This window comes from Rhizobium sp. T1470 (assembly GCF_042140505.1).
GTDB classification, from domain to species: Bacteria; Pseudomonadota; Alphaproteobacteria; order Rhizobiales; family Rhizobiaceae; genus Rhizobium; species Rhizobium favelukesii.
Window position 1 is genome coordinate 1405070 of record NZ_CP148091.1, and the last position, 111280, is coordinate 1516349.

Consider the following 111280-nt stretch of genomic DNA (forward strand, 5'->3'; position numbering starts at 1 on the left):
GCGATTTCCGCGGCAATTTCGAGAGCGCTGATCGAGCATCCGGCAACGACTACTGACCTGCCGCGCAGGCGTTCCGGCCCGCAGTAATGGCTCGTGTGCGCGGCGCCGAAGGAACCGCAAAAGCTCTCTATGCCTGCTATATCAGGCACATCAGGCGCAACGTGCCGGCCGGTGGCAACGATTGCGCGCCTGAAAACCTCCCTGCGGATCACTCCGTCTGTATTCGAGTGGATCTGCCAAAGCCCGTCGTCTCCGCGTAAAAGATGCTCCACCCGCGCTCTCGTTCTGATGCGGGGCAGTAGATCAAAATGCTCTGCGTAGCGCTCCAGATATGCGAGCATCTCGTCGTGGCGCGGATAGGTGGCGGTGCCCTCGATATGGTCCATGTCGGAAAAGGCGGTTGTCACACGGCTCGTATTGGTCCGCATGCCGGGCCAGACGCCGCTCATCGGCGACAGGCTGTTCCACTGCCCGCCGAGCTGGTCGGCTGCTTCGAAGAGAAGCGGTTCCAGTCCGTGCGCACGCAGCCAGCGAGCGCAGGCGAGGCCGGATGGCCCAGCGCCGATGATGGCGACGGTATTGTCGGGCATGCGTTCGAGGCGATTGCCTGTCATTTTTCTGCTCCTTTTGTGCCGGGAGCCTCTCTATAGTCGCCACTTCGAATGCTTGTTGCTAAATGCTTCCTAAGTCAGTGGAAGCCGTTCTTAAAAAATCGCTAAATACGATCGGTGGACGGATCGGGGGGAGGAAATGGTGCTTGACGCAGAGTTGGCCAGGTTCATCGCAAGCCCGGTGATGATCATCATCGGTACGCGCGATACGCACAATCGCGCCGCGATCGCTCGTGGTGCCGGCGCTACGGTGGTGAAAGGAAGCGGTATGGTCGAAGTGATCGTCTCGGAATGGCAATGGCCGGACTGTATCGCCAACATCCATGCGACCGGCCACATTGCGGCGACGTTCGTTCGCCCTTCGGACTATGTTGCCTATCAACTGAAAGGACGGGGCACTTTACGAACAGCGGCTGAGGAGGATATCCGGCTCTCGCGCCGCTATGTCGACGACATCGTCGACACGCTCGGAGGTCTCGGTGTGGAACCACAGCTTGCCGCGCCCTGGATCGTCAACGCCAAAGCCGCCGTCATCCGCTTTGACGTCGAAGACGTCTACCTCCAGACGCCCGGTCCAGGCGCCGGCGCTCTGCTGCGGGGTGTCGCATGACGCTTCACCTCTCTGATCTGCGGGCCTGCTTCGAAGGCGTTATCCCGTCGATCATCGCCACGTCGTCGGGCGATGGGAGGCCGAACATCTCCTACCTCTCGCATGTCATCATGATCGACAGCGATCACGTGGCGCTCTCGAACCAGTTCTTCGCCAAGACGGCCCACAACATCAGGGCCAATCCTTACGCCAATCTGCTTCTCGTCGATGCCAGGAACGGCGGTCAGTTTCGGTTGGACATCGTCTTTTCCCATCCACTTGAGGACGGCGTCTTTTTCGATCGGGTGGCGACGCAGCTGCAGGCGAGCAGCGAACAGGTCGGCATGGGCGGCATTATGAAGCTGAAGGGGCTCGACGTCTTCCGCGTGCTGTCGATCGCTAGTGTTCCTTCGCCGGTTGTTCTGCAGAAGGAGGCCGTCGAGGAGCCTTCGCGCAAACTGATTGCGCTCAGCCGACTTGTCGACCGGATCGCCATTCAGAACGATGTGGGCGGCGCCATCGACGTCGTCCTGAGCGGGCTGGAGAGCGAATTCGGCTACACCAACACGCTTTTCATGCTCCATGACGAAGCACGCAGGCTTCTGGCAACCGTGGGCAGTCGCGGTTACGAGCGCTCCGGCGTGGGGTCGGAAGCCGCCGTCGGCGAAGGCATCATCGGGGCCGCGGCCGTCAAGCGGCGGCTCGTCAAGGTCAGCGACATGAGCCGTGTGCGGCGCTATGGCGCCGCGATCCGAACATCTTCCGTCGATGAGGAGAGAACCCGCGCCATCGTTCTGCCTGGTATGAGAGGCGCGATGAGCCAGATGGCAGTACCCGTCATGGCGCAAGACGTCCTCCTCGGAGTGCTGTTTGCCGAAAGCCGCCAGCGCCTTGCTTTTTCCGAGGAAGACGAGGCGGTGATGACTGTTGTCGCCCGCCAGGCCGCCGCGACGCTTGCTCTTTGCGAGCGCCTCGCCAGCGAAACGCAAAAGGTTGCAAAGGCAGACAAGGCGCCAGCCCACCTGCAAAGCAGCTTCCGGGTCGTCCATCATGCCTACGACGATAGTGTCTTTATCGATAATGCCTATGTCATCAAGGGCGTGGCCGGGCGTATGCTGATGATGATGCTGAGCCTCTGGCTCCGGGAAGGGCGCACTGAGTTCACAAATCGCGAGATCCGCCTTTCCGACAGTCTGCGCTTGCCAGAGATCAAGGACAATCTCGAAACCCGCCTCCTCCTGCTGCGCCGTAGGCTTGAAGAAAAAGGCACTCCCGTTCGCCTTGTCCGCGCCGGGCGCGGCCTCATCCGTCTCGAACTCGATGGTGTTCCGAGGCTTGATACCGTAGGGCTGCCCGTCTAGAGCGTTGGGCATCCATATAAAATGCACAAAGAACACTCTAACGCTTTGAATTTGCGTAATCCCGAAAATCGATTTACCTCCAGTCGATAACCGCCTCTCGTCGCTCACGAATGTTTATCGGCCTGTACACCTGTTGTGTTGCACGTACTCCGTTTCGGTGACACGATTTGAGAGATAATGAGGGTTTCCTGCATGACGGAGTTCAACGGCATCCGCTGGGCTTATGACAAATACGAGCTTATCGCCGACGGCGTCGTCCACGGCGTCGGACTTGCGTTTGCGCTCATCGGTGCGACCGTTCTGATCTTTTACGCCACTCTCTGGAGTTCCCATGCCGAACTCGCCGCCGCATGGATCTACAGCATCGGCCTGGTGCTGACGATCGGCATCTCCTTCTCCTACAATGCCTGGCCGGTCTCGCGCACCAAGTGGTTCCTTCGCCGTCTCGATCATTCCTCAATCTTCATCCTGATCGCCGCCACCTACACGCCTTTCCTGGAACGCGGCGCCGACAGTCCGCTTCTGTTCGGGATGCTGATCGGCATCTGGGCGATCGCTGCGCTCGGCATCTTCCTGAAATGTGCCTTTCCCGGGCGCTTCGACAAGGTCGCCATCCTTCTGTATCTCGGCATGGGGTGGAGCGGCATCTTCGTGGCCGGACCGGTGGCCGAGCGCATCCCCTACGTATCGATGCTCCTGATCCTCGTCGGCGGCGTCATCTATTCTCTCGGCGTCATCTTTCACGTCTGGGAAAAGTTGCGCTTCCAGAACGCCATCTGGCACGGTTTCGTCGTGGCCGCGGCGGCCGTGCACTATTCAGCGGTACTCACCTGCTTCAGCATGGCGAACGCGGGGCTCTGACCCCAGCACCGCGGTGGCGCAGCCAATGTCTTGTCCAGATGCTGGACCACCGGATCATATGCCTTCAGCGCCGCCTTCGGATACTCCAGCATGAGGTATCCGATCGCATCGTGGCAGAGAGCCACGGCGCGCGCGTAAAAAGTGCGATCCTTGCGCGTGCCGGAATAGCTGGCGAATGTCCTTGAGGGCTTCGAATAGTTGATCTGCCAGCTGTCCTGCTTGGCCATTCCGTCTGCCGATTGCAGTGTCATGCCGTCGCCGTTGTCGGCGTCGTTGGCGAGCGTGAAGCCGGCTGTAAGGTCGACGGCATAGCCGAAACGGGCATTGGCATAAGGCCGACAATCCTCGGCCAGCGCAGACGTCGCCGCGAGGCAAAACAGGATGACGAAACGGCCGATCATGGTTCCCTCCGCAATGACGCCATACCCTGTCGCGGACGATCGCTTCCGGTGCACGATTTCGCTGGTTTACAACGCTGAATGCGGGGCGTATGCCGCTTGCCGGAACCGAACTGAAACTGGACCTGATATGACCGACGCCGTTCTCGTGCGCGACGCCACCGAAACCGATCTCCCAGCCATCCGCGATATCTACAACCACGCTGTCGAGCATACGACGGCGATCTGGAACGAAACACTGGTTGATCTCGACAACCGCATCGAATGGTTCAAGGCCCGCAAGGCGAAGGGATTTCCGGTCATTGTTGCCGAGATGGACGGCAAGGTCGCAGGCTATGCCTCTTATGGCGATTGGCGGGCTTTCGACGGCTATCGCCACACGGTCGAGCACTCGGTCTATGTCGACAAGGATCGCCGCGGCGCTGGCATTGGCGAATTGCTGATGCGGGCGCTGATTGAGCGCGCCGCCGACGCCAACATCCATGTGATGATCGCCGGCATCGAGGCGGCGAATGCGGCCTCCATCAAGCTGCACGAAAAGCTCGGCTTCCGCGTTGCCGGAACCTTCTCGGAAGTCGGTACCAAGTTCGGCCGCTGGCTCGACCTGACCTGCATGGAGCTTAGGGTTACGAAGTGAGCCTTATCGTTCTCACCGGCGCTTCGGGATCGGGCAAGACGGCGATCGCCAAGGCGATTGCCGCCCGGTTCACGGGTGAGATTGATGTCTACTATTTCGATGACATCGGCGTTCCCTCGCTCGGGCAGATGACGGCGGACTACGGCTCGCCGGCGGGTTGGCAGCGAGCCATGACCTTCAAATGGCTGGAGAGTCTTGCAGAAGCTCAGCGGTCGGGCCGCAATCAGCTGCTCGAAGGCCAGATGCGCCTTGCTTTCCTGGAGGAGGCGGCAACCGTTGCCGGCATCCCCTATCTGCCGCTGCTGGCCGATTGCGATGACGAGACACGAAGGCATCGCCTGGCGGTCGAGCGCCGGCAGCCCGAGCTTGCCGACGCCGAGATGATGGCCTGGGCAGCCTTCCTCCGCCGCGAGGCGGCGGCCAAGGGCTGTGAGATACTGGACACGTCGCGCTTGTCGCTGGATGAAAGCGTTCTGGCCGTCGTCGGGCGCTTTCAAGGGTAGTCCTCGAACTTGATCTCCGGGCCGAGGCGCTATTTCCCCGGTTCGAACACCATCGCGTGGCCGTTGATGCAGTAGCGCAGGCCGGTCGGCGGCGGGCCGTCGGGAAAGACGTGCCCGAGATGGGCATCGCACGTGCCGCAGCGGATTTCCGTGCGGACCATGCCGTAGCTCGTATCGCGATGCTCGATCACCGCGTCGGGCGAGACCGCCTCGAAATAGCTCGGCCAGCCGCAGCCGGCATCAAACTTTGTATCCGAACGGAATAGCGGCGAATTGCAGCCGACGCAGCGATAGAGCCCGGTCTCGAACGAATCCCAGTAGGGGCCGGTGAAGGCACGCTCGGTGCCATGCTGCCGGGTGATCCGGTATTGCTCGGGCGTCAGCTGCTCTTTCCATTCCGCGTCGGTCTTGTGAACTTTGGCGATTGTCGTATCGGCCATGGCTTGTTCCTTTCGCGCCGGGGGGTACGGCTTTGATTTTCGACAGCAATGTGGTGCGGGAAGCAGCATGGATCAAGGGATGCCGATCTCGGCAAAGCGGTATGAAGCCCTCGGAAGATGCGGGCAGAACCCGTTCCCTGTGGGTATCCCGCCGCCGCAAGTTGCTCCTGGTCGAACAAGGCTTGTGACCGCGCTCCTGTTCTCGTACACCTGACGGGACTTCCGGCTTTCGCCGGTTCCACGAAGCGTTGCCAGCAGAGGAGGGCACATGGCCGGTGTCACGGCTTTGACATTTGCGGCCTTGTGTCTGCCACTTCTCGGCGCTGTTGTTGCTCCCTTTCTCGTTCGCGCCTTTGGTGCAAGCGCCGCCTGGCTCTTGGCGCTCGCGCCGCTTTTGGCCTTTGCGCACTTCGCCAGCCTGCTGCCGGCGATATCGGCCGGCAAGGTGATTACCGGCGGCTATGCCTGGGTGCCGAGTTTCGACCTCCGCTTCTCCTGGCTACTCGACGGTCTTTCACTGACCTTTGCGCTGCTGATCACCGGTATCGGCACGCTGATCGTGCTGTATGCCGGTGGGTATCTGAAGGGGCACAGGGATCAAGGGCGTTTCTTCTCGTTCATCTTCCTGTTCATGGGCGCCATGCTCGGCCTCGTCGTATCAGACAGCCTGCTGATGCTCTTCGTCTTCTGGGAGCTGACGTCGATCACGTCCTTCCTGCTGATCGGGTTCGACCACGAGCGCGATGCCGCCCGTCGTGCCGCCTTACAGGCGCTTGTCGTTACCGGTGGCGGCGGCCTACTGCTGTTGGCGGGCCTACTGCTGATCTGGAGCACGACAAATGCCACGCAGCTGTCGACGCTGCTTCAGTCCGGCGATCTGCTGCGCGCCAATCCGTACTACCTGCCGATCCTGATCCTCGTTCTCGGCGGCGCCTTCACCAAGTCCGCGCAGTTTCCGTTTCATTTCTGGCTGCCGAACGCGATGGAGGCGCCGGCACCGGTTTCCGCCTACCTGCACTCGGCGACGATGGTGAAGGCGGGCGTCTATCTCCTGATGCGGCTCAATCCGGTGATGGGCGGGACCCCGGCGTGGGAGCTATTGCTGCCGCTCTTTGGTGGCGCGACGTTGATCATCGGCACGCTGCTTGCGATCCGTCAGACCGACCTCAAGCTGCAACTCGCCTACACGACCGTCTCGTCGCTTGGCCTTCTTGTGCTGCTGACCGGCTTCGGCTCCCCCTATGCGGTCGAGGCCGCGGCGCTCTACCTCGTAGCGCATTCGTTTTTCAAGGGAGCGCTGTTCCTGGTTGCCGGCATCATCGACCATGAGACCGGCGCGCGCGACATCACCCGGCTCGGCGGCCTGAGGAAGGCGATGCCGCTGACATTTGCTGCCGCCCTTGCCGCGGCGATTTCGATGGGCGGCCTGCCGCCATTTTTTGGCTTCCTCGCCAAGGAGGAAATCTATGCCGCGCTGGCCCATGGGGACCCGCGATCGATCGTCTTTACGCTGGTTGCGGTATCAGGCAACGCGCTGATGTTCGCGATCGGTTTCGCGGTGACGCTGAAGCCGTTTCTCGGGTCTGTTCTGGAAACGCCGAAGCACCCGCACGAGGCGCCGCCATTGCTGTGGGCCGGTCCCGTCGTGCTGGCACTGCTCGGTTTGATCGGTGCAGTCTTCTCGGCAACTTTTCATCATTACATCTCGTCTCCGGCGGCGTCGGCAATCCGGGGCTCGTCGAGCGTGATCGAGATTTCATTGATCCCGCAGGTCTGCGTACCGCTGCTTCTTTCCGCCCTTACGATCGCGCTCGGCATTCTTGTCTATTGGAGAATCGACCAAGCGCGTCGGATGATGGCAGTGGTACTAGGCAAGCTCGGACCGGGGCCGGATCGCTGGTTCGATGACTTCATTGCCGGTCTCGTCAGCCTGTCGGTCCGCGTGACGCGTTTTGTCCAACCAGGACGACTTGAACTCTACATCACCTGCACCTTCCTCTGCGTCGCCACGATCCTGCTCGTACCGCTCTGGCTCTACGGCGAAATGCCTGCGCTTCCGGTCTGGCCGCGAGAGGTCCAGATTCACGAATGGGCCATTTTCCTGCTCGCCGTGCTCGGCCTGTTGAGCGTTGTCATTGCGCGCGACCGGCTGACGGCGATCGTCTCCCTCGGCATCCAGGGCTTCTCCGTCGCCATCATATTCCTGCTGTTCGGTGCGCCCGATCTTTCCTTCACGCAGTTCATGGTGGAGACACTGTCGGTCGTCATCCTGGCTTTGGTCATGACCCGCCTTCGATTGTCGCCGACCGACCGGCGGCCACTCGGCCAGAAGATACTCGACGGCAGCATCGCCATGGCCTGCGGCTGCGGCTTCGCGCTGCTTCTGATGAAAGCCACGCAGGCGCCGTTCAACAACGCGCTGACGGAGTTCTTCAATACCCACTCGAAGTCGATCGCCCACGGCGCCAACGTCGTGAACGTCATCATCGTCGATTTCCGCGGTACCGATACGCTGGGCGAGATCGCCGTCGTCGCCATCACCGGCCTTGCCATCCTCGCCCTCATTCGCGTCCGCGCGCAGACCGAGCGGAAGCTTGCGGAAAACGATCCGGATGCTCCCGAGGATCTGGGAGTCGAGCGCCCGTGAACACGCTGATCTTCCGCACGATCGCCCCGGTTTTGACGGCGCTGATGCTGCTCTTTTCCGTCTTCGTCCTCCTGCGCGGCCACAACGAGCCGGGCGGCGGCTTCATCGGCGGTCTGATCGCGGCCTCGGCGCTGGCGATCTTCGGCATTGCCCGCGGCGTCGGCGCCGTCCGCCGGGCCATCATTTTCCATCCGCTGTCGGTATCAGGCGCCGGACTATTGATGTCCTGCTGCGCCGGCCTGCTGTCGATTGGCTTTGGCGTGCCGTTCATGACCGGGCTGTGGATCTATCCTGAGATATCAGGCGTCGAGGTGCCGCTCTCGACCGTCATGCTCTTCGATATCGGGGTCTACCTGGTGGTGGTCGGCGCCATCACCTCGATCGCGTTGGCGCTGGAAGAAAGGGAGGTCGAGTGATGGAGCCGCTGTTTGCGATCCTCGTCGGTCTGTTCTTCGCCGCCGCGATCTATCTGATGCTATCGAAATTCTCGATCCGCATCATGCTCGGCATCGCCATCCTCGGCAACGCCGTCAACCTGCTGCTGTTCACGGCCGGACGATTGACGCGCGAGGTGCCGCCGATCATCCCGGCCAATCTCGATGCGCTTCCGGCCGCCGCCGCCAATCCGTTGCCGCAGGCGCTGATTCTGACGGCGATCGTCATCTCGTTTTCCTTCCTCGCCTTCCTCCTGGTGCTGACCTATCGCGCCTATCAGGATATCGGCACCGACAACACCGACGAGATGCGGGTGGCCGAACCCGTCGATCCGCCGCTGCCGCCGATGGGGTACTAGATGGCGGCTCCGGCAAGTACGATCACCGATCTTTCCGCTGCGATGGTGACGGCGCCTGTGCCTTTGGCGAACTGGCTTGTCATCGCACCCGTCGCGCTCTGCCTCACCCTCGGCGCTGCGCTGTTGATGATGCGCAACTCGACGCGGTTGCAGGCGCTGGTCGCCGTTCCCGGCCTTGCCGTTCTGGTCTTGCTGGATGCCGCGCTGTTGGCAAAGGTCGTCGCGCATGGCCCGTTGACCATGGTCATGGGGCGCTGGCTTCCTCCCTTCGGCATCGCCTTCACCGTCGATCTCTTCGGCGCGCTGATGACCCTGACTGCCGCCGTCGCGGCGCTTGCCGGCGGCTTTTATGCACTGAAGGATGTGACCGAAAGCGGTCGCCGCTACGGCTTCTTCCCCTTCCTGATGCTGCTGATGGCAGGCGTCTCAGGAGCGTTCCTGACCGGCGACGTCTTCAACCTCTACGTCTGGTTCGAGGTACTTCTTATTTCGTCCTTTGGCATGTTGATCCTCGGCTCGGAGCGCGGGCAGATCGACGGGGCGCTGAAATATGCGGTGCTGAACCTGATCGGAACGACCCTGTTCCTGATCTCAGTCGGCATTGTCTACGCGGTCTTCGGTACGCTCAATATGGCCGATATCGCAGGCAAGGTGGAAAGTGTGCGCGACACCGCGCCGCTGATGACCCTGTCAGCTCTGGTGCTGCTGGCCTTCGCCATAAAGGCGGCCGCCTTTCCCGTCAATTTCTGGCTGCCGGCCTCCTATCACACGCCGCGTATCGTCGTGTCGGCGCTGTTTGCCGGTCTGCTGACCAAGGTCGGCGTCTACGCTCTGATCCGCATCATGGTGATGCTGCTGCCAGTCGAGCGCGAGCAATTGAGCCTGGTGATCGCCGCGGCCGGTGCGGCCACCATTGTCTTCGGCGCGCTCGGCGCTCTGGCGCAGGACGATATCCGCAAATTGCTCGGCTACGTGGTGATATCGGGCATCGGCAATATGCTGGTCGGCATTGCGCTCGGCACGCCGGGCGGTCTCTCGGGTGCAATCTTCTACGCCTTGCATTCCATGCTGCTGATGACGGCGCTCTATCTTTTAGCCGGACAGGCAGCCGCGCTCGCTGGTAGCTTCTCGCTGACCGACCTTGGTGGGCTCTATCGTCGCAGCGGCAGTTTTGCTGCCGTGTCTTTCATCCTGTTTCTCGCCGCCTGTGGATTGCCGCCTCTTTCCGGCTTCTGGCCGAAGGTGGTCTTGGTCCGGGCGTCGATCGATGTCGGCGCGTGGTGGCTGGCCGCCGCGATCCTGATCGGCGGTTTCCTGATGACGATCGCCTTCGGACGCGTGTTCCTGCTCGCCTATTGGCGGCCGGCCGCAGCGCCGCAGCCGGAAGCCTCCATCGGCTGGCAGGCGGGGCTGCCGCTCGTGATCCTCACGGCCCTCATTGCCGGCTTCGGCATTCTGCCGGAGCGGCTGTTGGAATTGGCGCAGGCGGCGGCCACCGGTCTCGTTGATCCGACGACTTATCTGCAGTCGGTCTTCCCGGGCGGAGCGATGCCATGATTGCCCTGCTGCTTAACCTCCTGCTGGCCATCGCCTGGGCTACCGTCACCGGCAGCGCCTCGCCGCACAATCTCATATTCGGCTTTGCTCTCGGCGCTTTGTGCCTCACCATTGTGCGCGAGCCCTATGGTAGCAGGCGATATCTTCGCCGGTCTTGGGCAATCCTGCATCTCGCCCTAGTGTTTTTGAAGGAATTGGCGATTTCCGCCTGGCGGGTCGCCGTCACGGTGCTGACGCCCAACATGCGGCTGCAACCCGGCATCTTCGCCTTTCCCCTGACTGTCGATCGCGATTTCGAGATTACGCTTCTTGCCAACATGATCACGCTGACACCAGGCACACTGTCGGTCGATGTCTCCGAGGACCGCAAGACGCTCTATGTCCATGCGCTGGATTGTGCCGATCCCGAAGCGACCAAACGCGATATCGCCAACGGTTTCGAACGCAGGATCATGGAGGCCTTCCGATGATCGCGCCGCTTGCCATCGTCTCCGCCGCCGCCGGGGTCGCTCTGATGATCCTTGGCGTCGCCTTTCTTCTGGCAGGCTGGCGGTTGGTCGTCGGGCCGACGCTGCCGGACAGGATACTGGCGCTCGACACGCTTTCGGGCACGGCGATCGGCTTCATTGCCGTATTGGCGGTCAAAACAGGCTTTAGTCTCTACATCGACATTGCCATCTCGCTGGGTCTGGTCGGCTTCCTGGCGACGGTCGCCTTCGCGCGTTTCGTGATGTCGCGCAGCATTGTTGCAGAACGGCACAGCGAAAAAACCGCGGGTGCCTCGAAAAAGCCCAAAGTGGCAGCCAAACGCAGCCGCGCAAAGGAAAGAAAGGGCAAGCCATGATGGACTACGCGGTCGCGCTTGCCGTGACGTTCCTGCTGCTTGCAGGCTCGCTGTTTGCCCTCGTCGCCGCTCTCGGCGTCGTGCGCATGCCGGACCTTTATACGCGTATGCACGCCGCTTCCAAGGCAGGAACGGTCGGTTCCGGCATGCTGCTTTTCGCCGCCGGTGTCGCGTCGGGCGAGGTTGCGGTCTTTGCGCGGGCGCTGGCCGGGTTCGTCTTTTTTCTGTTAACCGCGCCGGTCGCGGCGCATCTTCTCGCCAAAGCGGCACACCAGACAGGACACCGTCTTGGCCCTCAATCGGTGCGTGATGACCTCGCCAAAAGATGAGAGCGCTTCCGATTCAGTATTTTAAGTTGATTTTTGCACCCTTTTGCAGATTTCTTAATGGTTAATGTTTGGGTGTAGGGCAGACAATTCTTGCGAGTTGGGCATTTTTCGGTAGATATATATGAAATAATAATTGGCGTTTTCGCAAAACGGTGATATTTGGTGTTCCAAGTAGAGTTCTGATATTGAATTAGAATGACGTTGCTTATTTCCTCATTGGCTTTGCATTTCAGTGTTTACTTGAGGAAGTGGACTGCGTGATAGCGTACTAATTCGAAATCAGGCAGTATAAGAAACGGGTTTCGGCCTCAGGAATCTAGGGGTGGATTTCAGTTTTTCGAAACAGGTAGCCGTAGCCTGAGTTTTTTGCTGTTCGCTCTACGATGACGGTCTTGGCTGACGAGGCTTAGACCTTTGGAGCATTAAAACAGGAGAAACGTATTATGACGGATACTGCAGCCGGTAGCGGGCCGGAATTGCTGGTGGAGCTTACCGCAGATATTGTCGCCGCCTATGTCAGCAACCATGTGGTCCCAGTTGGCGATCTTGCCAACCTGATCTCGGACGTGCATTCGGCACTGAGCAATACATCGGCGCCGCAACCTGCAACGGCGGTTGTCGAGAAGCAGAAGCCGGCTGTATCGGTGCGTAAATCCGTTCAGGATGAGCAGATCACCTGCCTGGAATGCGGCGGCAACTTCAAGTCGCTCAAGCGTCATCTGATGACCCACCACAGCCTTTCGCCGGAAGAATACCGCGAGAAATGGGAACTTCCCGTCGACTACCCGATGGTAGCGCCGGCCTATGCTGAAGCGCGTTCGCGCCTCGCAAAGGAAATGGGGCTCGGCCAGCGTCGCAAGCGCGGCCGCGGCTGATTGTTGCCAAGAACATGATCTGAAGAGCCGGGCAGAAGCCCGGCTTTTGTGTTTTTGGAGGATAGGAACGGGGAAAATAATCCTATTTATCTCCGCCCGTCAAAAAAATGAGAAGCGGGATCGACAGAACGTTGCCCATGCATCCATTTGTTTGTCCCCGGATCACCGCCTCCTGGGAGCCGGACCATGCAAGTCGCGCGAAAGGAGAGCTTGGCGGCATGGCCGACCTCGCCGACAGGCGCTGTTACGGCATTATAGTCCGCCCGCACCGGCGCGCCGACCGCGCATGGAGCATTGGGGTGCTGAGGGCTATCGGCCAGAATTGTATTCGTGACTGGTGTCGGCGGCCGCCTAAGCCACTGCGCGTACGAGTGCTTCCTCGCGGATGCGGTTGACCATCGAGCGCAGACCGTTGGCGCGCTGCGAGGAAAGGTGTTCGACAAGGCCGATCTTGGAGAATACGTCGAAGGCATCGAGCGCAGCGATCTCGGAGGCCGTCTTGCCGGAATAGGTCGCCAGCACGATGGCTACGAGCCCGCGCACGATATGCGCGTCGGAGTCGCCCTCGAAAGTCATCACCGGATTGTCCGGGTCCCCCTCGGTGTGCGTGACCAGCCAGACCTGGCTGGCGCAGCCCATCACCTTGTTGGCCGATATCTTCTGGTCGTCGGGAAGGTCCGGAAGCGCCTTTCCAAGCTCGATCACATAGCGATAGCGGTCTTCCCAGTCGTCAAGGAAGGAGAAATCATCGAGGATCTGCTCGAGGGACGTCATGCATTCTGGCCTTTCGTTATCAAGATTCATATAGGTGAAACGTGGCCAGATTTGAACCATTAAAAAGAAACGCCGCAGAGGATGTGCATCCACGCGGCGCAGCAAAGGCTGAAAATAAACAGGGCAGGCACGTCAGGCACGAGACGTTCCGCGTCGTGCGGATCGTCGGCGCAAGCTTGGTTGCGGGAAGTCTCGTGGAATTCTCAGGTGGCGGGGCGCGGCGTCGGCAGCGGAATGGTGCCGGTCGTCACGGTGTCGGAGACGGCCTCGTCGCCGTCATCAACCGGCGGGCGATAGGGCAGCGGCTGGTTGAGGGCTGCGGTCCGTTCCTGCGCCGCGGTCTGGGCCTCGGCACGGGCCGGTGCAAGCGCCGCGACAGGAGCACTCGGCGCGATCGTCGCAACGGCAGGTTTGACGGAGTTATCGTCGCCGAAGCGGCTGTCCAACAGCTCGTAGGCGACACGGGCGCCTTCGCGAGCCCGGTGGCCGAGGGCTGTCATGGTCTCGGCGCCCTTGACACAGACCTCCGGCTTCTCGCCGCACATGCCGGTCACATAGTCATAGACACCTGTCGCCGCGACAAAGGCGTCGGAAACCTGCAATTTCGGCCGGGGACCTGTAGAGCTTTCGCCGCTGAAAAACGACAAGAGCACGAGCACAAGCCCGAACCAGAATGATCCTTTGATCAGAAACCACATCGTCGTTGCCCATCCTGATTTGCCGTTCGGTCTTGCTGCCGAATCGGTCCGGTCTTCCGGTGTGCTTTGACCTTAGAGCAGAGTTGCGAATGCCAGTTTTCGAAACTCGTCGGCATTTGCGGCAAATTTAGCTCGAATTTTAATGAACGGGATTTGCACCACATTTCAGTCAAATTGTAGCGAGTGTCGTTAAGCATGTGGCGGGCCACCTCCTGTAATTGCAGGCAAACCTTGCGGCGAAGCTGCCACAAAGGTTAATGGCAGTCCGAAATGTGAGCGAAATCCGTCGCTTACCGCCCGTTAACCGTAAAAACCAAAGCCGCTTTCAGATGCCCAAAAACGGGACATTTCGCTCTTTTGCGGTGCGGAGGCGGCTTTTCCCTTATCCTTTCTTTAAGCGCCCAAGGCCTATTGTCCGCCTTGGTAAAGAGCCTTTTTCGGGCGGGTATTGCGTGCGTGTAATGAGTAAGATCGCAGAGCGGGCGGCAGCCCTCGTGGACCGGGTAGTCGGAAGCTGGCTCTCCCGCACAGGCGGCGGTGCGGCCGTGCGCCAGCGCGAACTGATGATCCTGCGCCGGTTGGCATTGCTGTCGTCGGCGGCTCTCGTTGCAGCACCCGTCGGGCTCTCCCTGGTCACCAGTCCCGCTGTCGCACTGCCGGTAGGTGTCGCGACCGTGTGCGCGGCTTTCCTCTTCTCCGCAGTGGGCAGCATTGCGCTGTCGCGCCAGAGCACGGCAACGGCGGCGGTCGCCCCGCCCATTGCCGAAGACTTTTTCATGGAGGCAACGGCCGGTCTCGCCTTGTTCCTCGACCCACAGGGCAACGTCACCACCGTCGGCGGTCGCGACAAGCGCGAGTATCTCGCCTGGATACGCGATCCGATCGGCAAGGGCTTCGTCGACCAGATACACGTCTCCGACCGCATCCTTTTCCTGCAGGCGCTGGATCAGTTGCGCCAGGGCGAGGCGACGGCCGCCGTCGACCTGCGCCTGGAGCGCCCGTCCGTTTCGCGCGACAACCGGCAGTTTGCCTATCTGCGCATGGACCTGACGGCGCGGCATGACAGCGACGGCGTGTTCTTCAGCGTGATTGCCCAGCTGCGCGACGTCTCGATGGAGCAGCAGTTGCGGCAGGAAGCGCAGAGCCGTGCCGCCGACGCCCGCACGGCCAACGACGCAAAATCGCGGTTCCTCGCCGCCGTCAGCCACGAGCTGCGCACGCCACTCAATGCCATCCTCGGCTTCTCCGACATTCTGCTCGGCGAGTATTTCGGCAAGTTTGAGAACGAACGCCAGCGGGAATATGTCGGTCTTGTCAGGGACTCCGGCGCGCACCTGCTTTCGGTCGTCAACACCATGCTCGACATGAGCAAGATCGAAGCCGGCCGCTACGAGCTATGCCTCGAACCCTTCGACATTGCTGCCGTCGTCCGTTCCTGCGAGGCAATGCTGGCGCTGCAGGCGAAGACCAAGGGTGTGACGCTGACGAGCCGCGTGCAGCGCGGTCTTGACGAGGTCGTTGCGGATCAGCGCGCGATCCAGCAGATCCTGATCAATCTGGTCGGCAATGCCGTGAAGTTCACTGATGCCGGCGGCGCGATCTCGATCGATGCCTCGATGCGCGACGGCGTTCTGAACCTTTCCGTCAGTGATACCGGCATCGGCATACCGGGCGACAAGCTGGAAATGCTCGGCCAACCTTTTGTCCAGATCCAGAACGACTATAGCCGTCGCTTCGAAGGCACGGGGCTCGGTCTGTCGCTGGTGAAGGGTTTGGTGGCGTTGCATGGTGGCGACTTCGCTATCGCCAGCACGCCGGGCTCCGGCACGATCATCACGATTTCCATCGCAGCGGATGGCTCTGGCGTTCCGGCTGCGGGTACTGCCCGCAACGATCTTGTCGAGTTCCCGCCGCGACTGAAGGCTGCGCCGGCGCTTGTCGGTGTTTTGGAAGAAGGGCTTTTCGATGGCCGCGAGCAAGCGAAAATCGCCTAAGGGAAGGAGGGGCCGGCAGCAGAGGCCGGGCCTGCTTCTCACCGGGGCATCCGTCGTTGGCGGATTGGGACTGCGGGGCGCAAGCGCGCTGGGCTGCGTGATTGGCCGCAACCCGTCGGTTGCTGGCGGCACTGCAGCCTTCCTGGTCATCTTCAGCTTCGTTGCCGCCAACGCGCTCTGGTATCAGCCGGGCGCACATCCGCATCCGTTCCTGCGCACGCGTGATGCGCTTTTCCCGAATGTGCTTGGCGGCCGCCCGGCCGCCGAGGAGCACAGTGGCAACGTCACGACCTTCAAGATCGAGCGGCAGGACGAGGCCGACGCCACGCAGACCAATGCGACGCCGCCGGCCGCTCCCGGTGGCCAGCGGCCGAGCCAGATCGTCATGGACATCCAGACCGAGCTGGTACGGCGCGGCCTCTACAACGGCACGCCGGATGGCGTGATTGGTCCGCGCACCAGTGCGGCGATCCTCTTCTTCGAGGAAACCGTGGGCATGCCGCAGACGGGCGACGCGACGCCCGACGTGCTGGCAGCGCTGAGAACGGACTCGGTCGGCCCCTCGGCGGTTCCGCTGGAAAAGCCGCCCGAGGACGTGACCTCGAAGGAATCCTCTGAGGATCCGGTCGCCGCCGCCATCCGCAGTGCCGAAAGAAACATCAAGACCGCGCCGACACCCGCAAGGAAGGCAGTCCAATCGGCGGAACTGTCGAGCGTCGACCTCGTCTTGAAGATCCAGAAGGGTCTCAGCAACATGGCCTATGCCAATGTCGGCGTCGACGGCGTGCCGGGCGAACAGACCCGCACCGCCATCCGCCACTTCCAGAAGCACTACAACCTTCCCGAGAACGGTGAACCCAGCGAGGCGGTCCTGAAGAAGCTCAAGGAAATTGGCGCGCTCTAAAGGTTGCCGCAGTAGCGACACAATTATAGCGCGAATCTCGGGCGAGGACCAATATCAATCGCTCGGGGCGACCGCAGCATTGCCACTGCCCGTTTGTCTGCTATAGGACGCCGATGAGATTACGCACTGACATCTTTGTCTCCGCCCTTCTGCGCCGGGTTTTCGCCAAGGGCGGCTTTGCCGCTGTCGAGGCGAAGGGCGCCGACGAGGCAGGCGCCGTCTTCATCCGCCAGCACTTCCGCGATGGTCTTGAGACGCTTTATGGCCCTGCTCCACAAAGTTTTTTCGACGAAGAAACGACCGGCGCCCGGCTGTTCGAGCAGCGGTTGACGCGCAAAGAGCCTGACAGGATCAGGGAAATGCTCGAGCGCGAGCGGAAGTTTGACCCGGACCTCTGGATCATCGAGCTGGAAGCCGAGGATCTCGGCGATATCGTTCCGCTTGTCGATGAGCGTCAGAACCCGCTCTAGACAGGATCAGCGTGTGCGGCCGATGATGCGCCTGTCTCGGGCCGGCGGCACCTCGTGGGCGGGGTGGGCCGTTTCTGTTTCCTCGGGCAGGTAGGTGTAGGTGTCCGCGCGGCGCCAGGCTTCGACGCGGGCACTGCACTCTTCCGGATCGAGCCCGTCCAGCACCATCCAAGCGCGCGTAACGCTGTGCTGCGGTTCCGCGAGGTGAGGATAGAGCCTTTCGAGCACGAAGACGGCCTCGAGGAAATCCATGCCGAGACTGATGAGAGTGGTCGCCAGCTGCTGTCCTGAGATATCGAGCATGATGCGCTCGGCCAGCCAGCGGCTTGCGGAAAGCCCATCGGCAAGCGCCTTGGCAAAGAGCACTGCCTCGCGGTTGCGGGCGAAGCGGACGAGCAGTGCGCCCTGGATCGGCGACAGGTTCCTGAGCCCCAGGCGATCGCCGTCCGGACGGCTGACGTGACGCGCCAGTTCCCGGATCCTGTTGCGCATTTCTTCTTCGTTGGCGCGGCGTGCGGCAGCTTCCGCGTCCTCGAGGGACGTGGGAGCCGGTGGTTCGGGTGGCACGATACTGGGCGCCTCGACCTCGACCGGTGCCGCCAGCCGCTGTTCGGCCTGACGCAGACCGACCAGAGCGTCGATGACCCGCGGCGAAAGGGCATTCCGGCTGACGATCGCCTTCATGTGCGCGCTACCCTGCGTGCGCGCGATCGTGATCAGGGTTTCGTCGTCGATCGCCGGCGAGGAGGTGAGGAAGGGTGCCGCAATGTCGATCGGCTGGCTGCCGACGAAAAGCGCAACGGCCGGCGGAATATGCGCGCATTGGGAAAGAGCAGCCACGGCCTGTCGCCTTGCCTCATCGGAGGATGCCTGAAACAGCGGCGTGAAGAGTTCGGCGAATTGGCGCAGTTCGGAGCGGGTCGGCGGTTGCAATCCCTCGAAGCTGCTGACAGTCGCCATGAGAACCACGTCCTTCTTCCGGCTGGCGGATGGGGCCTCTAGGTCTCGGAACCGGTCACGCACAAGAACACACCCTGGAAACGCAAAAAAGGGATGCCGCGGGACTGGACGTAGAGAGACGCCCCTTACCCCACATAGGTTATGAACAAATCCTACATGGGCAGGGTTAATGGTTGCTGAAGACTTTATTAAAATTGTGCCGAAAGGCGCCATCGCCTGAGGCCGCGTCCGAGACTAAAGCCCTTTGTGTCCGCGCAGCGCCGCCAAGAGCCTTTCGGCGTTATTGTTTCCCGATTGGTAGAGGTCGAGGGCCGCGGAGGCTGCCAGTTGCGCCTCGGGGCTCTTGATGTCGATCCGCTTTTCCGCACACCAGGCATCGAGCGCATTGCGAAGCACATCAAGGTCCTCGGGGGAGAATGTCGAACCGATAAACAAAGACATTTTAGCCCCTTCCTTGTCCGTGGTGAACGGAACAGCGCCCAGCCGACCGGCCTCGAAACCCTGGCCGATCGTACAACCATACCGGTATCGCTGAGGACCGCAATTGATATTTTTGTGACAGGGACCTGCCACACTGACGTCCAGCTGGCCCCGTTGACACAACCTCCATTAAGTATATGAATTAATGCTAATATCATTGTGACATTGTGGACTGAATCTTCTTGTGAGACGTTTGAAACCAAAAGACGGCACGGCGCGTTTACAGAGCGTCGTACAAGCAGCGAATGTCCACGCATGAAATTAACGATCTGTTAACCGTCATATGTCTCAATTCGGGTATGAACGGCGGTCGAGTGCTTCGGTCGTCCGGTTTCACATCACGGTATTTCAAACAGGTGCCGTGAGAAAAGCGCGAATGCCTTCTAGCCCGGTCGGGCTCTGCAGGACGCGCTGGCTCGCATAGGCGGGCAGGGTGAGATTGCGCAGTTCATCCGTCTCGGGCCGTGCATGGAGACGAGAATGGCAATAGTCGTCGCATTGGCGGACCGTCTGTCTCAGACGCGACGCCGCAAGGGCAAGAAACCAGTCGAGGCACAGATCCTGCTTTTCACCGGCGTGCGTTACGAGCGCCTCACGGAAAGCTCGAAGCGTTCCTCCGCGCATCGCGTTTCGCGGGCAAAGAAATAGAGAGATTGCTTCAGTTCGAGGAGCCGGCATACTCGTCGCAGCCGGCCTCCGCGAGAAAGTTCCTTGCGGCCGCGTCAAAGCTCGCCTGGGGCGCCAATGTCCTCAGCACCGCATAGCCCTGCGAACGCGTGCTTTCCACGAGAATGGTCTTCTGCAGATCCGGCGGCAAAGCCTTGCGAAGCTCCGTCAGCTGGATCGGCGTTCCGATCAGAACATCGAGCGCGCCTCCGACTGACGTCCTGTCATTCATGCTGAAGACCTCGTTCGATGCCTCGTCATAGAGTGCGATCGACCAGAATGGCACATTGCCCTTGGCGGTCAGGCGGACCGGACTTTCCTCGATATCGAACGCGCAGACCGCGGTGCGGACAAAGGGATCGTCGTTGGAAAGCCCGGCCGCGTCATCGGTAGCACCCAGCAGGTAGAACTTGTCGAGATCGCCCTCGGCAGCGACGCGGGTCGCGGCATCCCTGCCGGTAAAGTGCGGCAGCGACAGGATGATGACGAGATGCAGCAGCGCCGCCCCGAAAAGTCCCGCAAGAATGGCAAACAGGACCCTAAGCATTGCCGCATCCGGTTTTCTGGAGCTTCGGCATGGAAAGGTCGATGACGCCGGAACTGCCCGCCGTCGGGGTATCGAACAGGGTCAGAACGAGCTGGAACGTGCCCGCCGCCGGCAGTGCCAGCCAATTTCCGGGCCGGGCGTGCGCTGCAATCTCGATCGAGAAGCTGCTGTCGGCCTGCCGCAGCACCGTCCAGGAATTCATCGCACCGGGAAGTCCTGGCCGCAGCGAGGCCGGGTTGCCGCTATTGTCTGCGGTAAACAGGGTCCAGATGCGGGCAGGCGGCGTCTGCCCTGTGATGCGGTAGCTGCAGCCGGCATTCAGCCGATCGCCCGCATCGTCGACCTTGGCGGTGAACATCAGGCCTTCGGCATTTCCATAGAGCAGGCGCCCGGCCCGCGCTCTATGCGATTTCGCATAGGGGTCGGCGCTTTCCGTTTGCAGTTCGGGGAAGGCTTCCCAAGCGCCGAGCTTGATCGCGCCGAAGCCAGCCGTTGCATCCAGCGCGTAGAGCGAAATCATGATCCCGCCGCCAAAGGCGATAATCAGAGTCATCGCTATGAAGAGAGGAAACCGAAACACTATGCGCCCTTGAGAAACAAATCAGTTGAAAGGGTTACCACTGATTCTGGCTGCGCGGAATGGCGCAGGGCTCTGCCAGCGGCATATCCCGGCAAAACGGAACAACGCTGGGCTGTCCGCCGCCCTCTGCAAGAGGCGCAGCCGATGGCCGAAGACTGAAATTGTCGATGGCACATGGACGACGCCGCCCGTCATAAAGGGGTAACCGCAACCCGTAAAGGCCGCTTGTGGTGCATTCCGGCCGACCCAACTCGCGGGTTGTTATACTGGTCCGGCTTTGGCAAGGATGAGGAATGCCAAGGATGAGGAATGCATTGCCCAGCCCTGCTGGAAACGGGAGAAGGACCGACATAGGCTGAGACCAAATATTTCAATCTCATTGTCGGATTGGCAAAAGCTGGTTCGTCCTAGGGGCATTCATAGTATTCTATCCATAGGAGGTGGCATCATGCCCAACACGATACGTCTTCACCGCGTCCTGGCGGCCAGTCCTGAGAAAGTCTATCGCGCATTCCTCGAGCCGGATGCACTGGCGAAATGGCTTCCGCCAAATGGGTTTGCCTGCACGGTGCACCATTTGGAGCCAACCGTCGGCGGAACACACAAGATGTCCTTCCGGAATTTCACGACCGGAAAAAGTCATGCCTTCGGTGGCAACTATCTTGAACTGGTGCCAGGCGAGAAGCTTCGTTACACGGACAAATTCGACGACCCCAACTTGCCTGGTGAAATGGAGGTTACAGTGACGTTGAAGAAGGTCTCGGTCGGCACCGAACTCGATGTCGTCCAGGCGGGAGTACCGGACGTTATTCCCCCGGAGGCATGCTATCTCGGCTGGCAGGAATCGCTTCGCAATCTGGCAAGGCTCGTCGAGCCGGAAATCAACGAATGAGCCTCAAAGCCTGCGGAGAGCAGGTTCGACTGCTTGGTCTGAGAGGCAAGAGCAAGGGGAAAGGCGGAGCTTAGCGACTGAGGCCGCCTGCCTTCGGCGAAGGCCGGTTCTTCCAACGCTACGTGAAAACGCGCAAGGGGGGCCCTCTTGGCAATCAGTCGCGATGACGCCTCTTGGCGCAAAGCGGAAGCGTACGATATTCCGCTCGTGACCAAGCGGACACGTTGGCGGACACGTTGTGGGGTTCCGTTAATCTCATTGGCACCGGCCGTGTGCTTCGCGCAGCTGCCATCCAGTGAGCAGCCAATCCATTGTCGGATTTTGTTGCGCCCGCCCCACGCGGCTCGTGTCTGGACCGGGCGAAACTATCAGCGCGCACATCACATCTCAACGGCAGCAATCGGCGCAAAGCGACGTTTTCGCAACGTGGGATCGTTATTGAGCTCGAGGTGGTGGCCCTCAGTCGGCGCTCGCCACCTTTTGCGCCGTAAGCGGTGGGGCCGCCTTCAGCGCCTGTCCAATGTCCTTAAGAATACGCGTCGAATCGACCGAGAGCATCCGCGGGCGAACGAGGGGAGGCGGGCTGCCTTCCTCGGGCTCGGCGGCAACGGTCTTGACCGTCTTATCAGGCGGCAGCGGCTGTGTGCCGGGGATTTGCCGGAGGGTGATGCCCTGGTGGGCATAGTCCATCGCGCGCTTGAAGGTCATGGCCGGCAGCGAGCCGCCGGTCATCTTGTTGGTCGAGGTGTAGTCGTCATTGCCGAACCAGACGGCGGCGGTGTAGTTGCCGGTGTAGCCAATGAACCAGGCGTCACGATAGGCCTGCGTCGTGCCCGTCTTGCCGGCCGTCAGGATGCCGTTGTCGAGGGCTGCCTTGCGCGCAGTGCCGACATAGGGGACGCGCGACAGCATCTGGTTCATATAGGTATCGGCCTTCTCGGAGAGCACCCGCTTGGCGGGCGGCTCGTCACGGTCGAAGTCGTAGAGGACGTCACCCCCGTAATCCAGAACCTGCGTGATGCCGTGACGGCGCGACTGGTAGCCGCCCGCCGGGAAGACGGCGTAGGCGGTCGCCTGGTCGAGCACGGTCACTTCTGAGGTGCCGATCGGGATCGTCACGTCGTCGCGCACCGGCGATTCGACCCCGAGATTCTTCGCCATCGCGCGGATCGGCTGGATGCCTAGCTTCTCCTTGGCGAGGCGCACCGGGATGGTGTTGATCGACTGGGCAATGGCGGTCGCGATGGTGACACGGCCGGCATATTTGTTGGCGTAGTTATGCGGGCTCCAGTTGCCCCAGTAGATCGGCGCGTCGACGACGATGGTGTCGGGCGTCATGCCGCTCTCCATCGCCACCGAATAGGTGTAGACCTTGAAGGACGAGCCCGGCTGGCGCAGCGCCTTGGTGGCGCGGTTGAACTGGCTTTCGCCATAGTCCCGGCCGCCGACCATGGCGCGCACCGCACCGCCGTTTTCGAGCACGACCATCGCGCCCTGCTTGGCGTGATAGCTCTCGCCATACTCGCGCAACGACGTTTCGACGGAATCTTCGGCCGCACTCTGCAGGCCCATGTCGATCGTGGTCCGGACGACGAGCGAATGCTGATGGAAGCGTGGCGACAACCGCATCACCTCATCAAAGGCCCAGTCGAGGAAGAAATCGGGCGATTCTACCTGGTTGCGGTCGACGACCGTCGCCGGATTGCGCCGGGCGGCGATCACCTGGCCCTCGGTCATCAGGCCGCTTTGGACGAGATTGGTCAACACCTCGTTGGCGCGACCGCGCGCCGCCGGCAGGTTGACGTGCGGCGCATATTTCGCCGGCGCCTTGAACAGGCCGGCAAGCATCGCGGATTCGGCCAGATTGACATCGGTGATGCTCTTGCCGAAATAGAACTGTGCCGCCGCAGCAGCACCAAACGTGCCGCCGCCCATATAGGCGCGGTCCAGGTAGGTGGAGAGAATTTCCTTCTTGGAGAGGTTGGCTTCGAGCCACAAGGCCAGGAAGGCTTCCGTGATCTTTCGATCGATCGACCGTTCGTTGGAGAGGAACAGGTTCTTGGCGAGCTGCTGCGTCAGCGTCGAGCCGCCCTGCACGACTTCGCCGGCCTGGGCGTTGGTGACCACCGCGCGGAAGAGGCCGATGACGTCGATGCCGAAGTGGTCGAAGAAGCGGCGGTCTTCGGTTGCCAGCACCGATTTGATCAGTGCATCAGGCAGCTCATCGATCGGGACGGAATTCTGGTGGATGACGCCGCGATGGCCGATGACGTTGCCGTAGCGGTCGAGGAAGGTGACGGCGTAGTCGCCGCGATTGCGCCAATCTTCCTTGGTAGCCTCGAAGGCAGGCTGGGCAAGGGTTAGCATCAGGACGGCGGCGACAGCGCCGAGCGTCAGGCCTTCCCCGCCGAGTTCAAAGACGATGCGCTTCCAACCGCGGACGCGGAAGCGGCGAAAGAAGATGGTGATGTCTTCCCAGATTTCGGCCGAGCGAAAACCGGCGTTCCAGATGGTCGAATCGATCCACGAGTCGATCTTCAGCAACAGGTGGCGTTGCTTGCGCGGCCGTTTTTCTGGATTGTCCGGATCCGTCACGTCTTATATTCCCGCCCGATCAGTCACTTCGACGTCGGGGGAACCTGACGCCGGACTATGGCAAATCTGCCGACAGTGCCCCGGAGCAACCGGAGCTTGGTGAATCATTGGTTGATTTGCCTGACAAGAACAAGAGAAATGGAAGCTCTCACGCGATTTTGCGAGGAGCTGTTGCAAGAACGGAATGATGGAAAAAATACCCTTCTGGAAGACGAAGACGCTCGCCGAGATGACGACAACGGAATGGGAGAGCCTGTGCGACGGCTGCGGCCTGTGTTGTCTCAACAAGCTCGAGGAGTGGGATAGCGGCGACATCTACTTCACGTCGATCCGCTGCAAGCTGCTCGACAATGAGAGTTGTCGCTGTGCCAGCTACGAAAACCGCTGGGACTTTGTGCCCGATTGCGTTCAGCTCACCAAGCAGAATGTCGACGAGATCGCCTGGCTGCCGCCGACCTGTGGCTACCGATTGATCAACGAGGGACGCGATCTCTACTGGTGGCATCCGCTGGTCTCCGGCGATCCCGAGACGGTGCACGCGGCCGGCATTTCGGCGCGCGGCCGCACGATCAGCGAAACCGAAGTCGATGTCGACGACTTCGAGGATTACGTGGTTGATTGGCCGCTCACGGTTGGCGACGAAGCGCGTGCCAAGCAGCCGGAGACGGCTAAGTAGTCCCGGACTGACCGGTCGTCTCAAGGAATTGCTTTAGCTCGCCGCGAACATAGGCTTCGATCGAGCCTTGCGGCTCGAAGCCCCACCAGAGCAGGCAGCCCTGCCACTGCGAGAGCATCAGCCTTCCAAGAGGCTTCTTGCCTTGGGCGTGAAGGCACTGGTCGAGCGCGTCGGCGAGCGTCCTGCCCCAGGCCGCACCGCGAGCACGCAAGGCCCGATCTCGCAGATCTTCCCTCAGGAGCAGCAATCCCTCCGCATAGGAGGCGACATCGTCGCCATAGTCCTTCGAAAGGCCGACGAGCAGGTCTATGGCCCCCTCGTACGTCGTTGGAACGGATTGGATCAGTCGGGCCGTTTCCATGTCCAGCCGGTCCCAGGCGCGCAGTAGGCAGGCTCGCAGCATTGCCGCCTTGGTGCCGAAACGCTGCACGAGCGTCGAGCCGGAAAGGCCGCTGATCTTCGATACCGCTCCGAAGCTTGCGGCATCCGGGCCTTCCGCATGCACGAGCTCCAGCACCATGTCGAGAAGCTGTTCGTCCGAAAGCGTGCGTGGGCGCGGCATCAAACTCCCTCTTGCGTTCGCGTTAAATATGAACGAACGTTCGTTTATATTCAAGTCGTGCGGTTAAACCGATCCATCGGGTTCTAGCGTGGAGGAGAAGCCAGTGACAGCAGACCTTTCGGGAAAGATTGCCCTCGTGGCCGGCGGCACCCGCGGTGCCGGTCGCGGCATTGCGGTGGAGTTGGGCGGTGCTGGCGCCACGGTCTACGTCACCGGCCGCACGACGCGGACAGAGCAATCGGAGTACGGCCGGCGGGAAACGATCGAGGAGACGGCCGACATGGTCACAGCCGCCGGCGGCAAGGGCATCGCTCTTCGCATCGACCATCTCGTGCCAGCGCAGGTCGAGGCACTGGTCGGCAGGATCCGCCGCGAGCAGGGCCGGCTCGACATCCTGGTCAACGATATCTGGGGCGGCGAGCATCTGACGGAGTGGAACAAGCCGGTTTGGGAGCATTCGCTGGAGAAGGGGCTTCACATGCTGCGGCTGGCGATCGACACCCACCTGATCACCGCGCACTACGCGCTGGCGCTGATGATCGAACGCCCCGGCGGCCTGCTGGTCGAACTGACCGATGGCACAGCCGAATACAATGCCACGCATTACCGCCTCTGCCCCTATTACGACCTCGTCAAGACGGGCGTCATCCGCATGGCCTGGGCGCATGCAAAGGACCTTGCGCCGCATGGCGCCACCGCGGTCGCCATCACGCCCGGCTGGATGCGATCGGAGATGATGCTCGATATCCTCGGCGTTCGCGAGGAGAACTGGCGCGATGCAACGGCGGTGCAGTCCCACTTCGTCATCTCCGAGACGCCGCGCTTTACCGGCCGCGCGGTCGCTGCACTTGCCGCCGATCCTGAACGCGCCCGCTGGAACGGCCAGTCGCTCTCGAGCGGCGGGCTGGCCAAGGTCTACGGTTTCGACGACGTGGACGGTTCGCGGCCGGATTGCTGGCGCTACATGGACGAGGTGATGGAAGCCGAAAAGCCGGCCGACGCGACCGGCTATCGTTGAATCGGATTAGCCGGACGGGATGACAACGAACTGTTTTTGCAGTGTTTTCGGCGCGGCGTTCCGCCAAGACTTGCGCACGAGATCCCGCACCAGTTCGTCGCTCGCCTTGCCGTAGAAGAGCCGGGTCGAGCCGCGCAGTCCCCAGCCCCCGGGCACGGCAGTCGTATCGTCGGGTGCCACAGCCAGCGTCATATGCTGCTGGTCGGGAGTCAGGCGGACGACGCAGTAGTCCTGATCCGGCATCGTCAAGAATATCTTGCTGCGCACGCGGAAGTCGCGCGTGCCGTGGTGCGCGCTCTCGACCGCCTCCGGCAGGCTGAGCGCAAACGAAATGACCTCGTCCTGGTTCATGCTCTTAAAATTAGCACATGCTGATAGGCGCGGGCCAATCAGAAAAACTCACGCGGCCGCCCCTCGCCGGCCGCTACGGCGGCACGCGGGTCGGGCGTCAGAAGCTGGACGGCGAGCTGATCGAGGATCGCGAAGACGCGCTCTGGCGGCGCGAGTTGATCGAGGCCGCCACGATCCGCTTCACTGGCGAACTCAGGCGTGTCGTCGTTGCCGTCGATCCGCCGGCGGCGGGCGCCGCAATCCTGCTGCGGCATCGTCGTGGCAGGAGTGGAGGCGTCGTCGGGCCGGGCTGTGGTGCTTGCCGATTGTTCGCTGCAGGGGGCAAGCCCGGCCGGCCGGGCAAGCGCGGTGGTGCGGGCTTACCGGCGCTTTTCGGCCGACCGCGTGGTCGCCGAGATCAACCAGGGCGGCGACAAGGTCGCCGCGATGCGGAAGAGCCTCGACGAGAGGCTGCCGGTCTCGACCGCGCGCCACCCGCGGTGAGTATCTGAGGGCCGAGCCGGTCGCCGCACTCCACGAGCAGGGGCGAGTTGCCCATGCCGGCCGCTCGCCCGACCGGCTGGATGCGCTGGTCTGGACGTTGACGGCATTGACGCTGGAGGGAAATGGAGGACCCCGGGTGAGGGGTATCTGAAGGCTTAGCGTTGCGGCTGCGGCTGGGGCGGGCGCGGGGTCTGCCGCTCGGGGCGGACCTGGCGCCACTCGTTTTCGAGCTGGTCGATGACATGCTGGGGAATGGTCGGCTGATTGCTGTTGCCAGGCTGCTGCATGCTCTCCTCCGAGTGCTTGATTTAACGGTGAGTTAATCACTGGCACGGCTTAAACTACGTGTAAATCAGGCGCTTAAACACTTTAAACGATTGAATTAATTTTAATCGATTGAGGCGCAAAGCGCCGTACCACTTTTTGAGGCGGGTATCATGGTTATCCACATCGACAGGCCCTTCTTCTTCGACACGGTGCGGGGTGCGCTCTTCAAGGGTGCTCTGAATCAGCCGCAGGTGGAGGGCATGACGGCGATCCTCGACTTCTGGGAGGACCGGATGCCCGACACAGATCCGCGCTGGCTCGCCTACATCATGGCGACCGCCTATCACGAGACGGCCTACACGATGCAGCCGGTGCGCGAGACGCTGGCGGCGACCGACGCCCGGGCGATCGAGATCCTGGAAAACGCTTATGCAGGCGGCAAGCTCTCCTGGGTGAAGACGCCCTACTGGCGGCCGGACGAGGACGGCAAGAGCTGGCTCGGCCGCGGCCTGGTGCAGCTCACCCACAAGCGCAATTACGAGGCCATGAGCCGGCTGACCGGCATCGATCTCGTGGCCGAACCCGACCGGGCGATGGAGATGGACGCTGCCGTTTCGATCCTGATCGAAGGCATGGTGCAGGGCTCCTTTGCCACTCACAAGCTCGCCGACCATCTGAACGAGACGACGGACGACTGGATCAATGCGCGCCGCATCGTCAACGGCACAGACCGGGCGGAGAAGCTCGCCGGCTACGGCAAGAGCTTTCTTGCGGCGATCCGCCGCGAGCAGCCGAAGGGCCGGCTTGCGCGGTTGAAGGCCTGGCTCGTGCGTGCTATCGCGCGGGTCTTCGGCTACACCCTGACAGGAGTTTCCGCGTGATCCGCCACATCGTCTTCTTCACAGCGCCTGCGGAAAATCTGGATGAAGTGCGCGCCGGCCTGTCGATCCTGACGGCCATCCCGCACGCCCGCCTGCTGGAGATCGGCACCAACGTCAAGACCGACCAGCTCGGAACCGACGTCGACCTCGTGGTCTACGGCGAATTCGACGACGAGGCGGCACTCGCCGCCTACAAGGCACATCCCGACTACCAGCGCTCCATCGACCTCGTGCGCCCGATCCGCGAAATGCGGATGGCGGCGGACTATGAGAGCGACGCGGCCGTGAAGCAGCCGCTGGGGTGATGGTGTCGGCAAGTTGCCGCGTTGTCCACTAAGCTTGGGGTAGCGCCAGCGTCCGCTTTGCGCCGATATTGTTCTCCAATGGTCAAGGAGCGGCAGCTCGATTAAAAGCATTGTGGGCGCTTTCGAGAGCCTGCGTTCTCTCCGTGCTCAGGTGGCACTTGATGAGGTAAGCTGGGTTTGGAGCGGATTGGTTAAAAGCGCAGTCGGCCGATCTTCTTGGCCGCATGCTACAGTATCGGCGCCGTCGTCCATTCCCTCCCTGGGCGTCGCTCCGCTCGGGAGCTCGTTTCGGTCTCCTATCCGGGCGATCGTTTGGTATGCGGCTTTGAACTCGGTGCCTGCCTGAGCATTGGCCAGCCGCCGTGCGAGAGCAATCCGCGCCTTTCGCGTCGTCGACTGCCTTGCGAGCGCCAGCGCCCAGTCCTTCAGCTTCAAGAAGGGTGCTAGCATTACAGTTGTATTTTAGTTTTGAGGTGAGCTCGTCGAGCGGCCGCCTGATGGGCGCGCCTCCAGCATGACCATGCGATGATGTAGGCGGGGCTTATGCGACGCTGAGCGAGTCTTATGGCGATGCGCCGGACTTCCTGGATAGACCAGCGGATCAAGTCCTGATGGTCGGCATCCGCGGTCTTTTTTGGGGCGTCGCGTCATTGGCGCGGTACCGGATCACCGCCATCATGGCGAAGGCAAGCATGACGAGGGAGACGTGGCGATGCCAGCCATGCCATGACCGGGTTTCATTGTGATCGAGTCCGAGCTCGTTCTTGGCGGTCTCGAAGCTGTCTTCGATCGCCCAGCGATGGCCTTCAACGGAAACGAGCGTCTGGATGTCCGTCCCGGCCAGGCACCATGTGGTGAAGAATGCGAGATCACCGTCGCTGATATTGCGCCGGATCAGGAGGCCACGGGTCCAAAGCCCAGATGTCGTCTCGTTGTATTCGTCGGCATCGAGGTCGGCGAGTTCGCAATAGGCCCAGTCATGAAGCCGCGCGCCTTTGGTGCCCTCACCGGCGGAAAGACGTTGCCATGCACTTGGATCGAGATCACGGGCGATCTCCTGCGCTGTGCCGGCGACCGGAGGCTTACCCGACCAGGAGCCGAAATGGTGGTCCGATTTAACCCCAAGAACGTAGCCTTTGCAGGCTCGACGCAGGGTCCCTTCAACGTCCCCGACGCCATAGACCGCATCTGCGGCCACCCATGAAAACGGCACATCGGCTGCCAGCGCACGCCGTATCATCTCGACAGCCAGGCCTGGCTTGGTAGCGAAGGCTGTAGCCTGAGGAACATGAGCTGCTGCCAGCCTTGCCGGATCGCCGGTCCAGCTTTTGGGCAAGTACAGGGCCCGATCGATAAAGGCATGACCGCGAACGGACACATAGGCGGCGAACACACCGATCTGGCAGTTCGTTATCTTGCCAGCCGAACCTGTATATTGACGTGCAACACCGCACGATGTCTTGCCCTGCTTGAGGAAGCCCGTCTCGTCGATGACCAGGACCGCATCATCCGTGGCGAGGTTTTCTACGACATACTCTCGCACGATGTCGCGAAGTGCGTCCGCGTCCCAGCGCCCGCGCCCCAGAATGGCTTGTTGCCGCCACGGGCCGGGATCACCGGCCGCCTCAGCACGCATCCAACCTGTCTTACGCCGCTCGTCACCCAGCAAGCCGTCCAGGAAAAGGTTCGCAGAGGCTGCAACTCGCTCCTGCGTAAACAGTCTGCGCATGCGAGCCTTCACGTCGCGCAACGATGATGCCCAAAGCTCAAGCGTAGTCTCGATTGATGCACCTGTCATCCATGACCTCCGAATCATGGAGACCCATAGATTCAGACCACAGATAGATATGCAACTGTAATGCTAGGGCGTAAACCCATTAATGTTCTTGGCGTTTTGCGTGCCTCGTGATTCAAGGCTTCCGAATGAGGAGCCATGATGACACGCCGCCGCTACGAACTCACGGACCAGGAATGGTCGATTATTTCGCCACTTCTTCCCAACAAGCCGCGCGGCGTTCCCCGTGTCGACGACCGACGGGTGTTGAATGGCATCCTTTGGCGCTTCCGAACAGGCTCTCCTTGGGCGGAAGTTCCTGAGCGGTATGGGCCGCCAACCACCTGCTACAACCGCTTCGTCCGCTGGCGGAAGGCTGGTGTCTGGGATCGGCTTCTTGAAGCGGTTTCAGAAGCTTACGATGGCGACATCGTCATGATCGACTCGACCTGTGTTCGCGTTCACCAGCACGCGGCCACGGGAAAAAAGGGGATCAAGACGATGGTGGCATGGGACGTTCCCGCGGCGGGCTCACGAGCAAAATCCACGCGCTCGTCGATGCTGAAGGTCGGCCCGTCACGCTCCGTCTGACCGGCGGGCAGATTGCTGATTGCACTGAAGCCGATGCGCTGACTGACAGCCTCGGCGAAGGCGACATCCTGCTTGCCGACAAGGGCTATGACAGCAACGCCATCCGGGCTAAGGCGGCCGCGCGCAAAGCCTGGGCCAACATCCCGCCCAAAGCAAATCGGACGGGCTCCTTCTCATTCTCGCGCTGGGTTTATCGGCAGCGAAACCTCGTGGAGCGGTTTTTCAACAAGATCAAACAGTTCAGAGGTATCGCCACACGCTACGACAAGCGCCCGGAAAACTATCTCGCCGCTGTCAAACTTGTCGCGGCGCGCATCTGGTGTCAGAGTTTATGAGTCGACGCCCTAGACCAGTTGGCGCTGAAGAAGGCGCGGCCCCGCTCTGCCTGAGGACACAGAGCCGGCGCGAACCGAAGGCGAAGCTCTATGTTGCAGAGCTGCGGTTCAGGGCAGTGACAAAACCGGCTCCCGCTGTCGCTTCGTAACGGCGCCTCGCACCGTTCGCGCGACCTATTCCTCGAAGCGACCCGTGGTGTCCCGATCGCGGTCGTATCGTCAGCGGAAACGGCGGCAGCCAGGACTCGCGACGGACGGTCCAGAGTTCGTAGGTTGGCCTCAATTGGTCGGGAGCATCCAGAGACCCCAGGTTCACTTCGATCTCGTCTCCAGTGCGTCCGAAGAGGGGCGAGCCGCAGCTGGGGCAGAAGAACCGCCCGGCGTAGTCACGGGTTTCGCCGTCGATCGTCACCGCATCCTGAGGAAATATCGCGGAAGCGTGAAAAAGGGCCCCATGATGCTTGCGGCAGTCGAGACAGTGACAAAGGCCGACCCGGTATGGTCGTCCCGACGCCACAATTCGGACGCTGCCGCACAGGCAGCCGCCAGTGAACCGGTCCATGCTGCTTCTCCTCCAAGATCAAGCGGTGAACTGTTTACAACGAACAGCATTGTTGTTGCTATTGCTCGCTGCGATCGGGCAACGCGCGCGTTGCCCCACGATGCGAGAGGCGAACCCACATTTCTCGTCCATTGTCGCACGCACAGCAGGCTTCGTCTCGCTTAAGTCTGTCCGCACAGCCTAGTCGCGGCCTTGACCTGCGCCGCCAGCATCAGGACGAAGCCGAGCGACATGACGGCAAGCATGGCACAGGTCGCGATTGCGGTTCCAGCGCCCGCGCGGTCGAGGATCGCCGTGAAAACGACCGGTGCGATGGCGTTGGCGAGATTTTGCGGCAGCGACAGCCGGGCGGATTGCAGTCCGTATTCGCGTGGCGAGAACAGGGCGAGCGGCAGCAGTGCGCGGGCGACTGTCATCACACCGGAGCCGAAGCCGTAGAGCAGGATGAAGCTGATCAACAGCGGCGTCGAGGGCGCCATTGCGAGCATCAGCAAAAAGCTTGATACCATCAGGGTCACGCCCATTGCGGCGCTGAGAATAGGGTTGCCACGGCGGCCGAGCAGCATGTCCAGGAAGCGAGCGGAAATGCCGATGACACCGCGTGCCGAACCGAGCTGCAGCGCCAGCGCCGGCGAGGCGCCGGACTGGCGGACGATTTCGAGCAGCGATGGCGACACGCCGAAGGTGATGAAGGTCGAGATCGTCGTTGCCGCGGCAATCAGCAGGAACGCCTTGCGTTGTCCCTCGGGGGAGCGCGGTACCGGCGTTTGCTGTGCGGCGTTGCCGTCCGCGGCAAAGGCGATCGGTTTCGGCAGGGCGAAAAGATGCAGCGGCAGGCATACGAAAAACTGCAGCGCAGCGCAGATCAGAAAAGTGATGCGCCAGCCGACGGTCTCGTTGAGCAGGGTGAGGATCGGCCAGAAGATTGCGCTCGAAAGGCCGGTGAACAGCATGAGGATGGCGATCGCGCGTTTGCTGTCAGGTCCGGCGCGCTCGACGACGGCGGTATAGGCCGGGGCGGAGAGACCGAAGGCACCACCGGCGCCGATGGCGATCCAGGCAAGCACATAGAGGATGATACCCTGCGCGGCGGCTAACAGCAGCAGGCCGATTGTGAAGGTGATCGAAGCGGCGGCCAGCAGCTGTGCGGCTCCATGTCGGTTCAGCAGGCGCCCCGTTGCAGGGCCGGCAAAGGCGCTGACGATCATCATGATGCTCAGCCCGCCGAAGACCACCTCGTTCGGCAAGCCGAGGTCGGGCGCGATGACGCGACCCATGACGCCGAGCATATCGAAGCTGGTGCCCCAGCCAATCAGCTGCGTGACGGCAAGGACGGCGACCGTCTGCGCCGAGCGCAGGGGGATGGATCGAGGCATGGGCGGGCTTTGAGGCGGATGGGGTTGCGGCGAGGCGGTCGTAGCAGCTTCGCCGGCTGGTTGAAAGTGACAAGTGGATGACACCAGTGGGCGCGAGCGACGCCTGTTTTTTTTGAAGGGATCGGAGATGGCGCAGAAGGCAAGGACCTGCTCCTGAAGATAGTCAACGGAACAAGCTACGAAACGGTCGCGGGACTGAGATCGAAACGCCTCGCCTTCAACGCCGAAACCGTCGATGTCACCGATGCCGAGAGCGCGGGGGCGAGCGCGAGTTGCTGGGCGGTGCCGGCGCGATGCGGCTGCGGGCAGCGTTCGCACCATTGATAAGTGTGGTCATTGCCGTGGACGGTATCCAGCAAGGTCCCGCGGCGCTTGGCGGCCCGCTGGCCGTCTATGGGCGTGTCACCGCCAAGGCGGCCATCAAGTCCGCCGCTTGACGCCGGTGCGGCGAGCGGCGGCGTCGTTCGCCGAGCGCATTTTTGAACACGCGTGGCGCAAATTCGGAATTGTTCTAAACATCAGGGATTACAAGGCATTCATTTGCCATTCAGGTCGCTTGAGTACATAGTCTGGGCCAAGTTAGTATCCATTGAAAGCATTGCACATGGCCTCTCCCTTGAGCGTCGCAGCGCTAGCCGCCGGGCTGGCGATAACGTCGCCCACACCGGATAATCCGCGTACCCTGACGGTGCGCGTTGCAGGCGATTGCAGCGAGGCGGCGCGTGACGTTGTGGAAAAAACGGGAGGCCAGCTCCTTTCCGTCCAGCCTTTGGGCGATAGCTGCATCATTACCGTTCTCGTCCAGGGCAACGGCCAGCGCCCGCGTAAGGTAACCGTCAAGGTTCCGATGTAGGCAGAATCGGCCTATCTAAACGCCGAGAAGATCAAGCGGAGTAAAGCGGACCGATGCGCATTCTGGTAGTCGAAGATGACGTCAACCTGAACCGGCAGCTCAGCGATACCCTCAAGGAAGCAGGCTACGTCGTCGATCAGGCTTTTGACGGCGAGGAAGGGCATTTCCTTGGCGATACCGAGCCCTATGATGCCATCATCCTCGATATCGGCCTGCCCGAACTGGATGGCGTGACGGTTCTCGAGAAGTGGCGCGGCGCCGGTCGCGGCATGCCGGTGCTGATCCTCACGGCTCGCGACCGCTGGAGCGACAAGGTCGCCGGTATCGATGCCGGCGCCGACGACTATGTCACCAAGCCTTTCCACGTCGAGGAAGTCCTGGCGCGTATCCGCGCGCTGATCCGCCGGGCGGCGGGGCACTCTTCGTCCGAGATCATCTGCGGCCCGGTGCGGCTCGATACCAAGAGCTCGAAGGCCACGGTCAACGGCGTGGCGCTGAAGCTGACCTCGCATGAATACCGGCTGCTTTCCTATCTCATGCATCACATGGGCGAAGTGGTTTCGCGCACCGAACTGGTCGAGCATATGTACGATCAGGATTTCGACCGCGATTCCAACACGATCGAGGTTTTCGTCGGGCGCCTTCGCAAAAAGATGGGTGTCGATCTGATCGAAACGGTGCGCGGGCTTGGCTACCGCATCCAAGCGCCCAACAATGCGAATTAAGTCGCTTACTGCACGCGTCCTGCTGCTGACCACGATCTGGTCAACCGTCGCGCTTGTTGTCATCGGCCTTTTGATCTCGACGCTGTACCGGAAGAGCGCTGAGCGCGGCTTTCAGGACCTGTTGCGCGCCCAGCTCTACAACGTCATCAACTCCGTGACGATTGGCGATCAAGGAGCGCTCAGCGGCAGCCCGCAGCTTGGCGATCTGCGCTTTGCTCAGCCGAAAACGGGCTGGTACTGGGTTGTCGAGCCGCTCGGCACCTACACGGCCCCGCCGCTGGTCTCGCCGTCGCTCGGCTCCGTCTCGATCCCTGTTCCCTCCGTTCTCGAAGCGCCCTTCGACAAGAACTACGAGCGCTACTACCAGGTGACCGATGCCTCGGGGAACCGTATCCAAGTTGCCGAGACCGAGGTCGTGCTGGATACCGATGGTCGCGCCGCGCGCTTCCGCGTGACCGGCAACGTCGACGTGGTCGAAGACGACGTTCGCAATTTTTCCCATAGCCTTTACCTGGCGCTGGCTGGCTTCGGCGTCGGCAGCCTCATCGTCAACGCACTGGCGATTCTCTACGGCCTCAAGCCGCTCGACAAGGCGCGCGCCGCGTTGGAGCGCATCCGCGCCGGCGAGAGCGAACAGTTGAAGGGCGAGTTTCCGCGCGAGATCCTGCCGCTTGCAAACGAGGTCAACGCGCTGATCGACAGCAATCGCCGCATCGTGGAGCGGGCGCGCATGCAGGTCGGCAATCTCGCCCACTCTCTGAAGACGCCGATCGCCGTGCTGCTCAACGAGGCGCGCGTTCTGGAGCGCTCTCACGGCGACCTCGTGCGGAGCCAGGCGGAGGCGATGCAGGGTCAGGTGCAGTCGTATCTGAACCGCGCCCGAATTGCCGCACAACGCGAATCCGTGCTCGCCCGCACCGACGCCGAACCGGCGATGGAACGGCTGGTGCGCGTCATGCGACGCTTGAACGTCGACAAGGAGTTCGAACTCACGGTGGCGCCGCCCCATCTCGCGGTTGCCATGGAGCAGCAGGACCTCGAGGAGGTCGTCGGCAACCTTCTGGAGAATGCCGCCCGTTTTGCGTCGACCAAGGTGCGCCTGTCCGTCGCGGAGGCACCCGGGGAGCTCAAGGGCGCGGAGGGCAGCGGGCGCCGCCACTGGGTCGAGCTTGTCGTCGAGGACGACGGACCGGGACTTGAGCCGGATCAGATCCGCGAAGCGCTGAAGCGCGGCAAGCGGCTGGATGAAAGCAAACCAGGCACCGGGCTTGGGCTGTCCATCGTGACGGAGATTTCCAACGAGTATCAGGGGCGACTCGAATTGTCCCGCGGCGAGTGGCAGGGACTGAAGGCCCGCCTTATTTTGCCGGGCATCACAAAGGATGTTGCGTGAGCAATTGCTTGATGTCACATAGACTTGGGCGATTGCATAGCATGCTTTGCCTTATTGCCGACACGGCTTGGTGCGCGTGTGGCTCGTTGATTGACACCTGATTCTGGTTCGGCTGAATGATGCTACGCTCGCAAGGCATGATCGTTTCCTCGCTTCTCGTCGCCATGACGCTTTCTGGATGTCAATCGACGAAGAGCGGTGGCTCCGGCGGTCTTTTCTCGCGGAAGCCTCCGGCTTCGGCCACCTATATTGCGGCGTTGCAGGGCGGCATCATCGGTCGCAGCGACGTGGAACTCAGCGACAGCGACCGCCAGCGCGCCCTCGAAGCCGAGTATCGTGCCTTGGAAGGGGCCGGCGTCGGACAGCCTGTCGTCTGGAGCGGACGCAATGTCAGCGGCAAGGTCGTCGCGGCTGCGCCCTATCAGGTCGGCTCGCAGAATTGCCGTCAGTATACCCACAGCGTGACGATCGACGGCAAGGAGACGGTGGCGCGCGGCTCCGCCTGCCGAAACGACAATGGTAGCTGGTCGCCGCTCGGTTAGTCGGTTTTGCAGCATCGAACAGACGCGATAGGATGAGCCGCAAGCTGCGTATTGCGGCCAAACGCCTCAAATAATCGTCATTGCGGCTTTGCTTGTTGGAATAGACGTTCGCTTCGAGTATTTGGCGCCTATGCTTTTCTGGATTCTTGTGGCCGTTTTGACGGCGGTTGTTGCTGTCATTCTGCTTTATCCGCTTTTGCGTGGAGCGAGAGCGGTCGACGATACGCGCGCCGGCGAGGCTGCCGTCTATCGCGATCAGTTGCGAGAGCTCGATCGCGACCTTGCCGGCGGACTGATTTCAGCCGAGGAAGCGGACTATGCGCGGGCCGAAATCGGCCGACGCCTGATTACCGTCTCGGTCGCGCCGGTCACCGATCGCAAGGTCACCAAGCATTACCGTCTCTCCGAAGCCTTCGTGCTGCTGATGCTGCCGGTCGTGGGGCTCTGTCTTTACATTCTGGTGGGGCGACCGGATTTGCCGTCGCAACCCTTGGAAGCCCGACTTGAGAACCCCGGCAACGATATGGCGATCCTGGTCGCCAAGGCCGAGCGCCATCTGGCGCAGAGCCCCGATGACGGCAGGGGCTGGGAGGTGCTGGCGCCGATCTACTTCAACACCATGCGCCTTGCCGAAGCCGAGACCGCCTATCGCAATGCGATCCGTCTGCTCGGGCCAAGTGCTGCGCTGCTGGACGGACTTGCCGAGACGCTGATGGCGACCTCGAACGGTGTCGTCACCGAAGATGCACGCAAGGTGCTGGAACAGTCGCTTCAACTACAGCCCGACAATCCGAAGGCGAGCTTCTACCTTGCGCTCGGCATGGAACAGGCCGGCCAGGCTGCAGAGGCTAAGGCCGCCTTTGAAGCCCTCGCCAAGCAATCGCCCGCCGACGCGCCCTGGATGCCGCTGGTCGCCGAGCATATTGCGAAGAACGGTGGTGGGCAGGCGCCGGGCAATCCGATGCAGGCAGACGTTGCTTCCGCCGAGAGCATGAACGCTGGCGATCGGCAGCAAATGATTGAGGGGATGGTGGAAAGCCTCGATGCCAAGCTCACCGAAGACCCGAACAATCTAGAAGGCTGGTTGCGGCTCGTCCGCTCTTATGTCGTATTGAAGGACAAGGATCGTGCGGTTGGAGCTCTGAAGCGCGGACTGGCAGCGTTTCCGACAAGCAGCGAGCAAGGCAAGCAGCTGCTCGCGTTGGCACGAGAGCTCGACATCGCGACAGAAGGAACGACGGAATGACGCGCAAGCAGAAACGCTTGGCAATCATCGGTGGCGGCATGAGTTTCATCCTTGCCGCCGTGCTGCTCGTCATGTTCGCCTTCAGCCAGTCGGTCGCCTATTTCTACATGCCGGCGGATATCGCGAAAAATCCGGTGCCGCCCGGAACCCGGATCCGGCTCGGCGGTCTTGTCGGCGACGGCAGCATCGTGCGCGGCGCGGGATCGACGGTGCAGTTTGCCGTGACCGACGCGACTGGCGACCTTGTCAGGGTACGATATACCGGCATTCTCCCCGACCTCTTTCGCGAGGGCCAGGGGGTCGTGACCGAGGGCCGTTTCGAAACAGGCAGCGATGTCTTCACCGCCGATACGGTGCTCGCCAAGCACGATGAGAAGTACATGCCGAAGGACGTCGCCGACAAGTTGAAGGCGCAAGGGCTCTGGAAGGAAGGGGAGGCGGTGCAATGATCATCGAGATCGGCCACTACGCTCTTATCCTGGCGCTTGCGACGGCGCTCATTATCTCCGTTGTTCCGGTGATCGGTGCAAGGCGCCTCGACCGGGCGATGATGGACGTCGCGTCCGTAGGCTCCCTGGCGATGTTCGCGCTTGTGGCTTTCTCGTTCGCCGTTCTGACTTACGCTCACGTCGTATCGGACTTTTCGGTGGCGAACGTCTGGGAGAATTCCCATTCGCTGGTCCCGCTGCTTTTTAAGTTTTCCGGCGTCTGGGGCAATCACGAAGGCTCCATGATGCTCTGGCTGCTGATCCTGGCGCTCTTCAGCGCCTTGGTTGCAGCCTTCGGGCGCAATTTGCCGGACTCGCTGCGGGCAAACGTGCTTGCCGTTCAGGCCTGGATATCGGTCGCGTTCATCCTGTTCATCCTTCTTACCTCCAACCCGTTCATGCGTTTGGATCCGGCTCCGGCCGAGGGGAAGGACCTCAACCCGGTCCTGCAGGACGTCGGCTTGGCGATCCACCCGCCGTTGCTCTATCTCGGCTACGTCGGCTTCTCCGTGTGCTTCTCCTTCGCCGTGGCAGCGCTGATTGAAGGGCGCATCGACGCCGCGTGGGCGCGCTGGGTGCGCCCCTGGACGCTGGCTGCCTGGACGTTTCTGACGCTCGGCATCGCCATGGGTTCTTATTGGGCCTACTACGAGCTTGGATGGGGCGGCTGGTGGTTTTGGGACCCGGTCGAGAATGCGTCATTCATGCCGTGGCTTGCCGGAACGGCGCTGCTGCATTCGGCACTCGTGATGGAAAAGCGCGAGGCGCTGAAGATTTGGACGGTTCTGCTTGCCATCCTGACGTTCTCGTTGTCGCTGATGGGCACTTTTCTTGTCCGATCCGGCGTCCTGACTTCGGTACATGCTTTTGCCAGCGATCCGTCGCGCGGCGTGTTCATCCTGTGCATTTTGCTGATTTTCATTGGCGGAGCGCTGTCGCTCTTCGCATTCCGCGCGCCGCTCCTGTCGGCAGGCGGCTTGTTCGCTCCCATCTCGCGCGAAGGTGCGCTCGTTCTCAACAATCTGATCCTCACCGTGGCTTGCGGCACCGTGCTGACCGGTACGCTCTATCCGCTGCTGCTGGAGACGCTGACCGGCGACAAGATCTCGGTCGGACCGCCCTTCTTCAACATGACCTTCGGCTTGTTGATGGCGCCGCTGCTGGTGATCGTCCCCTTCGGTCCGCTGCTGGCATGGAAGCGCGGTGACTTGCTGGCTGTTCTCCAGCGGCTCTATCTGGTTGCGATCCTGGCCTTTGTTGCGGCGGTCATTGTTTTCTATATCGAGCATGGCGGTCCGGTGCTTGCCGTGCTCGGGCTGGCTGCCGCTTTGTTCCTGATTTTCGGCGCGATTGCCGATCTTTGGTATCGCGCGGGCGCGGGCAAGGTCGCGGCTTCTATCGCCTGGAGGCGCCTTGCCGGCCTGCCGCGCTCGGCCTTCGGCACGGCGCTCGCTCATGCCGGGCTGGGCGTCGTCGTCCTCGGCATCGTCGCGGTCACCACCTTCGAAACCGAGCATGTGGTCGAGATGAAACCCGGCCAGACCGTGGAGGCCGGAGGCTACTCCGTGCGTTTCGACGGCATGAAACCGGCCAATGGCCCGAACTACAGCGAGGAGCGGGGCCACTTCAGCATCGGCCGCGGTGGCGTGGAGGTGGCCGATGTCTGGTCATCCAAGCGGATCTACGCGGCGCGCCAAATGCCGACGACCGAAGCCGGCATCCTGACTTTCGGCCTTAGCCAGCTCTACATGTCCCTCGGGGATCCTACGGACGATGGCGGTATCGTCGTGCGTATCTGGTGGAAGCCCTTCATCCTCTGCATCTGGGGCGGTACGGTGATCATGGCGACCGGTGGGTTCGTTTCGCTCAGCGACCGGCGTCTGCGTGTCGGCGCTCCGAGCCGGAGAGCAAAACCGGCGCCCCCGGCCATGGAGCCGGCCGAATGATCCGGCGCTTGCTCCTCGTCCTGGCGGTGATTCTTTCGTCAGCGCCGGCCTTTGCCGTCAACCCGGACGAAGTTCTTGCGGATCCGAAGCTCGAGGCACGAGCCCGGACGATCTCCGCGGAACTGCGTTGCATGGTCTGTCAGAATCAGTCGATCGACGATTCCAATGCCGAGCTCGCAAAGGACCTGCGCTTGCTGGTGCGCGAGCGGCTCACCGATGGCGATACCGACGAACAGGTCATGAACTACATCGTTTCTCGATATGGCGAGTTCGTGCTGTTGAAGCCGCGTTTCGAAACGAAAACGATCCTGCTGTGGGGCGCTCCGCTCCTGCTGGTTGTTGCAGGCGGCCTGTCACTGATCGTCTTCGCACGAAAGAGGGCAGGCAGGCCGACAGGCTCCAAGCTGACCGCCGAAGAACAGGCCCGATTGAATGAACTGCTCGACGAGTGATCTTACGACCGTCTACGGAGGCGGTCTCGCAACACAGACGCGACCAGCGCTGCGGTGAATGCCAACACGACGCAGCCCGCCGCGATTGGTCCTGCAGACGGCGAATACACGTCCATCACCGCGCCGACCGAGGACGAGCCCGCCGCGCTGCCGACGGCGTAGGCAAGGGCGAAGGCAGCACTTCCCGCGACAAGCCTATCTCCGGCATAGCGTTCGCCGAGAATCGTCAAGGCGCAGGTGTAAAGCGAAAAACTCGCTGCTCCCATGATGCCGAACATCACCAGAATTGCTGCCTGCGACTGAAGGAACGGGATCGCGATGAAGCTCAGCCCCGCAAGCAGGCCGGAGCAGATGGCCACTCCGAAGCGCGAGGTCGTGTCGAGAAGCCAGCCGACCAGCGGTTGGGCAAGTGCGGTCGGTAGCGCGAGCACTGTAACGCTGATGGCGGCGAACGCCTCGGAATAGCCGAGCCGGACGAAATAGACCGGCATGGTTGAGATGGCGGCAATATCGGCGAATGCAAATGCGACCACCATGCAGATCAGCATCGGTGCGCTTCTGACAAACTTGAAGAGCGCTCCTGATGCGGCCTGCTCGGGAAGCGTGCGTGCTCTCCGGGTGAGGATAATCGTCAGGAAGGCGACGCAGGCGACGTAGACGGCAAGCAGCGCGAAGGCAAAGCCTTGCTCCGTGCCGAAGATCGGAATCACCAGTGGACCCGCGGCAAAGCCGCCGCACATGCCTGCCCCATAGAGACCGGAGACGCGCCCGCGCAGGCGGTCAGGGCAGGCCGTGTTGAGCCAGGCCTCGCTCAGCATGAAGATGAGGCTGACGAAGAAGCCGAGAAAAAATCGAGCGATGCACCACACCCAGAAAGTGTCGAATGTCGCGAAGGTCGAGAGACTGACCGCACAGCCGACGAGGCCCGCGACGATCAGCCGGTCGCCCCGCACCTTTCGCGACAGCCACGTCACCGCGAACGTCGCCACGGCCAAGCCTGCCGCAAAGCAACCGGCGTTGAGGCCGATGAGACTCGGCGAAACATTTCGATGCTCAAGGACAAGCGAAATCAGCGGATAGGTCAGCCCCTGTGCAACCGCGAAGGCAGTGACGCCGAAGATGACGGCAGCGAGCGCAGCAGTATCGGGCGCAAAATCCTCTCCCGTGACCACATGGGCCATGGTTTCGTCCTCCTCCGGTTGTAAGCAGGAGGCTTATCGACTCCAAGCGCTTTAGTCGAGGGAGATTGCTGCACCGGATCGCAATGCGGTCGTATTGCACATTACGAATTTTTCATCGCTCGGACAGTTCGCAGTAAGGTGTGCCGTCCTATATCTTCCTTCATCAGCCGATCCGGTCATCCTGATCCTGTAGATGTTGAAGTCAAAGAAGGTGCCACTCATGTTCAAGAATATCAAAGCTCCGTCGCTCAATACCGCGCTGAAGGCCTCGACCGTCGCGGGTCTTGCCGCTGCGGTGCTTGCGACCGGTATTCCCCTCGAAATCACTCGCTCCTATGCCGAAGCTGTCAAGGTTCAGGCTCCGTCCGTTCCGAGCTTCGCGAACGTCGTCGATGCCGTTTCGCCGGCGGTCGTTTCGGTACGTGTCGAAAATCGCGTCAAACCGGTGTCCGATGATGATGCCAACGGCTTCGCCTTCGACTTCAATGGTCGCGGCTTCGACGATCTTCCGGATGCCTTGAAGCCTTTCTTCCGCCAGTTTGGTGAGCAAGGTCCACAGGGTCCGCAGGACCGCCGCGGTCCTCCGCACCATGGCCCGCAGGATGGCAAGGGCCGCCTGCGTCCCGTTGCCCAGGGCTCGGGCTTCTTCATTTCTGAGGATGGTTACATCGTCACCAACAACCACGTCGTTTCCGACGGCGCAGCCTTCGTTGCAGTGATGAACGACGGCACGGAGCTTGATGCCAAGTTGATCGGCAAGGATCCGCGTACGGACCTCGCCGTTCTCAAGGTTGATGGCAAAGGCCGCAAGTTCACCTACGTCAACTGGGCAGATGACAACAATGTTCGCGTCGGCGACTGGGTTGTTGCGGTCGGTAACCCCTTCGGTCTCGGCGGTACGGTAACAGCCGGTATCGTCTCGGCACGTGGCCGCGACATCGGCTCTGGTCCGTATGACGACTACCTGCAGGTTGACGCCGCAGTGAACCGCGGTAACTCGGGTGGCCCGACCTTCAATCTCAATGGTGAAGTCGTCGGCATCAACACCGCGATCTTCTCTCCGTCCGGTGGCAGTGTAGGTATTGCGTTTGCCATCCCGGCGTCTACGGCCAAGGATGTCGTTGCCGACCTCATGAAGGATGGACAAGTCTCCCGCGGCTACCTGGGCGTTCAGATCCAGCCCGTTACCAAGGACATCGCCGACTCACTCGGCCTTTCCGAGGCGAGCGGCGCGCTTGTTGTCTCCGCTCAGGCAGGTACGCCGGGTGAGAAGGCGGGCATGAAGGCTGGCGACGTGGTCACCGCCGTCAACGGCGAGACGGTCAAGGATGCCCGCGACCTCAGCCGCCGCATCGGCGCTATGACGCCCGGCAAGAAGGTCGAGCTTTCTGTCTGGCGCTCCGGCAAGGCTCAGTCTCTGACGGTCGAACTTGGCACGTTGCCTGCTGAACAGAAGGATGCTTCCGCTGACGACGGCGATCAGGCGCCGGAAACTCAGGCTCCTGCTTCCGAAAAGGCACTTGCTGACCTCGGCCTGACAGTTGGGCCTTCTGACGATGGCAAGGGGCTTCAGATCACTGGTATCGACCCGGACTCCGACGCTGCCGACAAGGGCATCAAGGAAGGCGAGAAGATCACCTCGGTCAACAACCAGGAAGTCTCCAATGCCGATGATGTCGTCAAGGTCCTGAACCAGGCGAAGAAAGATGGCCGCACGCGGGCACTCTTCCAGATCCAGTCGAAGGAGGGCAGCCGCTTCGTCGCCCTTCCGATCAACGGCCAGGGTTAATCCTCCCAACCCTGACAGAGTGGGGAGCCGCGCCCTCTGGGCGCGGCTTCCTTTCGCCCAATATCCGCAGGTGATCGCAATGACCTCTGTGCAACAGGAAGCAGTTTTGAGCCTTGCCGAAACGCAACCGGCGGGTAATGTCGGCCGCATGAAGATTCTCATCATCGAAGACGATCTCGAAGCAGCGGTTTATCTCACCAAGGCGTTTCGTGAGGCGGGCATCGTGGCCGATCACGCAAGCGATGGCGAAAGCGGCCTCTTCATGGGCTCGGAAAACACCTACGACGTGATCGTCATCGATCGCATGTTGCCGCGCCGCGACGGTCTGTCCGTCATCAGCGAATTGCGCCGCAAGGGAATCCACACGCCTGTTCTCATTCTCTCTGCCCTCGGTCAGGTGGACGACCGCGTTACCGGCCTCAGAGCGGGTGGCGACGACTATCTGCCGAAGCCCTATGCGTTCAGCGAACTTCTTGCACGTGTCGAGGTGCTCGGTCGTCGCAAGGGGGCACCGGACCAGGACGTTGTTTACCGCGTCGGCGACCTTGAACTCGATCGGCTCGCACACGAGGTCCGCCGCGGCGGCAAGGAGATACCGCTGCAGCCGCGCGAATTCCGTCTGCTTGAGTATCTGATGAAGAACGCCGGCCAGGTGGTGACCCGCACGATGCTTCTCGAGAACGTCTGGGATTACCACTTCGATCCGCAGACCAACGTCATCGACGTGCACGTTTCCCGGCTGCGGTCCAAGATCGAGAAGGACTTCAGCCAGCCGCTTCTCAAGACCATTCGCGGCGCGGGGTATATGATCAAGGACGAGGGATGAACCGTTTCTGGTTTCTCTTCAAGTCCACGGCAGTCCGCCTTTCGGCACTTTACATCCTGCTCTTTGCCATCTGCGCCGCGACGCTGGTCTTCTATGTGACGGCGATGTCCGAGCGGCTTCTGACAAACCAGATCCGCGAAGCCGTGCAGCAGGAAGTGGACCAGGTCCAGCGGGCCTACGACGCCGGCGGCATGAATCTTCTTCTGCGCACGATGGAGCGCCGCGCGCGCCAGCCAGGCGCCAATCTCTACATCATTGCCGGTCCCTCGGGCGATATCCTCGCCGGGAACGTCGCATCCGTGCAGCCCGGTGTGCTCGATGAAGAGGGGTGGACCTCCTTGCCCTTCATGTATCAGCGTTATGCCGACAGCGGCCTCAGCCGCCGGCATATGGCGGTTGCCAACATTTTCGTGCTGGACAACGGGCTGCGTCTGCTGATCGGCCGCGACCTCGGCGAGCCTGAGGCATTCCGCGGGCTGGTGCGGCAGGCTCTGATGATCGCACTCGCGATCATGGGCCTCGGAGCTATCATCATCTGGTTCGGCATCGGGAGGAACGCCCTGAAGCGGATCGACCGCATGTCCGATGCGAGCAAAAAGATCATGGCCGGGGATCTCTCGCAGCGGCTTCCGGTCGGGGGCTCAGGCGACGAGTTCGATCGTCTGTCGGTCTCGCTCAATACGATGCTCGGCCGGATAGAGAAGCTGAACGAAGGGTTGCGGCAGGTTTCCGACAACATTGCGCATGACCTGAAGACGCCGCTGACGCGGTTGCGCAACAAGGCTACCGACGCCCTGGATACCGCAGACGCCGAGGTGCGACGCACCGCGCTTGAGGGGATCATATCCGAGTCCGATCAGTTGATCCGCACGTTCAATGCGCTGCTGATGATTTCGCGCGTCGAGGCGGGTTCGGTCGCCGCCGAAATGTCTCCGGTCGATCTCACCGCCATCGTCGCAGACAGCGCGGAACTGTATGAGCCCGTCGCCGATGATGCAGGGCTTGCGCTCACCTCGTCGATCGAGCCTGACATCGAAGTTCAGGGCAACCGCGAGCTGATCGGCCAAGCGATTTTCAATCTCATCGACAACGCCATCAAGTATTCCTCGGATGCGGAAGGCCACGGCGATATCGCGCTGAAGTTGCTTCGCCGCGCCGATGGCATTTGCCTCTCCATTGCTGATCGCGGACTAGGTGTGCCGGCCGAGAAGCGCGAAGATGTACTGAAGCGCTTCGTGCGGCTGGATGAAAGCCGCTCCAAGCCCGGCACCGGTCTTGGCCTCTCCTTGGTGGACGCGGTCATGGAATTGCATGGCGGGAAACTGGAGCTGTCCGACACTGATGCGCAGCATCAGGAGAAGCGAGGTCTCACCGTCAGCATGATCTTTCCGGTGAAATAGCGCTGACCATCATGGCGGCAGCGGGTCGAATTCGATGTTGGCCATTGCCGCCACAGACCCTACCTTAGAGCGTAATTGCCGGAAGTTGCTATGATTCTCCCGGCGGTTCGCGGTTCTGTTCGCCAGGGAGGGTGCATGCTGACGAGTTCGAGGCATAGCCTTGTTGAAGTAGCCGACGGGTTGCTGAAGCCGCTGAACAAGAGCGAGCTGAAGCTTGCACAGGCGGATCTCCAAAGGATCGGCAAGAGCGAGCCCGATGTGGCGGAGATGCTCAAGGCGGAAGGCGGATTTCGCGACTTCATCACGGCCGCGCTGACCTTGTCTCCCTATCTGCGTGACATCGCGAATATCGATACGGCAATTCTCGCGACTGCAATTTCGGAGCCGCTGGAACCCCGGATAGAGGCGCTGATCGCAGAAGCGCGCGCGTGTTGGAAGCCGACGGCAAGCGGCGATCTGCCGAGTGAAGCCGACGTGATGAGCCGCCTGCGTATCATCAAGCGCAAGGTCGCCTTCCTTGTCGCCATGGCAGACCTCGCCCGGATATTCGATGGTCGCGCGACCACGGCTTGGTTGAGCCAGCTTGCGGAAGCGTCTGTCGGTGCGGCGATAGATCACCTGCTGCTTGCCGCCCACGACGGGGGCAAGGTCACGCTAAAGGATGTCTCCGCTCCCAGCGAGGGCTCGGGGCTGATCGTCCTCGGCATGGGCAAGCTCGGCGCTTCCGAACTCAACTACTCGTCCGATATCGATCTCGTCGTATTCTTCGACGAAGAGGCGGGGATCATCCCGGATCCGGACGACGCGATCGAAATCTTCCCGCGGCTGATGCGACGGCTGGTGCGGATCATGCAGGAGCGTACGGCGGATGGATATGTCTTCCGGACCGACCTGCGGCTGCGGCCCGATCCAGGATCAACGCCGCTTGCCATTCCCGTCGACGCGGCGATGATCTACTATGAGGGCAGGGGGCAGAACTGGGAGCGTGCCGCCTTCATCAAGGCGCGCGCCGTCGCTGGCGATATCCTGGCCGGCGAGGAATTCCTGCGCGGGCTCGTTCCGTTCGTCTTTCGCAAGTATCTCGACTACGCCGCCATCGCCGATATCCATTCCATCAAGCGCCAGATCCATGCCCACAAGGGGCATGGCGCGATTGCGGTCAAGGGCCACAACGTCAAGCTCGGTCGCGGCGGCATCCGCGAGATCGAGTTCTTCGCGCAGACACAGCAGCTGATCGCTGGCGGCCGGATGCCGGCACTTCGTTGCCGCGGCACCGAGGAGACGTTGGCGGAGCTGACAAAGGCGAAATGGATTGACGAGGAAACGCGGGACGAGCTGACCGAGGCCTATTGGTTCCTTCGCGATGTCGAGCATCGAATTCAAATGGTGCACGACGAGCAAACACATCTTCTGCCCGAGACTGAAACCGATCTGAAGCGCATCGCCTTCATGATGGGGTTCGACGATACGCCGAGTTTTGCCGCGCGCTTGGTCGAGGTCTTCAAAACAGTCGAGCGACGCTATGCTCGCCTGTTCGAACAGGAGACGAAGCTTTCAACGGAAACCGGCAATCTGGTTTTTACCGGACAGGCCGATGACCCCGATACGCTGAACACGCTTCGCAAGCTAGGCTTCGAACGACCCTCCGATATCTCCCGTGTCATCCGCACGTGGCATTACGGTCGCTACAAGGCGACGCAGTCCGTGGAGGCGCGCGAGCGCCTGACCGAACTGACGCCGGAACTGCTGCGCGTGTTCGGCCAAAGCAACCGCGCCGATGAGGCGATCCTGCGGTTCGACAGCTTTCTCTCGGGCCTGCCCGCAGGCATTCAATTGTTTTCGCTCCTCGGCAGCAACCCGGCGCTCCTATCGCTGATCGTCAACATCATGTCCTCTGCACCGAAGCTGGCCGAGGTGATTGCCGCCAAGCCGCATGTTTTCGACGGCATGCTCGATCCCGGCCTGATGGCGGAATTGCCGACGCGCGCCTATCTCGCCGAACGCATTGGCGGCTTTCTCGCACCCGCACGGTACTATGAGGAGGTGCTGGATCGATTGCGCATCTTCGCTTACGAACAGCGCTTCCTCATCGGCATCCGGCTGTTGACCGGCGCGATCCGGGGCGCCATGGCTGGCCGCGCCTTCACGCATCTGGCCGATCTCGTCCTCGAAGCGGCACTCGATGCCGTCATGAAGGAGATCAGGGCGGCACATGGCGATTTTCCGGGCGGCCGCGTGGCTGTCGTCGGCATGGGCAAGCTCGGGAGCTTCGAACTCACTGCCGGCTCTGACATCGATATCATCTTGCTCTACGACTACGACGATGAAGCCGCCGAATCCTCCGGCCCCAAGCCTCTCGACGCGACGCGCTATTTCACCCGCGTCACGCAGCGGCTGATCTCGGCGCTCTCGGCGCCGACTGCGGAGGGCGTACTCTATGAGGTCGACATGCGCCTCAGGCCCTCGGGAAACAAGGGGCCGGTCGCTACCCGCATCAAGTCCTTCGAAAAATATCAGCGTGACGAGGCTTGGACTTGGGAGCACATGGCGCTGACGCGCGCCCGCCTCGTGTGCGGAGACAGAGAACTGATCGGTGAGGCCGAGCGGATCATCGCCGAAGTGCTCTTCGCGAAGACCGACTCAGAGAAGATCGCCAAGGACGTGTCCGAGATGCGGGCGTTGATCGAGCAGGAAAAGCCGCCGGCGGGCATCTGGGACCTGAAGCTTATTCCCGGCGGACTGATCGATATCGAATTCATCGCGCAGTATCTGCGGCTAGTGGCCTCCACAAAGGGCATCTCCGTTGAGGGGGACGACTTCAACACGGCGGGGCAGGTGAAGCTTATCGGTGTGGAGCTGATGGACCGCGATGACATGGAACTCTGCCTGGCAGCGCTGTCGCTCTATACGGATATTTCGCAGCTCATCCGCCTGTGCATCGACGGTCTGTTCGATCCCAAGGAAGCTCCGGCGGGTCTCACCGATCTCGTTTCCCGTGCCGGTGACTGCCCTGACATCAAGACGCTTGAGGGAGAGATCAAGCGGCTTTCGAAAGCCGTCAGGAAAATTTTCCAGACGGTAGTGAAATCTTAGTGGCCGTTGTTTGGAATGTGCAGTGAAATGACGGTGCCGATCGCCTCGCGCGACCGGATCTTCATTTTGCCCCCGTGAAGGGTCGTCAACGACCGAGAGATGGCAAGACCGAGGCCAGAGCCTCCCTTGCTCTTTGCGTACTGGTTTTGCACCTGCTCGAAAGGCTGGCCGATCTTGCCGAGCGCCGCGCGAGGGATGCCGATACCGGTGTCGGCAATCGTCAGCATGACGCCGCTGTTGGTGCGACGCGTGCGAACGGCGATACGGCCACCTTCGTTGGTAAACTTTACTGCGTTGGAGAGCAAGTTGAGCAGGATCTGCTTCATCGCGCGGCGATCGGCGGTCAGCCTCATGCCATCGCAAATGCGCTGCTCGACGAAGATATTCTTCTGTGCGGCCGGGATCGCGGTGAAGCGAAGGCTTTCTTCGATGAGCGGCGCGAGATCGATCGTTTCGCACTCAAGCTTCATGTGGCCTGCTTCGATCTTCGACATATCGAGAATATCGCTGATGACGTTCAGAAGGTGCTTGCCGCTATCGTGGATGTCGCGCGCGTATTCATTGTACTTCGACGAGCCGAGCGGGCCAAACATCTGATCCTGCAGGATTTCCGAAAAGCCGAGGATTGCGTTGAGCGGCGTGCGAAGCTCGTGGGACATGTTCGCCAGGAACTCGCTCTTCGCCCGGTTGGCGCCTTCCGCGCGCTCCTTCTCGACGAGATAGTTGGAGTTGGCGACAGAGAGTGCAGCCTTCTGGCTTTCCAGAGTCTGACGGGAAGCGGAGAGGTCACCGATCGTCGCCATGAGCCGGCGTTCGGAGTCACGCAGACGCTCCTGGTTGCGTTTCAGCAACGTGATATCGGTGCCGACAGAAACCATGCCGCCGTCGCGCGTACGGCGCTCATTGATCTGCAGCCAGCGCTCATCAGCAAGCTGTACTTCGGTCGTGCGGGAGTAGCCGGAGCCATCTGCGTCGGCGATGCGGCGTTCGATCACCGGGCGTGCTGCCGCGGCATTGACAAGTGTGCGCTCGGTCCCCGGGACCAGAACGCTATCGGGAAGTCCGTACGCCTGCTGGAAATGTGCGTTGCACATGACGAGACGGTCGTTCTTATCCCAGAGCACGAAAGCTTCCGATGTGCATTCGATGGCGTCTGCCAGCCGCTGATCGGCCTCGGCGTAACGCTGGGCGAGGCGATGCTGCTCGGTCACGTCCATTGCGATCCCGATCATGTGGACGCGGCCGGAATTGGTACGGATCACCTGGGCGCGAGCCCGCATCCAGACATAGTGGCCGCCGGCATGCCGCATACGGAATATCTGGTCGACCTGACCGGCATCGCCACGGGCGATCGACCGGGCGATTTCGTAGACACCGCCGTCATCGGGATGCATCAGGCGGGCCGCATCGCTGAAGCACATCGTCCGCTCGGAAGCGGGAAGGCCCAGCATCTCGTACATCGAGCGCGACCAGTAGAATTCGCGGCTGTCGAAATCGAAGTCCCAAAGTCCGCAGCGCCCGCGCGACAGCGCGGTTTCGACGCGGAGGTTCGACTCTAGAAAGATATCGTCGGCATCGCGGGCGCGCTTCACCTGCATGTAGTAGGCGTACAGGATGACGAGCAGGATCGAGGAGATGCCTGCGAAGAGTGTCACGTTCAGCGTGACTTCGTCCCGCCAGAGTTTGCCGATCCGCTCCAGCGATGTCGCGGCGATGACATAGCCGCCGGAGCCGCCGATCAGAGTAATCTCGGCGTAGTGGGGACGGCCGCTGATCGTCGTTTCGATGACGCCGGCGCGATCGCCGAAACGGCGGATCGCTGAGATCTCCGAGAAAAAGTCGCCGACGCTGGCGCCAAGATAGGTTGAGCCGGCTGCCGTTGCTGCGAACACCTTGCCGCTCGGCTGCACCAGCAGCACGAAGGCGTCATCGTCCAGGCGATCCTGCGGAATAAAACGCGCCAGCCGAGCCTGCGCCTGCATGACGTCTGCGGTTTCGAATATCTGGTTGGCATCGGCGAAGGCCGCAGCGGCAGTCGCGGCGGCAAGTGCGGTGGAATGGCGGGCGGCGGCCTCTGTCCGACCATACTCGGAGACCATTCCGAAAAAGTGCGATGCAGCCACAACCGTAAGGAAGGCTACGATCAGAATCGGAATAATTCGCTTCAGGACGATTTCGACCTGGGAGAGGTTGCGCGAGGACGACGAGGAAACGCGGGAGCGCCTGGCTGAAAAGCTATCGCGCCAGGCCAGGAGGTCGTCGAAATCGACACGCAGCCGTCCGTCGGCTGCGGTTGCCCGCCGCACGTTCATCATCTCTTCAGCCTTGATCCCTCGTGTGATTCGCAGCGCCGCTCGCCCGAACCTCACTCAATGAATCACTGGTGATTCGCCTTGTCCAGAGGAAAAGGTAAAAATATGTTAACCGATTCTAGATGCTGAATTTTCTTCGGCGATCGGAAAGCCGCTGTGGGTGGTGCAGCGGCTTGCGATGGCAAATCACCCTTTGAGAGTGCGTTCGACGATGTCGCGGACGTCGGTCGAAAGCTCGGCGGCCCGTTCGATTTCCAACAGGGACAAGCGGGCGTGGTCCTGCCGAACCGGCTCCAGGGAGCGCCAGGAGCGCATTGACGTCAGGATGCGGGCCGCCAACTGAGGGTTGCGCCGGTCGATGTCGAGGATCTCGCGGGCGAGGAAGCGGTAGCCTTCTCCATCGGCGCGGCCGAAGCCCGTCGGATTGGCGAAAGCAAAGGAGCCGACAAGCGAACGAACGCGATTGGGGTTGGTCCTCTTGAACAGAGGGTTCTCCATCAGCTTCAGCACCCGATCGAGCGTGCCGGCGCCGGGTATGGTTGCCTGCACCGAGAACCACTTGTCGACGACCAGTGCGTTTTCAGCGAAGCGATCCCGGAAGATCGACAACGCTTCGGCAGCTTCCGCACTGTCCGGAAAGCGGTGCACAAGGATCGTCAGCGCATGCAGCAGGTCGGTCATGTTGTTGGCAGCATCGAAGGCAGCCTTGGTGCGGGCCGGCGAATGCTCCGCGTAGGAGAGGTAGGTCAGTGCAGCGTTGCGCAAGGCGCGGCGACCCGCACTTGTTGCGTCCGGGCTGAAGGCGCCCGGCGTTGTCATCGAACCATAGAGTGCAACGAATGTGTCCCGTCCCGCGTCGGCGAGGTGCTTGATCACCGCCTGGCGTCCGGCATGGATTGCGTCTGGATCGTTGTTGCCACCGAGTTCGCGGGCGATGTCGGCTTCGCTTGGCAGGGCCAGCGCCTGGGCGCGGAAGGCGGGCTCGAGGCCCTCGTCAGCCGCGGCAATAACTAGGGTGTCGACGAATGTCGGCTCAGAAGCGACAGTCTTTCCTTCGCGGGCATCGCGCGCCGCCTTCAGAAGGTTCGGAAGTGCAAGGTCCGTCAGCGCCTGCCAGCGCGCGAAATGGTCTGTCTCGCAGCGGGCAAGCTGGGCGAGGTCGGCGGGCGACTGGTCGAAATGGAGATTGATCGGTGCCGAGAAGCTGCGATTGATCGAAACAACTGGCCGCGTTGGAACGCCGTGGAATACGGCCGTTTGCGTGCGCTCGGTCAGATGCAGCACGCTGCCCGTATACTCCGCACCTTCGACGGAGGCCGGAGCCACGGCGGCACCATCGTCTGCAAAGAGCTGCAGGCTCAGCGGGATGTGCATCGGCTTCTTGTCGGACTGGCCGGGCGTTGCGGGGATCATCTGCTCCAGCGAAAGGCTGAACGTCTTCGCTGCGGGATCGTATGAGCCGGAGGCCGTAACCAGCGGCGTGCCCGCCTGATGATACCAGAGTGAGAACTGTGTAAGGTCGCGTCCGCTGGCGTCCTCGAAGGATTTGACGAAGTCCTCGATCGTCACAGCCTGGCCATCATGACGATCGAAGTAGATGTCCATTCCCTTCTTGAAAGTCTCCTTGCCGAGCAGCGTTGCGATCATTCGCGTAACTTCGCTGCCCTTCTCATAGACAGTCGTTGTATAGAAGTTATTGATTTCGCGGTATTTTATCGGTCGAACGGGATGAGCGAGCGGACCTGCATCCTCCGGGAACTGCTCGGATTTCAGGTGACGAACCTCGGCGATGCGTTTGGCCGGGCGAGAGCGCTGATCGGCCGAGAACTCGTGATCGCGATAGACGGTCAATCCTTCCTTCAGGCACAGCTGGAACCAATCGCGGCAGGTGATGCGGTTGCCAGTCCAGTTGTGGAAGTATTCGTGGGCAATGATTGCTTCGATGTTGGCGTAGTCGCTGTCGGTGGCCGTTTCCGGATCGGCAAGGACGTACTTGTCGTTGAAGACATTGAGCCCCTTGTTCTCCATGGCGCCCATGTTGAAATCGGAGACTGCGACGATCATGAAAATGTCGAGATCATATTCGCGTCCGAAGACGTCTTCGTCCCACTTCATCGAGCGTTTCAGCGCGTCCATCGCATAGGCGGCACGCGGCTCTTTGCCGTGCTCGACATAGATCTTCAGGGCGACCTCGCGACCGGACATCGTCGTGAACGTGTCTTCGATGATGCCGAGATCGCCGGCGACGAGCGCGAAGAGATAGCTCGGCTTGGGATGCGGATCGAACCAGGCGGCAAAGTGTTTGCCTTCGCCATAGCCGGCGCCGCCGAGGAAATTGCCGTTCGACAGCAGCAGCGGATTGGCGGCCTTGTCGGCAATGATATTGACCGTGTAAGGGGCCAGGACGTCGGGGCGGTCGGGGAAATAGGTGATGCGGCGGAAGCCCTCTGCCTCGCACTGCGTGCAGTAGATGCCGCCGGTGCGGTAGAGGCCCATCAGTTTCGTATTGGCTTCGGGGTTGATGATCGTTGTGATCGTCAGTTCGAACGGATCGGATGCCGGTAGATCGCGCACTGTCAGGCTTTCCGGCGTCACGGTGTATTGGCCCGCCGGCGTTTCCATCTGGTCGAACAGCAGGCCGGAAAGCGCAAGTTCATCGCCATCGAGCACCAGCGAGGCCTTGGGATCGACGCCTTCGCGGCGATGGAAGATCAGTCGTGCTTCGACCTTGGTTTCAGTCGGATCGAGTTCGAAGGTAAGGTCCACGCGTTCCAGAACGAATTCGGTGGGCTGGTAGTCTGCCAGATTGATGACCTGGCCGGTATCTGTACGCATGATGTTCCCTGAAGACCTTGAGCGGATGACTGCTTCGTCTGCGGAGTGGGCACTCCGCCACAAATTTTGAGGGCATGATTACATTAAAGTCTGAACTAAAGTTAAAGCGAAATCGCGGCAGCGGAAGATTTGGAGACACTGGAAGCGGCTATATGTGGGCGGATCTGGGAATGGGATTTGAGGCTGATGGCTGCTTTGATCCTCCTCGTCTTGAGTTCGCTGAACGACGATTCTGCGTCGTATTTACAGCGCTCAGATCTCGGGATTTGTACCAAACCCCTCGGTCGCCACGCCTATCGAGCGTGGCGTGGCGACCATCTGGTCTGCTCGGTGGCTCTGTAAACTTTCCGATTTTCTATCTGTTCATTCGTCACAACGACTGTCACAGTCACGCTGCGTCGAGTCTGGCGCGTTCTCCTGTCTCAAAACAGCAATACAAGAGTGCAAGACATGCGGTCGGCTACGGTAAACCCGATGAGGGGCATTGCGTTCAAGGTCGGCTCGGTTGTTGTCTTCCTTGCAATGCAGACCTTCATCAAGCTTGCCGGCAGCGACATCCAGCCGGGGCAGGTGACCTTCTGTCGTTCCTTCTTTGCGCTGTTTCCGATCATGGCCTACCTGGCCTATCGCGGGCAGCTGCGATCGGCATTTTATACGGCCAATCCGATCGGACACCTGAAGCGGGGGACGCTCGGCATCATATCGATGGGACTAGGCTTCTACGGGCTGCTGCACCTGCCGCTGCCGGAGGCGATTGCGCTCGGCTACGCGATGCCGCTCGTCGCGGTGATTTTTGCGGCACTGTTCCTCGGTGAAACCGTACGAATCTACCGCTGGAGTGCGGTCCTTTTCGGAATGGTGGGCGTGGCGATCATATCCTGGCCGAAGCTCACCCTTTTTCGCGAGGGCGGCATCCATTCCGAGCAAGCGATCGGTGCGATCACGGTGCTGCTGGCTTCCGTGCTCGGCGGCATGGCGATGATTCAGGTGCGGCGACTGGTGGAGGAAGAGAAGACGGCCACAATCGTTCTCTATTTTTCGATCATTGCCACAGTGTTCTCGCTCGTGACGGTTCCGGTCGGTTGGCAGGTGCTTGATCTGAAACCGCAATTGCTTCTCGTTGCAGCCGGCTTCTGCGGCGGCGTGGCGCAGATCCTGTTGACGGAGAGCTATCGGCACGCAGATGTCTCGACGGTTGCTCCGTTTGAGTACACATCGATCGTCATCGGAAGCGTCATCGCCTATTTTGTATTTGGCGATGTCCCAGGCGGCAGCACGCTGATGGGGACTGCAATTGTCGTGGCAGCCGGGATATTCATCATCTACCGCGAGCACCAACTTGATCTGGAGCGGCGCGCCGCCCGGCAAGCCGGATCGTGAAAACCGCGCCTCAATCTTATCTTTGTGATCGTGTCGCTGAAGTTCTCTCGTTATGCGGGAGGATTTCGAACGAAATAGTGACGTGTCCGAACGTTTGCTGCGTCTTATGAGCTTGACGAAGCTTCATTTATTCGCGAATGCGCATGTTATGGGTTGATCGGACGGCGTGGTGCCTGGGGTGCCGACGCCGGGCATGTGCGCGTCGGGAGAAAAATGCCTTTTAGTGCCGAAGACTTGGTTGCGAACCCGCAGTTCATCCTAGCCATTCGTTTCCACGCGAGGCGCATGCGCGGCATGTTCGATGCTGGCCCGCGACTGGCACGATTGCTTGCATCCCAGCAACGCTGGCTGCTGACGCAGACCGCCTTTGCCCTTGCGATGGAGCGCGATCCTGCTGATCCGGCCTCAGGCTTCACTGCCGTGCGGCTGACGGACGAGATCACGTCCCGCAAGGTGGCCAGCCGCAACACGGTGCTGAGCTTCATCGACGAACTCTTCACCTGCCGCTTCATCGCCTACGAGCCGGGGGCGGAGCGGCGGCGCCCCCGCCAGTTCGAGCCGGCAGAGATCAGTCATCAGGCGATGTTTGGCTGGCTGGTCTCGAACCTGGGAGCCCTTGATCTGCTGGATGGCGGAAGCCGGGTTGCCCATGTTGAGGCCCACCCTGAATTGATCCGCATCATGCAGCCGAGGATCGCGCGCAATTGCCTTCAGGATCCGCAGTGGCGGGAGCCCTCAGAGCATGTGGCGCTTTTCCTGTGGAACGATGCTGGCGGGCTGATCGTCGATCATCTTGTCTCCCGGATCGATCTGGAAGGAAATGACCCCGACCGCGTCGTGGTCGGTCATCTCGACAGTCGCGCCCTGGCGGCGGATTTCATGATATCGCGCACGCACTTGCAGCGGCTTTTCGCCAAGGCGGCGCAGCAAGGATCTCTTGGCTGGAATGCGACCGACAGGAAACCTGTACTCTGGATCTCGCGCTCGTTCGTCGAGCAGTACAGTCTGTGGCAAGCGATCAAGTTCGCCTATGTTGATGAGGCGTTCCACTGGGGGACGAGATAGTGCGGCAAGGCGCGGCCGACTGAGAGGCCAGATCGGCGAGAATCGCGCTTGGTGATACGGCGCGCAATGGGGCAAGAGGCCAGCAAATGCCAGCCTCGACCTCAGTATTGCTGGAAATCCGCAAAGATCGTGGCGGGACGCGCGATGCGCCCGCTGGCGCCAGTCCCACGAGCAACCATCTGCTCGTTTGTGGCGAAGCCGATGCGGCTGTAGCTTTGCGTTGTGCGACCCTGCTCATTGGCAAGGCGAAGGGTTTCAAACCCGCAGTGGATAGAACGAAAACGTGCAGTCATTGCCTTGGTTCCTGTTGATTCCTCCCAAGACACACCACAATATTGCACTGCAACATGAGGTTTTCAATGCATTAGAATAAGCGGCAGGTATGCATAAATCGCATGGATATTTTCATAAAACGTTTAGATTTGCCTATTTGGCGGGCATATTAGAGTGCTGCCAGTTTGGCCTGAAAAGCCAAAAGGTCGTTCCAGGCCAATCGTTTGTTGACCGGTGCCGTCAATAGATCTTGCGGATGCAATGTCGCGATCGCAGGAACGATGCGGTTTGCGACCGCGATCTCCCGCCATTGCCCGCGCAAGCCGTGAATCGTATCGGTCTCGCCGAAAAAGACCCGGGCGGCAAAATTGCCGAGCACGAGAATCGCCTTCGGCCCGGCAAGCGCGATCTGCCGCTCGATGAAAGGACGGCAGATATCCATCTCGGCGGTCGACGCAATGCGATTGCCAGGTGGTCGCCAGGGAATGACCTGCGTCAGCACTATGGCATCGCGCTGTAGGCCGATCGCCGCGAGCATTTTGTCGAGCAGTTGGCCAGGTCGCCCGGCAAAGGGTTGGCCTTCACGATCGTCGTCGGCCCCTGGCGCCGAACCGATGACCATGATCCCGCTTGCCGCATCGCCGCTAGCGACGATCGTCGAACGTGCGCTGTGCTTGAGATTGCATCCATTGAATGCCTCGATCGCCGTTTTCAGCTCCGGCAGCGAACGGGCGCTTTCGGCCGCGAACCGTGCCTGTTGCACTGCCTCGCCATCGGGGATCGAAGGCTGCGGCCGCAAAGCCGCACGCTCGGAGGCAGGGGCGTTCCTTTGCGTCGCCTGAACTGCCGGGCGGGCCGAGGTTTCCCGAGCTTCGGTGGCCTGCGGCGACGAGGCCGCGCTCCGCTTAGCCGCCTTCATCGCCTCGAACTCAGCGAAACGATCGACGGCTTCCTCTTCGAGCAGCCATTCCACGCCCGCTTCGGCATGGAAATGCAGAAGCGCGGCGAGTTCGCCCGGAGAAAGTTCGTTGACGCAGATCATGGCAGCGACTTTAGCGAAGCCGCGACGTCAAAGAAAGAGCGCGGTGGCCGCACGACGACCTATTGCACCGTCCATTGCGTGATGTCCTCGCGCTCGCCGATCAGAGCCAAGCCGTGCGCGATGGAAAGGAGCTCGCCGCCTGTCTCGATGCGGTCCTTGTCGAAGCGTTCGGTAAAGATTCGACGCACAGCCGGGACAAACGACGTGCCTCCCGTGAGGAACACCTTATCGATCATGTCTGATGTCGTGTTTGTCTTTTCCAGCACCTCATCAAGCGCCGTTTCGATTCGCGCGAGGTCATCTGCAATCCAGGTTTCGAAATCGGCCCGGCGGATTGTCCGGTGGCCACCGCGACCGAGGGGGGCAAAGTCGAAGGCAGCCTCGTCGGCCGCGGAGAGCGCCATTTTCGTGGCCGATACGGCCTGATAGAGTGGATAACCCTCGTCGTGATCGACCAGATCGATGAATGTCTCAAGCTTCTCGGGTTCGAGTGCCACACGTACGAGCTTTTTGAGATCCTCGAACTCGCGCGATGTCTTGAAGATGGAGAGCTGATTCCAGCGGCCGAAGCTCGAATAGTAGTTCGTCGGGACTTCAAGGATCTTGTCGAAACTCTTGAAATGGCTCCCCTTGCCGATCTGCGGGGCCACGATGTTGTCGATCATGCGATAGTCGAAGTGGTCGCCGGCAATTCCCACGCCCGAATGACCGATCGGGGTTGCTGTCAGTTTTCCGCCGACCGTTTCGAAGCGGATGAGCGAATAGTCGGTCGTACCACCACCGAAGTCGGCGACAAGCACAGTGGCGTCCGACTTCAGATTCTGCGCAAAGTAGAATGCCGCCGCCACGGGTTCGTAGACATAGTGAACCTCGGGAAAGCCGAAGCGAGAAAGCGCCTCGTTGTAGCGCTCTGTCGCCAGAACCGGTTCGGGGTTCGCGCCGGCAAAATGCACCGGGCGGCCGGTAACGATGCGCTTGACATCAGACGGCCAGTTGTCACCGGCGTAGTTGCGCAGGCGCCGAATGAAGACCTCCATCAGATCCTCGAAACTGTGACGCTTTGCGTAAATGAGTGTGCCCTGGAACAGAGCGCTTGCCGCAAAGGTCTTGATCGATTGCAGGAACCGACAATCGCCCGGATTGTCGATGAACTGCCGGATCGCGGCGTGGCCGGCCTCGACCTTCAAGGCGGAGGCGCCGAGTTGCGGATCCTTCATGAAGGACAATGCAGTGCGCATGCTGTCGGCGCCGCCGGCTGCGCTCGTGAAGGCCATCGAATGCGTCGTCTGCCCGTCCGCCGTCGCCAAAACTGTGTTGGTTGTGCCGAAGTCGAATCCCAGCGCCTGAGCCATGCTCGCACCTCATCATGCCGATTGTTTTTTGGGAACGGAGGCAGGCTCCGCAAAGGCGCGCAACGACGCGCCCGATTTCAACGAGGGCGCGTGATGCCACAGAGGCCGTCGTTATTCAAGACTTGGAGCGAAAAATGCAGCGGGCGCCATTGGCGCCCGTTTGTCTTTCATTCGGCTGCCATTGCCTGAGGCACTTGCTCGTTGTCCTCGGCTTTCTTCCTGCGTCCAAAGCTGAGGAGCCAATCGCTGAGCCTACCCATCTCGACGAAAATCACCGGGGTGATGAACAGTGTCAGCGCTTGCGAAACGACAAGACCGCCGACGACGGCAATGCCGAGCGGCTGGCGAAGTTCCGAGCTTGCCCCAGTCCCAAGAGCGATCGGAAGCGCACCGAGGAGGGCGCAGAAGGTCGTCATCATGATCGGGCGGAAACGTCGGACGCAGGCTTCGTGGATCGCTTCCGATGGCGACATGCCATTGCCGGAGCGCAGGTTCTCCAGCGCTACGTCGATCATCATGATCGCGTTCTTCTTGACGATGCCGATCAGCATGAGCAGGCCGATGAGGGCGATGATAGAAAGGTCGAAGCCCATCACTTTCAGCGCCAGCAACGCGCCCAGTGCTGCGGCCGGCAAGCCGGAGAGAATCGTCAATGGGTGGATGAAGCTCTCGTAGAGCACACCCAGCACGACGTAGATCGTCAGCACGGCTGCCAGGATCAGGAGCGGGGTGTTGCCCTGAGACTGCTCGAATATCTGCGCAGTGCCGCCGTAGGACGTGAAGACGTCCGCGGGCATGTCGATGTCTTTCTTGATTTGATCGATTGCCGCTGTGGCGTCACCAAGCGCCTCGCCTGCAGGCAGGTTGAAGGAAACCGTCGTCGAGACAAGCTGGCCGGTCTGGTTGATGGTCACCGGGCCGGTCGTGCGCTGAACGGTCGCAAAGTTGGACAGGGGAACCAGGGCGCCACTGTTGGACGCGACGCGGATTTCCTGAAGCCTCTGATCGTCCCATGGCTTGCTGGTGTCGTATTCCACGATCACATCGTAGCTGTCGCCAGTCGACTGGATCTGCGCAGCCGTATATCCCCCAAAGGCTTCCTGCAGGGTCGTCCGCAGCTGTCCGTCGGTAATGCCGAAGGCCGCGGCCTTCTCCGTATCGACGACGATATTGGCCTGCAACGCGTTGTTTTGGGCGTCGGAAGTGACGTCGGTGAAGCGCGGGTCGGCCCGCATCGCCTGCTGAATCTTGTTTGCCCAAAGGTTCGTCTGATCGGCGCTCAGCGCCTGGACGACGAGTTGGTATTGGCTCGCAGTCTGGCGGCCGCCGAAGCGGAGGCTTTGCTGGGGCGTAATATAGGCCTGCAATCCGGGGATCTTGCTGATGCTCGCCCGCAACTCCCTCAACGTCTGGTCAAGCGGTGGGCGCTGATCCTTGTCCTTCAATTCGACATACATCGTGCCATTGTTGAGCGGGCTGCGCGCATTGCCGCCAACGATCGACATGACGTGGTTGACGGCAGGGTTTTGCTTCACGAGTTCCGCCGCCTGGTTCTGCAGCGCCTGCATCGCCGGATAGGAGATATCCTGACGAGCGCGCGTCGAGATGTTCAGGCGACCGATATCCTCCGTGGGGAAGAAGCTCGCCGGCAGCGTCATGAACAGATAGATGGTCAATCCGACAGACGCCAGGAACACCGCAAGAACCGTTGGGCGATGCTTCAAGCACCAGCCGACCGATTTCTCGTACCCCCGGACCGTTCGTTCGAAGCCGGCGTCGAACCAGCGGATAAAGAACGGCGGGCGCTCGTGGCCGCTGCCGAGACGGGACGCGAGCATGGGGGTTACCGTGAGCGACACGATTGCGGAGGCCACGATTGCAATCGCAACGACCATGCCGAACTCGTTGAAGATGCGGCCGACCACGCCACCCATCAACAGGATCGGAATGAACACCGCGATCAGCGACACCGACATCGAAATGATCGTGTAGCTCACTTCGCCGGCACCCTTGATCGCTGCATCGAGAACCGGCATGCCTTCCTCGACATGCCGGAGAATGTTTTCCAGCATGACGATCGCGTCATCGACGACGAGGCCGACCGCAAGTGTCAGGCCAAGCAGCGAGATGTTGTCGATACTGTATCCCAGCGCGTACATCATGCCGAAGGTGGAGATCAGCGACAGCGGCACCGCGAGCCCGGGAATGATCGTCGCCGTCAGATGGCCGGTAAAGAGGTAGATGACCAAGACGACGAGGCCGATCGTCAGGAACAGCGTGAACTTCACGTCGCTGATGGCATCGCGGATCGGCTTGGCCGAATCGTTCATGACCTTCGTCGATACCGACGCCGGAATCTCCGCGTGCAGCCCCGGCAGCTTCGCGTTGATCGCATCGACCACCTCAACGGTGTTCGCATCGGGCTGACGCTGAATGGCGAGGATGATGCCGCGATTGCCGTCGTACCAACTGCCTGTATAAAGATTCTCGACGCTATCTTGCACATCAGCAACATCGCCGAGATGGATCGGCGCGCCATTCGGGTTGGCGATCACCAGTGTCCGGAATTCGCCGGCATTGGTACGCTGGGTATTGGCATTGATCGTCATGCTCTGCGTGTCGTTCTGCAGAGAGCCGACCGGAACTTGGCTGTTGGCCGCAGCCAGCGCCTGGTTGACCGTGTCGATGCCGATGCCGCGGTTGAGAAGCTTGTTGGGGTCGACCTCGACCCGCACCGCGTAGGTCTGCGCGCCGAATACCGAAACCTCCGCGACACCGGGAAGCGTCGAAAGCGACGGCGAGATGATGTCCTCGGCAATCTCATCGAGCTTGCTGCGGGGCATGGTATCGCTCTGCACGGCAAGCAACATAACGGGTGCGTCGGCAGGATTTGTTTTTCGGTAGCTCGGCGGCGTCGTCATGTTGTCCGGCAACTGACGCGTCGCATGCGAGATCGCCGCCTGAACGTCGGCGGCTGCGGCGTCGATGTCACGGTTGAGGTCGAACTGCAGGACGATGCTCGCATTGCCGAGCGAGTTTGTGGCGCTGATCTCGCTGATTCCGGGAATTGTCTGGAACTGCTTGATCAGCGGCGTCGCCACCGAGGTCGCCATTGTCTGCGGCGAGGCACCGGTCAGGGCGGCCGAGACGTTGATCGTCGGGAAGTCCACCTGCGGCAGGGCTGCCACCGGTACCAGCTGATAGCCCGCAAGGCCGGCAAGCACGACGCCGATGGCAAGCAGCGTCGTCGCGACAGGACGTCGGATACAGAAATTCGGTATCATTCTTCCGTGCCCGCTGTGAGGATTTCGGTCTTGTTTGCGGTGTGGTCCGCGGAGGCAACGTTCAATGCCTTATCGTCAAACTGCTCCTTCACCGGCTGCTGGTCGACAAGTTGTGCCTGTCCCTCGATGATGACGTGATCGCCCTCGGAGAGGCCCTTCGTAATGGCGCTGAAGCCACCGTTTGCTCGTGCCACCGTCACCGGCGTCAGCTGAGACTTGCCGTCGCGCACTACAAAGGCGAAGAAGCCGTCGGCGCCCGGACTGACCGCGACGGTCGGGACTACAACCTGCTGCTCATTGTTGTTGAAGTGGACGACGATGTTGACCGATTGGCCGGGCCAGAGGGCGCCGGACGCGTTCTCAAACTTCGCCTTCGCAAGGATGGTGCCGGACGCCGGATCAACGGTGTTATCGTAGAAGCTGATGTGACCCTGGCGGGGCTTGCCCTTGTCCGATTGGGGAACGGTGCTGACGTCCACTGGTCCTGCGGCGAGTGCAAGCTTCAACTGCCGCAAGTCACGCTCTTGCAGGTGGAACTTCACATAGATCGGATCGTATTTTGCGATCGTTACGATCGCCGAGCCGGCATTCAGAAAAGCTCCGGGGCTGACGGCAATATCACCAAGGCGTCCGTCGAAGGGCGCGCGGATATCGGTATGTTCGAGCAGGACCTGATCGGCAGCGAGCGCCGCCTTGTCTGCTTCAACCGTGGCCGATGCTGTGTCGCGCGCTGCCTTTGCCTGATCATAGCTTTGCTGTGTGCCGGCCTTTGAGCTCAGCAAGTCGTTGGCACGTGCCAGTGCAGTTTCGGCCTCTGACAGGGTGGCCTTGTCGCGGACGACCATGGCGCTGTCCTTGTCGACCGTTGCTTGCGCCGTGCGGGCATCAAGCTCGGCGATGAGGTCTCCCTGTTTTACGGTGGCGCCGTCCGACGCGAGGATTTTGGTAACGATCCCCTGTTCCTGGGCCGCGATCGTCGTGTTGTCGTCCGCGTCCGCCCAGCCCGAAGCCGTGACGTCTCGGGGCAGGGTGGTCTTCACCGCAGCGACAGTCTTTACCAGCGTCGGTCCGCCATTGCGGTTCCGGCCCTTGCTGCTGCCCTTCTGATCACCGGATTTCTGGGATGCATCGCCGGCCGTTGGGTGACTGCCGTCGGCGGCATCAGCCTGCTGCGGCGTCTTGGGTAAAAATTGCGAAAGATAAGGGATGCGTTCCCTATATTGCCATGCGCTAACGCTGGCAGCAGCGATGATGCAGACCGTGACCAAAAATTTCTTCATGAGCGAGACCGGGTTGGGGCAAATTGCGCGTAAATCCAGGCTCTATTGAACCACGCTTATTACGGCGCAAAAAAGACACAATTTCCCAACCGTCCATCACTAAGTGGTTATAATAGCTTAAATTTCTGTAATGAAAGAATGTGCTGATATGGCCGTTCGTAGGCATCACCAAGGTTCGGCCGCACACATTTTCGCAATTTCCCTTTTGCAATCAGACGGATCGCGCCGCGCCGCCATCGCAGCGCACAAGGCTGCCGGTAATGTAGCTCGCCGGCTGGCTGCAAAGAAAGGCAGCCGTTGCTGCGAACTCTTCCACCGTTCCGTAGCGACCGACGGGAATCGCCGCTTCCTTTGCCGTGCGGATGTCATCGAGGCTTTTGCCGGTGCGCTTGGCTGTGGCGCCATCGAGATCGTCAAGCCGGCCAGTCAGGATGCTCCCGGGAAGCAGCAGGTTCGAGGTGATTCCAAAGCGCCCGATCTCCGTTGCCAGCGTCTTGCTCCAACCAGCGAGGGCAGGGCGCAGGGTGTTTGAAAGGGCAAGATTGGCAATGGGTTCGATAACGCCCGATGATGCGACGGTGAGAATGCGCCCCCAGCCTTGTTCCTTCATGGATGGCAACAGTGCATTGGTGAGCGCAATGACCCGCAGGACCATAGAGAAGAAATAGGCCTCGAGCTTCTCGGGCGTCATGTCCTGCGTCGTTCCCGGCGTCGGGCCGCCGGTATTGTTGACCAGAATATCGATGCCGCCGAACTTGTCGCGCACCGCGGCGGCCACTATTTCCACGAAAGTCTCATCGGAAAGATCGGCCCAGATCCAATCCGCCTTACCTTTCCCCTCGGCATTGATCGCGCGACAGTTTGCCTCCAGCGTCTCGCCGCTGCGCCCGCAGAGAAGAACATGTGCGCCCTCACGCGCCAAAGCCACCGCGATGCCGTGACCCAATCCGCGCGATGACGCCAAGACGAGTGCGCGCTTGCCTTTGATGCCAAGATCCATGCCATATTCCTCCAGTTGTCCATCTCTCTATATGGTGGTGCAAAAGCCGATGAAAGTGGCGGACGGCCATTTTGCTATTTGACGTTTACGTAAACTGCATATAATTCTTTGAGGCCAGAAATGCCGTTGCGCGAATTGGGGGATTGGCTGTCGTTTCCCGGCTCGACAATGGCTCCCTGTTTTGCCAAGAGATAATCCCATTACGGGGGAATGTGGCAGCAATGTCGGCCGAGCGGAGATGGATGCATGACTGATACGAATGAACTGCCCGAGCGCGAGAGCATGGAATTCGACGTGGTGATCGTCGGTGGCGGTCCTGCGGGGCTTTCCGCTGCGATCCGTCTGAAGCAGGTCAATGCGGAGCTGTCGGTCGTCGTGCTCGAGAAGGGGGCCGAAGTCGGCGCGCATATCCTGTCGGGGGCCGTCGTCGATCCCATCGGCATCGACCGTCTGCTGCCCGGCTGGCGCGACGAGGCCGACCATCCGTTCAAGACGGAGGTGACGGACGACCACTTCCTGGTGCTCGGTCCGGCCGGTTCGGTGCGCTTGCCGAACATCCTGATGCCGCCGCTGATGAGCAATCATGGCAATTATATCGTTTCGCTTGGCAATGTCTGTCGCTGGCTCGCCACCAAGGCGGAAGAACTCGGTGTCGAGATCTATCCGGGCTTTGCCGCAACCGAAGTGCTCTACAACGATGCGGGTGCCGTCATTGGTGTCGCCACCGGCGACATGGGCATCGAGAAGACCGGCGAGCCCGGTCCGAACTACACCCGCGGCATGGAATTAACAGGCAAGTATGTGCTGATCGGCGAAGGCGTGCGCGGCTCGCTCGCCAAGCAGCTGATTGCCAAATTCGATCTGTCGAAGGATCGCGAACCGCAGAAGTTCGGCATCGGCATCAAGGAACTCTGGCAGGTCAAGCCCGAACACCACAAACAGGGCCTCGTGCAGCACTCCTTCGGCTGGCCGCTCGGCATGAAGACCGGCGGCGGCTCCTTCCTCTATCACCTGGAAGACAACCTCGTTGCCGTCGGCTTCGTCGTCCACCTGAACTACAAGAACCCCTATCTCTATCCGTTCGAGGAATTCCAGCGCTCCAAGACGCATCCGGCGATCCGTGGAACCTTCGAGGGGGCTAAGCGGCTGTCCTATGGGGCACGCGCCATCACCGAGGGCGGCTACCAGTCGGTGCCGAAGCTTTCCTTCCCCGGCGGCGCTTTGATCGGCTGTTCGGCCGGCTTCGTTAACGTGCCGCGCATCAAGGGCAGCCACAATGCGATGCTGTCGGGCATGCTGGCGGCGGACCGGATCGCTGCGGCGATCGCGGCGGGCCGCGCCAATGACGAGGTCGTCGAGATCGAGACCGACTGGCGCTCAAGCGACATCGGCAAGGACCTGAAGAGGGTGCGCAACGTCAAGCCGCTGTGGTCGAAGTTCGGCACCGCGATCGGCGTGGCGCTCGGCGGTCTCGACATGTGGACGAACCAGCTCTTCGGCCTTTCGATGTTCGGCACGCTGAAGCACGGCAAGACCGATGCGGCGTCGCTGGAACCGGCCTCCAAGCACAAGCCGATCACCTATCCGAAGCCCGATGGCGTTTTGACCTTCGACCGTCTGTCCTCAGTGTTCCTGTCGAACACCAACCATGAGGAAGACCAGCCGGTGCACCTCCAGGTGAAGGACATGGCGCTGCAGGTATCGTCCGAGCACGACATCTATGCCGGTCCCTCGACCCGCTACTGTCCGGCCGGCGTCTACGAATGGGTGGAGAAGGATGGCAAGGAGACCTTCGTCATCAACGCCCAGAACTGCGTCCACTGCAAGACCTGCGACATCAAGGACCCGAACCAGAACATCAACTGGGTGCCGCCGCAGGGCGGCGAGGGGCCGGTCTATCCGAATATGTGAGGAGCAGGCATGAGCGAGACGCCAGCCTGCATCATACGTCAGGCACGTCTCGACGAATTGCCGCGTCTGAACGAGATCGAAATAGATGCCTTCGCAACATTGGCGGAGGCGCTCGGCGTCGTGCGGGAACCGCACACATTGCCGCGTGATGTCTTGCAGCGATCGCTCGATGCGGGCCTCCTGCTTGTGGCCACCGATGACGAGGATCAATCGATCGCCTTTCTCGCGGCTGAGGATATTGAAAGCTCGCTTTACGTGATCGAGTTCGATGTTTGCCAGGCTTGGCAGCGCAGAGGAACCGGACGGCGCTTGATGCTGGCAGTGATCGAAATGGCCCGTGCGGGCGGTTTCTCAGGGGTGACGCTGACGACCGATCGCGATGTGCCCTTCAATGCGCCATTCTATGCTTCTCTGGGCTTTATGGAGCCGGAATCCGAGGCAATGCCGCAGTTTCTGCAGAAGAAGCTGGACTATGAGATCGATACCGGGATGGATCCTGATCGACGGATCGCGATGGTGCTCGCCTTTGGAGAGGCGTAGCGTTCAAAGGAACGAGCCGGCGGAGTGACCACCGGCTCGAAGGGTGCTTTGCGACACTACCTGCGCGATGCAATGCCGGTCGAAAGGGCAACGCCAATCCCGGTGACGACAGCGGCAGCAATCTCCGCAATCCCGATCTCCTCCCCAAGCAGCACGCCGCCGCCGATGGTCGCCAGCACCGGCGTGATCGCCGTGAAGGCGGCAGCCTGCGTCCCGCCCAGCGCATGCACGGCAAGGCCATAGGCGACAGTCGCGGCAAGGCCGGAAAGGATGCCTTGGCTCAACATCTGCAGGCCGACTTCGGCAAGCGGTGCGCTGGTAATCGAGGTGCCGAAGACGATGGCAAGGCCAACATGGATCAGGCATGACCAGATGGCGATCAGCGCGCTGGCCTGCACGGCGGTCAAGCCCGAGCGACGGAAGGCGTGCGTGTAGCTTGCCCACAGAATTGCCCCCATCGGCAGCAGGACGAAGCTGCTCCAGGGCAAGGCTGCACCGGCAAGGCTGCGGACAAGCAAGATGCCGACGCCCGTGACAATCGCTGCCAAGCCGAGCAGCCGTATGAAGTCCGGTCGTTCACGGAAAACGAAGATGCCGATGAGGGCCGCGGCGAGCGGCATCGAACCGCCGAGCAGGATGCCGGCCGCAGATGCAGGGGTCGAATGAATCGCCGATGTGGTCAGCTGGAAGAAGACGGCTCCTGCACCGGCGACCATTGTCGCGAGCAGACCAAGCGGCACGCCCTTCGGCAGCAAGCCGGTCTTCAGCCAGACGGGCGCCAGCACGAGGGCTGGAATGCCGTAACGGATCAGGCCGATATCGATTGTTCCAAGCTGCGTCGCCGCACTGTGGCGGGTCGCCAAGATCCACGCCGCCCAGATCAGGACCGTGACGACGGCACCTGCATATCCAACAGATGTCGAAGTGGACTTTTGATTGTTTGTGAAGGCAAGGACGCTCATCGATCTCTCCTCTCATGATCGTCCCGGAGGCTGTCCGGTTGAGAGAAGAATAGGCGGAAACGGCAAGGCATGTCCTTGCTATCCATGCCATCAAAATGCTGGTATGAGCAATCATCTGCCAAAATGATAAGAGGATTTTACAGATAGTGCCAAAGCTGGATAATTTCGATCTGGCGATATTGAAATGCCTGCAGGAGGATGCGCGCGCAACCAACGTGGAGATCGCCCAGAAGGTCAATCTGTCGCCGTCGCCCTGCCTGCGTCGAATCCGCAACCTCGAAAAGACCGGCGTCATCCGCGGCTACCGCGCCGACATCGACCGCAAGGAAGTCGGTCTCGGCTTGACTGTTTTTGTCGAACTCAAGGTCGCCCATCACAGCCGCGAGAACGCGCAAGCGCAGGAGGCGGCGTTGCTCGCCATTCCCGAGGTGGTCTCGTGTTTCCTGATATCCGGAACGGCGGACTTCCTGGCCGAGGTCGTGGTCGAGGACCTTGCTGCCTATGAGCGGCTGCTGACGGACACATTGCTGACCTTGCCGAATGTCAGCGATATCCGCTCGAACTTCGCCATCCGCAGCATGAAAACCCATGGCGCTTTGAAGCTGCCTGGGCCGAAATAAAAACAGGGCCGATCAGGCCCCGTTTTCATGCTTAGAGTAGCGTCCCGCTGAGGATCAGCACCGCGACCGAGAAGTAGATCACCAGTCCGCTCACGTCGACAAGAGTTGCGACGAACGGCGCGGAAGCACTGGCCGGATCGAGCCGCAGCTTTTGCAGGATGAAAGGCAGCATTGAGCCGGAGATCGAACCAAAGGTCACGATGCCGATCAGCGCGGTAAAGATCGTGAAACCGACCAAGACCCAGTGCTCACCGTAGTCAAAGAGCCCAATATTCTGCCAGAGCGCGATGCGGGCGAAGCCGACGAGGCCGAGGATCGAGCCCAGCACTATGCCCGTCGGCAATTCACGCAAAAGAACACGCCACCAGTCGGAGAGCTTGAGTTCACCGAGCGCCAGCGCCCGGATGATCAGCGACGTTGCCTGCGAACCGCTATTGCCGCCCGAGCTCATGATCAGCGGCACGAACAGCGTCAGCACGATCGCCTTTTCCAACTCGCCTTCGAAATGCTGCATGGCGCTTGCCGTCAGCATTTCGCCGAGGAAGAGGGCGCAGAGCCAGCCTGCACGCTTGCGGATCATGCCGGCAAAGCCGATCTTCATATACGGCTTGCCGAGTGCTTCCATACCGCCGAACTTATGGGCGTCTTCGGTCTGGTCGGCAATCATCGTGTCTATAACGTCATCGACCGTGACGATGCCGAGCATGTGGCCGTCCTCGCTGACGACAGGCAGGGCCAGCAGATTGTGCTTGCGGATCAGCCGGGCGACATCTTCCTGCGTCATCAGCGGATCGGCACGCACAACCCCTTCCTTCTGCGCAACCGTGAGAACGGATTGGCCGGGATCGCCGGTGATCAGACGACGCAGCGTAACGACGCTCGTCAGAACGTGGCTCACCGCGTCGAGAACATAGATGGCATACACCGTCTCGCGGGAACGCTCGACCTTACGCACGTGCTCCAGCGTTTGCTCGACCGTCCAGGTGTCGGGCACGCTGACGAACTCCGTCGTCATGATGCTGCCGGCCGTGCGGGGCGGATAGCCCATCAGGTGCTGGACGGCGAGGCAGGTAGTACGGTCAAGCCGCGAGAACAGGTGCGCGCGGGCCTCTTCGTTCATTTCCTGAAAGAGGTCCGCAACGCGGTCGTTCGCCGTGGCGTTCAGCAGGCGTGCGCCGGCCTCGACCGGCATTTCAGCGATGATGGCTGCGGCATTGTGCAGCTCAGGGCGGCCGAGAATACGGACAGCCTTCTGCTGCGGCAGCGTTACCAGGATTGCTGCAGCTTCGGGGATTTCAAGTGCGTTCAGCCGTTCGACGCGCTCGGCCGTGGTGATGGCACCGAGGTGGTCGTTGCTGAAGAAACGAGCGGCATGGCCCGCCCGCAGTGGGAAGCGATTGATGTTCATAGGCTCGCCTTTCCGTCGATCCGCCGTAGCGTCCGACGGGCGAGCCCGACAGGAGTCGGTCAGCGCACGAGGGCCGCGTACGGCAAAGGCAATCGACTGCTACTGTCGCTTGGCATCGTGATGATGGCTCCGTTGATATCCGCGGAAAACGGACGTAATCCGCGTATGGCTGTAGGTGGTCTCAATTGGCAGAAAAGTCAAGCGCTTGAAGCTCTTGGTGCCAGAATGCCGCACCTTCCGACGCGGCATTTCGTTCGAGCAGCTTTTGTTTGAATCGCGGGAGGTGTTAGAAGCCCTCCAAAACCAGCTTTCCTTTCGTCCGCCCGCTTTCGATCATCACGTGCGCCTTCTTCAGATTGGCAGCGTTGATCGTGCCCAGCGTCTCGCTGAGCGTCGTGCGGATCTCTCCGGCATCGACGAGTTCGGCAAGCTTGTTGAGCAGCTTGTGCTGTTCGATCATGTCGGGCGTGCCAAAGAGCGGTCGCGTGAACATCAGCTCCCAATGGATGGACGCGGCCTTGCGCTTGAACGGCACGATGTCGAGCGGCTTCGGATCGTCGATCAGCGCGAAGCGGCCCTGCGGCGCAATCGCCTCAACGATCTCCTTGATGTGCTGATCGGTATTGGTCGTCGAGAAGACGAAGCCCGGGTGGCCAAGGCCGAGGGCCGCCACCTGCGCTGCGATCGGCTGTGAATGGTCGACGACATGATGGGCGCCAAGCTGCTTGATCCATTCGCTCGTTTCGGGCCGGGATGCCGTTGCAATGACAATCAGGTCCGTGAGCGCACGTGCGATCTGGATCGCGACCGATCCGACGCCTCCAGCGCCGCCGATTATAAGGATTGCCGGTGCGGCCCCCGGAACGGGATCTTGTACTCTCAGCCGGTCAAAAAGCGCCTCGTAAGCCGTGATCGACGTCAAAGGCAAGGCCGCAGCTGAGGCGAAGTCGGGCGTCTTCGGTTTGCGTCCAACGATCCGCTCGTCGACGAGGTGGAATTCGGCATTGGAACCGGGGCGATTGATCACGCCGGAGTAGAAGACTTCATCGCCGGCTTTGAAGAGCGTGACCTCCGGGCCGACCGCCCTGACGACACCGGCGGCGTCCCATCCGAGCACTTTGAATTCATCAGCAGCAGGCGCAACGCCAGCGCGCACCTTCACGTCGACCGGATTGACGGATACCGCCTTGATCTCGACCAGCAAGTCATGACCCTTCGCTTCCGGGATCGGCAGATCGACGTCGATCAGGGACGTTTCGGCGGAGATGGGCTGAGGAACCTTGTAGGCGACGGCGCGCATGGGAAACTCCTGTGTTCGTTTGCACAGAGGCTAGATGCGTCTTATGCTCGACAAGCACAAGAATGCACAAATTCTGTACGTAGCACCAAAAAGGATACCGTCAAATGTCGCTCCCTCGTGCCAAGCTGACCCGCAACTTTCCGGGTTGCCCCGTCGAAGCGACGTTGAGTTTCCTGGACGGAAAATGGAAGGGCGTGATCCTATTCCATCTGATGGGTGGGACGCTGCGCTTCAACGAACTGCGTCGCAAGCTGCCCTCCGTGACGCAACGGATGCTGACGAAGCAGCTGCGTGAGCTGGAGGAATCGGGCCTCGTCTCGCGGACGGTCTTCCCTGTTGTGCCGCCGCGTGTCGATTATGCGTTGACGCCGCTCGGCACAACGCTGAAGCCTGTGATCAATGCGCTCGCCGCCTGGGGGGAGGAGAATGTCTTCTGCCTCCCGGAGGGGCGCCACCTTCGCGACGTCTCGGCCGCCTCAGGCGCTCCGGCGATCGAGGCCTAGGGACGCCGCAAACACAAAGATACCGATGAACGACAGGATCGCGCCGACGTAGCCGGTGGCGGCGAAGCCGTAGCCTTGTGCAATGACCAGGCCACCGAGCCAGGCACCAAGCGCGTTCGCGATATTGAAGGCGGAATGGTGCGACGCGGCAGCCAGTGTCTGCGCATCGGCGGCGACATCCATGAGACGGGTCTGGACTGCGGGACCCGCGGCAAAGCCGCAACCGATGCAGAATACACAAAGGGCCAGCATGAAGGGATTGGCGGCCGTCAGGGAGAACATCGTCAGCACCACGATGTTGAAGACAAGGGAGCCGCCGATCGTTCCCATCAGCGACTTGTCGGCGAACCAGGAGCCGACGACATTGCCGACGTTCATGCCGATGCCGAAGATGATCAGCATCACGGCGACCATGCTGTCCGGCAGCATCGCCACCTGCGTCGTGGTTGGCGCGATATAGCTGAACATGGCAAACATGCCGCCGAAGCCAACGGATGCCGTCGCAAGCGTCAGGAGCACTTGTGGGCGCTTGAAGGCGCCAAGCTCCCGCCTGAAGCTTGCACCCTCGGCAACACGGTCGCGGGGCACGTAATACCAGATCAGAGCAACCGTCAGAAGGCCGATGATGCCGACGATCGTAAAGGCAAGGCGCCAGTTGAGCGACTGCCCGAAAACGGTGGCGAGCGGCGTCCCGAGCAAAGTCGCGACCGTCAACCCGAGCATGACGCGGCCGACGGCGCGAGCGCGTTTGTGCATCGGCACCATGGATGCAGCGACGATTGCGGCGACACCGAAGTAGGCTCCATGCGGCAGGCCCGTTATGAAGCGCATCGCAGTGAAGCTCTCGAAGGTTGGCGCCATCGCGCTCAAGATGTTGCCGATGGCAAAGATGCCCATGACGAGCAGGAGCAGCGAGCGGCGCGCCATCTTTGCGGCAAGCACCGCAATGATGGGTGCGCCGACAACGACGCCGAGTGCATAGGCGCTGATTACGTAGCCTGCCTGCGGAGTTGTGACCGAGAACGTATCGGCCACATTGGGCAGAAGACCCATGATCGCGAACTCGCCGGTGCCAATGCCAAAGCCGCCGCAGGCAAGCGCCAGCTGCACGAGCGCAATCGCCATCGGCGATGGGGCTTCGACCACAGAGCTTGTGTCGATGGAATCGTTTACGGCGACCTGGCTCAAGAGGCACTCCTTGGCATTCGATGCTTGACGTACGGGACGGGGGCGAGAGCAGTGACCGGTAGGCCGGGACATGAAGGGAGATGGAGGCGATGCCCCACGGCCCATCTATCAACGATAGCTGCTGGAGGTCGAGTGCGTTTTCTGCAGTGCAGCGTCCCCTCACATGCATACGTGCCTTGCAAATTTGGTGGCCCTGCCGCCGCTCCTGAAGTTCGCGAAGCGCGTTTCAGCTTGAAATCGCGGGTGCAAGAACCATCTCTTAGCAGCGCGGGACAGGTTGTCACCTCTTGCTGCGGATAACAGGAACCATATGAAACTTATTGGCTTTTTCAATCGCGATGGCGGGACGTTCAGAACCACCGATATGGAAGCCTATGAAAGCCGGGCCGAAGCGGTCTTCAGGGAGGCAGGCCACGATTTCAATGCAATCGTCTTCTCCGGTAAGGAGATCGTGCCTGCCATGGAGCGGGCGGCCCGCCGTGACGACATCGACGGCATCGTCGCCGGCGGCGGCGACGGGACGATCTCGGCGGCTGCGTCCATAGCTTGGAAGAACGGTATTGCACTTGGCGTCGTGCCGGCCGGTACAATGAACCTTTTCGCCCGTTCCTTGCGCGTTCCCCTCGACATCTGGCAGGCGCTTGAGACACTCGCTTTTGGCGAAGTCGATCACGTCGATATAGCCAGCGCCAACGGCCGGCCCTTCATTCATCAATTCTCGGCCGGGCTCCATGCGCGCATGGTTCGCTATCGAAACTCCTACACATACCGCTCGCGTCTCGGAAAGATCGGAGCAAGCGCGCGTGCCGCCTTCGGTGTCGTGCTCAATCCGCCCGAATTCGAGGTCGACTTTGAAGCCGCGGGCGTTTACGAGCGCCGCCGCGTTTCCGCAGTCTCGGTTTCGAACAACCCTTTCGGCCAGAATGCCTTGCTTTATGCAGACAGCCTCACTGGCGGCGAACTGGGCTTCTATACCGCTAAGCCGCTGAAACCGCTCGGCGTCGCACGCCTGGCGATCGACCTCTTGAGAGGCAAGGTGAGGGAGAATGCGGACGTGATGATCATGCATCCGGCGCAAGTACATTTGCACTTTCCGAAGCTGCATTCAAAGGCGAATTGCGTGATGGATGGCGAGTTGCGTCCGCTGGAGCGGGACGTTGCGTTGAAATTGCATCCCGGCGAACTCAAGGTTTTGGTCCAGCAAGGACTTGCGGCGCAGATTGACGAAGCCGAGCGGCGCGAAGTCGCTCCCTAGCAATCCAGGCGTTGTTATGTCGCGGGATTTCCAGGTCCGATCAGGCGCACGTCAGCATGGTCTCATCGTCGAGCATTGATCGACGATATGTGGAGACTACAGGCGCGGCAGGTACGTGCGGTAGTCGAAATCCGAGACTGTGCGTAGGTAGGTGATGGCTTCCTTGCGCTTCGTGTCGCCGTAGAGCTTCTGGTAGCGCTTTCCGAATGTGTCTGCGATGAACGGGGAGGCGCTGAAAGCGCGTCGTGTCTTCGGGCGTGTATGAAGGTGTCGTCTCCTCGCCGGAGTCGAGCTCGGAATCGATGCCGAGCAGCATGCCCGCGAGAATGGCAGCAAGCAGCAGATAGGGGTTTGCGTCAGCTCCGGCCACGCGGTGTTCAACCCGAGCGGCCGGGCCATTCAGATCGGGTATGCGGACAGCTGTGCCACGGTGACCGTAGCCCCAGGTCAGGTCGACGGGGGCGAACGAGCCGGGCTGGAAGCGGCGATAGGAGTTAGCGAAGGGCGCGAAGACGAGTTGCGCATCCCGCATGGTTTGAAGCAGGCCGGCGCAGACAGATTTCAGCTTTCGCGGTTCGTCGCCTTTTGCATCGAGAATATTGCTTCCATCCTTGTCGATGACGCTGGCGTGCACGTGAAGGCCCGAACCGGCATGATCGGAGTAGGGTTTGGCCATGCAGGTCGATTTCAATCCGTGCTTGCGCGCCGCCTGTTCCACAATACGCTTCAGATAGATGCAGTCGTCTGCGGCGGCGAGGGCGTCGGGGCGATGCAGCAAGTTGATCTCGAACTGTCCGGGGCCGAATTCCGCCGTCGTCGCATCTGCCGGTAGCCCTTGCGCCTTCGCATAGGCGCGCACGGTCTGCAGATAGTCATCGAGCGCATCGACCGCGCTCATGTCATAGAGCTGGAAGCCGTTCGGGTCGCCTCGATAAGTGAGATTGACAGGCGGCGAAGGCCGGCCGGTCTCGCGCCAATCCGGTTCGACGACGTAGAATTCGAGTTCGGTCGCGACGACTGGCGTCAGACCGCGCGCTTCATACCGCTTCAGCACGGATGCAAGGATAGCTCGGGGATCCATGAAGCTCGGCGTGCCATCGAACTCGTGCATGGTTGCAAGCACCTGCATCGAACCCTCGGGCGCCCATGGCATCGGAGCCAGGCTGCGCTCGTCCGCAATGCAATTGCCATCGGGATCGCCGACGGAAAGCGAAAGGCCGGTGATGTCGTCGTTGTCGTCCCCCCAAATATCGAGCGACTGTGTCGAGGAGGGCAGGCGCACTTCGCCGGCCCAGATTTTCTTTTGCGCGTCGAGCGGAATCTGCTTCCCGCGCAGGTCGCCATTCATGCCGACGAGCAGGAGCTCGACGCGCGGGTTGCCGCCCGCTGCTGTGCCGTGAAGCTTGTCGTCTGCCATGATCTTGAAAATCCTCGCGGAGAAGGCCAAGGTCGTAGCCTATTGGGAAGAGGCTTTCAATCTCTGAAGGTGATTTGCAAATTATGTCCGATACTTACGCGCGCTCCAATCTCGCCGCCATCGACGCGGCACACCACCTGCATCCGTTCTCCGACATGGGGAAGCTGAATGCTGACGGCACCCGTATCATTCAGCGTGGCGAGGGCGTCTACATCTGGGACAGTCAGGGCAAGCGGTATCTAGATGGCTTTGCCGGGCTGTGGTGCGTCAACGTCGGCTATGGACGCAAGGAGATTGCCGACGCCGTTGCCCGGCAGATGAATGAGCTGCCCTATTACAATACCTTCTTCGGCACGACGACGACGCCGGCCACGCTACTTGCGGAGAAGGTCACCTCCCATGCAGGGCCGCACTTCAACCACGTCTTTTTCACCGGCTCCGGCTCCGAGGCAAACGACACATGGTTCCGTATGGCGCGCGTCTATTGGAGCGCGGTCGGCAAGCCTTCGAAGAAGATCGTGATTGCCCGGAAAAACGGTTACCACGGCTCGACGGTTGCCGGCGCCAGCCTCGGCGGCATGAAGTATATGCATGAGCAGGGCGACCTGCCGATACCGGGCATCGAGCACATCGGACAACCTTACTGGTACGGCGAGGGCGGTGAGTTGTCTCCGGCCGAGTTCGGTGTGAAGGTCGCACGTGAATTGGAGGCCAAGATCGACGAACTCGGCGAAGAGAATGTCTCGGCGTTTGTGGCGGAGCCGATTCAGGGGGCCGCGGGTGTCATCATCCCGCCCGCAACCTACTGGCCGGAGATCGCCCGCATCTGCAAGTCCCGCAACATCCTGCTTGTCTGCGATGAGGTCATCTGCGGCTTCGGCCGTCTCGGGGAATGGTTCGGCCACCAGTACTACGGCGTCGAACCAGATTTTGCACCGATAGCCAAAGGGCTTTCATCGGGCTACCTCCCGATCGGTGGTGTGCTCGTCAGCGACCGCATCGCTCACGTTCTGATCAACGAGGTCGGGGACTTCAATCACGGCTTTACCTATTCCGGTTACCCCGTTTGCGCCGCCGCAGCGCTCGAAAATCTCCGTATCATCGAGGACGAAAAGCTCGTCGAACGCGTTCGTGACGACATCGGTCCGTACTTTGGCAAGGTCTGGGGCGCGCTTGGCGAACACGATCTCGTTGGAGAGGCCGTAAGCGTCGGCCTTATGGGAGCGCTTCAATTGACCACCGACAAGGCAAGCCGCACGCGCTTCGAAAAGCCGGATGCGGTCGGCGCACTGGTGCGCAATAACGCACTCGCAAACGGACTAGTTCTGCGCGCTACTGGAGATCGGATGCTGGCTTCACCGCCACTTGTTATTACACGCGAGGAGGTGGATGAGATGGCGCGTATCGTAAAGATCGCGCTTGGCGCTGCATGGAAAGAACTGCGGAACTAGAACCGTGCGCCTAGCTCAGCTCGCGTGGATAGATCCATGCGTAACTGAAGAGACGCTGGTCTTCCGCTCGCCCGCGAACATAACCGACGCTCATGTGTTTCACCGCCACGGCGGAGTATTGCGGGCCGAGATTTTTCTGTACCCATGCAGCCAAATCCGGCTGCAAAGCCGAAGCCTCTTGGGAGGTAAGCCAAACGGCCAAGATTGGCTTCTCAGCGCTCCACTCGTAGTCGACCTCCAGATTACCGAAAAACGTGCAAAGTGTCGGAACGTCCGGCAGTTGTAGATGCATGTTGCCGGACGCGACCCAGCCATCGGTTAACACGAGCCCTGGGCGCTTGCCTTCCTCGGCAAGAATCTTGCTGACGAACTGCTCGTAAGGCGCATTATAGGCCTCCGGTCGGCCGAAAAGCGTCGGCACGTTCGCGCGTACGAAGACCAGCGACGGCGCAACGATCATCACGGCAAGCGGCACGACAAAGAAGCGCTTCGCGAAATCCTCGGCTCGAATCCCACGCGCCTGCATCTTCAGGCAAAATGCGATCGGCATCAGGAACAGGAAGGGTAGCACCCATCGGTCGCGCATGGATGTTATGCCGATGGCGAAAACCAGCAGCAGAACCTGCAGACCAATCGCCAGGAATATCGTGTCGAAAAAGTGAGCCCAGACGGTTGTCGGCCTCAGATTGCGGAGAAACTTCCTGCCGAATATGATCGTATAAACTGCGACGAGAGGCGCGATGATCACGAGGACCTGCCCGAAAAATTCGGTCGGCCCCTTGATCAGTTTCGCGAATGCGCCGCTTGGCGCTTCTTGCGCCATTGTATTCAATGTGCGGGTTGCCGCTAGGCTGACATTGTCGAGTAGCCAAAGGCCATGCGGTAGAAAGATCACGACCGCAATAGCCAATGACATCAGGAAGCGTCGGTCGAGCAACCGCTTCAGGCCCTCCGGATGCAGGAGCACCGCAATAAGTGCCCCAGACGCGACGAGGCTAAAATTGTACTTCGACAGCATGCCGAGGCCGAGCGTCGCGCCGATCATCACGTAGGAGAACAGCGAAGGCGCCTTCAGCGTCTTGATGATGCTGTAGATAAGCAGGTTGATCATCAGCATCTGGGCGACCGTATGGGTCAGGTCCCTTTGTGCTTGCCAGAAAACCTGTGGAATCGTGAACAGCGATAGCGTCGCGATGGCAGCAAACACCCGGTCATCGAGTACAAGTTTTGCGAGCTTGTAGTAGCTCAGAAAAAGAAGAAAAAGGACCAGATTCTTGGCTGCGGCAATCGTTGCGATCGACAGTCCGAAGACGGACACGACCATCGCCTGGAACCAGTTGTAGAGCGGCGGCTGGGTGTCGTAGCCGGCCACGAGCCATTGCGAGAAGAACGCCTGCTGGGATTCATCCACCCGCAAACCGTTTGGCACGAGCAGGCGAACGACTAACGCGACGACAAAATATGCCGCCAGCAGCAGGACAACGGTGTCCGGCTTGCGAGCCAAAAGATTACGCATTCTCACTTCCGTCGAAGACTTGGCGGACGATATAGTTCGGCGAGGTATCGTCACGGTAGTAGGTGCGGGCGATCATCTCGGCGAGAATGCCGGTCGTGATCAGTTGGACCGAGGAAAGCATAAAGACGATGCCGACCATCAGCATCGGGCGGGTGCCGATATCGTTGCCCAAGATGAACTTGTCGACGAACAGATACAACATGATCAGCGCGGAGATTGCACCAAGGCCAAGGCCGAGCGACCCGAAAAAGTGGCCGGGCCGTGCCTTGTAGCGCATGAAGAACATGACCGAGAGCAGATCAAGGATGACACGGAAGGTGCGCGAGATGCCGTACTTCGACTGTCCGTGCTGACGGGCATGGTGGGTGACGACCATCTCGCCGATGCGCGAGCTCGGCACGACGCCGGCGACCCAGGCGGGGATGAAGCGGTGCATTTCGCCCATCAGCTTCACCTGCTTGATGATCGAGGCACGGTAGATTTTCAGGCTGCAGCCATAGTCGTGCAGCTTCACGCCGGTAATGCGCCCGATCAGGTAGTTGGCGCACCACGACGGGATCTTGCGCAGCAAGAGACCGTCCTGTCGGTTCCTGCGCCAGCCCACCAGAAGATCGAGCTGGCGGCGCTCGAGTTCGCCAACCATGGACGGAATATCTTTCGGGTCGTTCTGTAAGTCGCCGTCCATCGTGGCGATCAACCGCCCTGTCGCGGCGTCGATGCCTGCCTGCATCGCGGCGGTCTGGCCGAAGTTGCGCTGCAGTTCGACAATCCTCAGGACAAGTCCCTCACGGCCGATATGCTTGCGCGCATTTGCCAGCGTCGCGTCCGTGCTGCCATCGTCGATCAGGATAAGCTCCCAGTGGTCGGGATAACCTGCCATGGCCAAGCAGATACGATCGATAAGTGGGCCGACGCTCTCTTCCTCGTTGAAGACAGGCACTACCAGCGACAATTCGACCGGCCGCATCGCTTCCACGAGACCTTGACGCGAGTCTACCGTTGTCTGCACGTTTGATTTCTCCTACAAGGCGCACGGCCACAGGCGGCTTTCGCCGCGATAGTCAGGAAAGCCTACTATATGAAGTTTCCGGTTGATGCCAGCCGACAATCTTGGTTTGTCCGCAATCGGATGACGCTGTTGACGATCGTAATCGTGGCTGTTTATGCGCTTTTCATCCAGTGGTTCTGGGGCTGGCCGGTCATTCTCGGGCAATGGGCTGACGTGGGTGCAATCCCGGTTATTGGCGCCCTGATTTTACTCACTAGCACCTACTTTCTCAGGACCTGGCGCATCTATGACTACTTTCCGCGCGAGACCGCCGGTCGCTTCAAGGTGCTCTTCCGCGTTACGCAGATCCACAACCTCCTGAACATCATGCTGCCGTTTCGAACCGGGGAGACCAGCTTTCCGGTCTTGATGCGTACCGAGTTCGGTATCCCGCTGGCGCGCGGCACGTCTGCGCTCCTCGTTATGCGCCTGCTCGATCTACACGCCTTGCTGGCTGCCGCCGGTATCGGCTTTGCGATCGCGTCACAGTACAAGATCATCGCATGGGTTGTCTGGACGGCTTTCCTGTCACTGCCTGTGGTCGCTTTTGCGCTCAGGCAACCCTTGTTACGGCTTGCCAGCAGGCTTCTACCGGCCAAGGCGCAGAAGCTTGTGGTCGAGATCGAGAGGGGGCTCCCAGTTGATGCAGCCGCCTTCACGCGCGCCTGGGCGATGACTGTCATCAACTGGCTCGTCAAGGTTCTCGTGCTCGCCTGGGCGCTCAACCTCATGGGTGTTTTGCCGATGGCTGCAAGCTTCGGCGGGGCGCTTGGCGGCGAACTCTCCTCGGTGCTTCCGGTGCATGCGCCGGGTGGCGTGGGTACTTATCCGGCCGGCATAGCCGCCGGTGCCATGGCCCTTGGCGCATCGAGCGAAAAGACCGCCCTCGCTGCTTTGGCACAGGCAAGCATCAATGCGCACCTGCTGATCATCGTTTCGGCCCTGACAGGCACGGCAATCTCACTGCCGCTCGGCCGCCGTCGAAAGCTCTGAGATTCGTTTGCTCAGAAATGCTCGCTCCGGCGCCTGCTGGCACAGCCGCAAGGCTGCCTCGTAGGCCGCAATCGCATCTGCCTTCCGCCCCAGCTGCCGCAGAAAATCGGCGCGGGCGGAATGCGCAAGATGGTAGCTCTCCAGTTCTCCCGTCTGCAGGATCGCGTCAACGAGTTGCAATCCCGTTTCTGCTCCCTCCACCATCGCCACTGCGACTGCTCTATTAAGCTCGGCAATCGGCGACGACTGAGCGGAAAGCAAGAGATCGTAGTAACCGACGATGCGCCGCCAGTCCGTTTCCACAGGCGTCTCAGCCCGCGCATGCTCCGCGGCGATGGCTGCCTGTAGCGTGTAGACACCAACCTCACCATTTCGCATGGCGCCGTCGAGGCGTTGAAGGCCTTCGCTAATCTTTTCACGATCCCAAAGCCTGCGATCCTGATCGGCAAGGAGAATGAGACCTCCCTCCGAGCTTCGCCTGGCGACGCGACGCGAGTCCTGCAGAAGTAGCAGGGCAAGCAGTCCCGAGACGTCAGGATGCGGCAGGAGGCGCGCGAGCAGCCGTGTGAGCCGGATCGCTTCCGACGTCAGATCCGTGCGGATCACCTCGTTGCCGGAAGAGGCGGAATAGCCCTCGTTGAAGACCAGGTAGATGACATGCAGCACCCGGTCGAGCCGCCCCGGCAATTCGTCGCGCTCAGGGACCTCGTAGGGAACTTTCGCTGTGCGGATCTTGTTCTTCGCACGCACGATACGTTGTGCCACAGTCGGAGCAGGGACAAGAAACGCGCGAGCGATCTCCTCCGTCGTAAGCCCGCATATCTCCCGGAGCGCCATCGCCATCTGCGCATCAGCCGGTATGACCGGATGGCAGCATGTGAAGATCAGCCGGAGCATGTCGTCTTCGATCAAGTCCACGTCGCCGATCTCCGTTTCGTCGAAAGAGCCGTACAGACTTTCCTCGATGTCCTTCACAGACATATCGAACCGCGACCGGCGTCTGATGTGATCGATCGCACGAAATCGTCCCGCGGAAACGAGCCAGCCGAAGGGATTGGCCGGAACGCCATCGCGTGGCCATGTCCGCGCGGCCGCGGCAAACGCGTCATGCAGGGCTTCTTCGGCCCTGTCGAAGTCGCCGAGGAGACGGATGAGCGTCGCAAGCACCCGGCGAGATTGCGATCGGTAGATATCCTCGATCAGGCGTTCCAAAACTCACTCCGGTCGTGTCAATATCCGCACCGGGCGGACCTCCACCGCGCCAATTTTGGCGCACGGAATTCCAGCGGCGATTGCCTTCGCCTCATCCATGTCGGAGGCATCGATAACATACACGCCGGCCAGATGCTCCTTCGTCTCGACATAGGGGCCGTCCGTCATACTGAGCTCATTGTTGCGCACTCGCAGGACGACAGCCTTATCAGGCGTCTCGAGAGCGTCGGCATGGATCAGCGTGCGACGATCGCGCAACTCTTCGTCGAAGCTGAAATGAGCGCGAACGACGGCCTCGGTTTCGGCCGCGGTCTGTCGACCGTCAACGTCGGCCGAATTGTAGATCAAGCAAACATAGCGCATCGCATTATCTCCCGTCTTTGATCGAATAGGCCGGGCGTATTTCGACCGAGGCGTACTTCAGTATGGGGAACGTCGAGACAACCGCCTTGGCTTTTTCCATGTCGGCGGCTTCGATCAGCACGAAGCCGCCCAGGTGTTCCTTGATCTCGGCGAAGGGACCGTCGGTTGCCGTGGTGATGCCCTGCCTCACGCGCAGGGTTACCGCCGCCTCGGGAGCTTGCAGCGCAAGCGCGGCCTGCAGGACGCCGCGGTCCCGCCAATGATCGTCGCTTGCGATGCACTCTTGCGTCAGCACATCCCACTCTTCTTGCGGTACGAGCTTGCTCTTCTCGGTGTCGAACCAGATCTGGCAGAGATACTTCATGACGGCTCTCTCAATTGTGGACCCGAATATCGTAGATCGGCCGGACTTCGATCGACCCCAGCTTCGCGAGCGGGATGCCGGCCGCAACGCGAATGGCATCGTTGAGATCTTTCGCGTCGATGAGAATGAAGCCGCCGAGTTGCTCCTTTGTTTCCGCAAAAGGGCCGTCCGTCACCGACATTTCATCGTTGCGAACGCGGACGGTCACGGCATTCTTCGGCGATTGCAGCGCGTGCGCGGTGACCATGTGGCCGCTAGCGATCAGATCATCATCGTAGGCGAGGGACGCCCTGTCGAGGCTCCCTTTCTCCTCATCGGTCATGGCTTCAAGCGTCGCAGGCTCGAACCAGACCTGGCAGAGATATTTCATCGTTCGCTCTCCCTGGTGCCAATAATCATTGGACGATCAGCCTAGGGCGATTTCGACAGGATGCGAGAAAATCTTTTTGCGGAAGTTTGCGTCGAAACGAGGAGGCTGGCTTCGACCAAGTGTCGTCAACAACATGGAGTGACGACGATGAGTCTTTTCGAGATTGTGCTGGCGAACTGCATCCGGGCAAGTCGCCAACGGGACAGGCAGCATCATCGGGTCGATACGGACCTGCCAACGACGCGGGCCATGATCACCCGGCTCGCTGCGGTCGCTGCCCTTTTCGCGATCTCTATCCTAGCGCTGGATACGGCCGGCGAGCGCTATGAGCGTCAGCTCGCCACCAACGCGGTTGCCGCCACACGCCAATAAGGAAAACGGCCTATTGAAAGGCCGTTTCGAAGAAGCTCCTGAGCTTGCGTGAATGCAGCGTTTCCGGCGGCATTGCCGCGAGCTTCTGGATCGCACGGATGCCAATCTGCAGGTGCTGGTTGACCTGCGTCCTGTAGAATGCAGTCGCCATGCCCGGCAGCTTCAATTCGCCATGCAGCGGTTTGTCCGATACGCAGAGCAAAGTGCCGTAGGGTACGCGGAAGCGAAAGCCGTTCGCTGCAATCGTCGCCGACTCCATGTCGAGCGCAATGGCGCGTGCCTGGGACAGGCGTCTGACCGGGCCGCGCTGGTCGCGCAACTCCCAATTCCGGTTGTCGATCGTGCCGACCGTGCCGGTGCGCATGATGCGCTTCAACTCGAAGCCTTCATAGCCGGTGACCTCGGCGACCGCACCCTCCAGCGCTACCTGCACTTCCGCGAGCGCCGGAATCGGCACCCAGACGGGCAGATCGTCGTCCAGGACATGGTCTTCGCGCATATAGGCGTGTGCCAGGACATAATCGCCCAGGCGTTGGCTGTTGCGCAGACCAGCGCAATGGCCGAGCATCAGCCAGGCATGCGGACGAAGCACGGCCACGTGGTCGGTGATCGTCTTGGCGTTGGACGGGCCGACGCCGATGTTGATCATGGTAATACCGGCATGCCCCTTCTTTTTCAGGTGGTAGGCAGGCATTTGCGGCAGGCGTGCAAGCGTAACGTCGGTCTCGGGGTGACTGGAGCCGGCATGCGTGATGATGTTGCCAGGCTCGACGAAGGCAGTATAGCCATCGCCCCCTTCTGCCATCAGCTTGCGTGCCCAGAGGCAGAATTCGTCGATGTAGAACTGGTAGTTCGTAAACAGCACGAAATTCTGGAAGTGCTGCGCGCCGGTTGCCGTGTAGTGCGCAAGACGGGCGAACGAATAGTCGATGCGCTGGGCCGTAAAGGCCGCAAGCGGTGAAGGTTCACCCGGCGGCGGGATGTATTCGCCGTTGGCGATTTCGTCGTCCGTCGTATTCAGGTCCGGCGTGTCGAAGAGATCGCGCATCGGAATGTCCAGGAAGGCTGCGGCTGATGCCTCGACATGCGCGCCCTCTCCGAAAGCAAAATGCAGCGGAATAGGCGTCGTCGATTCAGAGACGACGACCGGCACGTCATGATTTTTCATCAGCAGGCCAAGCTGCTGCTTCAGATAGTGCCGGAAAAGCTGCGGCCGCGTGATCGTCGTCGTGTAGACGCCCGGAGCAGTAACATGGCCGTAGGACAGGCGGGTATCGATGTGGCCGTAACTCGTCGTCTCGATGCTCACCTGCGGATAGAAGGCGCGATAGCGCGATGTGATCGGCGCGCCCTTGGCGAGCCTGGCGAAGCTCTCAATCAGGAAGGTGGTGTTGCGCTCGTAGAGTTCCGTCAGCACGTCGACAGCCTTGACCGGATCGTCAAAGGTTTGCGGAACGAAAGGTGACGGGGACGAAATGTCGAGGGGGGAAGAGATTCGTTTGCTCATGCGCCATTATAGAGTGTTGTTTTTAACAAGCAAACGACGCGTCGGAGGGGATTGCACGGATTTGGGCGCGGCGATGTGCCGCCGCGCCGATGGACTAGCGGCTTGTCCTGCAGAATGGGCTGGTGGCGTCGAAGCAGGTGTAGTTGGCTCCGAAATGAGACTGCGCACCGCCGCCCGCATTGCGGCTGACAACTGCCGAGAAGCTGACGGCGAAGACCGCCGCAAACAGTGTGATGATGGTGAAACGTCTTGCCAAAATGAGCATATCCATGACTCTGCCCCGGTATCGCCTTAGCGTTGAGACAGTTTTGCCACGTTGTGGCTGAACCGGTGCTGAGATCCCGGTTCATCAGGCGTTCAGGAAGCCGGGCAGCTTGAAGCGCGGCGGGCGCTGCTTATCTCTTTAGTCCCGCAAAGGAGATTTTCATGACGGCACCGATTGAGCTTTATTATTGGCCGACGCCAAATGGCTGGAAGATCAGTATCATGCTCGAGGAACTCGGCGTTCCCTACGAGGTCAAGTACATCAATATCGGCCGGGGCGAGCAATTCGCGCCGGAATTCTTAAAGATCGCCCCGAACAACCGCATGCCCGCGATCATCGATCCGGATGGTCCTGGCCGTGAACCGATCTCCGTGTTCGAGTCGGGCGCCATCCTGCAGTATCTCGGCCGCAAATTTGGGAAGTTCTATTCTTCGGACGAGCGCACACGCGTCCAGATCGAGGAGTGGCTTTTCTGGCAGGTGGGCGGATTGGGCCCGATGGCGGGCCAGGCGCATCACTTCCGCGGTTATGCGCCGGAGAAGATCGAATACGGTATCAAGCGCTATACCAATGAAGTAAACCGCCTATACGGCGTGATGAACACGCGGTTGGCAGAGCGCGACTATCTCGCCGGCGACTATTCGATCGCCGACATGGCCTGCATCGGCTGGGTCATTCCTTACGAGAAGCAGGGACAGGACCTCAACGAGTTTCCCAACCTGAAGCGCTGGTTCGAGACGATGATGGGGCGTCCGGCCGTAATCCGTGGCACGGCGATCGGCAAGGAAGAGCGCGAACGCAGCAACCTTGCCGAGGACAAGGAAGCACAGAAGATACTCTTCAATCAGCGCGCCCGCTGACACCGAATGCAGAAAAGCGCCCGGTCGGTTTCCAGGCGCTTCTCTTTCCGGTTCGTTTTTTTACAGGCGGGTCCAGGTCTGCGATTTGCAGAGCACGTTGAGGACGCACCCCTTCATCTTCAGCGAATTTCCGAGAACGTTGCCCGATCCGCTGTAGGTCTTGTCGTTGGCCGGATCCGTGATCTGGCCGGTATAGGTGACGCCGCTTCCTGCGAGCGTTCCAATCTTCTTGCCGGCATACTTGCCTGACTTCAGCACGATGCAGTAGCTGCCGCCGCACGATGCAATATGGGCCGTATCGCCCGCAGCCGTCTTCCAGTTGCCGACGATCGGCTCGTCTGCAGAGGCTGCCCCGGCGGCAAGCACCAATGCGCCAGCGAGAATAAGTGTGCGGATCATTCGTTCCTCCTAATGTCCAGGCGCGAAAATATATGACGCGAACGTAAACGTAAATGTATTTTTCGCCATTCGTGGCAACGGTTTTTCGCAATGCAAAAGCTTCGAAATCTTCCACTTCACGCAACTGGTAGTGATTTCGTGGTGAACGGAAGGTTGATTTTCAGATCTTAATATTCCGTAAAATTGTGTCGAAAATCCTTAATCTGCAGGGATCCCGATGTTTAACAAAAATCCAATTTTACCAAGCATTTGCACTTTGTTTGTCTCAAATTAATCATGCATTTTAGGCGTTTTTTGAAAGCCCCTTGGCATAGTGGAGCCATCAAACGAGCGGGGCAAACCCGCCGAACCGAAGGGTTCTAAAGCCGCGATAGACGGCAGGGTCCCAAAGGTAAAACAGGGCAAGTCGACAACAGGCTAAACAGGGATAAACCGATGGCACGCTTTGAAATGCACAATGCTGAAATGGCCACCATGGGTGGCGAGAACAACGCCGACATCTTCTGCGAAATGGGTCTGATGTATGCGACCGGCCGCGGCTGCGCCGTCGATCTGGTCGCCGCTCACAAGTGGCTGAATATCGCGGCGATCAAGGGCAACGACCGCGCCGCGGAGCTTCGCGCCGACGTTGCTGCAAGCATGGACAAGATGCAGCTCGTAGAGGCGCTACGTGCTGCTCGCGAATGGATGACGATCCACTGAGCACCGTCTGCCCGCCAGCGCGGGCGAAACCAATAACAACCTCAAAAGAGGGGTAGGCAGGCGCTTTGGACGGAGCCGATGCAACGAACGGCAGCAACCGCGACCGGCAGGAACAAGGCCGGCGCGGTTCTTTGCATTAACCCAGCGCCTTGAGCACCTGCGGCAATGCTTCCTCGAAAAGCGCCATGTCGGCCTCCGGTCCGACGCTGACGCGGATGCAGCGATTGAGCGGAGCCACACCCGGCATGCGGATGAAGACGCCATACTGCATCAGGCCATCGACGATGGCACGGGCATAGGTGCCGTCGCGTCCGGAATCGATCGCAACGAAATTCGTCGCGGAGGCGAGCGGAAGCAGGTCGTTAGCCTTAGCAATACCGGCGATCCGGTCACGCGCGCCGTGGATATTGGCAACCACCTCGGCGAGATAGGCCTGATCCTTGAGTGCGGCCAGCGCAGCGACCGTTGCCAGCCGGTTCATCCCGAAATGATTGCGGATCTTGTCGAAAGCGCGCGCCGTACCAGGTGTCGAAATGACGTAACCGACCCTGGCGCCGGCGAGGCCGTAGGCTTTCGAGAAGGTGCGCGTGCGCACGATGTTGGGCAGCTCGATCAGTGCGTCGATCGAGGGCAGAGATCCGGCCGGCCCGGTTTCGCTGTAGGCCTCGTCGAGGATGAGCATCGTGGTTTCGGGCAGCGCACGAGCAAATGCGACGATGCTTTCGCCATCCCACCAGCTTCCCATCGGATTGTCCGGATTGGCGAAATAGACCAGAGGCGCGTTCTCGCGCTTGACGGCCTCAAGGAGGCCGTCAAGATCCTCGCGGTCGCTCGCGTAAGGCACGGTGACGAGCCGCCCGCCGAAGCCGGTAACGTGGAAATTGAAGGTTGGATAGCCACCGAGCGATGTCACGACAGGTGCCCCCGGCTCGATCACGAGCCGTACGATCTGGCCGAGCAGTTCGTCGATGCCGCCGCCGATCGCGACAGACCCGATTGCGACGCCGAGATGGTTGGCAAGTGCTTCCCTGAGCACGTAGTTTTCAGGATCGTTGTATTTCCATATCTCGCCAGCCTGCTCACGCATGGCGGCGAGCACCGACGGGGCAGGGCCGAAGCCATTCTCGTTGGCGCCGATGCGCGCCTTGACCTGGAGGCCGCGCTGACGCTCGATCGCTTCTGGGCCGACGAAAGGAACGGTGGAGGGGAGGGCGCTAGCAAGCGGCGTGAAGCGCGAGAAGGCGGACATGCTGGGGCAATTTCCTGGATGCTGTGAAAAATCGGACCGACAATAGGCCCTGCTGCCGCCAAGGCAAGAAACATTATTCCCAGGTCCAGGCGATTTACATGCGCACGGATCCGCGAGCCTCGATAGCTTCCACATTGCCGCTCATGAAGTCGGCGCGAACGACTCGACGCAGAACTTCGGGCTCGATCGTATTGATGAACCGGACGCCGATCCGTTCGTTGTTGCGATAGACTTCGGCGCAACCGATCCGATAGGCAAGGCCAAGAATATTGAGGTAGTAGTGCTTCGGCAGGCCTCCGGTCGATGACACGATAAACGTGGCGCCACCGCGCGAGATATCGACGATCTCCGCACTGCGAATGGAGATACCCGTAAGGCAGGGTCGCACCGCGACGATCCGGGCTGGGCGCCTTACGGTGAATTGTTCCCAACGCGTCTCGTAAACCGCGGATTTCACGGTCGCAAGGTGTGTGGCGCGAAGCATCGACATCCCGCGTGTCTCCCTTGAACCAAGGTGATCTCGGTCCTCTTCGATTGGAGCCTCACACGAATGCTTTGCGCAATTGTCAAAGAAGAAAATACAATTTTAGCGATGCGGCCTTTTTCTGCCCGCACGCAGCCCTTCTGACTATATCCCCTTTACGTGCCGAACGCCGATTGGATCGCCAAGCACCGCGATTGTCGCGAAATGTCATCGAACTCTTTGCCGGCCCGCACGTTTGCCTAATTGTCGGAGACGTCCGGCGCTCCAAAATTGTAAAGCGAGGAAATCACAATGGTTGATGTCAGAGTTCCGTCGAAATCGTGGGTGGTCGTTTGCGATGGTGCCAAGGCATTGATCCTGCGGAACGCAGGCGATGTGGAATTGATGAACCTCAAGGTTGAGGAAATCTTGAGCCAGCCTAATGAACCGGACCGCGAAATAGGCACCGACAAACCGGGTCGAACCCACGCCGCCAATGGCCAGAGCGCTAGTGCTGTGGAGCAAACGGATTGGCACGAGCAGGCCGAAGCCGCGTTTCTGAAGCAGGTTGCCGCAAAGATGGATGAACTGGTGCGCGAAAAGAACGCGCGTCGCATCATTCTGGTTGCGCCGCCAAAGGCACTCGGCACGCTACGCGGCAATCTGACGGCCGATGTTCAGGCTGCGATTTCGGCTGAGGTGCCCAAGGATTATATCAATCTGCCGGTTGACCAGATAGAGCGGCATCTGGCCGCTTGACGCAATATCGTACAAGGTGGGTTTTACCGGTGCTGCGGGTTCTATGCCCCTGGCGCACCCCCTGCGAAAAGCGCCTCGTTTTCAAAAAAGAGCGCTACGAGTCGATCAATGACTGTGCGCACTTCCGGGCGCTGCCGCTCGTCGTCGTGAGCAGTGACCCACATCTCATAAGTCAGTTCATCGATGAGCGGGCCGGCGCGAACGAGGCTCTGATCGGCATCTCCGATGAAGCACGGCAATACCCCGCGTCCGGCACCGCCGCGGATCAGATAAAAGAGCATATGCGGCGTATTCGTCCAGCCTGTGATCCAATAATCCGGTTGCTCGAATGTCCACTTGTCGGCTGGCGTCGTGGCGATGTCGGTGCCGAGTGAAATCCAGTTGCGGTTGCGATCGTCGAAGCTGCGTGCCTGGTAAACGGCGTGTGCAACCGTAACGGATCGGCGGATGGCGACATTGCCGCTGTCGGGGCGGCTATGGCGTATGGCGATGTGCCCCTCGCGATAGGTGAAGTCGACGCCGGCATCGCAAGTCTTGTAGCACATGCGAAAAGCGTCCTTCGGGGTCCAGACGTTGGCAAGGCGGGAAGCGATAAAGCGTGATGTCCAGCTGTCCGCAGCCATTGAGACGATGGGATACGTCAGGACTTCGCCCCGCCAATCCGCAATGGACTGGGCCGCTTCCTGCATCAAGCGCACCCGCTCGAGGAGCGCAACGCCGTCCTTGGCCAGCAAGTATCCTGTCGGGCCGCGGCTGAAGAGCGCGCGTCCCGTCGCACGCTCCAGTGCCAGCATGCGACGGCCGATCGTAGGCGCGCTGAGGCCGGTTTGCGTTGCAGCAGCCGAAAGCCCGCCGCCGGTCGCGACATGAAAGAACAGTTGCAGATCGTCCCAACTCGCATCCTTCATGGATGAAAACCCCCTTTCTCCTGTGCGTCTACATCAAGAGCACCGGACGACTTAGCTCAGTCACTCCAGCAATAGATGGAGGCTGAAGCAATGGATCTCAACTGGGTGGCTCTCTGGAATGCGTTTCAAGATTGTGGTCGGAAAGTTCAAGGGGATCGGTTCGCCGACCCGCTTGAAGGGCTGGAATGGCAGGACCTTCAACTGATCGTTCGGCTCATCGCCTGGCGGGCCGCAAGGCGCAGTGCCGCGAGAAAGGCCGCGCTTTTGCAGGCGAAGTGTGAGAGCGGGCCGGATGGAGGCTACGTTTCGAAGTTCAGCCTCAAGACGTGATGCAGGAATTCCGGATTGATCAACATGTTGAAGCTGATCGTCACAAGGTCGCCCTCGCGCTTGACCACCGTCGAGCCGATCTCGTCATGGATGCCGAGGATCTCGAGGAAGAAGTGGTTCGGGACCTCGAGGTTCGGATTGACCTCCAGCACTGCGCCAGCAAGCGTGATGGTGCGGATCAGGCAGCGGACCTGCGTTCCCGTGCTGAGGTGATGCCCGACGAAGATGATCTTGCCGGGGCGGTCGAGCGCAAATTCCCGGTAAGCCTGCTCGGGCTGCGGGTGCTCTGTGTCGAGGTGCATCTGAAAGGCCATGGTAGCCTCCGCTTGTTGTAGGTTTCGAGATTAGCGCAAGATTGCTGACAACTTCTGAATAATCTCCCTACAATCCGAAGCTTATGCCTGTCTGAAGAGCAGAATGCGTCATTGTTGGGCAGGGATGGGCGGGGCTGAGGTTTAGGCGCCGCTTGACAGCCCGCCGTCCTTCAAGCATATCGGGCGTGGCTCGAGGCGCCGGCCGCTCGCGGACGACAAGTCCATGGTGAAGTCCTCGACAAGACCAGTCACAGCCAATTTGGTGCATGCTGACTGCAGGCAATGCGAGCTCCCTTGTACAGGTCGAAATGGCATGCCTTCCGAAAGGCTGAATCCGTGACCACTGCATATCCGACAATCGAAGAATTGAAATCGCAAGCCAAACGCCTTCGCCAGGCCATGGAAACACTCGGCACTGCGATCTCTCACAGCGCCGTGCTCGAGCTCGTTGCCCAGCAGCACGGCGTGCGCGACTGGAATACGCTCTCCGCGCTCGCCACTCGGCGGAACGAGGAGCCAATCTCCGCCATCTCCGTCGGCTCCCTGGTGAACGGCCGCTATCTGAACCAGCCGTTCACCGGCAAGGTGCTCGCGCTTGCGGGGCAGCCGGGAGGCGGGCTCCACAAGATCACCATCCACTTCGACGAACCGGTGAATGTCGTGACCTTCGAGAGCTTTTCCGCCTTCCGTCAGCGCATCAATGCACAGATCGACGGCAACGGCGTATCGCCGCGCAAGACGTCGAACGGCGTTCCGCATCTCGTGCTCGACATCTGGTGAGGCACCTAGTCTTTGCCGCGCGCGATGCTTGCGGCTGCCGAGGCCTCCTTCAAGGCCTCAGCACATTCCTGACAGCAAACCTCGACGGTTTTTCCGCCGAGTTTCACGCTGATGGTGTCGGGGCCGAGTTCACAGTCGCAGGCGGCACATGTGGTCTTCTTCATGGGATTATCCTCCGTTTGCCGTCCCGGCTTGGGACGATGCCATCAGAGCATTCCACCCACAGGACCGCTGTCGAAATCTTTAGCGATCATGCCCGCAAGCGCGCTGCGCGCTGGAATTCCGCTGGCGTCTGGCCGAAGGCCTGCCTGAAGGACGATGTGAAATGGCTGTGGCTGGAGAAGCCAAGATCGAGCCCGAGCGCCGTCAGATCCTCGTACCTGCCGAGCAGATCGAGCGCACGGGCAAGGCGCAGCCGCAACTGGTAGCGATAGAGCGGCGTCGCCTCCACTTGCTGGAAGACCTGGGTGAGATAGACCGGGGAGACGCCAACCTCTGCCGCGATATCGCTGAGCGTCCAGCGTCGCGAAAGATCGGAAGAGAGCACAAGCTTCGCGCGGTCGACGAGTTTCTGACGGCCGACGCTTGCGCCTGCGGCGTGCGACGTCCGCTCCCCGAGCGAACGTCGCACCAACGTGAGAACCAATGTCTCCGCCTCCAGGGTTTCGGCGGCGCCTCGATGCAGACCATGGCGAAGCAGCGCAACGAGCGCTTGCGCGCGCGGGTCGATGCGTCGCCGCTGGCGATGGAAGGAGACCGGAATGGAGGATTGCAACTGCTCTTTGGGGGCAAGTTCTGCCAACAGCGCCTCATCGATCGCAAGATCGAGGCAGGCATCCCCGCCCTCGACGGGATGGCTGATCCGGTAGCCTTGCGAAGCATTGAAGAACAGCACCTGATTGGCTTCCGCGACGGTGTCGTTACGTCCGGCATGGCGCATGAAGACACCGCGATAGGGATAAACCAAGCTGGTCTTGTGCGCGCATTCTTCATCACTTTTGTGGCGGCACTCGCCGCTGCAGACGACATCGCGAATCGCGATCGTTTTCGTCCTCAGCAGCAGGGCGGTCGAGAATTGCGACATCAGCTTCATTACCTTCTCGGACCGGGCAGCATCATCGGCCTATCCAATGCTAACCACAATCATTGCGATTGCTAGACGAATGCCGGCTGTAGATATGGACATCGCTTTCGGTCTGACCACGGGAGAGGCCGATATCTTTCAGCTGTTCGTCGGAAAGCTCCAGCAGCGCATTACGATCCCGACGTTCGCCCAGCTTGCGCGCGCTCCACCGGATCAGGCCGAGAAGCGTCGCGACCAACCATGGCCCGAACGTTTGCTTTGAAAAGGACCTGTGAAGGGGCAGTGTCTCGGTCGGGTGTGGCATGGCAATCCTCCATCCGTTGATGCTGATGGAGGAATTGAACCATCAGCGCCTTTGCGGCGCTGTCAGATTATTTAGCGATCGTCATCTCGCTTAGGCTTTCAGCAGCCACTCGTGTTCCGGCGCATTGTAGAACTTCCAGATGCGCTTTGGCCCAGCCATGACGTTCAGATAGTAGAGGTCATAGCCGTGGCAGGCCGCGCAAGGATGGTAGCCTTTCGGCACCAGCGTCACGTCGCCGTCCTCGAGCACCATCACTTCGTCCAGCGATCGGTCGTCGGTGTAGACGCGCTGGAAGCCGAAGCCCTGCGGCGGGTTGAGGCGGTGATAGTAGGTCTCTTCCAGCAAACTCTCGTTGGGAAGATCGTCCTGATCGTGCTTGTGCGGCGGGTAGCTCGACGTGTGCCCGCCCGGCGTGATGACTTCGACGACAAGCAGTGAATACGCCGAGGCGTCGTCTTCGGGCATAATGTTGTTGACGTGGCGCACATTGGTGCCCTTGCCGCGCGTCAGCGCCGGGTGGGTGCCGGGCGGAATCGCTTTCGCCTCGTAGGTGCCGCCGCCCGGAGCAGAGCAGACCGCGAGTTCGAGGTCCGTCTCGGCCGTCACCGACCACGCGGATTCCATCGGAATATAGAGCGCATGCGGTGCACCATCGAAGGGGCTCATGCGCTCGCCCAGCGTGCCGAAATCCTTGGTGCCGGCCTTGGCCTTGCCCTTGCCGCTGACCCAGACGAGGCAAACCTCGCGTTCGCCCGTTTCTCCCGAAACGGTTTCATTCGGTTTCAACCGATGCATGTCGAAGCCGACATAGGTCCAGCCGGCATTTTCCGGCGTGACATGAGTAACGCGGCCGTGCGCGCCCGACGGTTTCACCTTGAGGTTTGGCATTCGTGGTACTCCTTGATGATCTGGCTTTCTTGTCCTCGACCCCTCCGCGTTGCGGGAGGGGTCGTGGGAGGAGCAGAAATGCAATTGGCCACACCTGTCGCGGACGGCGCGCTATTCCTTGGGGAAGCCTTCGGTTTCCACCGTGTAACCGGCGGCGGTCATGACGCGCATCAATTCGGCGTGGCCAATCTCGGCCATTTTCTGCGGCGGAGCCCTGCGCGGATCCTGTTCGGCCTCGACGACGAACCATCCCTCGTAGCCGTGATCGGCCAGCCGCTGGACGATGGCGCCGAAATCGAGCGAGCCGTCGCCCGGCACCGTGAAAGCGCCGAGCGCCACCGCATCAAGGAAGGACTGCCGGCTGCGGTCCAACCCGTCCACCACGGGCTTGCGGATGTCCTTGACATGAACGTGGTTGATGCGGGCGTGGTGATTGTCTATGGCGCGCAACACGTCGCCGCCGGCAAAGGCCAGGTGCCCAGCATCGAGCAACAGCGGGATGCCTTGGCCCGAATTGCGCATGAAGGCGTCGAGTTCCGGCTCGGTTTCGACCACGGCGGCCATATGATGGTGATAGGAGAGCGGCATGCCCTCATCGGCACACCATTCCCCGAACTGGGTGACGCGGCGCGCATAGGCCTTCATCTCGTCGTCGGAGAGGCGCGGCTTGGTCGCCAGCGGCTTGGAACGGTCGCCCTGGATGGAGCGGCCGGTTTCGCCATAGACGATGCAGGGCGCATTGACCGCTTTGAACAGCTCGATCATCGGAGCGATGCGGTCCTTGTTGGCGGCAAGTTCCTCGTCGACCAAAGTGCCCGAGAACCAGCCGCCGCAAAGCGTCACGTCGGCGGCGCGTAGAATGGGCAGCATCTCCCTGGGATCGTTGGGGAAGCGGCGGCCCTGTTCCATGCCGGTAAAGCCCGCACTGCGCGATTGGCGCAGGCATTCCTCAAGGGATACATCGTCGCTGAGCTCAGGAAGGTCGTCGTTCCACCACGCGATGGGCGACATGCCAAGTTTGGCCTTCATCAATATTCTCCTTAAACGCATTTTCTGAGGAACGGCAATCGCTCTTCCGAAAAACGACAACAATCAACTAGCTGATACGCTGGGCGGCGCGCGCTTCGACGTAGGCCTTGCGCGCCTTGTTGACCTGCTCGCGCGGGCTGACTTCGGGGACGGCAACATCCCACCAGTAGCCGCCGGCTTCCGTGGTGATCAGCGGGTCGGTGTCGATGACGAAGACCGATGTGCGGTCGTTCCTCTTCGAGTCGGCGATTGCCTTCTCGAGCTCGGCGATCGACGCGACCTTCACGGCAACGGCCCCCATGCTCTCGGCATGGCCCCGGAAATCGATCTCCGGCATCACTTCGTAGTGCGCGTCCTTCAGAAGGTTGTTGAAGTTCGCACCCCCGGTTGCCATCTGCAGGCGGTTGATGCACCCGTAGCCGCGATTGTCGAGCAGGACAATGTTGAGCTTCAGGCCGAGCATGACCGATGTCGCCAGCTCGGAATTCAGCATCATGTAGGAGCCGTCGCCGACGAGGACGAACACTTCCTTTTCGGGATGCGCCATCTTGGCGCCAAGGCCGCCGGCGATCTCGTAGCCCATGCAGGAGAAGCCGTACTCCATATGGTAGCTGCCCGGTGCGGTCGCCGGCCAGAGCTTGTGCATCTCGCCCGGCAAACCGCCCGCTGCGCAGAGGCCGATGGCCTTTTCGAGATCAATCGAGCGTGTAACCGCGCCGATCACCTGGGCATCGGAGGGCAGGGCGGCATTGGTGCTCGCCATCGCCTTGGCGGCTGCCTCCATCCAGACCTGCTTTTCCCGTTCTGCCTTCTGCGCCAATGCAGCCGGTGCCTTCCAGCCGGCGAGGCCGCTCGACACGGCCTTCAGGCCTTCGCGGGCGTCGGCCACCAACGTCTGGCCGTCGTGCTTCGCGGCATCGTAGGCGGCGATGTTCAGGCCGAGAATATTCAGCTTCTCGTTCTGGAAGAGCGCCCACGAACCGGTCGTGAAGTCCTGGCAGCGTGTTCCGACCGCGATGATCAGGTCCGTTTCGACGGCAATCGCATTGGCTGCCGATGTGCCGGTGACACCAACCGAGCCAAGCGCCAGCGGATGCCGCTCGTCGATCGCCGACTTTCCGGCCTGCGTGACGACGACCGGAATGCGGTGCTCCTCGGCGAAGGCGGTCAGTTCCTTGGTCGCCTGCGAGTAGAGGACGCCGCCGCCAGCGATGATGACCGGCTTTTCGGATTTCTTGATGAGCGCAATCGCATTCGCCAGCTCATCGGCATCCGGGCGCGGACGGCGCGTCGTCCAGACGCGTTCCTCAAAGAAGCTCTCTGGATAATCGAAAGCTTCCGCCTGCACGTCCTGGCAAAGAGACAGCGTAACCGGGCCGCAATCCAGCGGATCGGTCAGCACCTGCATGGCACGCTTCAGCGCCGCGATGATCTGTTCCGGCCGCGTGATCCGATCGAAATATCGCGAAACCGGGCGGAAGGCGTCGTTGGCCGACACTGTACCGTCGCCAAAATCCTCGATCTGCTGCAGCACCGGATCCGGCGCGCGGTTGGCGAAGACGTCGCCCGGCAGGAAGAGAACAGGAATGCGATTGACGTGCGCGACACCGGCAGCCGTCACCATGTTGAGTGCGCCGGGGCCGATGGAGGTGGTGCACGCCATGAATCGCTGGCGGAAACTCGCTTTGGCATATGCGATGGCCGCATGCGCCATGCCTTGCTCGTTGTGGGCGCGAAAGGTCGGTAGTTCACCGCGCACCTGATAGAGCGCTTCGCCGATGCCGGCAACGTTGCCGTGCCCGAAGATCGCCCAGACGCCACCGAAGATCGGCACCTTCTTGCCGTCGACGATGGTCATCTGCTTCTTGAGGAAATGCGCAACCGCCTGCGCCATCGTCAATCGTACAGTCTTGCCCATGGGGCACCTCCCAAATGCTCTAATTAATGTAGGCCGCGGGTTTTCAACCAGGCCTCGGTCAATTGGCGGAAGCGTCCGGCCATATCGGCGATCGCCTCCTCGTCGTTCATCTTGCCGGACAGCCAGGCGCGTGCCGCATCGGCAAAAATCGTCCGCCCCACGGCAAAGCCTTTGACGGAAGGGGCGGCCAGCGTCGCCTCGAAGCCCTTCACCAGCTCGTCGGCCGGCGCTTCAAGGCCGAGCAGCACGATGCCGCGGCACCAGGGATCGTGCTTGGCGATCACGGCGTCGATCTTCTTCCAGGCAGCCGTCGAGGCCTGAGGCTCCAGCTTCCACCAGTCGGGCTTGATGCCAAGTGCATAAAGCTCTTCCATCGCCGTCGAGATCGTATCGTCCGTCAACGGCCCGTTCTTGCTTGCAATGATCTCGATGAGCAGTTCGCGGCCGACCTTGCGAGCGGCCTCGAATAGCGTGCGCAGCTTTTCCTGCTGCTCGGTCTTCAGTGCTGCCGGATCATCCGGATGGTAGAAGCACAGGCACTTGATGCAATGGTCGAGCGGCCATTCTACGAGCTGCGAGCCGATGTCCTGGCTGAACTCGAAGCGCAGCGGCTTTGATCCCGGCAGTTCCACAGGGCGACCGATCCAGGCGAAGTTCTTGGTCGCCGCATCGAAGAAGGCGTCGCGCCCGAAGCGCTCATCGATCAACATTCCATAGCCATTGCGGCCATCCGCGACACGCGCGGCGGCTTGAACGGCAAGGCGCTTGAAGGCGACGATTTTCTTGTAATCGACGCCGAGCTCGTCGCAGACGCTTGTGAGCTGCGAGCGATGGTCGATCGCAAGCGCCATGAGAAGCGGAATATCGCCCTTGCGGGTCGAGGCCCAATGGATGTGGTTGATCGCGTCGTCCTTGCGCAGCGCGCGATGCTTGCTGCCGTGCTTCAGGAAGAAATCGAGCTCGGCCCAGGTCGGATATTCCGGCGAGCAGAGCAGGCGGGAAACGGCGAAGGCGCCGCAGGCGTTGGCCCAGGTGGCGCAGGTCTTCAGCGGCTCGTTCTTCAGCCAACCGCGCAAGAGGCCGGACATAAAGGCGTCGCCGGCGCCGAGCACGTTGAACACCTCGATGGGGAAACCTTCGCCGACAATGCCGTCTTCCAGATTGTCGCTGATTGGACCGTCATAGACGATGCAGCCCATGGCGCCGCGCTTGAGAACGATCGTTGCCGGCGACAGGCGGCGGATTTCCTTGAGTGCGCCGAGCACGTCGTCGGCCCCGGAGGCAATCAGGATTTCCTCTTCGGTTCCGACGATCAAATCGCAGTCTGGAAGCGTTTCCTTCATCTTAGATGAGACGCGGTCAGACTTCACATAGCGCTCGAAGCCCTCGGCGTGGCCCGCGAGACCCCAGAGATTCGGCCGATAGTCGATGTCAAAGATCACCTTGCGGCCGTTGGCCTTGGCGATTCGGATTGCCTTGCGCTGCGCGGCTTCGGTGTTCGGTCGGGAGAAATGCGTTCCCGACACCAGCACTGCGCGCGACGATTTTATGAAGCTTTCGTCGATATCGCCTTCATCGAGCGCCATGTCGGCACAATCCGAGCGGTAGAAAATCATCGGCGAAACGCCTTCGGCCTCGACGGCGAGAAGCACCAGCGCCGTCAGGCGTTCCTTATCGGTCCTGATACCTTTCGTCTCGACCCCTTCACGCGCCGATTGCTCGATGATGAAGCGACCCATCTGCTCGTCGCCAACGCGGGTGATCAGGCCGGACTTGAGTCCGAGGCGCGCGGTTCCGATGGCAATGTTGGCGGGGCAGCCTCCGACCGACTTGGCAAAGGAGCCGATATCCTCAAGCCGCGAACCGATCTGCTGCCCGTAGAGGTCGACCGAGGAGCGGCCGATGGTGATCACGTCAAGCGACGGCTCCGGCTGCGAGCCCGGGTTCGGTTGTGCCATGATGTCCTCCCGCTAGATTTTAGCTACGGCTTGATGCCTGCCGATTGCCAGTAATGAAACATCGGTTCCGTATTGTTGTCAATTCGGAATGTTTATTCCATTTTTCATTTCACCGATTTTGCGTGAGTTCTTTTCCGCCGCCGCTCGGCAATGGCGACTGGCAGGGCCATCGTCAGTGCCATCGAGGCCGAGAGCGAGCGGAAACCGGCAAAGTCCGCCTCCGCCACCTCGAACCAGCAGGTGGCGCGAGCAGCAAGCGGCGAAAAAGCCGAATCGGTGATGGCGACGACAGGCACGCCGCGATCCGCCAGTGCTTCCGCCTGGCTCAGGCTATCGGCGGCATAGGGCGAGAAGCTTGCGGCGATTGCCGCATCGTTCGGCGTCGCGAATTGCACCATCTCCGGATCGACGCCGTTTGGCGAAGCGACGATCTGGTGCCGGATATTCAGCTTCGAGAAGGCGTAGGTCATATGCGCAGTCAGCGGATAGGAGCGCCGCTTGGCGATCAGGTAGATCGTCTCCGCAGCCGCGAGAATCTCGACTGCCTTGGCAAAGGTGTCCGTCTGCACCGTGGCCGCCAGCCGGTTGATCGATTGGCTTGCGGCGGAAATGAAGCCGGATAGCAGGCTGGCATCTTCGTCCTCGCCGCTTGCCTTCTCCAGTGTCACGAGCCGCTCTTCATATGACAGTGTGCGGTCGCGAAGGCGCTCGCGAAAGATACTCTGCAGGTCCGAGAAGCCCACGTAACCGAGATGGTGTGCGAGGCGCACGAGGGTCGACGGCTGCACCTCGGATGCCGCCGCGATGCTTGCCGTCGTGCCGAATGCAATTTCATCAGGATTGCCGAGCGCAAAAGCCGCGACCTGTGCAAGGCGCTTAGGCATGTTTGCTTTGCGTTCGATGATGATGCTGCGCAGGCTCTCGAAGTCGCGCGGAACCCTAGCGGTCGTTTTGCTGTCACTGTCCATGCATGCGGTCCATTGAACGAAATAAACATTCCACAATGATCACCATAAATGATTTTCATACCGGAACCCAATTGTTTTTATTGCCTTGAAATCCAAGAGTTTTGAACGGTTCTCAAGTTTCGTGGCGCAAGCGTGCGCGGCAGGGGCGCTTGTCAAAATGATCTAAATATTCCAAAAACCACTCGGCATCTGGAGGAGATATGATGAAAGCACTGGGAATCGGCCTGATCGGCACCGGCTATATGGGCAAATGCCATGCCCTGGCGTGGAATGCGGTCAAAACCGTCTTCGGTGACGTCGAGCGCCCGCGCCTGGTTCATCTGGCCGAAGCCAATGCCGAGCTTGCCGGGAAGCGCGCCTCCGAATTCGGTTTCGAAAAGGCGACGGCCGATTGGCGCACGCTGATCGCCGATCCCGAAGTCGACGTCGTTTCCGTCACGACGCCGAACCAGTTCCATGCCGAGATGGCGATTGCCGCGCTCGACGCGGGCAAGCATGTCTGGTGCGAGAAGCCGATGGCGCCGGCGTACGCCGATGCCGAGCGCATGCTGAAGACGGCACGGGCCTCGGGCAAGGTTGCCGTTCTCGGCTACAACTACATCCAGAATCCCGTGATGCGGCATATCAAGGCGCTGATCGAGGAAGGGGCGATCGGTGCCGTCAATCATATCCGCGTCGAGATGGACGAGGACTTCATGGCCGATCCCCATGTCTTCTTCTATTGGAAGAGCGAACTTTCTGGCGGCTACGGCGCTCTGGATGATTTCGCCGTACATCCGCTGTCGCTGCTCTGGTATCTGTTCGGTCACGTGGAGGCTGTTATCACGGACATGGTGAAGCCGTACGACAGCCGACCGCTGAGGGAGGGTGGCCGTCGCGACGTCGAGAATCACGATGCGGCCAATGTTCTGATGCGCCTCGGCGGGGGCATCTCTGCTGTGCTGATGGCGAACCGCGCCGCTTGGGGGCGAAAAGGTCGAATCGCGCTGCAGATCTTCGGCTCGAAGGGCTCGATTGCCTACGATCAAGAGCGCATGAACGAATTCGAGCTCTACCAGGCGCAAGGCCGCGGCTCCGAACAGGGCTTCCGCAAGATACTCGCCGGCCCGGCTCACCAACCCTACGATCGTTTTATTCCGGCGCCAGGCCACGGGCTCGGCTTCAACGACCTGAAAATCATCGAATGCCGCGAATTGATCCGCGCAGTTTCCGGTGAGCCGTCGTCGATCGTGACATTCGAAGACGGTCTTAGGATAGAGAAGTCCGTTCACGCCATGGCACAGTCGTTCCACGAGCGCCGCTGGATCGAGATCGACTGAGGTCGATCAGCTTCCGGTTGACGGCGCTGGGGGTAGGGGCTAGGCCTTTGCTGGAACGCGCGAATGGATGCTGGGAGTGGGAACGTGACGGACAGATTGGTGATCATCGGCGCGGGGCAGGCGGGCTTTGCGCTGGCCGCGAAACTGCGCGCGCTCAAGGATATGCGACCCATCACCATCATCGGAGCCGAAGATGCGCTGCCCTATCAGCGGCCGCCGCTCACGAAGAAATATCTGCTCGGCGAGATGACGTTCGATCGCCTGCTGTTCCGGCCGGAACACTGGTATGGCGACAACAATGTCGAGATCAGGCTTTCCACCTGGGCTGAGCAGATCGTGCGCGACAAGAAGCAGGTGCTGCTGCAGGACGGCTCTTCGCTCGACTACGGTACTCTGGCACTGACGACCGGATCGACGCCGCGCGCGCTGCCGGCGTCGATCGGCGGAGATCTCGAAGGCGTCTATGTGGCGCGCGATAAGCGCGATGCCGATTTGCTGGCCGATGAAATGCGCCCGGGTCGTCGTGTCCTTATCATCGGCGGAGGCTATATCGGACTAGAGGCAGCTGCCGTCGCCCGCCACCGTGGTCTCGAGGTCACGGTCATCGAGATGGCCGACCGAATCCTCCAGCGCGTCGCCGCCAAGGAGACGGCCGACATCATGCGCGTGATTCACGAAGCGCATGATGTCGTCATCCGAGAGAAGACCGGACTAAAACACCTTGTCGGCCATGATGGCAGGGTCATCGCCGCAGAGCTCTCAGACGGGTCTACAATCGAGGTCGATTTCGTGGTCGTCGGCATTGGCGTCGTCCCGAACGACCAGCTCGCCAAGGAGGCCGGTCTCGAGGTCGCCAACGGGATCATCGTGGACGAATTTGCCCGCACATCCGACCCCTCGATTTTTGCTGCCGGTGATTGCGCGGTCCTGCCGTGGCAAGGCGGGCGCATCCGTCTCGAATCGGTGCAGAACGCTGTCGACCAGGCGGAGGCCGTTGCCGCCATCATTGCGGGCGGCAACGAAGCATATGATCCCAGGCCCTGGTTCTGGTCTGATCAGTATGATGTGAAGCTGCAGATCGCCGGCTTCAATATGGGCTATGACGATACGGTCCTGCGCCCGGGAGCGCGCGACGGCGCGCACTCGATCTGGTATTTCAAGAACGGGTCGTTCATCGCCGTCGATGCGATCAATGACGCCAAGGCCTATGTCAGCGGCAAGAAGATGCTGGAAGCCGGGATCAATCCCGACAAGGCGATTATTGCCGATGCATCCGCCGATCTCAAACAGCTGTTGAACTGAGTAGCCCCAGCATCAGGTGAAAAAGCCGAAAAAGCGCTTGCGTCACCTGTCGAATGACTCTATCAGGCTCCCACCGGAGAGGTGGCCGAGTGGTCGAAGGCGCTCCCCTGCTAAGGGAGTATACGTCAAAAGCGTATCGAGGGTTCGAATCCCTTCCTCTCCGCCATCACATCACTTGTCCGGCCCGGAGACATAGGTAACAGATCGTCCCTAAGACATCGGTGACAACCTCGTGCCGAACGGGTTGTCGATGGTTTGCAAAGTCCTCTGCTCCAGGTCGATATATCCGAGATCATAGTGCATGAAGCTGACGAGCCAAATGCCGTCGTCGACTTCCTTGATGCCCAGTTTCTGGCCGGCCAGCACGGTCGAGATGTTGATCATCTTGCGATAGATGCAGATGCGGCCGCAATTGGTCACCAGCGCATCTCTGTCGTGGAACGGGTAGTCGATCTCGGGCAGTCCGTTATAGATCCGCGCTGATGTTGTGTAGATGTCTGCAGGGGCTCTCATATCCAGCGCCTCGTGCGGCCGTTCGGTATTGAATTCGCTGACGAATGCATCGAAGCGGGCCTGTTGCTGCAGGATGTTCCTGCCGGGTGGGCGCGTCGCCTCCCTTTTGAGTGTCAGGTGCATGCGCTCATGCCGGCCATTCTGTTGCGGATGGCCCGGCCTGATGCGCTCGAGGCCGATGCCGAGCCTCAGCCACCAGACCGACAGCTTCGACAGATTGTAGAGCCCGTTGGGGCTGGCGAACGGCAGGCCGTTGTCGCTACGGATCGCGCTTGGCAGGCCATGTTCGGCAAACTATCGGCGGAACGCCTCGAACACACCCACCTCCTTTGTCGATTCAAAGGCCTCGCAGGCGAGCAGGTAGCGTGACACCTGGTCGGTGACCGTCAATGGGTAACAGTATCGACCATCGCCGAGCTTGAACTCGCCCTTGAAGTCGGCGCACCACACGTCGTTCGGCGAAAGGGCCTGTGATAAGGCCGTTCCCTCTGCCCGATAACGCTGTCGCTGGCGGGCATGAGCGACCAGTCCGTGCCGGTCGAGAATGGCATGCACCGTGCTTTTGGCGGGCACACGCACGTCGCCGGCAAGCTTCCTGACAAGCAGTTCGCGAATCTTCCGCGCCCCCCAATGCGGCTTGTCCTTCTTGCAGGAGACGATCTTCGCCTCCACCGGTGCGGGCAACTGGTTGGCATAGCGCACTGGCCGCCCCGAGCGATCCGTCAACGCCTCCGGGCGGTTGAAGATCTTGTAGCCGGTCTTGTGCGAGATGCCGAACTCCCGGCACACGTCGCTCATGCCTTCGCCCTCAAGCCGGGCGACGAAACGTAGACGTTGCTCCATCACCGAAGTCTCTTTCCACGGCATCAACACCTCCCGCAAAAAGCGAAAAGTGTTACCGATGTCTTCTCTATTTGGCGTGTTGGGGTCAAGCGCTTACGAGCGTCTCCGGTTCTTCGGGGCATGACATCTTCCGCAGGTCCTCGCTTCTCTTCGGGATCGGCGTTTCGCCCTCCCAGCATGGGGTTAGGAGGTTGAGGCGGTTCAATCTCCGGTACGTGATTACCGCGTGATGCGATCGGCACAGACATGGGTTCGAACTTGCCTCATCCATCGTCCTGCGAAGGACGTCCTTCCGCCGGCTGGCGGAACTTTGTGTCTTTCTCCTTCCGGCCTGTTGTCAGCTCGCTGATGTGGGGGCTTCCCGCATCCAGCGGAATTCAGTGCCGTCGAGCCACATGCGATGCATGACGACCGCTAGGCGACGAGCGGGCGCGACTTTCGCTTTCGCCATGCCGCGCGGTTTGGCGATCTTCATCGCCCAGGCTTTCAGCCACGACCATTTCCTCACGCGCGTCAGCAGCTGGGCAGCCTCATAGAGCAAAGTGCGCATCGTGCCGTCCCCGCATAGCGATATGCAGCCGACGCGCTTGCTTTCCCCGGACTCGTGGAGCTTCGGCGTTAGTCCCAGGATCGATCCCACCGCCTTGGAGTTCTGAAGCGCTGCGGAATGTCGATTGTCGCGGTATAGGCGAGCGCCACCACGGGGCCGACACCAGGGATCGTCATCAGGCGCCGGCAGGTGGCATCATCCTTCACGACCGCCAGAGCTTGTCTGTGGAGGTGCGCAAATTCGGTACGCAGCTTCCCTCGGGCGGCAAGCAGTGGCTCCATGATTGCCGCGAGATCGGGCATGCCTTCGGTGAGCTCGCGAATGCGCTCTTCGAACTTCGCCGTGCCCACGGCGCCAACCTTCAGCCCAAAATGCGCAGAAGGCCGCGGATGTCGTTCTCGATGGCGATCGCCTTTTCCTGCAACAGCTTGCGGGCCGCCAAGAGCGCCCGCCGCTCTGGCTCGTCAGCGTCTTCACATGCACTGGGCGATACAGATTGACGCGCATCATCTGCGCGATGCCGCGCGCATCGTTGCGATCCGTCTTGTTGGGCTGCGCCTTCAGGAATGCCTTCACATGGCGTGTCTCGATGCAGATGACCGGCAATCCCGCCCTGGCCAGCCCCTCAAATAACCACTGCGACAAAGGTCCGGCTTCAAGTCCGATCCGCTCGACGTTCCAGGTCTGGCCCTTCAGCGCCGCAATGAGATCGTCAGGGTGGCTGACAACCTTCACCTCACGACAGATCTTGCCGGATTCGTCGATAATGCAAACGGCGGTCTCTTTCACCGAGACATCGAGGCCAATAAAGTGCTTCATGCTGCGCTTCCTTTCCTGATGCTCGTGGCTGTTTGGACAGACCACGTTCTATCATCAGCTCGAAGCGCAGCACCTCCCTGCATCACCGCAGAAGATGGGGCGCAAGCCGAATACCCATCTCCGGTACGAAACCTCAGGTCGGGCAAATTTGTTTCGACAATGACCACGCCCTCGAGGCACTGTCCCTTTCGTTTGGCGCCTACCACCCCTGCGCTTGGCGCTCCGAATCTCGCGTCAGCAGAATCGAATTGAGAATCATCCGTAGTCAGCGAAACTGATTCTGCTCCGATTGAGGCTGCAGCCTGAGGCGCCGCCAACTCCTTGTCATCTGCGTCTCCTATGAAAGACGGGAATCTGGCGAGAAACTGGTTCCAATGTGGCACAATCCACAGCCCCGCACCGCTGCCCGATGCCGGTAAATTCCCGCAGAATCAGGGGTTTCTTAACAAAGTATAAAGAAACGGCAGGGGCGCGTGCCGCATTTGTGACCTTTCAGCAACAGCGCATGGGGAAGGCTGTGACAAATACCCCAAACGGGCAAGTTGGTGATTGCGTGACAGTCCCGGTCTTGTATTTTCAACTTCGGAAGCGAGGGCGGTTGATCGTCCGACTTCTTGAAACATGGGGATGGGGCAGGGAACGCTGCTCTAACGGCGAAAAACCCAGACCCGATCGAAACTTTGAATTGGAGGTCAATATGAACATCAAGAGCCTTCTTCTCGGCTCCGCTGCTGCTCTCGCAGTAGTTTCCGGTGCTCAGGCTGCTGACGCTATCGTTGCTGCTGAGCCGGAACCGGTTGAATACGTCCGCGTCTGTGACGCTTACGGCACCGGCTACTTCTACATCCCGGGCACGGAAACCTGCCTGAAGATCGAAGGTTACATCCGTTTCCAGGTTAACGTTGGACCGGACCAGGCCGCTCCTGGCACGTCTGACTGGGATGCGGTTACCCGCGGTCAGGTTCAGTTCACGGCTAAGAGCGACACCGAGTATGGTCCGCTCACTGGCGTGATCGTTCTGCAGGCCAATGCCGATAACGCTACCTTCCAGGAAACGATCCTCGACTCGGCTTACCTCGACATCGCTGGCTTCCGCGCTGGTCTGTTCTACAGCTGGTGGGATGATGGTTTGTCTGGCGAAACCGACGTTCTGGCAAGCGGCTCGACGCTGCATAACTCGATCCGCTATCAGTATGAGAGCGGCGACTTCTACGCCGGCATCTCGGTTGACGAACTGGAAGACAGCATCCACGGCACTCGCAATGTTGCGAACGTTGACGGTTCGTTCGGTGAGGGCGAGACCGCCAACAACGTTGGTATCGCTCTCGGTATCGGTGGCAAGGCTGGTGCCTTCAGCTACCAGGTCATCGGTGGCTATGACACCGACACCGAAGATGGCGCGATCCGCGCCATGGGTACGGTTGCTATTGGTCCGGGCACGCTTGGCCTCGCAGCGGCTTGGGCATCTGGCCCGAACGCCTACTACGAAGAATCCGAATGGACGATCGCAGCTGAGTACGCCATCCAGGCGACCGACAAGCTGAAGATCACCCCCGGCGTTCAGTGGTTCGACAACTACCGCAATGGCAGCTACGGCGGTGGCGGCGTGACGAACACGACCGACTTCACCAGCGACGACGCTTGGAAGGTCGGCCTGACGGTTGACTACCAGATCGTAGAAAACTTCTACGCCAAGGCTTCGGTTCAGTACCTCGACGGTGACAACCTCGACGACGTCACGACCGGCTACTTCCGCCTGCAGCGTGCATTCTAATCTGATCTGACTTTGGTCAATCAGGGGAGCCCGGCTTTCGAGCCGGGCTTTTTTGTTTGCGGGACATTGCACGAGCGGGCTTCCTTGGAGCAGGCCCTACGCTTCCGCAGGGAAGCGCCTGATACGCTGGAACACTGGCTCCAGATGCAGCAGCGGTGCGTGTCCCTGCCCAGGAGCCTCCACTATCACGAGTGATGGATACCGAGCTTTCATCTCCGCAACCGTCTTGTCCGAGAGAAGATCGGAATGCTCTCCTCTGACGACCATCAGTGGTTCTGCAGCCAATCCATCGTAATACGGCCAGAGATCGGGTAGCGGCTGGTCGAAATCAATCATCTGCACCTGGGCGGCAATGGCGGGATCGAAATCGGCGACGGGCATGCCATCGACGTCGCGATAGATCGCCGTCGCCATCTCCTGCCAGTCATGCTCATCAAGGGCTGGGAAATACCGGCCATGGCAGGCCTTGAGGAACGCGACCGCTTCCGGCCAGTCGCGCGGCGGCGCGGCGGAATTGAGATAATCGCGAATCCGCTTCAGGCCTTCCGCCTCAATCTTCGGCCCAATGTCGTTGAGAATGGCACCGGCGATCAAGTCCGGCCTCATTTGCGCCAGCAGATGAAGAATCAGCCCACCGCGCGACGTGCCGATGAAGATGGCGCGATCAATTGCGAAATGCTGGCAGGCCGAGATGACATCCCGCGTTTCGACGCCGAGAGTGTAGTTGGCCTTGTCGGCATCCCAGTCGGAGTGGCCGCGTCCGCGAGAATCGAGGGTGATGACACGTCTCGGCGTCGCCGGCTCGGTCGACAGCAACAGTGCCAGCTGGTGAAAGTCGCGCGAATTCCGCGTCAATCCCGGCAGGCAGATGACCGGCAGCCGGTTCGCACGCTCGGGACCACCATAGTCTCGCGCATATAAAGTGAGTCCATCCTCAGTGAGGTAGGTTATCGCCCGGAATCGATCATCTCTTGCCGTGTCCACGCTCATCGTCCTCGTTGTGCAGAGGACAGATTAGCGAGGCCGGCAATATTCGCAAATCGCGATCAGGAGGAGCGGCCGTCGGTCAGGTCGCGGACGATGTCGCTCGGCTGGCCAAGCCGGGCCTTGTAGACTTCGTAGTTCTCCATCACGCGCTGCACATAATTGCGCGTTTCGGGGAAGGGGATCCGCTCGATCCAGTCGACGATGGCATCGATCGACTGTCCGCGTGGATCGCCATAGCGACCGATCCACTCTGGTACTCGCTTCGGACCCGCATTGTAGGCAATGAAGGTCATGATGTAGGAGCCGCCGAAAGCGTCGATCTGTTCGCCGAGATAATGCGCCCCGAGCGTCGCATTGTAGCCGGCGTCTGCCGTCAGCCGGTCCTTGGAATAGGCAATGTTGTGGCGCTTGGCGACGGCCTTTGCCGTTCCCGGCAAGATTTGCAGCAGCCCGCGGGCATCTGCAGCTGAAACGGCGGCCGGATTGAAAGCACTTTCCTGGCGGGCAATCGCGTAAGCAAGTGCCTTGCCGGAGCCGGAGATGTTGGCATTCGTCGGAATAACACCAAGCGGAAACGCCAGCGCCGCGACGTCGACGCCGCGGGAGTAGGCTATCTTGCCGACCTGCAGCGACAGATGGTGGTCGTCTGAACGCTCCGCCTGCGCACTTAAAACCGCAAGTTCGCCGGGGCTCTGCAGTTGCTCGGCGAGCGCCAGGTACAGGCCCTTGGCCCGCCAGCCATGGCCGGCTGCATCGAGACGGGCAATGGCCTGTACCGCTTCACGCGACAGATAGCGCTGGCGGTCGGCCTGGGTCGGCGATGGATAGCTCACATTCAATGTCTTGCGGCCAAGCTTGTCGCTGGCGAGCTGCCCATAGAAGGTCGTCGGATAGCTGGCGGCCTTCGCGTAGAATTCGGACGCCTTTCCAGGTCCGCCGGCCTCGGCAGATCGTCCCATCCAGTACCAGGCGCGCGATACGGAAATCGGTCCATTGGAAAAGTCGAGAATCTTGCGGAAATGCGCCTGCGCCGCTGCCGGATCCTGCAGGCCGCGCAGGGCATACCAGCCCGCGTGGAACTCGGCCTCGACGATGTCGGTCGGCGTCGCTGCGGCATAGCTGGCAACGATCCTGTAGGCGGCCTTGAAATCTCCCTGGTCGACCAGGCCTCGGCTGACGATCCGCTGCTCGTTCCACCACTCGCCTGCATTGACCAGTTCGTCCCGATTGCGAGGCGCCTGCTGCAGCAGCTTGGCGGCATCCGCATATTTGTCCTGTTTTCGGAGGTATTCAATGCGTGCAAAGAGGTAGCCGGCATCGCCCTTCCACTTGCCATCGACTGTGGCAAGAAGTGCGCCGGCATTGGACGCCTTGCTCATCACGGCAGCCCAGGCCTTGTAGAGCGACTGGGCCTGACCCATGTCGCCAAAGCGCTTGGCCTGCACCGCGTGATTGCGATACATCAGGTAGTCCATTCGCGCCTTGTGATCGGCCGGTGTGAGCAGACGGGAAAACTCCGCCAGAATCTTGTCTTCGGTCGGCTTATCCAGCGTCTCGCCACACCAGACCTTGCGAATGTATTTCGCGGCCTGGCTCTGCTTGCCGGTCGCGACGAGTGCACGGGAAAGGATTATCGCGCCCGAAGTCGTCTCCGGCCCTGTCTGCCCGAAGGCCGCCAAGACCGCGGTCGGGCCAGGGTTTTCATCGTAAAGAGCGCGTTCGGAGTAAGCCCGTAGTTTCGCGAGCCCTGGCCATCCCTGCAATTCCTGCGCCGCTGCCGCAATCTCCGTCGAGGGAATGCCCTTCTGCCCGGAGACAGCAATCGCCCATGTCAGAATGTGCCGGTCCAGTGTCCCGCGTCCCATCCGGTCGCGGATGGAAAGCGCCTGCAGGGGATCGTTGTCCGAAAGCGCATCCAGGCCGGACTTCAAATCGCTGTTGAGGGGTGCAATTGCCTGCCCGCGCGGAATCGAGCCGGTGACGATCGATTCCGGCATTGTCGTCTGCGGCACAAAACCGATCGGCTTTACATCGGGAACCGGGGTGTCCTCGTTCGGAAGCGAAGACGCGGCGCTGCTCCACGCAGCGGCGGTAAAGCCGAGGGCGGACAGGATCAGGACTGCTTTCTTCATGGGACACTCACAACGAAAACACGCCCGTCCATTTGGCGGGAGCCATCTTAACGAAAGCTTACCAAAGTCAGTAAACTTCGTTCACATTTGCTAGCGGAATTTGCCCTAAACCGATCCATGCGCGCTTGTCGCGGCGATTTCGCCGCACTATGGTGCCCCACCAATATTCAAGGAATGCGGCCGAAGCGTGAATTCGGCCATGAGGAGTTCTGCATGTTTCAGGGATCCATTCCCGCTCTCGTCACTCCCTTCACTGATGCTGGACAAGTGGATGAGGCCTCGTTCGCGGCCCATGTCGACTGGCAGATCAAGGAAGGCAGCAGCGGTCTCGTTCCGGTCGGTACGACCGGCGAATCTCCGACGCTGTCGCATGCCGAGCACAAACGGGTGGTGGAACTCTGCATCGAAGCCGCAGCCAAGCGCGCACCCGTGATGGCCGGCGCCGGTTCGAACAATACGCGTGAAGCGATCGAACTTGCTCAGCACGCCGCGAAGGCCGGGGCGGATGCCATCCTTGTCGTCACGCCCTACTACAACAAGCCGACGCAGAAGGGATTGATCGCGCATTTTTCGGCAATCGCCGATGCCGTAAAGCTGCCGATCTATATCTACAACATCCC

103 protein-coding genes, 1 tRNA gene and 9 pseudogenes (2 of these 113 cut by a window edge) are annotated in these 111280 nt (G+C 60.8%); 57 read left to right on the forward strand and 56 right to left on the reverse strand.

All coding sequences use genetic code 11. The annotated features are described in order from the left end of the window. Positions 1–614: the beginning of an NAD(P)/FAD-dependent oxidoreductase gene (locus WGT02_RS07020; RefSeq protein WP_024313800.1), read on the reverse strand. The gene continues 931 nt to the left of window position 1, outside the view; 614 of the gene's 1545 nt are visible here — the first part of the coding sequence; it begins with the start codon at positions 612–614; the stop codon falls past the left edge of the window. Positions 615–750: 136 nt separating this feature from the next. Between WGT02_RS07020 and WGT02_RS07025 the strand changes: the two genes are divergently transcribed. The 3 genes from WGT02_RS07025 to WGT02_RS07035 all read left to right on the forward strand — a co-directional run bounded on the left by WGT02_RS07025 (position 751) and on the right by WGT02_RS07035 (position 3422). After that, positions 751–1221 carry a hypothetical protein gene (locus WGT02_RS07025; RefSeq protein ID WP_029709927.1) on the forward strand — a complete coding sequence of 157 codons (471 nt, stop codon included), beginning with the start codon at positions 751–753 and terminating at the stop codon, positions 1219–1221. Continuing rightward, the gene (locus tag WGT02_RS07030; protein ID WP_024313798.1) at positions 1218–2561 is read left to right on the forward strand and encodes a GAF domain-containing protein; all 1344 of its coding nucleotides are present in this window, start codon (positions 1218–1220) and stop codon (positions 2559–2561) included. Before WGT02_RS07025 ends, WGT02_RS07030 begins: the two co-directional genes overlap by 4 nt. Before the next feature lie 192 nt (positions 2562–2753). Then, positions 2754–3422: a hemolysin III family protein gene (locus WGT02_RS07035; protein ID WP_024313797.1), complete on the forward strand. Its 669-nt coding sequence runs from the start codon at positions 2754–2756 to the stop codon at positions 3420–3422. On the opposite strand, the gene WGT02_RS07040 is transcribed toward WGT02_RS07035, so the two are convergent. After that, positions 3374–3823 carry a hypothetical protein gene (locus WGT02_RS07040; RefSeq protein WP_024313796.1) on the reverse strand — a complete coding sequence of 150 codons (450 nt, stop codon included), beginning with the start codon at positions 3821–3823 and terminating at the stop codon, positions 3374–3376. The genes WGT02_RS07035 and WGT02_RS07040 overlap by 49 nt on opposite strands. Positions 3824–3950: 127 nt before the next feature. Here WGT02_RS07040 and WGT02_RS07045 point away from each other — a divergent pair, with 127 nt between their 5' ends. Together WGT02_RS07045 and WGT02_RS07050 are read left to right on the forward strand one after the other, a co-directional pair. Further along, positions 3951–4457 carry a GNAT family N-acetyltransferase gene (locus WGT02_RS07045; RefSeq protein WP_024313795.1) on the forward strand — a complete coding sequence of 169 codons (507 nt, stop codon included), beginning with the start codon at positions 3951–3953 and terminating at the stop codon, positions 4455–4457. Beyond that, the gene (locus WGT02_RS07050) at positions 4454–4960 is read left to right on the forward strand and encodes an AAA family ATPase (protein WP_208248552.1); all 507 of its coding nucleotides are present in this window, start codon (positions 4454–4456) and stop codon (positions 4958–4960) included. Before WGT02_RS07045 ends, WGT02_RS07050 begins: the two co-directional genes overlap by 4 nt. Positions 4961–4989: 29 nt before the next feature. On the opposite strand, the gene msrB is transcribed toward WGT02_RS07050, so the two are convergent. Continuing rightward, positions 4990–5400, reverse strand: coding sequence for a peptide-methionine (R)-S-oxide reductase MsrB (msrB, locus tag WGT02_RS07055; protein WP_024313793.1), 411 nt, complete (start codon positions 5398–5400; stop codon positions 4990–4992). A 268-nt stretch (positions 5401–5668) separates the two neighbouring features. Between msrB and WGT02_RS07060 the strand changes: the two genes are divergently transcribed. From WGT02_RS07060 to WGT02_RS07095, 8 genes are all read left to right on the forward strand, one after another. Then, positions 5669–8047: a putative monovalent cation/H+ antiporter subunit A gene (locus WGT02_RS07060; protein WP_024313792.1), complete on the forward strand. Its 2379-nt coding sequence runs from the start codon at positions 5669–5671 to the stop codon at positions 8045–8047. After that, complete coding sequence (locus WGT02_RS07065; protein WP_024313791.1) at positions 8044–8463, forward strand: Na(+)/H(+) antiporter subunit B; 420 nt, start codon at positions 8044–8046, stop codon at positions 8461–8463. The genes WGT02_RS07060 and WGT02_RS07065 overlap by 4 nt, the downstream gene beginning before the upstream one ends. Next, positions 8463–8840 carry a Na+/H+ antiporter subunit C gene (locus WGT02_RS07070; RefSeq protein ID WP_024313790.1) on the forward strand — a complete coding sequence of 126 codons (378 nt, stop codon included), beginning with the start codon at positions 8463–8465 and terminating at the stop codon, positions 8838–8840. The genes WGT02_RS07065 and WGT02_RS07070 overlap by 1 nt, the downstream gene beginning before the upstream one ends. Beyond that, positions 8841–10397: a Na+/H+ antiporter subunit D gene (locus WGT02_RS07075; protein WP_208248549.1), complete on the forward strand. Its 1557-nt coding sequence runs from the start codon at positions 8841–8843 to the stop codon at positions 10395–10397. Then, a complete protein-coding gene (locus WGT02_RS07080) occupies positions 10394–10867 on the forward strand; it encodes a Na+/H+ antiporter subunit E (RefSeq protein WP_024313788.1) in 474 nt (157 codons plus the stop codon). The genes WGT02_RS07075 and WGT02_RS07080 overlap by 4 nt, the downstream gene beginning before the upstream one ends. After that, positions 10864–11241, forward strand: coding sequence for a cation:proton antiporter (locus tag WGT02_RS07085; protein ID WP_024313787.1), 378 nt, complete (start codon positions 10864–10866; stop codon positions 11239–11241). Before WGT02_RS07080 ends, WGT02_RS07085 begins: the two co-directional genes overlap by 4 nt. Beyond that, positions 11238–11570 (forward strand): monovalent cation/H(+) antiporter subunit G, encoded by a 333-nt coding sequence (gene mnhG / locus WGT02_RS07090; protein ID WP_024313786.1) that lies wholly within the window; start codon positions 11238–11240, stop codon positions 11568–11570. Before WGT02_RS07085 ends, mnhG begins: the two co-directional genes overlap by 4 nt. Before the next feature lie 443 nt (positions 11571–12013). Further along, positions 12014–12445, forward strand: coding sequence for a MucR family transcriptional regulator (locus WGT02_RS07095; protein ID WP_024313785.1), 432 nt, complete (start codon positions 12014–12016; stop codon positions 12443–12445). 351 nt (positions 12446–12796) lie between these two features. Here WGT02_RS07095 and WGT02_RS07100 read toward each other — a convergent pair whose 3' ends face one another. Then, the gene (locus WGT02_RS07100; RefSeq protein ID WP_024313784.1) at positions 12797–13219 is read right to left on the reverse strand and encodes a SufE family protein; all 423 of its coding nucleotides are present in this window, start codon (positions 13217–13219) and stop codon (positions 12797–12799) included. Between the two features lie 203 nt (positions 13220–13422). Continuing rightward, positions 13423–13917: a DUF5330 domain-containing protein gene (locus WGT02_RS07105; protein WP_024313783.1), complete on the reverse strand. Its 495-nt coding sequence runs from the start codon at positions 13915–13917 to the stop codon at positions 13423–13425. A gap of 461 nt (positions 13918–14378) precedes the next feature. On the opposite strand from WGT02_RS07105, the gene WGT02_RS07110 reads away from it, so the two are divergent. The 3 genes from WGT02_RS07110 to WGT02_RS07120 all read left to right on the forward strand — a co-directional run bounded on the left by WGT02_RS07110 (position 14379) and on the right by WGT02_RS07120 (position 17285). Continuing rightward, positions 14379–15911 (forward strand): HAMP domain-containing sensor histidine kinase, encoded by a 1533-nt coding sequence (locus WGT02_RS07110; RefSeq protein WP_208248546.1) that lies wholly within the window; start codon positions 14379–14381, stop codon positions 15909–15911. Continuing rightward, positions 15883–16815, forward strand: coding sequence for a peptidoglycan-binding domain-containing protein (locus WGT02_RS07115; protein ID WP_024313781.1), 933 nt, complete (start codon positions 15883–15885; stop codon positions 16813–16815). The genes WGT02_RS07110 and WGT02_RS07115 overlap by 29 nt, the downstream gene beginning before the upstream one ends. Before the next feature lie 113 nt (positions 16816–16928). Beyond that, on the forward strand, positions 16929–17285 hold the full coding sequence (locus WGT02_RS07120; RefSeq protein ID WP_024313780.1) for a DUF1491 family protein: 357 nt from the start codon (positions 16929–16931) through the stop codon (positions 17283–17285). A 6-nt stretch (positions 17286–17291) separates the two neighbouring features. On the opposite strand, the gene WGT02_RS07125 is transcribed toward WGT02_RS07120, so the two are convergent. Next, entirely contained in the window at positions 17292–18308 is a 1017-nt protein-coding gene (locus tag WGT02_RS07125; protein WP_024313779.1) for a DUF2336 domain-containing protein, read from the reverse strand. 171 nt (positions 18309–18479) lie between these two features. Beyond that, the gene (locus WGT02_RS07130; protein WP_024313778.1) at positions 18480–18686 is read right to left on the reverse strand and encodes a hypothetical protein; all 207 of its coding nucleotides are present in this window, start codon (positions 18684–18686) and stop codon (positions 18480–18482) included. A 519-nt stretch (positions 18687–19205) separates the two neighbouring features. Here WGT02_RS07130 and WGT02_RS07135 point away from each other — a divergent pair. Next, a complete protein-coding gene (locus tag WGT02_RS07135; protein ID WP_167371542.1) occupies positions 19206–19373 on the forward strand; it encodes a hypothetical protein in 168 nt (55 codons plus the stop codon). Between the two features lie 10 nt (positions 19374–19383). On the opposite strand, the gene WGT02_RS07140 is transcribed toward WGT02_RS07135, so the two are convergent. Then, positions 19384–19938, reverse strand: coding sequence for a DUF1254 domain-containing protein (locus WGT02_RS07140; protein WP_024313777.1), 555 nt, complete (start codon positions 19936–19938; stop codon positions 19384–19386). Next, positions 19931–20518: a DUF1214 domain-containing protein gene (locus WGT02_RS07145; protein ID WP_024313776.1), complete on the reverse strand. Its 588-nt coding sequence runs from the start codon at positions 20516–20518 to the stop codon at positions 19931–19933. The genes WGT02_RS07140 and WGT02_RS07145 overlap by 8 nt, the downstream gene beginning before the upstream one ends. A 448-nt stretch (positions 20519–20966) precedes the next feature. Here WGT02_RS07145 and WGT02_RS07150 point away from each other — a divergent pair, with 448 nt between their 5' ends. Continuing rightward, positions 20967–21410: an SRPBCC family protein gene (locus WGT02_RS07150; protein ID WP_024313775.1), complete on the forward strand. Its 444-nt coding sequence runs from the start codon at positions 20967–20969 to the stop codon at positions 21408–21410. A 459-nt stretch (positions 21411–21869) separates the two neighbouring features. Here the strand turns inward: WGT02_RS07150 and WGT02_RS07155 are convergent, their stop codons facing one another. After that, the gene (locus WGT02_RS07155) at positions 21870–24005 is read right to left on the reverse strand and encodes a transglycosylase domain-containing protein (protein ID WP_024313774.1); all 2136 of its coding nucleotides are present in this window, start codon (positions 24003–24005) and stop codon (positions 21870–21872) included. 187 nt (positions 24006–24192) lie between these two features. Here WGT02_RS07155 and WGT02_RS07160 point away from each other — a divergent pair, with 187 nt between their 5' ends. Then, complete coding sequence (locus WGT02_RS07160) at positions 24193–24681, forward strand: YcgN family cysteine cluster protein (protein ID WP_024313773.1); 489 nt, start codon at positions 24193–24195, stop codon at positions 24679–24681. Here WGT02_RS07160 and WGT02_RS07165 read toward each other — a convergent pair. Next, positions 24674–25243, reverse strand: coding sequence for a TetR/AcrR family transcriptional regulator (locus WGT02_RS07165; RefSeq protein WP_024313772.1), 570 nt, complete (start codon positions 25241–25243; stop codon positions 24674–24676). The genes WGT02_RS07160 and WGT02_RS07165 overlap by 8 nt on opposite strands. A 103-nt stretch (positions 25244–25346) precedes the next feature. Here WGT02_RS07165 and WGT02_RS07170 point away from each other — a divergent pair, with 103 nt between their 5' ends. Beyond that, positions 25347–26261 (forward strand): SDR family oxidoreductase, encoded by a 915-nt coding sequence (locus tag WGT02_RS07170; RefSeq protein ID WP_208248544.1) that lies wholly within the window; start codon positions 25347–25349, stop codon positions 26259–26261. A 6-nt stretch (positions 26262–26267) separates the two neighbouring features. On the opposite strand, the gene WGT02_RS07175 is transcribed toward WGT02_RS07170, so the two are convergent. After that, complete coding sequence (locus tag WGT02_RS07175; protein ID WP_208248542.1) at positions 26268–26612, reverse strand: MmcQ/YjbR family DNA-binding protein; 345 nt, start codon at positions 26610–26612, stop codon at positions 26268–26270. Positions 26613–26674: 62 nt separating this feature from the next. Between WGT02_RS07175 and WGT02_RS07180 the strand changes: the two are divergent. Then, positions 26675–27246, forward strand: a pseudogene (locus tag WGT02_RS07180) (DNA-packaging protein); the annotation flags it as partial. 4 nt (positions 27247–27250) lie between these two features. Here the strand turns inward: WGT02_RS07180 and WGT02_RS07185 are convergent. After that, on the reverse strand, positions 27251–27382 hold the full coding sequence (locus tag WGT02_RS07185; RefSeq protein ID WP_258579391.1) for a hypothetical protein: 132 nt from the start codon (positions 27380–27382) through the stop codon (positions 27251–27253). A 150-nt stretch (positions 27383–27532) separates the two neighbouring features. On the opposite strand from WGT02_RS07185, the gene WGT02_RS07190 reads away from it, so the two are divergent. Both WGT02_RS07190 and WGT02_RS07195 read left to right on the forward strand, forming a co-directional pair. Beyond that, positions 27533–28243, forward strand: coding sequence for a glycoside hydrolase family 19 protein (locus WGT02_RS07190; RefSeq protein ID WP_208248540.1), 711 nt, complete (start codon positions 27533–27535; stop codon positions 28241–28243). Next, on the forward strand, positions 28240–28548 hold the full coding sequence (locus WGT02_RS07195; RefSeq protein ID WP_024313767.1) for a Dabb family protein: 309 nt from the start codon (positions 28240–28242) through the stop codon (positions 28546–28548). Before WGT02_RS07190 ends, WGT02_RS07195 begins: the two co-directional genes overlap by 4 nt. Before the next feature lie 318 nt (positions 28549–28866). On the opposite strand, the pseudogene WGT02_RS07200 reads toward WGT02_RS07195, so the two are convergent. Next, positions 28867–28983: pseudogene (locus WGT02_RS07200) on the reverse strand (IS110 family transposase); the annotation flags it as partial. 166 nt (positions 28984–29149) lie between these two features. Continuing rightward, positions 29150–30364, reverse strand: coding sequence for an IS701 family transposase (locus tag WGT02_RS07205; protein WP_208244986.1), 1215 nt, complete (start codon positions 30362–30364; stop codon positions 29150–29152). A gap of 120 nt (positions 30365–30484) precedes the next feature. Between WGT02_RS07205 and WGT02_RS07210 the strand changes: the two are divergent. Continuing rightward, positions 30485–31248, forward strand: a pseudogene (locus WGT02_RS07210) (IS5 family transposase). A 174-nt stretch (positions 31249–31422) separates the two neighbouring features. Here the strand turns inward: WGT02_RS07210 and WGT02_RS07215 are convergent. Together WGT02_RS07215 and WGT02_RS07220 are read right to left on the reverse strand one after the other, a co-directional pair. After that, positions 31423–31810, reverse strand: a pseudogene (locus WGT02_RS07215) (GFA family protein). 161 nt (positions 31811–31971) lie between these two features. Then, positions 31972–33186: an MFS transporter gene (locus WGT02_RS07220; protein WP_024313765.1), complete on the reverse strand. Its 1215-nt coding sequence runs from the start codon at positions 33184–33186 to the stop codon at positions 31972–31974. Positions 33187–33306: 120 nt separating this feature from the next. On the opposite strand from WGT02_RS07220, the pseudogene WGT02_RS07225 reads away from it, so the two are divergent. From WGT02_RS07225 to WGT02_RS07270, 10 genes and pseudogenes are all read left to right on the forward strand, one after another. Beyond that, positions 33307–33485: pseudogene (locus WGT02_RS07225) on the forward strand (phage tail tube protein); the annotation flags it as partial. Further along, positions 33459–33623, forward strand: a complete 165-nt coding sequence (locus WGT02_RS07230) for a hypothetical protein (RefSeq protein WP_208248538.1) — start codon at positions 33459–33461, stop codon at positions 33621–33623. The pseudogene WGT02_RS07225 and the gene WGT02_RS07230, both read left to right, overlap by 27 nt. A gap of 167 nt (positions 33624–33790) precedes the next feature. Then, positions 33791–34039 (forward strand): hypothetical protein, encoded by a 249-nt coding sequence (locus WGT02_RS07235; protein ID WP_024313764.1) that lies wholly within the window; start codon positions 33791–33793, stop codon positions 34037–34039. Positions 34040–34092: 53 nt separating this feature from the next. Continuing rightward, positions 34093–34764, forward strand: a complete 672-nt coding sequence (locus WGT02_RS07240; protein WP_018860060.1) for a response regulator transcription factor — start codon at positions 34093–34095, stop codon at positions 34762–34764. Then, positions 34754–36157 (forward strand): HAMP domain-containing sensor histidine kinase, encoded by a 1404-nt coding sequence (locus tag WGT02_RS07245; protein WP_024313763.1) that lies wholly within the window; start codon positions 34754–34756, stop codon positions 36155–36157. The genes WGT02_RS07240 and WGT02_RS07245 overlap by 11 nt, the downstream gene beginning before the upstream one ends. Before the next feature lie 116 nt (positions 36158–36273). Further along, positions 36274–36699: a membrane protein gene (locus WGT02_RS07250; protein ID WP_024313762.1), complete on the forward strand. Its 426-nt coding sequence runs from the start codon at positions 36274–36276 to the stop codon at positions 36697–36699. Between the two features lie 130 nt (positions 36700–36829). Beyond that, positions 36830–37945 (forward strand): c-type cytochrome biogenesis protein CcmI, encoded by a 1116-nt coding sequence (gene ccmI, locus WGT02_RS07255; RefSeq protein ID WP_024313761.1) that lies wholly within the window; start codon positions 36830–36832, stop codon positions 37943–37945. Beyond that, positions 37942–38394 carry a cytochrome c maturation protein CcmE gene (ccmE, locus tag WGT02_RS07260; protein WP_024313760.1) on the forward strand — a complete coding sequence of 151 codons (453 nt, stop codon included), beginning with the start codon at positions 37942–37944 and terminating at the stop codon, positions 38392–38394. The genes ccmI and ccmE overlap by 4 nt, the downstream gene beginning before the upstream one ends. Continuing rightward, positions 38391–40379, forward strand: a complete 1989-nt coding sequence (locus WGT02_RS07265; protein ID WP_208248536.1) for a heme lyase CcmF/NrfE family subunit — start codon at positions 38391–38393, stop codon at positions 40377–40379. Before ccmE ends, WGT02_RS07265 begins: the two co-directional genes overlap by 4 nt. Continuing rightward, a complete protein-coding gene (locus WGT02_RS07270) occupies positions 40376–40831 on the forward strand; it encodes a cytochrome c-type biogenesis protein (RefSeq protein ID WP_024313758.1) in 456 nt (151 codons plus the stop codon). Before WGT02_RS07265 ends, WGT02_RS07270 begins: the two co-directional genes overlap by 4 nt. 2 nt (positions 40832–40833) lie before the next feature. Here the strand turns inward: WGT02_RS07270 and WGT02_RS07275 are convergent, their stop codons facing one another. Next, positions 40834–42012 (reverse strand): MFS transporter, encoded by a 1179-nt coding sequence (locus WGT02_RS07275; protein WP_024313757.1) that lies wholly within the window; start codon positions 42010–42012, stop codon positions 40834–40836. 220 nt (positions 42013–42232) lie between these two features. Between WGT02_RS07275 and WGT02_RS07280 the strand changes: the two genes are divergently transcribed. The 4 genes from WGT02_RS07280 (at position 42233) to WGT02_RS07295 (ending at position 49120) form a co-directional block, all read left to right on the forward strand. Then, on the forward strand, positions 42233–43801 hold the full coding sequence (locus WGT02_RS07280; protein ID WP_024313756.1) for a Do family serine endopeptidase: 1569 nt from the start codon (positions 42233–42235) through the stop codon (positions 43799–43801). A 79-nt stretch (positions 43802–43880) separates the two neighbouring features. Then, positions 43881–44627 carry a response regulator transcription factor gene (locus tag WGT02_RS07285; RefSeq protein WP_024313755.1) on the forward strand — a complete coding sequence of 249 codons (747 nt, stop codon included), beginning with the start codon at positions 43881–43883 and terminating at the stop codon, positions 44625–44627. Continuing rightward, on the forward strand, positions 44624–46027 hold the full coding sequence (locus WGT02_RS07290) for a HAMP domain-containing sensor histidine kinase (RefSeq protein WP_208248534.1): 1404 nt from the start codon (positions 44624–44626) through the stop codon (positions 46025–46027). The genes WGT02_RS07285 and WGT02_RS07290 overlap by 4 nt, the downstream gene beginning before the upstream one ends. A 135-nt stretch (positions 46028–46162) precedes the next feature. Further along, a complete protein-coding gene (locus tag WGT02_RS07295) occupies positions 46163–49120 on the forward strand; it encodes a bifunctional [glutamine synthetase] adenylyltransferase/[glutamine synthetase]-adenylyl-L-tyrosine phosphorylase (protein WP_024313753.1) in 2958 nt (985 codons plus the stop codon). On the opposite strand, the gene WGT02_RS07300 is transcribed toward WGT02_RS07295, so the two are convergent. Continuing rightward, on the reverse strand, positions 49117–51435 hold the full coding sequence (locus tag WGT02_RS07300; protein WP_024313752.1) for a PAS domain-containing sensor histidine kinase: 2319 nt from the start codon (positions 51433–51435) through the stop codon (positions 49117–49119). The genes WGT02_RS07295 and WGT02_RS07300 overlap by 4 nt on opposite strands. A gap of 183 nt (positions 51436–51618) precedes the next feature. After that, positions 51619–54267: an aminopeptidase N gene (gene pepN, locus WGT02_RS07305; RefSeq protein WP_208248532.1), complete on the reverse strand. Its 2649-nt coding sequence runs from the start codon at positions 54265–54267 to the stop codon at positions 51619–51621. A gap of 450 nt (positions 54268–54717) precedes the next feature. Between pepN and WGT02_RS07310 the strand changes: the two genes are divergently transcribed. Both WGT02_RS07310 and WGT02_RS07315 read left to right on the forward strand, forming a co-directional pair. Continuing rightward, entirely contained in the window at positions 54718–55647 is a 930-nt protein-coding gene (locus WGT02_RS07310; RefSeq protein ID WP_024313750.1) for a DMT family transporter, read from the forward strand. A 213-nt stretch (positions 55648–55860) separates the two neighbouring features. Beyond that, the gene (locus WGT02_RS07315) at positions 55861–56712 is read left to right on the forward strand and encodes a hypothetical protein (protein WP_208248530.1); all 852 of its coding nucleotides are present in this window, start codon (positions 55861–55863) and stop codon (positions 56710–56712) included. Positions 56713–56813: 101 nt separating this feature from the next. Here the strand turns inward: WGT02_RS07315 and WGT02_RS07320 are convergent, their stop codons facing one another. From WGT02_RS07320 to WGT02_RS07345, 6 genes are all read right to left on the reverse strand, one after another. Then, a complete protein-coding gene (locus WGT02_RS07320; RefSeq protein WP_024313748.1) occupies positions 56814–57005 on the reverse strand; it encodes a hypothetical protein in 192 nt (63 codons plus the stop codon). 149 nt (positions 57006–57154) lie between these two features. Beyond that, entirely contained in the window at positions 57155–58027 is an 873-nt protein-coding gene (locus WGT02_RS07325; RefSeq protein ID WP_208248528.1) for a uracil-DNA glycosylase family protein, read from the reverse strand. A 59-nt stretch (positions 58028–58086) separates the two neighbouring features. Continuing rightward, positions 58087–59379, reverse strand: coding sequence for an Hsp70 family protein (locus WGT02_RS07330; RefSeq protein WP_024313746.1), 1293 nt, complete (start codon positions 59377–59379; stop codon positions 58087–58089). Positions 59380–59546: 167 nt separating this feature from the next. Then, entirely contained in the window at positions 59547–62663 is a 3117-nt protein-coding gene (locus WGT02_RS07335) for an efflux RND transporter permease subunit (RefSeq protein ID WP_024313745.1), read from the reverse strand. Continuing rightward, a complete protein-coding gene (locus WGT02_RS07340; RefSeq protein ID WP_208248524.1) occupies positions 62660–63943 on the reverse strand; it encodes an efflux RND transporter periplasmic adaptor subunit in 1284 nt (427 codons plus the stop codon). Before WGT02_RS07340 ends, WGT02_RS07335 begins: the two co-directional genes overlap by 4 nt. A gap of 211 nt (positions 63944–64154) precedes the next feature. After that, positions 64155–64943, reverse strand: coding sequence for an SDR family oxidoreductase (locus WGT02_RS07345; RefSeq protein ID WP_024313743.1), 789 nt, complete (start codon positions 64941–64943; stop codon positions 64155–64157). Positions 64944–65189: 246 nt separating this feature from the next. On the opposite strand from WGT02_RS07345, the gene WGT02_RS07350 reads away from it, so the two are divergent. After that, complete coding sequence (locus WGT02_RS07350) at positions 65190–66854, forward strand: electron transfer flavoprotein-ubiquinone oxidoreductase (RefSeq protein ID WP_208248522.1); 1665 nt, start codon at positions 65190–65192, stop codon at positions 66852–66854. A gap of 9 nt (positions 66855–66863) precedes the next feature. After that, positions 66864–67394, forward strand: coding sequence for a GNAT family N-acetyltransferase (locus WGT02_RS07355; RefSeq protein ID WP_024313741.1), 531 nt, complete (start codon positions 66864–66866; stop codon positions 67392–67394). Positions 67395–67450: 56 nt separating this feature from the next. Here the strand turns inward: WGT02_RS07355 and WGT02_RS07360 are convergent, their stop codons facing one another. Next, on the reverse strand, positions 67451–68356 hold the full coding sequence (locus WGT02_RS07360) for a DMT family transporter (RefSeq protein WP_024313740.1): 906 nt from the start codon (positions 68354–68356) through the stop codon (positions 67451–67453). A gap of 146 nt (positions 68357–68502) precedes the next feature. Here WGT02_RS07360 and WGT02_RS07365 point away from each other — a divergent pair, with 146 nt between their 5' ends. Beyond that, positions 68503–68976: an Lrp/AsnC family transcriptional regulator gene (locus tag WGT02_RS07365; RefSeq protein ID WP_024313739.1), complete on the forward strand. Its 474-nt coding sequence runs from the start codon at positions 68503–68505 to the stop codon at positions 68974–68976. A 31-nt stretch (positions 68977–69007) separates the two neighbouring features. On the opposite strand, the gene mgtE is transcribed toward WGT02_RS07365, so the two are convergent. Next, positions 69008–70384, reverse strand: a complete 1377-nt coding sequence (gene mgtE, locus WGT02_RS07370; protein ID WP_024313738.1) for a magnesium transporter — start codon at positions 70382–70384, stop codon at positions 69008–69010. 286 nt (positions 70385–70670) lie between these two features. Further along, positions 70671–71684, reverse strand: a complete 1014-nt coding sequence (locus WGT02_RS07375) for a zinc-binding alcohol dehydrogenase family protein (RefSeq protein ID WP_208248518.1) — start codon at positions 71682–71684, stop codon at positions 70671–70673. A gap of 104 nt (positions 71685–71788) precedes the next feature. Here WGT02_RS07375 and WGT02_RS07380 point away from each other — a divergent pair, with 104 nt between their 5' ends. Next, positions 71789–72187, forward strand: coding sequence for a helix-turn-helix domain-containing protein (locus WGT02_RS07380; RefSeq protein ID WP_024313736.1), 399 nt, complete (start codon positions 71789–71791; stop codon positions 72185–72187). On the opposite strand, the gene WGT02_RS07385 is transcribed toward WGT02_RS07380, so the two are convergent. Then, positions 72161–73375, reverse strand: a complete 1215-nt coding sequence (locus WGT02_RS07385) for an MFS transporter (RefSeq protein WP_024313735.1) — start codon at positions 73373–73375, stop codon at positions 72161–72163. The genes WGT02_RS07380 and WGT02_RS07385 overlap by 27 nt on opposite strands. A gap of 310 nt (positions 73376–73685) precedes the next feature. Here WGT02_RS07385 and WGT02_RS07390 point away from each other — a divergent pair, with 310 nt between their 5' ends. After that, positions 73686–74630, forward strand: coding sequence for a diacylglycerol kinase family protein (locus tag WGT02_RS07390; RefSeq protein ID WP_024313734.1), 945 nt, complete (start codon positions 73686–73688; stop codon positions 74628–74630). A gap of 96 nt (positions 74631–74726) precedes the next feature. On the opposite strand, the pseudogene WGT02_RS07395 reads toward WGT02_RS07390, so the two are convergent. Beyond that, positions 74727–76077 (reverse strand): annotated as a pseudogene (locus WGT02_RS07395) (glutamine synthetase family protein). A 53-nt stretch (positions 76078–76130) separates the two neighbouring features. On the opposite strand from WGT02_RS07395, the gene WGT02_RS07400 reads away from it, so the two are divergent. Next, on the forward strand, positions 76131–77498 hold the full coding sequence (locus WGT02_RS07400) for an aspartate aminotransferase family protein (protein ID WP_208248516.1): 1368 nt from the start codon (positions 76131–76133) through the stop codon (positions 77496–77498). A gap of 10 nt (positions 77499–77508) precedes the next feature. On the opposite strand, the gene WGT02_RS07405 is transcribed toward WGT02_RS07400, so the two are convergent. Beyond that, positions 77509–79014 (reverse strand): glycosyltransferase family 39 protein, encoded by a 1506-nt coding sequence (locus tag WGT02_RS07405; RefSeq protein ID WP_024313731.1) that lies wholly within the window; start codon positions 79012–79014, stop codon positions 77509–77511. Further along, positions 79007–80023 (reverse strand): glycosyltransferase family 2 protein, encoded by a 1017-nt coding sequence (locus WGT02_RS07410; protein WP_024313730.1) that lies wholly within the window; start codon positions 80021–80023, stop codon positions 79007–79009. Before WGT02_RS07410 ends, WGT02_RS07405 begins: the two co-directional genes overlap by 8 nt. Before the next feature lie 69 nt (positions 80024–80092). Between WGT02_RS07410 and WGT02_RS07415 the strand changes: the two genes are divergently transcribed. Next, positions 80093–81055, forward strand: coding sequence for a lysylphosphatidylglycerol synthase domain-containing protein (locus WGT02_RS07415; protein ID WP_208248514.1), 963 nt, complete (start codon positions 80093–80095; stop codon positions 81053–81055). On the opposite strand, the gene WGT02_RS07420 is transcribed toward WGT02_RS07415, so the two are convergent. The 4 genes from WGT02_RS07420 to WGT02_RS07435 are packed head-to-tail and all read right to left on the reverse strand — an operon-like array spanning position 81023 to position 83364. After that, a complete protein-coding gene (locus WGT02_RS07420; protein WP_208248501.1) occupies positions 81023–82267 on the reverse strand; it encodes an RNA polymerase sigma factor in 1245 nt (414 codons plus the stop codon). The genes WGT02_RS07415 and WGT02_RS07420 overlap by 33 nt on opposite strands. A 3-nt stretch (positions 82268–82270) precedes the next feature. Continuing rightward, positions 82271–82630: a YciI family protein gene (locus WGT02_RS07425; protein WP_072372282.1), complete on the reverse strand. Its 360-nt coding sequence runs from the start codon at positions 82628–82630 to the stop codon at positions 82271–82273. 4 nt (positions 82631–82634) lie between these two features. Next, a complete protein-coding gene (locus WGT02_RS07430; RefSeq protein ID WP_024313726.1) occupies positions 82635–82994 on the reverse strand; it encodes a YciI family protein in 360 nt (119 codons plus the stop codon). 10 nt (positions 82995–83004) lie between these two features. Further along, positions 83005–83364, reverse strand: coding sequence for a YciI family protein (locus WGT02_RS07435; RefSeq protein ID WP_024313725.1), 360 nt, complete (start codon positions 83362–83364; stop codon positions 83005–83007). A 147-nt stretch (positions 83365–83511) separates the two neighbouring features. Between WGT02_RS07435 and WGT02_RS07440 the strand changes: the two genes are divergently transcribed. Further along, positions 83512–83736 carry a hypothetical protein gene (locus WGT02_RS07440; RefSeq protein WP_024313724.1) on the forward strand — a complete coding sequence of 75 codons (225 nt, stop codon included), beginning with the start codon at positions 83512–83514 and terminating at the stop codon, positions 83734–83736. Positions 83737–83746: 10 nt separating this feature from the next. On the opposite strand, the gene amn is transcribed toward WGT02_RS07440, so the two are convergent. Next, a complete protein-coding gene (gene amn / locus WGT02_RS07445; RefSeq protein WP_024313723.1) occupies positions 83747–85243 on the reverse strand; it encodes an AMP nucleosidase in 1497 nt (498 codons plus the stop codon). 94 nt (positions 85244–85337) lie between these two features. Then, a complete protein-coding gene (locus tag WGT02_RS07450; RefSeq protein ID WP_167546201.1) occupies positions 85338–85514 on the reverse strand; it encodes a hypothetical protein in 177 nt (58 codons plus the stop codon). Between the two features lie 155 nt (positions 85515–85669). Here WGT02_RS07450 and WGT02_RS07455 point away from each other — a divergent pair, with 155 nt between their 5' ends. After that, positions 85670–86368, forward strand: coding sequence for a glutathione S-transferase N-terminal domain-containing protein (locus WGT02_RS07455; protein ID WP_024313722.1), 699 nt, complete (start codon positions 85670–85672; stop codon positions 86366–86368). Between the two features lie 60 nt (positions 86369–86428). Here WGT02_RS07455 and WGT02_RS07460 read toward each other — a convergent pair whose 3' ends face one another. Beyond that, positions 86429–86767 carry a DUF2147 domain-containing protein gene (locus tag WGT02_RS07460; protein ID WP_024313721.1) on the reverse strand — a complete coding sequence of 113 codons (339 nt, stop codon included), beginning with the start codon at positions 86765–86767 and terminating at the stop codon, positions 86429–86431. Positions 86768–87202: 435 nt separating this feature from the next. Between WGT02_RS07460 and WGT02_RS07465 the strand changes: the two genes are divergently transcribed. After that, positions 87203–87469 carry a sel1 repeat family protein gene (locus WGT02_RS07465; RefSeq protein WP_024313720.1) on the forward strand — a complete coding sequence of 89 codons (267 nt, stop codon included), beginning with the start codon at positions 87203–87205 and terminating at the stop codon, positions 87467–87469. A 136-nt stretch (positions 87470–87605) separates the two neighbouring features. Here the strand turns inward: WGT02_RS07465 and WGT02_RS07470 are convergent, their stop codons facing one another. Together WGT02_RS07470 and WGT02_RS07475 are read right to left on the reverse strand one after the other, a co-directional pair. Further along, positions 87606–88718, reverse strand: a complete 1113-nt coding sequence (locus WGT02_RS07470) for a pyridoxal phosphate-dependent aminotransferase (RefSeq protein ID WP_024313719.1) — start codon at positions 88716–88718, stop codon at positions 87606–87608. A gap of 94 nt (positions 88719–88812) precedes the next feature. Then, the gene (locus WGT02_RS07475; protein WP_208248499.1) at positions 88813–89208 is read right to left on the reverse strand and encodes a PilZ domain-containing protein; all 396 of its coding nucleotides are present in this window, start codon (positions 89206–89208) and stop codon (positions 88813–88815) included. A gap of 285 nt (positions 89209–89493) precedes the next feature. Between WGT02_RS07475 and WGT02_RS07480 the strand changes: the two genes are divergently transcribed. Continuing rightward, positions 89494–89940, forward strand: coding sequence for a host attachment protein (locus WGT02_RS07480; protein WP_024313717.1), 447 nt, complete (start codon positions 89494–89496; stop codon positions 89938–89940). Between the two features lie 41 nt (positions 89941–89981). Here WGT02_RS07480 and WGT02_RS07485 read toward each other — a convergent pair whose 3' ends face one another. Both WGT02_RS07485 and WGT02_RS07490 read right to left on the reverse strand, forming a co-directional pair. Further along, positions 89982–90848 (reverse strand): LysR family transcriptional regulator, encoded by an 867-nt coding sequence (locus WGT02_RS07485; protein WP_024313716.1) that lies wholly within the window; start codon positions 90846–90848, stop codon positions 89982–89984. A 299-nt stretch (positions 90849–91147) separates the two neighbouring features. Continuing rightward, on the reverse strand, positions 91148–91480 hold the full coding sequence (locus tag WGT02_RS07490) for a hypothetical protein (protein ID WP_024313714.1): 333 nt from the start codon (positions 91478–91480) through the stop codon (positions 91148–91150). Positions 91481–91828: 348 nt separating this feature from the next. Between WGT02_RS07490 and WGT02_RS07495 the strand changes: the two genes are divergently transcribed. Then, positions 91829–92272 (forward strand): glyoxalase superfamily protein, encoded by a 444-nt coding sequence (locus WGT02_RS07495; protein WP_208248496.1) that lies wholly within the window; start codon positions 91829–91831, stop codon positions 92270–92272. Positions 92273–92277: 5 nt separating this feature from the next. Here the strand turns inward: WGT02_RS07495 and WGT02_RS07500 are convergent, their stop codons facing one another. From WGT02_RS07500 to WGT02_RS07535, 8 genes and pseudogenes are all read right to left on the reverse strand, one after another. After that, a complete protein-coding gene (locus WGT02_RS07500) occupies positions 92278–92436 on the reverse strand; it encodes a hypothetical protein (protein WP_167546202.1) in 159 nt (52 codons plus the stop codon). Positions 92437–92522: 86 nt separating this feature from the next. Beyond that, positions 92523–93356 carry a helix-turn-helix transcriptional regulator gene (locus WGT02_RS07505; RefSeq protein WP_208250500.1) on the reverse strand — a complete coding sequence of 278 codons (834 nt, stop codon included), beginning with the start codon at positions 93354–93356 and terminating at the stop codon, positions 92523–92525. Between the two features lie 49 nt (positions 93357–93405). After that, a pseudogene (locus tag WGT02_RS07510) lies at positions 93406–93567 on the reverse strand (DUF1127 domain-containing protein); the annotation flags it as partial. Between the two features lie 183 nt (positions 93568–93750). Next, positions 93751–94548, reverse strand: coding sequence for a 5-deoxy-glucuronate isomerase (gene iolB, locus WGT02_RS07515; protein ID WP_208248492.1), 798 nt, complete (start codon positions 94546–94548; stop codon positions 93751–93753). Positions 94549–94659: 111 nt separating this feature from the next. Continuing rightward, the gene (iolE, locus tag WGT02_RS07520; protein WP_024313710.1) at positions 94660–95577 is read right to left on the reverse strand and encodes a myo-inosose-2 dehydratase; all 918 of its coding nucleotides are present in this window, start codon (positions 95575–95577) and stop codon (positions 94660–94662) included. A gap of 67 nt (positions 95578–95644) precedes the next feature. Next, positions 95645–97495 carry a 3D-(3,5/4)-trihydroxycyclohexane-1,2-dione acylhydrolase (decyclizing) gene (gene iolD / locus WGT02_RS07525; protein ID WP_024313709.1) on the reverse strand — a complete coding sequence of 617 codons (1851 nt, stop codon included), beginning with the start codon at positions 97493–97495 and terminating at the stop codon, positions 95645–95647. 23 nt (positions 97496–97518) lie between these two features. Next, a complete protein-coding gene (gene iolC / locus WGT02_RS07530) occupies positions 97519–99453 on the reverse strand; it encodes a 5-dehydro-2-deoxygluconokinase (protein ID WP_208248489.1) in 1935 nt (644 codons plus the stop codon). A 104-nt stretch (positions 99454–99557) separates the two neighbouring features. Then, positions 99558–100421, reverse strand: coding sequence for a MurR/RpiR family transcriptional regulator (locus tag WGT02_RS07535; protein WP_024313707.1), 864 nt, complete (start codon positions 100419–100421; stop codon positions 99558–99560). A 203-nt stretch (positions 100422–100624) separates the two neighbouring features. Here WGT02_RS07535 and WGT02_RS07540 point away from each other — a divergent pair, with 203 nt between their 5' ends. From WGT02_RS07540 to WGT02_RS07550, 3 genes are all read left to right on the forward strand, one after another. Beyond that, the gene (locus WGT02_RS07540) at positions 100625–101740 is read left to right on the forward strand and encodes a Gfo/Idh/MocA family protein (protein ID WP_024313706.1); all 1116 of its coding nucleotides are present in this window, start codon (positions 100625–100627) and stop codon (positions 101738–101740) included. A gap of 84 nt (positions 101741–101824) precedes the next feature. Continuing rightward, the gene (locus WGT02_RS07545) at positions 101825–103042 is read left to right on the forward strand and encodes an NAD(P)/FAD-dependent oxidoreductase (RefSeq protein WP_024313705.1); all 1218 of its coding nucleotides are present in this window, start codon (positions 101825–101827) and stop codon (positions 103040–103042) included. A 75-nt stretch (positions 103043–103117) separates the two neighbouring features. Continuing rightward, positions 103118–103208, forward strand: a tRNA-Ser gene (locus WGT02_RS07550). A gap of 44 nt (positions 103209–103252) precedes the next feature. Here WGT02_RS07550 and WGT02_RS07555 read toward each other — a convergent pair. Both WGT02_RS07555 and WGT02_RS07560 read right to left on the reverse strand, forming a co-directional pair. After that, positions 103253–104422: pseudogene (locus WGT02_RS07555) on the reverse strand (integrase core domain-containing protein). A 313-nt stretch (positions 104423–104735) separates the two neighbouring features. Next, positions 104736–105767: pseudogene (locus tag WGT02_RS07560) on the reverse strand (IS110 family transposase). A 697-nt stretch (positions 105768–106464) separates the two neighbouring features. Here WGT02_RS07560 and WGT02_RS07565 point away from each other — a divergent pair. Next, the gene (locus tag WGT02_RS07565; protein WP_208248486.1) at positions 106465–107541 is read left to right on the forward strand and encodes a porin; all 1077 of its coding nucleotides are present in this window, start codon (positions 106465–106467) and stop codon (positions 107539–107541) included. A 96-nt stretch (positions 107542–107637) separates the two neighbouring features. Here the strand turns inward: WGT02_RS07565 and WGT02_RS07570 are convergent, their stop codons facing one another. Continuing rightward, the gene (locus tag WGT02_RS07570) at positions 107638–108525 is read right to left on the reverse strand and encodes an alpha/beta fold hydrolase (RefSeq protein WP_225039587.1); all 888 of its coding nucleotides are present in this window, start codon (positions 108523–108525) and stop codon (positions 107638–107640) included. A 62-nt stretch (positions 108526–108587) separates the two neighbouring features. Beyond that, the gene (locus tag WGT02_RS07575) at positions 108588–110660 is read right to left on the reverse strand and encodes a transglycosylase SLT domain-containing protein (protein ID WP_208248480.1); all 2073 of its coding nucleotides are present in this window, start codon (positions 110658–110660) and stop codon (positions 108588–108590) included. 213 nt (positions 110661–110873) lie between these two features. Between WGT02_RS07575 and dapA the strand changes: the two genes are divergently transcribed. Beyond that, a protein-coding gene (dapA, locus tag WGT02_RS07580) for a 4-hydroxy-tetrahydrodipicolinate synthase (protein WP_208248477.1) crosses the window boundary here: on the forward strand, positions 110874–111280 show its beginning. It continues 478 nt past the right edge of the window; only the first 407 of its 885 coding nucleotides appear in the window; the start codon lies at positions 110874–110876; its stop codon lies beyond the right edge, outside the window.

What these genes read in the sequence shown, in the direction of transcription:
- mnhG (WP_024313786.1), top strand. Translation starts at nt 11,238, where the DNA reads ATGATGGACTACGCGGTCGCGCTTGCCGTGACGTTCCTGCTGCTTGCA.
- WGT02_RS07450 (WP_167546201.1), bottom strand. Translation starts at nt 85,514, where the DNA reads ATGGATATGCTCATTTTGGCAAGACGTTTCACCATCATCACACTGTTT.
- WGT02_RS07075 (WP_208248549.1), top strand. Translation starts at nt 8,841, where the DNA reads ATGGCGGCTCCGGCAAGTACGATCACCGATCTTTCCGCTGCGATGGTG.
- WGT02_RS07280 (WP_024313756.1), top strand. Translation starts at nt 42,233, where the DNA reads ATGTTCAAGAATATCAAAGCTCCGTCGCTCAATACCGCGCTGAAGGCC.
- WGT02_RS07360 (WP_024313740.1), bottom strand. Translation starts at nt 68,356, where the DNA reads ATGAGCGTCCTTGCCTTCACAAACAATCAAAAGTCCACTTCGACATCT.
- iolB (WP_208248492.1), bottom strand. Translation starts at nt 94,548, where the DNA reads ATGCCAAACCTCAAGGTGAAACCGTCGGGCGCGCACGGCCGCGTTACT.
- iolE (WP_024313710.1), bottom strand. Translation starts at nt 95,577, where the DNA reads ATGAAGGCCAAACTTGGCATGTCGCCCATCGCGTGGTGGAACGACGAC.
- WGT02_RS07135 (WP_167371542.1), top strand. Translation starts at nt 19,206, where the DNA reads ATGGCAATAGTCGTCGCATTGGCGGACCGTCTGTCTCAGACGCGACGC.
- WGT02_RS07335 (WP_024313745.1), bottom strand. Translation starts at nt 62,663, where the DNA reads ATGATACCGAATTTCTGTATCCGACGTCCTGTCGCGACGACGCTGCTT.
- WGT02_RS07400 (WP_208248516.1), top strand. Translation starts at nt 76,131, where the DNA reads ATGTCCGATACTTACGCGCGCTCCAATCTCGCCGCCATCGACGCGGCA.
- WGT02_RS07140 (WP_024313777.1), bottom strand. Translation starts at nt 19,938, where the DNA reads ATGCTTAGGGTCCTGTTTGCCATTCTTGCGGGACTTTTCGGGGCGGCG.
- WGT02_RS07355 (WP_024313741.1), top strand. Translation starts at nt 66,864, where the DNA reads ATGAGCGAGACGCCAGCCTGCATCATACGTCAGGCACGTCTCGACGAA.
- WGT02_RS07415 (WP_208248514.1), top strand. Translation starts at nt 80,093, where the DNA reads ATGAAGTTTCCGGTTGATGCCAGCCGACAATCTTGGTTTGTCCGCAAT.
- WGT02_RS07265 (WP_208248536.1), top strand. Translation starts at nt 38,391, where the DNA reads ATGATCATCGAGATCGGCCACTACGCTCTTATCCTGGCGCTTGCGACG.
- WGT02_RS07460 (WP_024313721.1), bottom strand. Translation starts at nt 86,767, where the DNA reads ATGATCCGCACACTTATTCTCGCTGGCGCATTGGTGCTTGCCGCCGGG.
- WGT02_RS07080 (WP_024313788.1), top strand. Translation starts at nt 10,394, where the DNA reads ATGATTGCCCTGCTGCTTAACCTCCTGCTGGCCATCGCCTGGGCTACC.
- WGT02_RS07165 (WP_024313772.1), bottom strand. Translation starts at nt 25,243, where the DNA reads ATGCCGCGCCCACGCACGCTTTCGGACGAACAGCTTCTCGACATGGTG.
- WGT02_RS07025 (WP_029709927.1), top strand. Translation starts at nt 751, where the DNA reads ATGGTGCTTGACGCAGAGTTGGCCAGGTTCATCGCAAGCCCGGTGATG.
- WGT02_RS07565 (WP_208248486.1), top strand. Translation starts at nt 106,465, where the DNA reads ATGAACATCAAGAGCCTTCTTCTCGGCTCCGCTGCTGCTCTCGCAGTA.
- WGT02_RS07320 (WP_024313748.1), bottom strand. Translation starts at nt 57,005, where the DNA reads ATGACTGCACGTTTTCGTTCTATCCACTGCGGGTTTGAAACCCTTCGC.
- WGT02_RS07060 (WP_024313792.1), top strand. Translation starts at nt 5,669, where the DNA reads ATGGCCGGTGTCACGGCTTTGACATTTGCGGCCTTGTGTCTGCCACTT.
- WGT02_RS07030 (WP_024313798.1), top strand. Translation starts at nt 1,218, where the DNA reads ATGACGCTTCACCTCTCTGATCTGCGGGCCTGCTTCGAAGGCGTTATC.
- WGT02_RS07245 (WP_024313763.1), top strand. Translation starts at nt 34,754, where the DNA reads ATGCGAATTAAGTCGCTTACTGCACGCGTCCTGCTGCTGACCACGATC.
- WGT02_RS07160 (WP_024313773.1), top strand. Translation starts at nt 24,193, where the DNA reads ATGGAAAAAATACCCTTCTGGAAGACGAAGACGCTCGCCGAGATGACG.
- iolC (WP_208248489.1), bottom strand. Translation starts at nt 99,453, where the DNA reads ATGGCACAACCGAACCCGGGCTCGCAGCCGGAGCCGTCGCTTGACGTG.
- WGT02_RS07190 (WP_208248540.1), top strand. Translation starts at nt 27,533, where the DNA reads ATGGTTATCCACATCGACAGGCCCTTCTTCTTCGACACGGTGCGGGGT.
- ccmE (WP_024313760.1), top strand. Translation starts at nt 37,942, where the DNA reads ATGACGCGCAAGCAGAAACGCTTGGCAATCATCGGTGGCGGCATGAGT.
- WGT02_RS07540 (WP_024313706.1), top strand. Translation starts at nt 100,625, where the DNA reads ATGAAAGCACTGGGAATCGGCCTGATCGGCACCGGCTATATGGGCAAA.
- WGT02_RS07040 (WP_024313796.1), bottom strand. Translation starts at nt 3,823, where the DNA reads ATGATCGGCCGTTTCGTCATCCTGTTTTGCCTCGCGGCGACGTCTGCG.
- WGT02_RS07310 (WP_024313750.1), top strand. Translation starts at nt 54,718, where the DNA reads ATGCGGTCGGCTACGGTAAACCCGATGAGGGGCATTGCGTTCAAGGTC.
- WGT02_RS07425 (WP_072372282.1), bottom strand. Translation starts at nt 82,630, where the DNA reads ATGCGCTATGTTTGCTTGATCTACAATTCGGCCGACGTTGACGGTCGA.
- WGT02_RS07235 (WP_024313764.1), top strand. Translation starts at nt 33,791, where the DNA reads ATGGCCTCTCCCTTGAGCGTCGCAGCGCTAGCCGCCGGGCTGGCGATA.
- WGT02_RS07455 (WP_024313722.1), top strand. Translation starts at nt 85,670, where the DNA reads ATGACGGCACCGATTGAGCTTTATTATTGGCCGACGCCAAATGGCTGG.
- WGT02_RS07285 (WP_024313755.1), top strand. Translation starts at nt 43,881, where the DNA reads ATGACCTCTGTGCAACAGGAAGCAGTTTTGAGCCTTGCCGAAACGCAA.
- WGT02_RS07475 (WP_208248499.1), bottom strand. Translation starts at nt 89,208, where the DNA reads ATGTCGATGCTTCGCGCCACACACCTTGCGACCGTGAAATCCGCGGTT.
- WGT02_RS07430 (WP_024313726.1), bottom strand. Translation starts at nt 82,994, where the DNA reads ATGAAGTATCTCTGCCAGATCTGGTTCGACACCGAGAAGAGCAAGCTC.
- WGT02_RS07275 (WP_024313757.1), bottom strand. Translation starts at nt 42,012, where the DNA reads ATGGCCCATGTGGTCACGGGAGAGGATTTTGCGCCCGATACTGCTGCG.
- WGT02_RS07500 (WP_167546202.1), bottom strand. Translation starts at nt 92,436, where the DNA reads ATGAAGAAGACCACATGTGCCGCCTGCGACTGTGAACTCGGCCCCGAC.
- WGT02_RS07470 (WP_024313719.1), bottom strand. Translation starts at nt 88,718, where the DNA reads ATGTCCGCCTTCTCGCGCTTCACGCCGCTTGCTAGCGCCCTCCCCTCC.
- WGT02_RS07315 (WP_208248530.1), top strand. Translation starts at nt 55,861, where the DNA reads ATGCCTTTTAGTGCCGAAGACTTGGTTGCGAACCCGCAGTTCATCCTA.
- WGT02_RS07535 (WP_024313707.1), bottom strand. Translation starts at nt 100,421, where the DNA reads ATGGACAGTGACAGCAAAACGACCGCTAGGGTTCCGCGCGACTTCGAG.
- WGT02_RS07505 (WP_208250500.1), bottom strand. Translation starts at nt 93,356, where the DNA reads ATGTCGCAATTCTCGACCGCCCTGCTGCTGAGGACGAAAACGATCGCG.
- WGT02_RS07330 (WP_024313746.1), bottom strand. Translation starts at nt 59,379, where the DNA reads ATGGCTCAGGCGCTGGGATTCGACTTCGGCACAACCAACACAGTTTTG.
- WGT02_RS07375 (WP_208248518.1), bottom strand. Translation starts at nt 71,684, where the DNA reads ATGCGCGCCGTCGCCTACAAGGTTCCTCAGCCCATCTCCGCCGAAACG.
- amn (WP_024313723.1), bottom strand. Translation starts at nt 85,243, where the DNA reads ATGAGCAAACGAATCTCTTCCCCCCTCGACATTTCGTCCCCGTCACCT.
- WGT02_RS07250 (WP_024313762.1), top strand. Translation starts at nt 36,274, where the DNA reads ATGATGCTACGCTCGCAAGGCATGATCGTTTCCTCGCTTCTCGTCGCC.
- WGT02_RS07185 (WP_258579391.1), bottom strand. Translation starts at nt 27,382, where the DNA reads ATGCAGCAGCCTGGCAACAGCAATCAGCCGACCATTCCCCAGCATGTC.
- WGT02_RS07095 (WP_024313785.1), top strand. Translation starts at nt 12,014, where the DNA reads ATGACGGATACTGCAGCCGGTAGCGGGCCGGAATTGCTGGTGGAGCTT.
- WGT02_RS07575 (WP_208248480.1), bottom strand. Translation starts at nt 110,660, where the DNA reads ATGAAGAAAGCAGTCCTGATCCTGTCCGCCCTCGGCTTTACCGCCGCT.
- WGT02_RS07130 (WP_024313778.1), bottom strand. Translation starts at nt 18,686, where the DNA reads ATGTCTTTGTTTATCGGTTCGACATTCTCCCCCGAGGACCTTGATGTG.
- WGT02_RS07350 (WP_208248522.1), top strand. Translation starts at nt 65,190, where the DNA reads ATGACTGATACGAATGAACTGCCCGAGCGCGAGAGCATGGAATTCGAC.
- WGT02_RS07110 (WP_208248546.1), top strand. Translation starts at nt 14,379, where the DNA reads ATGAGTAAGATCGCAGAGCGGGCGGCAGCCCTCGTGGACCGGGTAGTC.
- ccmI (WP_024313761.1), top strand. Translation starts at nt 36,830, where the DNA reads ATGCTTTTCTGGATTCTTGTGGCCGTTTTGACGGCGGTTGTTGCTGTC.
- WGT02_RS07345 (WP_024313743.1), bottom strand. Translation starts at nt 64,943, where the DNA reads ATGGATCTTGGCATCAAAGGCAAGCGCGCACTCGTCTTGGCGTCATCG.
- WGT02_RS07340 (WP_208248524.1), bottom strand. Translation starts at nt 63,943, where the DNA reads ATGAAGAAATTTTTGGTCACGGTCTGCATCATCGCTGCTGCCAGCGTT.
- pepN (WP_208248532.1), bottom strand. Translation starts at nt 54,267, where the DNA reads ATGCGTACAGATACCGGCCAGGTCATCAATCTGGCAGACTACCAGCCC.
- WGT02_RS07220 (WP_024313765.1), bottom strand. Translation starts at nt 33,186, where the DNA reads ATGCCTCGATCCATCCCCCTGCGCTCGGCGCAGACGGTCGCCGTCCTT.
- msrB (WP_024313793.1), bottom strand. Translation starts at nt 5,400, where the DNA reads ATGGCCGATACGACAATCGCCAAAGTTCACAAGACCGACGCGGAATGG.
- WGT02_RS07380 (WP_024313736.1), top strand. Translation starts at nt 71,789, where the DNA reads ATGTCGCTCCCTCGTGCCAAGCTGACCCGCAACTTTCCGGGTTGCCCC.
- WGT02_RS07035 (WP_024313797.1), top strand. Translation starts at nt 2,754, where the DNA reads ATGACGGAGTTCAACGGCATCCGCTGGGCTTATGACAAATACGAGCTT.
- iolD (WP_024313709.1), bottom strand. Translation starts at nt 97,495, where the DNA reads ATGGGCAAGACTGTACGATTGACGATGGCGCAGGCGGTTGCGCATTTC.
- WGT02_RS07105 (WP_024313783.1), bottom strand. Translation starts at nt 13,917, where the DNA reads ATGTGGTTTCTGATCAAAGGATCATTCTGGTTCGGGCTTGTGCTCGTG.
- WGT02_RS07485 (WP_024313716.1), bottom strand. Translation starts at nt 90,848, where the DNA reads ATGAAGGATGCGAGTTGGGACGATCTGCAACTGTTCTTTCATGTCGCG.
- WGT02_RS07435 (WP_024313725.1), bottom strand. Translation starts at nt 83,364, where the DNA reads ATGAAATATCTCTGCCAGGTCTGGTTCGAGCCTGCGACGCTTGAAGCC.
- WGT02_RS07390 (WP_024313734.1), top strand. Translation starts at nt 73,686, where the DNA reads ATGAAACTTATTGGCTTTTTCAATCGCGATGGCGGGACGTTCAGAACC.
- WGT02_RS07070 (WP_024313790.1), top strand. Translation starts at nt 8,463, where the DNA reads ATGGAGCCGCTGTTTGCGATCCTCGTCGGTCTGTTCTTCGCCGCCGCG.
- WGT02_RS07295 (WP_024313753.1), top strand. Translation starts at nt 46,163, where the DNA reads ATGCTGACGAGTTCGAGGCATAGCCTTGTTGAAGTAGCCGACGGGTTG.
- WGT02_RS07085 (WP_024313787.1), top strand. Translation starts at nt 10,864, where the DNA reads ATGATCGCGCCGCTTGCCATCGTCTCCGCCGCCGCCGGGGTCGCTCTG.
- mgtE (WP_024313738.1), bottom strand. Translation starts at nt 70,384, where the DNA reads ATGAACATCAATCGCTTCCCACTGCGGGCGGGCCATGCCGCTCGTTTC.
- WGT02_RS07120 (WP_024313780.1), top strand. Translation starts at nt 16,929, where the DNA reads ATGAGATTACGCACTGACATCTTTGTCTCCGCCCTTCTGCGCCGGGTT.
- WGT02_RS07300 (WP_024313752.1), bottom strand. Translation starts at nt 51,435, where the DNA reads ATGATGAACGTGCGGCGGGCAACCGCAGCCGACGGACGGCTGCGTGTC.
- WGT02_RS07045 (WP_024313795.1), top strand. Translation starts at nt 3,951, where the DNA reads ATGACCGACGCCGTTCTCGTGCGCGACGCCACCGAAACCGATCTCCCA.
- WGT02_RS07405 (WP_024313731.1), bottom strand. Translation starts at nt 79,014, where the DNA reads ATGCGTAATCTTTTGGCTCGCAAGCCGGACACCGTTGTCCTGCTGCTG.
- WGT02_RS07325 (WP_208248528.1), bottom strand. Translation starts at nt 58,027, where the DNA reads ATGATCTGCGTCAACGAACTTTCTCCGGGCGAACTCGCCGCGCTTCTG.
- WGT02_RS07480 (WP_024313717.1), top strand. Translation starts at nt 89,494, where the DNA reads ATGGTTGATGTCAGAGTTCCGTCGAAATCGTGGGTGGTCGTTTGCGAT.
- WGT02_RS07490 (WP_024313714.1), bottom strand. Translation starts at nt 91,480, where the DNA reads ATGCACCTCGACACAGAGCACCCGCAGCCCGAGCAGGCTTACCGGGAA.
- WGT02_RS07290 (WP_208248534.1), top strand. Translation starts at nt 44,624, where the DNA reads ATGAACCGTTTCTGGTTTCTCTTCAAGTCCACGGCAGTCCGCCTTTCG.
- WGT02_RS07115 (WP_024313781.1), top strand. Translation starts at nt 15,883, where the DNA reads ATGGCCGCGAGCAAGCGAAAATCGCCTAAGGGAAGGAGGGGCCGGCAG.
- WGT02_RS07465 (WP_024313720.1), top strand. Translation starts at nt 87,203, where the DNA reads ATGGCACGCTTTGAAATGCACAATGCTGAAATGGCCACCATGGGTGGC.
- WGT02_RS07205 (WP_208244986.1), bottom strand. Translation starts at nt 30,364, where the DNA reads ATGATTCGGAGGTCATGGATGACAGGTGCATCAATCGAGACTACGCTT.
- WGT02_RS07440 (WP_024313724.1), top strand. Translation starts at nt 83,512, where the DNA reads ATGAGTCTTTTCGAGATTGTGCTGGCGAACTGCATCCGGGCAAGTCGC.
- WGT02_RS07270 (WP_024313758.1), top strand. Translation starts at nt 40,376, where the DNA reads ATGATCCGGCGCTTGCTCCTCGTCCTGGCGGTGATTCTTTCGTCAGCG.
- WGT02_RS07150 (WP_024313775.1), top strand. Translation starts at nt 20,967, where the DNA reads ATGCCCAACACGATACGTCTTCACCGCGTCCTGGCGGCCAGTCCTGAG.
- WGT02_RS07175 (WP_208248542.1), bottom strand. Translation starts at nt 26,612, where the DNA reads ATGAACCAGGACGAGGTCATTTCGTTTGCGCTCAGCCTGCCGGAGGCG.
- WGT02_RS07100 (WP_024313784.1), bottom strand. Translation starts at nt 13,219, where the DNA reads ATGACGTCCCTCGAGCAGATCCTCGATGATTTCTCCTTCCTTGACGAC.
- WGT02_RS07240 (WP_018860060.1), top strand. Translation starts at nt 34,093, where the DNA reads ATGCGCATTCTGGTAGTCGAAGATGACGTCAACCTGAACCGGCAGCTC.